Source organism: Alcaligenes sp. Lyrl_28, from assembly GCF_051948705.1.
In the GTDB taxonomy this organism is placed as follows: domain Bacteria; phylum Pseudomonadota; class Gammaproteobacteria; order Burkholderiales; family Burkholderiaceae_B; genus Alcaligenes; species Alcaligenes ammonioxydans.
This window is the reverse complement of the sequence record NZ_JAYJLG010000005.1, coordinates 112,040-227,382: the sequence shown is the minus strand read 5'-3', so window position 1 is coordinate 227,382 and position 115,343 is coordinate 112,040. Positions and strand designations below refer to the sequence as shown.

98 protein-coding genes (2 of these 98 running past the window's edge) are annotated in these 115,343 nt (G+C 58.7%); 52 read left to right on the top strand and 46 right to left on the bottom strand.

The genetic code is table 11. The features are described 5' to 3' along the window. Together VF694_RS13300 and VF694_RS13295 are read right to left on the bottom strand one after the other, a co-directional pair. Window positions 1–1,497 carry the 5' portion of an MFS transporter gene (locus VF694_RS13300; RefSeq protein ID WP_003800708.1) on the bottom strand. 18 nt of this gene lie to the left of the window's left edge, so the window shows 1,497 of its 1,515 coding nt (coding positions 1–1,497); the start codon lies at window positions 1,495–1,497; the stop codon falls past the left edge of the window. Window positions 1,498–1,581: 84 nt separating this feature from the next. Continuing rightward, window positions 1,582–2,283, bottom strand: coding sequence for a glutathione S-transferase N-terminal domain-containing protein (locus VF694_RS13295; protein WP_039943130.1), 702 nt, complete (start codon window positions 2,281–2,283; stop codon window positions 1,582–1,584). A 124-nt stretch (window positions 2,284–2,407) separates the two neighbouring features. Here VF694_RS13295 and VF694_RS13290 point away from each other — a divergent pair, with 124 nt between their 5' ends. Beyond that, the gene (locus VF694_RS13290; protein WP_003800704.1) at window positions 2,408–3,367 is read left to right on the top strand and encodes a 5'-nucleotidase; all 960 of its coding nucleotides are present in this window, start codon (window positions 2,408–2,410) and stop codon (window positions 3,365–3,367) included. A 32-nt stretch (window positions 3,368–3,399) separates the two neighbouring features. On the opposite strand, the gene VF694_RS13285 is transcribed toward VF694_RS13290, so the two are convergent. Next, window positions 3,400–4,140, bottom strand: coding sequence for an IclR family transcriptional regulator (locus VF694_RS13285; protein ID WP_039943129.1), 741 nt, complete (start codon window positions 4,138–4,140; stop codon window positions 3,400–3,402). A gap of 252 nt (window positions 4,141–4,392) precedes the next feature. Between VF694_RS13285 and VF694_RS13280 the strand changes: the two genes are divergently transcribed. Both VF694_RS13280 and VF694_RS13275 read left to right on the top strand, forming a co-directional pair. Next, window positions 4,393–5,988: a sulfatase-like hydrolase/transferase gene (locus tag VF694_RS13280; protein WP_003800699.1), complete on the top strand. Its 1,596-nt coding sequence runs from the start codon at window positions 4,393–4,395 to the stop codon at window positions 5,986–5,988. A 64-nt stretch (window positions 5,989–6,052) separates the two neighbouring features. Then, complete coding sequence (locus VF694_RS13275) at window positions 6,053–7,036, top strand: Bug family tripartite tricarboxylate transporter substrate binding protein (protein ID WP_003800697.1); 984 nt, start codon at window positions 6,053–6,055, stop codon at window positions 7,034–7,036. 219 nt (window positions 7,037–7,255) lie between these two features. Here the strand turns inward: VF694_RS13275 and VF694_RS13270 are convergent, their stop codons facing one another. Further along, the gene (locus VF694_RS13270) at window positions 7,256–7,714 is read right to left on the bottom strand and encodes a MarR family winged helix-turn-helix transcriptional regulator (protein WP_003800695.1); all 459 of its coding nucleotides are present in this window, start codon (window positions 7,712–7,714) and stop codon (window positions 7,256–7,258) included. A 250-nt stretch (window positions 7,715–7,964) separates the two neighbouring features. Between VF694_RS13270 and VF694_RS13265 the strand changes: the two genes are divergently transcribed. The 19 genes from VF694_RS13265 (at window position 7,965) to VF694_RS13175 (ending at window position 30,306) form a co-directional block, all read left to right on the top strand. Further along, complete coding sequence (locus tag VF694_RS13265) at window positions 7,965–10,175, top strand: indolepyruvate ferredoxin oxidoreductase subunit alpha (RefSeq protein WP_003800693.1); 2,211 nt, start codon at window positions 7,965–7,967, stop codon at window positions 10,173–10,175. A gap of 23 nt (window positions 10,176–10,198) precedes the next feature. Continuing rightward, window positions 10,199–11,704: an indolepyruvate oxidoreductase subunit beta family protein gene (locus tag VF694_RS13260; protein WP_003800690.1), complete on the top strand. Its 1,506-nt coding sequence runs from the start codon at window positions 10,199–10,201 to the stop codon at window positions 11,702–11,704. Between the two features lie 242 nt (window positions 11,705–11,946). Continuing rightward, window positions 11,947–12,462, top strand: coding sequence for a MarR family winged helix-turn-helix transcriptional regulator (locus tag VF694_RS13255; protein ID WP_003800688.1), 516 nt, complete (start codon window positions 11,947–11,949; stop codon window positions 12,460–12,462). A 96-nt stretch (window positions 12,463–12,558) separates the two neighbouring features. Further along, window positions 12,559–13,002: an acyl-CoA thioesterase gene (locus tag VF694_RS13250; protein WP_003800684.1), complete on the top strand. Its 444-nt coding sequence runs from the start codon at window positions 12,559–12,561 to the stop codon at window positions 13,000–13,002. Between the two features lie 130 nt (window positions 13,003–13,132). Next, the gene (locus tag VF694_RS13245; RefSeq protein WP_003800683.1) at window positions 13,133–15,469 is read left to right on the top strand and encodes a bifunctional salicylyl-CoA 5-hydroxylase/oxidoreductase; all 2,337 of its coding nucleotides are present in this window, start codon (window positions 13,133–13,135) and stop codon (window positions 15,467–15,469) included. A 21-nt stretch (window positions 15,470–15,490) separates the two neighbouring features. Continuing rightward, window positions 15,491–16,615, top strand: coding sequence for a cupin domain-containing protein (locus VF694_RS13240; RefSeq protein ID WP_003800681.1), 1,125 nt, complete (start codon window positions 15,491–15,493; stop codon window positions 16,613–16,615). A 95-nt stretch (window positions 16,616–16,710) separates the two neighbouring features. Next, window positions 16,711–17,634 carry a fumarylacetoacetate hydrolase family protein gene (locus VF694_RS13235; RefSeq protein ID WP_003800679.1) on the top strand — a complete coding sequence of 308 codons (924 nt, stop codon included), beginning with the start codon at window positions 16,711–16,713 and terminating at the stop codon, window positions 17,632–17,634. Between the two features lie 15 nt (window positions 17,635–17,649). Beyond that, entirely contained in the window at window positions 17,650–18,678 is a 1,029-nt protein-coding gene (locus tag VF694_RS13230) for a carbon-nitrogen hydrolase family protein (protein WP_003800676.1), read from the top strand. 244 nt (window positions 18,679–18,922) lie between these two features. Then, on the top strand, window positions 18,923–19,711 hold the full coding sequence (locus VF694_RS13225; RefSeq protein WP_003800674.1) for a cyclase family protein: 789 nt from the start codon (window positions 18,923–18,925) through the stop codon (window positions 19,709–19,711). A gap of 319 nt (window positions 19,712–20,030) precedes the next feature. Beyond that, window positions 20,031–20,999: a PDR/VanB family oxidoreductase gene (locus VF694_RS13220; RefSeq protein WP_003800672.1), complete on the top strand. Its 969-nt coding sequence runs from the start codon at window positions 20,031–20,033 to the stop codon at window positions 20,997–20,999. Between the two features lie 24 nt (window positions 21,000–21,023). After that, window positions 21,024–22,358, top strand: coding sequence for an aromatic ring-hydroxylating dioxygenase subunit alpha (locus tag VF694_RS13215; RefSeq protein ID WP_003800670.1), 1,335 nt, complete (start codon window positions 21,024–21,026; stop codon window positions 22,356–22,358). 2 nt (window positions 22,359–22,360) lie between these two features. Continuing rightward, the gene (locus VF694_RS13210; protein ID WP_003800667.1) at window positions 22,361–22,843 is read left to right on the top strand and encodes an aromatic-ring-hydroxylating dioxygenase subunit beta; all 483 of its coding nucleotides are present in this window, start codon (window positions 22,361–22,363) and stop codon (window positions 22,841–22,843) included. Window positions 22,844–22,862: 19 nt separating this feature from the next. Next, window positions 22,863–24,494 (top strand): AMP-binding protein, encoded by a 1,632-nt coding sequence (locus VF694_RS13205; RefSeq protein WP_003800665.1) that lies wholly within the window; start codon window positions 22,863–22,865, stop codon window positions 24,492–24,494. A 4-nt stretch (window positions 24,495–24,498) separates the two neighbouring features. Beyond that, the gene (locus VF694_RS13200; RefSeq protein ID WP_003800664.1) at window positions 24,499–25,680 is read left to right on the top strand and encodes a thiolase family protein; all 1,182 of its coding nucleotides are present in this window, start codon (window positions 24,499–24,501) and stop codon (window positions 25,678–25,680) included. Further along, entirely contained in the window at window positions 25,680–26,081 is a 402-nt protein-coding gene (locus VF694_RS13195; protein WP_131071124.1) for a Zn-ribbon domain-containing OB-fold protein, read from the top strand. Before VF694_RS13200 ends, VF694_RS13195 begins: the two co-directional genes overlap by 1 nt. Before the next feature lie 21 nt (window positions 26,082–26,102). Further along, window positions 26,103–26,834: an SDR family NAD(P)-dependent oxidoreductase gene (locus tag VF694_RS13190; RefSeq protein ID WP_003800659.1), complete on the top strand. Its 732-nt coding sequence runs from the start codon at window positions 26,103–26,105 to the stop codon at window positions 26,832–26,834. A 536-nt stretch (window positions 26,835–27,370) separates the two neighbouring features. Beyond that, window positions 27,371–27,874 (top strand): TRAP transporter small permease, encoded by a 504-nt coding sequence (locus VF694_RS13185; protein WP_003800657.1) that lies wholly within the window; start codon window positions 27,371–27,373, stop codon window positions 27,872–27,874. 15 nt (window positions 27,875–27,889) lie between these two features. Further along, window positions 27,890–29,179, top strand: a complete 1,290-nt coding sequence (locus VF694_RS13180) for a TRAP transporter large permease (RefSeq protein WP_059318408.1) — start codon at window positions 27,890–27,892, stop codon at window positions 29,177–29,179. An 89-nt stretch (window positions 29,180–29,268) separates the two neighbouring features. Then, window positions 29,269–30,306 carry a TRAP transporter substrate-binding protein gene (locus tag VF694_RS13175; protein WP_003800651.1) on the top strand — a complete coding sequence of 346 codons (1,038 nt, stop codon included), beginning with the start codon at window positions 29,269–29,271 and terminating at the stop codon, window positions 30,304–30,306. Window positions 30,307–30,443: 137 nt separating this feature from the next. On the opposite strand, the gene VF694_RS13170 is transcribed toward VF694_RS13175, so the two are convergent. After that, the gene (locus VF694_RS13170) at window positions 30,444–31,829 is read right to left on the bottom strand and encodes a DUF6056 family protein (protein ID WP_415302026.1); all 1,386 of its coding nucleotides are present in this window, start codon (window positions 31,827–31,829) and stop codon (window positions 30,444–30,446) included. 329 nt (window positions 31,830–32,158) lie between these two features. Here VF694_RS13170 and VF694_RS13165 point away from each other — a divergent pair, with 329 nt between their 5' ends. The 5 genes from VF694_RS13165 to VF694_RS13145 are packed head-to-tail and all read left to right on the top strand — an operon-like array spanning window position 32,159 to window position 37,383. Then, window positions 32,159–33,046: a SphA family protein gene (locus VF694_RS13165; RefSeq protein ID WP_003800647.1), complete on the top strand. Its 888-nt coding sequence runs from the start codon at window positions 32,159–32,161 to the stop codon at window positions 33,044–33,046. A gap of 22 nt (window positions 33,047–33,068) precedes the next feature. Beyond that, the gene (locus VF694_RS13160; protein ID WP_003800645.1) at window positions 33,069–33,851 is read left to right on the top strand and encodes an SDR family oxidoreductase; all 783 of its coding nucleotides are present in this window, start codon (window positions 33,069–33,071) and stop codon (window positions 33,849–33,851) included. 56 nt (window positions 33,852–33,907) lie between these two features. Next, on the top strand, window positions 33,908–35,152 hold the full coding sequence (locus tag VF694_RS13155; RefSeq protein ID WP_003800644.1) for a styrene monooxygenase/indole monooxygenase family protein: 1,245 nt from the start codon (window positions 33,908–33,910) through the stop codon (window positions 35,150–35,152). Between the two features lie 25 nt (window positions 35,153–35,177). Further along, window positions 35,178–35,789, top strand: coding sequence for a flavin reductase family protein (locus tag VF694_RS13150; protein WP_003800641.1), 612 nt, complete (start codon window positions 35,178–35,180; stop codon window positions 35,787–35,789). 1 nt (window position 35,790) lies between these two features. After that, the gene (locus VF694_RS13145; RefSeq protein WP_440164570.1) at window positions 35,791–37,383 is read left to right on the top strand and encodes a phytoene desaturase family protein; all 1,593 of its coding nucleotides are present in this window, start codon (window positions 35,791–35,793) and stop codon (window positions 37,381–37,383) included. Window positions 37,384–37,392: 9 nt separating this feature from the next. Here VF694_RS13145 and VF694_RS13140 read toward each other — a convergent pair whose 3' ends face one another. Beyond that, entirely contained in the window at window positions 37,393–38,370 is a 978-nt protein-coding gene (locus VF694_RS13140; RefSeq protein ID WP_003800638.1) for an AraC family transcriptional regulator, read from the bottom strand. Between the two features lie 161 nt (window positions 38,371–38,531). Here VF694_RS13140 and VF694_RS13135 point away from each other — a divergent pair, with 161 nt between their 5' ends. After that, window positions 38,532–39,149, top strand: a complete 618-nt coding sequence (locus VF694_RS13135; protein WP_003800637.1) for a flavin reductase family protein — start codon at window positions 38,532–38,534, stop codon at window positions 39,147–39,149. Window positions 39,150–39,481: 332 nt separating this feature from the next. Here VF694_RS13135 and VF694_RS13130 read toward each other — a convergent pair whose 3' ends face one another. Further along, the gene (locus VF694_RS13130) at window positions 39,482–40,261 is read right to left on the bottom strand and encodes an ABC transporter ATP-binding protein (RefSeq protein WP_003800636.1); all 780 of its coding nucleotides are present in this window, start codon (window positions 40,259–40,261) and stop codon (window positions 39,482–39,484) included. Between the two features lie 261 nt (window positions 40,262–40,522). On the opposite strand from VF694_RS13130, the gene panD reads away from it, so the two are divergent. After that, window positions 40,523–41,086: an aspartate 1-decarboxylase gene (panD, locus tag VF694_RS13125; RefSeq protein ID WP_003800635.1), complete on the top strand. Its 564-nt coding sequence runs from the start codon at window positions 40,523–40,525 to the stop codon at window positions 41,084–41,086. A 135-nt stretch (window positions 41,087–41,221) separates the two neighbouring features. On the opposite strand, the gene VF694_RS13120 is transcribed toward panD, so the two are convergent. The 5 genes from VF694_RS13120 to VF694_RS13100 all read right to left on the bottom strand — a co-directional run bounded on the left by VF694_RS13120 (window position 41,222) and on the right by VF694_RS13100 (window position 46,829). Continuing rightward, the gene (locus VF694_RS13120; protein ID WP_003800634.1) at window positions 41,222–42,226 is read right to left on the bottom strand and encodes an ABC transporter ATP-binding protein; all 1,005 of its coding nucleotides are present in this window, start codon (window positions 42,224–42,226) and stop codon (window positions 41,222–41,224) included. Continuing rightward, window positions 42,223–43,197: an ABC transporter ATP-binding protein gene (locus tag VF694_RS13115; protein WP_003800633.1), complete on the bottom strand. Its 975-nt coding sequence runs from the start codon at window positions 43,195–43,197 to the stop codon at window positions 42,223–42,225. The genes VF694_RS13120 and VF694_RS13115 overlap by 4 nt, the downstream gene beginning before the upstream one ends. Window positions 43,198–43,200: 3 nt before the next feature. Continuing rightward, complete coding sequence (locus VF694_RS13110) at window positions 43,201–44,115, bottom strand: ABC transporter permease (protein ID WP_003800632.1); 915 nt, start codon at window positions 44,113–44,115, stop codon at window positions 43,201–43,203. Window position 44,116: 1 nt separating this feature from the next. Continuing rightward, window positions 44,117–45,103, bottom strand: coding sequence for an ABC transporter permease (locus VF694_RS13105; RefSeq protein WP_131071126.1), 987 nt, complete (start codon window positions 45,101–45,103; stop codon window positions 44,117–44,119). A 154-nt stretch (window positions 45,104–45,257) separates the two neighbouring features. Next, window positions 45,258–46,829, bottom strand: a complete 1,572-nt coding sequence (locus tag VF694_RS13100; RefSeq protein WP_003800630.1) for an ABC transporter substrate-binding protein — start codon at window positions 46,827–46,829, stop codon at window positions 45,258–45,260. Between the two features lie 213 nt (window positions 46,830–47,042). On the opposite strand from VF694_RS13100, the gene dinB reads away from it, so the two are divergent. Then, complete coding sequence (dinB, locus tag VF694_RS13095; RefSeq protein WP_100214806.1) at window positions 47,043–48,212, top strand: DNA polymerase IV; 1,170 nt, start codon at window positions 47,043–47,045, stop codon at window positions 48,210–48,212. A 272-nt stretch (window positions 48,213–48,484) separates the two neighbouring features. After that, window positions 48,485–49,675, top strand: a complete 1,191-nt coding sequence (locus tag VF694_RS13090) for an acetylornithine transaminase (protein ID WP_003800626.1) — start codon at window positions 48,485–48,487, stop codon at window positions 49,673–49,675. 106 nt (window positions 49,676–49,781) lie between these two features. Here VF694_RS13090 and VF694_RS13085 read toward each other — a convergent pair whose 3' ends face one another. Both VF694_RS13085 and VF694_RS13080 read right to left on the bottom strand, forming a co-directional pair. Next, window positions 49,782–50,108: a helix-turn-helix domain-containing protein gene (locus VF694_RS13085; RefSeq protein WP_131071127.1), complete on the bottom strand. Its 327-nt coding sequence runs from the start codon at window positions 50,106–50,108 to the stop codon at window positions 49,782–49,784. Further along, window positions 50,092–50,355: a type II toxin-antitoxin system RelE family toxin gene (locus tag VF694_RS13080; protein ID WP_003800623.1), complete on the bottom strand. Its 264-nt coding sequence runs from the start codon at window positions 50,353–50,355 to the stop codon at window positions 50,092–50,094. The genes VF694_RS13085 and VF694_RS13080 overlap by 17 nt, the downstream gene beginning before the upstream one ends. Before the next feature lie 335 nt (window positions 50,356–50,690). Between VF694_RS13080 and VF694_RS13075 the strand changes: the two genes are divergently transcribed. The 10 genes from VF694_RS13075 to VF694_RS13030 all read left to right on the top strand — a co-directional run bounded on the left by VF694_RS13075 (window position 50,691) and on the right by VF694_RS13030 (window position 61,277). Further along, complete coding sequence (locus VF694_RS13075; protein WP_003800621.1) at window positions 50,691–51,518, top strand: MetQ/NlpA family ABC transporter substrate-binding protein; 828 nt, start codon at window positions 50,691–50,693, stop codon at window positions 51,516–51,518. Beyond that, complete coding sequence (locus tag VF694_RS13070) at window positions 51,518–52,360, top strand: MetQ/NlpA family ABC transporter substrate-binding protein (protein ID WP_003800619.1); 843 nt, start codon at window positions 51,518–51,520, stop codon at window positions 52,358–52,360. Before VF694_RS13075 ends, VF694_RS13070 begins: the two co-directional genes overlap by 1 nt. A gap of 1 nt (window position 52,361) precedes the next feature. Next, the gene (locus VF694_RS13065) at window positions 52,362–53,567 is read left to right on the top strand and encodes a methionine ABC transporter ATP-binding protein (protein WP_003800617.1); all 1,206 of its coding nucleotides are present in this window, start codon (window positions 52,362–52,364) and stop codon (window positions 53,565–53,567) included. Beyond that, window positions 53,539–54,201: a methionine ABC transporter permease gene (locus tag VF694_RS13060; RefSeq protein ID WP_440164559.1), complete on the top strand. Its 663-nt coding sequence runs from the start codon at window positions 53,539–53,541 to the stop codon at window positions 54,199–54,201. The genes VF694_RS13065 and VF694_RS13060 overlap by 29 nt, the downstream gene beginning before the upstream one ends. Before the next feature lie 155 nt (window positions 54,202–54,356). Then, window positions 54,357–55,622, top strand: coding sequence for an SfnB family sulfur acquisition oxidoreductase (locus VF694_RS13055; protein ID WP_003800611.1), 1,266 nt, complete (start codon window positions 54,357–54,359; stop codon window positions 55,620–55,622). Window positions 55,623–55,626: 4 nt separating this feature from the next. After that, the gene (locus VF694_RS13050; RefSeq protein ID WP_440164556.1) at window positions 55,627–56,826 is read left to right on the top strand and encodes an SfnB family sulfur acquisition oxidoreductase; all 1,200 of its coding nucleotides are present in this window, start codon (window positions 55,627–55,629) and stop codon (window positions 56,824–56,826) included. A gap of 70 nt (window positions 56,827–56,896) precedes the next feature. Next, window positions 56,897–57,721 (top strand): MetQ/NlpA family ABC transporter substrate-binding protein, encoded by an 825-nt coding sequence (locus tag VF694_RS13045; protein WP_440164554.1) that lies wholly within the window; start codon window positions 56,897–56,899, stop codon window positions 57,719–57,721. Between the two features lie 15 nt (window positions 57,722–57,736). Continuing rightward, window positions 57,737–59,104, top strand: coding sequence for an LLM class flavin-dependent oxidoreductase (locus tag VF694_RS13040; protein ID WP_240209167.1), 1,368 nt, complete (start codon window positions 57,737–57,739; stop codon window positions 59,102–59,104). A gap of 10 nt (window positions 59,105–59,114) precedes the next feature. Then, complete coding sequence (locus VF694_RS13035; protein ID WP_059318395.1) at window positions 59,115–59,960, top strand: MetQ/NlpA family ABC transporter substrate-binding protein; 846 nt, start codon at window positions 59,115–59,117, stop codon at window positions 59,958–59,960. Between the two features lie 12 nt (window positions 59,961–59,972). Next, entirely contained in the window at window positions 59,973–61,277 is a 1,305-nt protein-coding gene (locus VF694_RS13030; protein ID WP_059318394.1) for an acyl-CoA dehydrogenase family protein, read from the top strand. Between the two features lie 123 nt (window positions 61,278–61,400). Here the strand turns inward: VF694_RS13030 and VF694_RS13025 are convergent, their stop codons facing one another. The 6 genes from VF694_RS13025 to msuE form a co-directional block, all read right to left on the bottom strand. Then, entirely contained in the window at window positions 61,401–61,958 is a 558-nt protein-coding gene (locus VF694_RS13025) for a recombinase family protein (protein WP_336580036.1), read from the bottom strand. Next, window positions 61,952–62,329: a HepT-like ribonuclease domain-containing protein gene (locus tag VF694_RS13020; protein WP_440164549.1), complete on the bottom strand. Its 378-nt coding sequence runs from the start codon at window positions 62,327–62,329 to the stop codon at window positions 61,952–61,954. The genes VF694_RS13025 and VF694_RS13020 overlap by 7 nt, the downstream gene beginning before the upstream one ends. Beyond that, on the bottom strand, window positions 62,326–62,616 hold the full coding sequence (locus VF694_RS13015) for a nucleotidyltransferase family protein (protein ID WP_042485281.1): 291 nt from the start codon (window positions 62,614–62,616) through the stop codon (window positions 62,326–62,328). The genes VF694_RS13020 and VF694_RS13015 overlap by 4 nt, the downstream gene beginning before the upstream one ends. An 84-nt stretch (window positions 62,617–62,700) precedes the next feature. Beyond that, on the bottom strand, window positions 62,701–63,555 hold the full coding sequence (locus tag VF694_RS13010; protein ID WP_003800595.1) for an amidohydrolase family protein: 855 nt from the start codon (window positions 63,553–63,555) through the stop codon (window positions 62,701–62,703). Further along, complete coding sequence (ssuD, locus tag VF694_RS13005) at window positions 63,552–64,712, bottom strand: FMNH2-dependent alkanesulfonate monooxygenase (RefSeq protein ID WP_440164545.1); 1,161 nt, start codon at window positions 64,710–64,712, stop codon at window positions 63,552–63,554. Before ssuD ends, VF694_RS13010 begins: the two co-directional genes overlap by 4 nt. Continuing rightward, entirely contained in the window at window positions 64,709–65,296 is a 588-nt protein-coding gene (gene msuE, locus VF694_RS13000) for an FMN reductase (protein ID WP_440164543.1), read from the bottom strand. The genes ssuD and msuE overlap by 4 nt, the downstream gene beginning before the upstream one ends. 468 nt (window positions 65,297–65,764) lie before the next feature. Here msuE and VF694_RS12995 point away from each other — a divergent pair, with 468 nt between their 5' ends. After that, the gene (locus tag VF694_RS12995) at window positions 65,765–66,277 is read left to right on the top strand and encodes a 2,4'-dihydroxyacetophenone dioxygenase family protein (protein WP_003800590.1); all 513 of its coding nucleotides are present in this window, start codon (window positions 65,765–65,767) and stop codon (window positions 66,275–66,277) included. On the opposite strand, the gene VF694_RS12990 is transcribed toward VF694_RS12995, so the two are convergent. From VF694_RS12990 to VF694_RS12970, 5 genes are all read right to left on the bottom strand, one after another. Continuing rightward, window positions 66,274–67,281, bottom strand: coding sequence for an AraC family transcriptional regulator (locus VF694_RS12990; protein ID WP_440164541.1), 1,008 nt, complete (start codon window positions 67,279–67,281; stop codon window positions 66,274–66,276). The two genes, VF694_RS12995 and VF694_RS12990, sit on opposite strands and share 4 nt — an antisense overlap. A gap of 344 nt (window positions 67,282–67,625) precedes the next feature. Beyond that, on the bottom strand, window positions 67,626–68,528 hold the full coding sequence (modD, locus tag VF694_RS12985) for a ModD protein (protein ID WP_440164539.1): 903 nt from the start codon (window positions 68,526–68,528) through the stop codon (window positions 67,626–67,628). Beyond that, the gene (gene modB / locus VF694_RS12980; RefSeq protein ID WP_201024862.1) at window positions 68,525–69,190 is read right to left on the bottom strand and encodes a molybdate ABC transporter permease subunit; all 666 of its coding nucleotides are present in this window, start codon (window positions 69,188–69,190) and stop codon (window positions 68,525–68,527) included. Before modB ends, modD begins: the two co-directional genes overlap by 4 nt. After that, window positions 69,190–69,900 (bottom strand): molybdate ABC transporter substrate-binding protein, encoded by a 711-nt coding sequence (modA, locus tag VF694_RS12975; protein WP_426345421.1) that lies wholly within the window; start codon window positions 69,898–69,900, stop codon window positions 69,190–69,192. The genes modB and modA overlap by 1 nt, the downstream gene beginning before the upstream one ends. Before the next feature lie 271 nt (window positions 69,901–70,171). Further along, entirely contained in the window at window positions 70,172–72,337 is a 2,166-nt protein-coding gene (locus VF694_RS12970) for a malate synthase G (protein WP_003800583.1), read from the bottom strand. Between the two features lie 1,014 nt (window positions 72,338–73,351). Between VF694_RS12970 and VF694_RS12965 the strand changes: the two genes are divergently transcribed. Continuing rightward, complete coding sequence (locus VF694_RS12965; protein ID WP_003800581.1) at window positions 73,352–74,854, top strand: AMP nucleosidase; 1,503 nt, start codon at window positions 73,352–73,354, stop codon at window positions 74,852–74,854. Window positions 74,855–75,076: 222 nt separating this feature from the next. On the opposite strand, the gene VF694_RS12960 is transcribed toward VF694_RS12965, so the two are convergent. The 4 genes from VF694_RS12960 to VF694_RS12945 form a co-directional block, all read right to left on the bottom strand. Beyond that, on the bottom strand, window positions 75,077–76,102 hold the full coding sequence (locus tag VF694_RS12960) for a DctP family TRAP transporter solute-binding subunit (RefSeq protein ID WP_003800580.1): 1,026 nt from the start codon (window positions 76,100–76,102) through the stop codon (window positions 75,077–75,079). 45 nt (window positions 76,103–76,147) lie between these two features. After that, entirely contained in the window at window positions 76,148–77,449 is a 1,302-nt protein-coding gene (locus VF694_RS12955) for a TRAP transporter large permease (RefSeq protein WP_003800579.1), read from the bottom strand. After that, the gene (locus VF694_RS12950; protein WP_131071141.1) at window positions 77,446–77,967 is read right to left on the bottom strand and encodes a TRAP transporter small permease; all 522 of its coding nucleotides are present in this window, start codon (window positions 77,965–77,967) and stop codon (window positions 77,446–77,448) included. Before VF694_RS12950 ends, VF694_RS12955 begins: the two co-directional genes overlap by 4 nt. Before the next feature lie 327 nt (window positions 77,968–78,294). Beyond that, window positions 78,295–79,095 carry an SET domain-containing protein gene (locus VF694_RS12945; protein WP_440164538.1) on the bottom strand — a complete coding sequence of 267 codons (801 nt, stop codon included), beginning with the start codon at window positions 79,093–79,095 and terminating at the stop codon, window positions 78,295–78,297. A gap of 56 nt (window positions 79,096–79,151) precedes the next feature. On the opposite strand from VF694_RS12945, the gene ilvB reads away from it, so the two are divergent. The 5 genes from ilvB (at window position 79,152) to VF694_RS12920 (ending at window position 84,331) form a co-directional block, all read left to right on the top strand. Continuing rightward, window positions 79,152–80,921, top strand: coding sequence for a biosynthetic-type acetolactate synthase large subunit (gene ilvB / locus VF694_RS12940; RefSeq protein WP_003800576.1), 1,770 nt, complete (start codon window positions 79,152–79,154; stop codon window positions 80,919–80,921). A gap of 110 nt (window positions 80,922–81,031) precedes the next feature. Beyond that, window positions 81,032–81,997 carry a TRAP transporter substrate-binding protein gene (locus VF694_RS12935; protein ID WP_039943153.1) on the top strand — a complete coding sequence of 322 codons (966 nt, stop codon included), beginning with the start codon at window positions 81,032–81,034 and terminating at the stop codon, window positions 81,995–81,997. Window positions 81,998–82,009: 12 nt separating this feature from the next. After that, window positions 82,010–82,507, top strand: coding sequence for a TRAP transporter small permease (locus tag VF694_RS12930; RefSeq protein WP_440164537.1), 498 nt, complete (start codon window positions 82,010–82,012; stop codon window positions 82,505–82,507). An 82-nt stretch (window positions 82,508–82,589) separates the two neighbouring features. Further along, window positions 82,590–83,867 carry a TRAP transporter large permease gene (locus VF694_RS12925; protein ID WP_003800573.1) on the top strand — a complete coding sequence of 426 codons (1,278 nt, stop codon included), beginning with the start codon at window positions 82,590–82,592 and terminating at the stop codon, window positions 83,865–83,867. Window positions 83,868–83,896: 29 nt separating this feature from the next. Next, a complete protein-coding gene (locus VF694_RS12920) occupies window positions 83,897–84,331 on the top strand; it encodes a CopD family copper resistance protein (protein WP_003800572.1) in 435 nt (144 codons plus the stop codon). Here VF694_RS12920 and VF694_RS12915 read toward each other — a convergent pair. The 5 genes from VF694_RS12915 to VF694_RS12895 form a co-directional block, all read right to left on the bottom strand. After that, on the bottom strand, window positions 84,316–85,443 hold the full coding sequence (locus VF694_RS12915; RefSeq protein ID WP_440164536.1) for a YncE family protein: 1,128 nt from the start codon (window positions 85,441–85,443) through the stop codon (window positions 84,316–84,318). The genes VF694_RS12920 and VF694_RS12915 overlap by 16 nt on opposite strands. 11 nt (window positions 85,444–85,454) lie before the next feature. After that, window positions 85,455–87,971: a TonB-dependent siderophore receptor gene (locus VF694_RS12910; RefSeq protein WP_440164534.1), complete on the bottom strand. Its 2,517-nt coding sequence runs from the start codon at window positions 87,969–87,971 to the stop codon at window positions 85,455–85,457. Window positions 87,972–88,051: 80 nt separating this feature from the next. Next, window positions 88,052–88,939, bottom strand: coding sequence for a FecR family protein (locus VF694_RS12905; protein WP_059318388.1), 888 nt, complete (start codon window positions 88,937–88,939; stop codon window positions 88,052–88,054). Continuing rightward, window positions 88,940–89,470 carry an RNA polymerase sigma factor gene (locus VF694_RS12900; RefSeq protein ID WP_059318387.1) on the bottom strand — a complete coding sequence of 177 codons (531 nt, stop codon included), beginning with the start codon at window positions 89,468–89,470 and terminating at the stop codon, window positions 88,940–88,942. Window positions 89,471–89,662: 192 nt separating this feature from the next. Continuing rightward, entirely contained in the window at window positions 89,663–92,257 is a 2,595-nt protein-coding gene (locus VF694_RS12895) for a DNA topoisomerase III (protein WP_440164533.1), read from the bottom strand. Between the two features lie 113 nt (window positions 92,258–92,370). On the opposite strand from VF694_RS12895, the gene VF694_RS12890 reads away from it, so the two are divergent. Next, complete coding sequence (locus VF694_RS12890; protein WP_440164531.1) at window positions 92,371–94,908, top strand: GDYXXLXY domain-containing protein; 2,538 nt, start codon at window positions 92,371–92,373, stop codon at window positions 94,906–94,908. A gap of 254 nt (window positions 94,909–95,162) precedes the next feature. Here the strand turns inward: VF694_RS12890 and VF694_RS12885 are convergent, their stop codons facing one another. From VF694_RS12885 to VF694_RS12850, 8 genes are all read right to left on the bottom strand, one after another. Continuing rightward, window positions 95,163–95,621, bottom strand: coding sequence for a DUF494 family protein (locus VF694_RS12885; protein ID WP_003800559.1), 459 nt, complete (start codon window positions 95,619–95,621; stop codon window positions 95,163–95,165). A gap of 233 nt (window positions 95,622–95,854) precedes the next feature. Next, a complete protein-coding gene (gene gluQRS / locus VF694_RS12880) occupies window positions 95,855–96,763 on the bottom strand; it encodes a tRNA glutamyl-Q(34) synthetase GluQRS (protein WP_415302039.1) in 909 nt (302 codons plus the stop codon). A gap of 111 nt (window positions 96,764–96,874) precedes the next feature. Continuing rightward, complete coding sequence (locus VF694_RS12875; protein WP_440164530.1) at window positions 96,875–98,887, bottom strand: acetyl/propionyl/methylcrotonyl-CoA carboxylase subunit alpha; 2,013 nt, start codon at window positions 98,885–98,887, stop codon at window positions 96,875–96,877. A gap of 14 nt (window positions 98,888–98,901) precedes the next feature. Continuing rightward, window positions 98,902–100,509: a carboxyl transferase domain-containing protein gene (locus VF694_RS12870; RefSeq protein WP_440164528.1), complete on the bottom strand. Its 1,608-nt coding sequence runs from the start codon at window positions 100,507–100,509 to the stop codon at window positions 98,902–98,904. Between the two features lie 72 nt (window positions 100,510–100,581). Next, on the bottom strand, window positions 100,582–101,763 hold the full coding sequence (locus VF694_RS12865; protein WP_440164526.1) for an acetyl-CoA C-acyltransferase: 1,182 nt from the start codon (window positions 101,761–101,763) through the stop codon (window positions 100,582–100,584). After that, window positions 101,756–103,567 carry a bifunctional isocitrate dehydrogenase kinase/phosphatase gene (gene aceK, locus VF694_RS12860; RefSeq protein WP_230406346.1) on the bottom strand — a complete coding sequence of 604 codons (1,812 nt, stop codon included), beginning with the start codon at window positions 103,565–103,567 and terminating at the stop codon, window positions 101,756–101,758. Before aceK ends, VF694_RS12865 begins: the two co-directional genes overlap by 8 nt. A gap of 69 nt (window positions 103,568–103,636) precedes the next feature. Further along, the gene (locus VF694_RS12855) at window positions 103,637–104,815 is read right to left on the bottom strand and encodes an isovaleryl-CoA dehydrogenase (protein ID WP_003800548.1); all 1,179 of its coding nucleotides are present in this window, start codon (window positions 104,813–104,815) and stop codon (window positions 103,637–103,639) included. Between the two features lie 81 nt (window positions 104,816–104,896). Further along, window positions 104,897–105,289, bottom strand: coding sequence for a MerR family transcriptional regulator (locus VF694_RS12850; RefSeq protein WP_003800546.1), 393 nt, complete (start codon window positions 105,287–105,289; stop codon window positions 104,897–104,899). A 150-nt stretch (window positions 105,290–105,439) separates the two neighbouring features. On the opposite strand from VF694_RS12850, the gene VF694_RS12845 reads away from it, so the two are divergent. Both VF694_RS12845 and metC read left to right on the top strand, forming a co-directional pair. After that, window positions 105,440–106,516 (top strand): MBL fold metallo-hydrolase, encoded by a 1,077-nt coding sequence (locus VF694_RS12845; RefSeq protein ID WP_440164523.1) that lies wholly within the window; start codon window positions 105,440–105,442, stop codon window positions 106,514–106,516. A gap of 114 nt (window positions 106,517–106,630) precedes the next feature. Beyond that, window positions 106,631–107,827 carry a cystathionine beta-lyase gene (metC, locus tag VF694_RS12840; protein ID WP_003800543.1) on the top strand — a complete coding sequence of 399 codons (1,197 nt, stop codon included), beginning with the start codon at window positions 106,631–106,633 and terminating at the stop codon, window positions 107,825–107,827. Window positions 107,828–108,051: 224 nt separating this feature from the next. On the opposite strand, the gene VF694_RS12835 is transcribed toward metC, so the two are convergent. From VF694_RS12835 to VF694_RS12820, 4 genes are all read right to left on the bottom strand, one after another. Then, window positions 108,052–108,693: a thiol:disulfide interchange protein DsbA/DsbL gene (locus VF694_RS12835; protein WP_440164522.1), complete on the bottom strand. Its 642-nt coding sequence runs from the start codon at window positions 108,691–108,693 to the stop codon at window positions 108,052–108,054. 89 nt (window positions 108,694–108,782) lie between these two features. Then, entirely contained in the window at window positions 108,783–109,526 is a 744-nt protein-coding gene (locus VF694_RS12830) for an SPOR domain-containing protein (RefSeq protein ID WP_003800538.1), read from the bottom strand. 14 nt (window positions 109,527–109,540) lie between these two features. Continuing rightward, window positions 109,541–111,226, bottom strand: a complete 1,686-nt coding sequence (argS, locus tag VF694_RS12825; RefSeq protein WP_219235424.1) for an arginine--tRNA ligase — start codon at window positions 111,224–111,226, stop codon at window positions 109,541–109,543. A gap of 130 nt (window positions 111,227–111,356) precedes the next feature. Then, window positions 111,357–114,944 (bottom strand): phospholipase effector Tle1 domain-containing protein, encoded by a 3,588-nt coding sequence (locus VF694_RS12820; RefSeq protein WP_440164519.1) that lies wholly within the window; start codon window positions 114,942–114,944, stop codon window positions 111,357–111,359. A gap of 97 nt (window positions 114,945–115,041) precedes the next feature. Between VF694_RS12820 and VF694_RS12815 the strand changes: the two genes are divergently transcribed. Then, window positions 115,042–115,343 carry the 5' portion of a DUF1840 domain-containing protein gene (locus tag VF694_RS12815; RefSeq protein WP_003800531.1) on the top strand. The gene runs 46 nt beyond the window's last position, so 302 of the gene's 348 nt are visible here — the first part of the coding sequence; it begins with the start codon at window positions 115,042–115,044; the stop codon falls past the right edge of the window.

Sequence of the window (115,343 nt, the reverse complement as noted above, 5' to 3'; positions counted from 1 at the left end):
CAGAACAGGCGTCAGGTAGGCAATGATGGAGACCGCCGTTGCGGCAAGGGCGATCAGGCTGCAAAAGATCATCAAGCCCTGGTCCAGGCCCAGGTGATCGGCCAGCCAGCCCAGTCCCAGAATGGGCAGGATGGCGCCCAGATAGCCGGTAATCAGGTAAGTGGAGGTCAGACCGGCACGCTGGTGAGGGGGCGAGACGCGCTGCACGATGGACATGCCTCCGTACATGCACAGGCCGTGACCAAAGGCGGTCAGCAGCACGCACAAAATGAACAGCAGCGAGGAGCTGGCCCACAGGTTAATCAGCAGGGCGATACATGCCAGGGTGAAGGACAGCAGGCCCACAATGACGCTGCGTTTGGCGGGCCAGCGGCGGATCAGCAACTGAAAGCCTGAGGACAGAAACAGGATGATCCCGATAGACAGACCGCTGGTGGCCGGGCCATGCCAAGGCACCATTTGTTCCATGAAGCTGGGTGCCAGGGAAGCAAACAGGCTGAACATGGCAAAGGCGCAGCAGGCCGACAAACAGCCAATCAGATAGGGACGACGCAAATGAGTGGCGGGCAGTGTCAGGCGCGGCATCCAGGTGCGCCAGCTGCTTTTTTCCTGCACAACGGGCTGCTTGCTGGCAAGGGGTTTGATCTGGAACAGCGCATAGATGGCCAGGATGCCCAGCACCATGGAGGGAAGATAGCTTGAGAACAGCGGATTGGGTATCCATTGTGCAATCAGGCCGCCCACAACCGGGCCCAGACCAAAACCAAAAGCCAGCATCAGCGAGGTGGTGGCGGCGGCGCGTTGTACATCCCCACCCCGGTTAAATTGCCCCAGGCCGATGGAGGCCGAGGTCACAATCATGCTCGATGCCATCCCGATCATGATGCGGCTGAACAGGAAACTGCCCACGTCCCAGGCAAAGGCAGACAAGGTCACACCGCTGGTGACCAGAATCAGCCCGGTGCGCAGCACCGGCATAAAGCCTTTCAGGTCGCTCAGACGGCCCAGAAACAGCAGGCCTGTCAGACCGGCGGCCATATAAGCCACGTACAACTGGGTGATGTGGCTGGCATTCAGGTCCCACCGGTCCTGATACAGCGGGTAAAGCGGACTGGCCAGAGCGGTGCCCATCACGCCGATACACATGGCGATACTGATCCACACATAGGGGTCCCATTGGCGTTTCTTGCGGGCGGGGCGCGCGGCCAGGGAAGGGTCAGCCGGTGCCGCGGCGGGGTTCAGCATCGGCTCGATCCGGGCTTTCTGCAGAGTCTGGGCCGCAGCACTGGCGTGAAAGTCCCGGCAGCTTTGGCTGTCTTGCCAGCTTTCATACAACACCCATTGTCCCGGCGGCTGGTCCTTGCGTACGACATCAAAGCGCAGGCAGGCCGCCTTGGCCCGTGCCTGTTGAGACAGCGAGTCCGTATAGGCGTCCTGCGCCTGAGGGTCCAGCTCGGTGAAATGGTAGTGTGTCGTGCGAAAGTACGTGTCGCCCATGCAGCGTAATCCTTGCCAGCGAAATCATTCGGGACCATCAAGGATACTCTTTCAGGCCTGCGCTGACATGGCTATTCGCTGACACTAGGCTGGCTGGCGTAAATCCAGATGTATATCGGCCACATGCAACACTTCGGCCTCATGATCCGGGTCGCGCCAGCTGTCCTCACAGGCCATCTGGTGCCAGTGCTGCATGGCTGGCAGGGCGAGCAGGCTGTCCGCATAGCGTTGGCAGGCGGGGTTCAGTTTCAGACCATAGGTTTGCAGACGGAACACCACAGGGGCATAAAAGGCATCGACGGCGCTGAATCGTTCGCCGCCCAGGAAAGGCCCCCCAAAGCGGTTCAGACCTTCTTGCCAGAGGGTTTGCAGGCGTTCAAGCTCGCCGTGCAGACGCATGTCCTGTCGGTGATGCTGGGCGCGCAGTGCCACGGCAAAGGGGCATAGGGTGCGCAGGGAAGAAAAGTTGGCATGCATTTCCGCACTGGCACTGCGTGCCCAGGCCCGGGCAATCGGGTCAATGGGCCAGACGCCGGGATGCTGTTCGGCCAGATACTCGACAATAGCCAGGCTGTCCCAAATGATTTGCCCGCGCGTGTGCAGCACGGGTACGTGTCCGGCAGGGGCCATTTCGTGAAAGGCCAGGGTACTGAAGGCGGGCCCGAAATTGAACCAGCGCACATCAAAGTCCATGCCCAGGTAGCTCATCAGCAGCCAGGGACGCAGTGACCAGGATGAGTAGTGGGGATTGCCCAGGACAAGGGTGTAGTGTTTGGTGGTTGGCATGGTGGCACAGTGTCGCAAAGCGGATAGTGCTTGCACTTTAGTAGGCTTTGTTCTGCTTGGGTAGTGCCAGATCCTGCCTCGTGTTTTGGTATGCTGGTTTTTTTGCGCACTTGCGGAGCAAACCATGGCTTATGACCTGGAAAAACGGCTGGTGATCGGGCTGGCCTCCAGCGCCCTGTTTGATCTGAGCCAGTCCCATCAGGTCTTTCAGGAACAGGGCGAGGCGGCCTATCGCGACTATCAGCTGGCACGCGAGCACGAACCCCTGAAACCGGGCGTGGCCTTCTCCTTTATCCGGCGTTTGCTGGCCTTGAATGACCTGTCCCCCGACGATCCCTTGGTCGAGGTGGTGCTGCTGTCTCGCAACGATCCCAATACCGGCCTGCGGGTGATGAATTCGATTCGACACCATGGTCTGGACATTACGCGAGCCGTTTTTTTGCAAGGAGGCGATCCCAGCCCGTATATCCAACCCTTGTCGATCAGCCTGTTTCTGTCCGCCAATCAGCAGGACGTGCATCGCGCGGTGCAGCAAGGGTATCCGGCTGGACAGGTCCTGAACTCCTCTTACGAGGATGCCTATGACGATCAGCCGATTCGTGTGGCCTTTGATTTTGATGGAGTGATTGCCGATGACGAGTCCGAGCGCGTCTACCAACAGCAGGGGGGCTTGCCTGCTTTTTTCGAGCATGAAATGCGTTTGGTGCAACAACCGCATAATCCCGGCCTTTTGCAGGCTTTTTTGCTGAAACTGGCGCATATTCAGGAAGTGGAGCAGCAGCATCAGCAACACCATGCCGACTATGTGCCGCGTCTGCGTATTGCCATTGTGACGGCACGCAACGCACCCGCTCACGAGCGTGTGATCAACACCATACGCAGCTGGGGCATCGAGGTGAATGAGGCTTTCTTTCTGGGCGGCATTGAAAAGCGGCGGGTGCTGGAGGTCTTGCAGCCTCATATTTTCTTTGATGACCAGACTACCCACCTGATTCCTACTGCGCAGACTCTTCCCTCCGTGCACATCCCGTTCGGGTTTGTTAATCACCCAGCGGCCAGCGGGGTGGAGCAGGAAAAAGAGTGAAAACAGCTTAAACCACGGTGGACAGGGAGGCCTTAGGCCTGTGCCAGAGACCGGCTGACGGCGCGTGCAGCAGGCTGGATCAGGGTGGCCAGTGCCTCGGGGCTGATTGCCTCAAAGCGTTCCAGGCTTCCCAGCAAGGTCAGGCTGCCAAAGATACGCTTGGCATCATCGAAAATGGGTGCAGAAATCCCGCCTATGCCCGGATTGATCTGTTCTTTGGTGATGCAGTAGCCGGCGCGACGCAGCTCCTGCATATGCGCGGAAAAAGCCGGCCAGTCCTTGCCCAGGCGTTGTACATAATCCAGGTGCTGGTTTTTCTCGTACAAACGGCGAAGATGACGGGTAGGCAGGTACGCGGTGATGATGCGCGCCGTGGAGCTGCGGAACATGTCCATCGTGCGGCCTCGCCCAAACAGCAGCTCGAAGCGCTCGGGCCCTGTTTCCTGGTGGGTGGTCAGAATGCGTTCGCCATATTGCTGGCCAATCAGGACATCCAGCCCGGTTTGCTCAACCAGAGATCGCAACAGAGGGCGACAGCGGCTGACCAGCGGATCAAATTCGCGGATCAGCAAATCCATTTCAATAAACCGTGGCCCAGGTGCGTAGCCTTCTGGGCTGCGAATCAACAGGCCGCTATTGCATAGCTCTTTCAGATAGCGATAGGTGGTGGCGGGAGGATAGCTCAGGCGGGTGCAGATGGTCTCCACATCCAGCACCGGCGTGTGTGCACCGTACAAGTCCAGAATTTGCAACATGCGTCTTAGACTATTCATGTGCCCTCGTCAAAATGGAGTTGTTGGTTCTCTATTCTAACCACGCGGCGGCCTGTCAGTGGGGCGCAACATCGGGCAAGTCCCCCTTCTACTGGTTTATACCTAAACCATCACATTATTCGGAAATTTTTCTCAGACTGCGGTAATAATCTGGAGAACAAGCGGGTCTGTTATGCATTTGCTTACACATGGCCTACCCTTTTTGTGACGCTGGGCACGACACGGGCCCGGCATCGGTTTTTAGAGGCGGACATGGATCAGGCTCAGCCCAGTCAGGTGTCGTTGGAAATCAAGAATGTACTGTTCATCATGTGTGACCAGTTACGCGCGGATCACCTGTCCTGTTATGCCCCCGGCGGTGCATTAAAGACGCCCAATCTGGATCGTTTGGCGGCGATGGGGATGCGCTTTGATCGCGCCTATGTGAACTCGGCCGTCTGTGGCCCCGCACGGGCTTCGTATTACACCGGCCGCTACCCCTTGTCGCACCGGGTTACCTGGAATCGCGTTCCTCACCCTATCGATGAGCTGTATCTGGGCGATTATCTGGCCCAGTCCGGACGGGATTGCCATCTGCTGGGCAAGACCCATCATGTGCCGGACCCGGCTGGCGCCCGTGCCGGGCGCTTTCAGGTCCAGCCCGAGGGAGCCGAGCGCTTCTGGCAAGGGGGGTTTACGGCCATCGAGCGCTATGACGGTCACTTCGAGATGGGCCCCGATAGTGAGTACCGCCAGTATTTGCACAGCAAGGGCTATGACAGCGAGCGGCCCTGGGAAGATTATGTGATCGGCAGCCAGGACGCCCAGGGGCAGTTTGCCTCTGGCTGGTACATGCGCAATGCCAGCCTGCCGGCACGGGTCAAGGCCCAGGACTCTGAAACCGCCTACTTTACCCAGCGCGCCATGGATTTCATCACCGCCAAAGGTGAAGAGCCCTGGGCCTTGCACCTGTCTTTCATCAAACCGCATTGGCCGTACAAGGCGCCAGCGCCCTACCACGACCGCTTTGGCGCGCACGATGCCTGTGCGCCAGTGCGGGCCGAGCACGAGCGCCACCAGGCCCATCCGGTCCATGCCGCCTATCAGCAGCATGAAGAGTCCCGGTCTTTCGCTCAGGACGAGGTCTGGCGCACGATCAAGCCCGTGTATATGGGCCTGGTCCAGCAGATCGACGATGAGGTCGGCCGTTTGCTGGACCAGCTCGAACAGCAGGATCGCCTGAAAGACACGCTGATTATTTTCAGCTCGGATCATGGTGATTTGCTGGGCGATCACTGGCTGGGCGAGAAAGAATATTTTTTTGAAAACGCTATTCGCGTGCCGCTGATCGTGGTTGATCCCCGGGCGTCGGCGAACGCCACACGCGGACAAGGCAGTGATGCCTTTGTGGAGTGTGTGGACGTGACGCCCACGATTCTGGATGCCTTGCAACTGCCCGCCCAGGAGCATCGCGTGGAAGGCCGCTCCCTGATTCCCCTATTACACGGTCAATCCGCTTGGGCTCGTGAGTATACCGTCGCCAGTCTGGACTACGCGTATCGGGAAGCCCGTCAGATCCTGGGCCGCGGGGTGGAGGAGTGCCGGGGGCTGATGCTGCGCGATGGTGACTATAAATACATACATTGGCAGGGCTATCGGCCCCAGCTGTTCGATTTGAAACAAGACCCTGACGAGCTGCACGACCTGGGCGCGGACCCGGCGTACGCGGCGGTTTGTCGGCGTATGAAAGAAGGCCTGCTGGACTGGCATGACACCCTGAAAGGGCGTGCCAGCGAAAGCTGGGCTGCAGTAGAAGATCGTACCAATGCGCATGAGCGCATGATGAACATCTTGATTGGACGATGGTAAATACGCTGCGGGGGGCTGCCAGTGTGGGTGGCGGGCCGCAATTAATAACGATAAGGAGTGGACAATGAAACAGCTTAAAAATACGACGCTGGCCCTGTTGCTGGCCGGAGTAGGCGCTCTGGCGCCGATGATGGCTCAGGCGGCCTGGCCGAGCACGGAGCAGGTACGTATTGTGGTCCCCTACCCGCCCGGCACCGAGCCTGACATTCTGGCCCGCGATCTGGGTGTGCATTTGAACAAGGCCACGGGCAAAGTCTTTGTGATTGAAAACCGCCCGGGCGCCAATGCCATTATTGGCACCGATAATGTGGTCAAGGCCAAAGGCGATGGTTCGGCCTTGCTGATGGTGGACAGTCTGGCGGTATCGACCAACCCTCTGCTCTACAGCAACCTGCCCTACAAATGGGAAAAAGACTTGAAGCCGGTCACCACGGTAGCAGGTGTGAACCTGTATCTGCTGGTGCGCAATGACTTTCCGGCCAAGGATTACAAGGAATTCATTGCCCAGGCCAAGAAGGCCAACGGAGATACCAATGTGGGCACAGGCGGACGTGGGCATGTCACGCACCTGGGCATGGGCCTGCTGGGCCGTGAGGAAGGCGTGAACTTCACTTACATTCCCTACAAAGGCATGGCCCCGGCGACCAATGCAATTCTGGGTGGCGAGACGGATGCCATGCTGGTCGGTGGCATTCTGGCATCCCAGCATGTGAATGGCGGTAAAGTCCGGATCCTGGCCGTCGGTGCAGACAAACGGACCGAGCTGCTGCCAAACGTGCCGACTGTCGAGGAAGCAGGCGGCCACGCCAACAGCATCCCTACCACTACGTTTGCACTGTTTGCTCCCGGCACCACGCCCGATGAGACGGTAAAGGAAATTCAGGAAAAAGTGGATGCGGCACTGAAAACTCCCGAGATGCAGGCGGCTTTCAAGAACCGTGGTCTGGCCCAGTTCTACACCACCCCAGCCCAGACGCTGGAGCGTGTGCAGAACGACTCCAAAGTTTATTCCGAGCTGATCCCTACCCTGGGCATTCAGCCTGAATAAACGGCGGGTCGGGTAGCGCCCTGTGCCGGCAAGCGGTCGGCCGGGGGCGTTGGAACCGGCAGGACTGCGTCAACAAAAAACACCACCCACACATCGCCTGAGCGGTGTGTGGGTGGTGTTTCTGAATGCTGGCCGTCTCTCTCTCCCACTCCTGGCTGGACCATCCAGATCCCCAGGCAGCAGGGTTAGAACCGATAGTGTGCGCGGTCGTGCTGCGTTTTACTGCTCGTTATAGTCGTGCTGCTCGGAAATCAGGCGTCGCAAGGTGGCCTTGAGGGCATTGACGTCCAGGGGTTGCAGGCGCTGGACGACCTCCTGCTCGTGCAGGCGGGCCTTGGCAATCAGGCCGGAGATCAGGGTCTGCCCTTCTTCGGTAATGCGCACCAGCGTGATGCGACGATCCACATCGTGGGCTACGCGGCGCAATAAACCTTGTTTTTCCAGTCGATCCAGCAAACGGGTGACAGTTGGTTGCTTGGTGGTCGCAATGCGCGCCAGGTGCCCAATACTGACCTCGCCCGCGCCGGACAGGGTGGACAGGACACGCCATTCGGAAATGGACAAACCGTTGCTCAGCACCACTTCGTGGAATTCGGCAGAGATCAGCTGGCTGGCCTGGGCCAACAGGGCGGGCAGGTAATTTTCGACAAAGACGGTGTCGTGTTCGGTGGGGCTCATGGTGCTTATTGTCATTACAGGCTAGTGGGTGCCGCGAATCTGCAGGGGCGTGGGCCCGAGCAGATGGTCAGGCCTGAAGACCCCGCGCGGCGGCAACAGGGCTCACTATAACCAAGCTGTCCGTTCGCGTGTCGCAAATAATTTGGCGTCTTTACTAGGGAAAACCATGAGAATGGATATGTTGAGATATAAACATATTCCGATGAAAATAAATACCATGTTCACAATACGCGGTAAGTAAGGAAAGAAAATGGCTGAGCGATCATTTGTCGAAGAAGTCAAAAAGCTGCGCCTGGGGGATGGAGACGTATTCAGTGGCGAAGGCATCTTGGCGGTGACCAAGGCCCTGCTGGAATCGGGCGTGTCCTATGTGGCCGGTTACCAGGGTGCGCCTATCTCGCACTTGATGGACGTGCTGGCCGATGCCCAGGACATCTTGCAAGAGAACGGAATCCGTTTTGAAAACAGCGCCAGCGAGGCGACCGCGGCGGCCACACTGGCTGCGTCGGTCAACTACCCGCTGCGTGGCGCCATCACCTTCAAGGCGACGGTAGGCACCAACGTGGCCTCTGACGCGTTGGCCAACCTGGCCTCGGGTGGGGTCAAGGGCGGTGCGCTGATCATCGTGGGCGAAGACTACGGCGAAGGCTCTTCCATCATGCAAGAGCGCAGTCACGCTTTTGCCATGAAGTCGCAAATGTGGATGCTGGACCCGCGTCCTAACCTGCCCTGTATTGTGCAAGCGGTCAAAGACGGTTTTGATTTGTCCGAAGCGTCCAACACCCCTGTCATGTTGCAGCTGCGCATTCGCGCCTGCCACGTGCATGGTCAGTTTGTGGCCTCGGACAACCGCCGCGCCAAATTCACCATTAAAGAAGCCATGGAGCAGCCCACACGCGACATCAATCGCATTGTGTTGCCGCCTGCCAGCTTCCTGCATGAAAAAGAAAAGATCGAACAGCGCTGGCCGAACGCCGTCAAGTTCATCGAAGAGCGTCAGCTCAATGAATTCTTTGCTGATGGCACCGACGATGTGGGTCTGATCGTTCAGGGCGGTGGCTACAACACCGTGATCCGCGCTTTGGAACACCTGGATCTGGCCGATGTGTTTGGCGAATCCAAAGTGCCCATGTACGTGATGAACGTGGCCTACCCGCTGATCGAGTCCGAAATCGTCCGTTTCTGCGAAGGCAAACGTGCGGTGCTGGTGCTGGAAGAGGGTCAGCCCAACTTTGTGGAACAGAACATTTCCGACATCGTGCGTCGCCACAATGTGGACGTCACCCTGCACGGCAAGGACCTGCTGCCACTGGCCGGTGAATACAACACCGCCACCATGCTCAAAGGCCTGCGCGCTTTCATGGAAAAATATGGCCGCGTCGAGCCTCTGGCTCCTCGCAAACCACGTGTGATCCCGATGAAAGTCGAGACGGTGGAGCGTCCAAAAGCGGAACAAGCCAGCCTGGTGGACGTGGAAGCCGCCGAAGTCAAACCGTTGGGCAGCCTGGACGAAAACGTTCATGCCCGTCCTCCCGGGTTTTGTACTGGCTGTCCCGAGCGTCCTATCTTTACCGCGTTGAAACTGGTGGAGCGCGAACTGGGCGAACACCACGTCTCTGCCGACATTGGCTGTCACCTGTTCTCCATTTTGCCGCCCTTCAATCTGGGTAACACCACCATGGGCTACGGTCTGGGCGGCGCCGGTTCGGCAGCCTTGAACGTGGAGTCCGACAAGCGCGCCATCTCGGTCATGGGTGACGGCGGTTTCTGGCACAACGGTCTGACCAGTGGTATTGCCAATGCGGTATTTAACCGCAGTGACAACCTGACCATTGTGATCGACAACAGCTACACCGCCGCCACGGGCGGTCAGGACATCCTGTCCTCCAAGGCCAAGAACGAAACGCGCAGTACCGGTCACCTGATCGAGAAAGCCGCGCGTGGCGTGGGTGTGGAATGGCTGCGCATGATCCGTCGCACCTACGATCTGAAGACCATGACGGCCACTTTGCGTGAGGCCCTGACGACCAAGGAAAAAGGTCCCAAGGTGCTGGTGGCGCAAAGCGAATGTATGTTGAACCGTCAGCGTCGCGAAAAAGGCCAGGTCCGCAAGGCAGTGGCGGCAGGTGAGCGCGTGGTGCGCGAGCGCTTTGGCGTGGACCCGGACACCTGTACCGGCGATCACTCCTGCATCCGTCTGTCCGGTTGTCCGTCGCTGTCGATTCGCCCCAACCCGGACGCTCTGCGTCAGGACCCGGTGGCCAATGTGATGAACAGCTGTGTGGGTTGCGGTCTGTGTGGTGAGGTTTCCCACGCGGCGATTCTGTGCCCCTCGTTCTACCGGGCTCAAGTCGTCAGCAACCCGACTGGCTGGGACAAGTTCCGCGAAAAAACCCGCCGTGGCTTTATTGGCTGGTTGCAGCGTCGTGACGCTGCCCGTCGTGATCGTCTGGCCTTCTAAGCACACCCGTAGAGATTCTTATCATGCAGATCAAACCAATCAAGATTGCTATTTTGGCCATGGGTGGCGAAGGCGGCGGCGTGCTGGCCGACTGGATCGTCAACCTGGGCGAACAAAACGGCTACTTTGCACAAACCACCTCGGTGCCGGGCGTGGCCCAGCGTACCGGTGCCACGATTTATTATGTGGAGCTGTTTCCGCACTCGGCCGCACCTGATGGCAAGAGGCCGGTGCTGGCCTTGATGCCCATGCCCGGCGATGTGGACGTGGTCCTGGCATCCGAGCTGATGGAAGCGGGTCGCGCCGTGCAGCGCGGCCTGGTCACCGAAGACCGCACCACATTGATTGCCTCTACGCACCGTGTCTACTCCATTGCCGAAAAATCGGCCATGGGCGATGGCCGGGTGGATGACAATGCGCTGATTGCGCACGCCACGCAGGCTGCCAAGCGTTTTGTGTATTTCAATATGGAAAAAGCGGCCGAGGACTCGGGCAGCGTGATTTCCGCCGTGCTGTTTGGTGCCTTGGCCAGTACGGGTGTGCTGCCCTTTAGCCGCACCCAGTTCGAGCAGACAATTGAGCGCGGTGGCGTGGGCGTCAAGCCCAGCCTGAAGGCTTTTGGCGCTGCTTACGCTCGTGTGGCCGAAGGTGATGCCGGCAAGGCCGAGTCGGATAACAAACCGGTTGATATGGCAACGCTGGCTCCGCGTGACCCAGCTGTTGCCAAGCTGATTGACCGTGTTCGTGCCGAAGTGCCTGAGCAGGCCCAGCCCATCGTGGTGGAAGGGGTGCGCCGTGTTCTGGATTTCCAGGATGTGGATTACGCCAATTTGTACCTGGACCGCCTGAAAAAGATCAGCCGCTTCGCACGTCCGGATGACGTGGCCCTGGTGCGTGAAACGGGTCGGTATCTGGCCTTGTGGATGTCTTACGAAGATGCCATTCGCGTGGCCGAGCTGAAAACCCGTGCCAGTCGTTTTGACCGCGTCCACAAGGAAGTGCGTGCTGCCGATGGCCAGATCGTGGCGATCAATGAATACATGCATCCGCGTGTGGAAGAGATCAGCGAAATCCTGCCGTTTGCCAGTGTTGGCCGCTGGCTGATGCGTCCTACCTGGGGCAACAAACTGGTGAAATCGCTGACCAAGTCCGGACGTGTCATTCAAACCAGCTCGGTGCGCGGCTTTATTCCTTTGTATCTGTTGTCGGGCTTTAAACGCTGGCGTCGTCGCACGCTGCGTTACCAGGCCGAGCAACAGCGCATTGAAAGCTGGTTAAAGCAGATTGAGCAGGCGGCCGATGCTCACCCGGCCCTGGCTTTGGAAATTGCCCAATGTCAGCGTCTGGTCAAGGGCTACGGCGATACGCATGCTCGCGGGCTGCGCAACTACCAGACCGTGATGTCGGCACTGGAGCGCAACCCCAGCACCTTGTCGCCAGCCATGCTGGGCGCCTTGCGCGATGCGGCCTTGGCCGACGAGCATGGCTCCAAGCTAGAGGCCACATTGCGCCAGTACGCCCTGGTGTAAAGGGTTCACCAGGCCGCTGGATAGCGGCCTTGGTGAAAACCCTTGAAGGCACGGATTTAACCCTCTAAATACTTTATTTCTAAAATATTCATAGTAGAATATAAATTCGGATTGACACGGTGACCGCGGCATGGAGAGCCAGACGTTCCGTGTCTATTTGGCCACTTGTTCACACTTGTTCAAGCACGAGTATCCCGCCTGTTGGTCAAACTGAAATTAGCCAAAGTTTGGGGGGCAAGAATATGAATCAAAGCGAAGCAGCACAGGATTTACTGGTAGAGCCAGCCGATGCTGGATTTGAAGGCCGCGTCGGTCCCAAGGACCCTGCCAGCCTGAAATTGTGGTTGCGCATGCTGACCTGCACCAAGCAGATCGAGGACGAGATCCGTCGTCGCCTGCGCCAGAATCATGGTATTTCGCTGGCCCGTTTTGATTACATGGCCCAGTTGTACCGCTACCCGCAGGGCCTGAAGATGGGCGAGTTGTCACGCTATCTGATGGTGACCGGCGGCAATATTACCGGACTGACTGACGAGCTGGCCCGAGAAGGCATGGTGTCTCGCCAGAGCAGTCCAACAGACCGACGTGCTTGGGTGTTGCGTCTCACCCCCAAGGGCAAAAGCAGTTTCGAGGCGATGGCCCAGGCCCACAGTGACTGGATTGCAGAAATGTTTGAAGGACTGGCGACAGACGAAGTTGTGCATATCCATCAGCATCTGGGCTTGCTGCGGGTGCATCTGCAAAGCACGGCCAGCTAGCATAAGGTGCATTCTGCCCGGTCTGTGAGGCCAGACAGAATGCGGATAGCGTCACAGACAGGCGCACAAAACACTTGCTAAAAAGGTGTCTACAACATGGTTTCCAAGCTGTACGAACAAGAACATCGCATCCGTTTTTCGGAATGCGATCCAGCGGGTATCGTTTTTTATCCGCAGTACTTTGTGATGTTTAACGACCTGATGGAAGCATGGATCGATTCCATGGTACCCGAGGGTTTTCACAACATGATCGCCAGCAAACGGGTAGGCATGCCCTCGGTACATATTGAAGCCGAGTTCAAGTCCATCAGCCGTATGGGTGATGATGTGGTGATGAGCCTGGGAGTGGAACGCATTGGCAACAGCTCCTTGACGTTGCTGTTGCGTTGCGTCGGCAAGGACGGCGTGCTGCGTATGCAAGTGCGCCAGACTGTGGTGACCACCTCGCTGGAGACCCACCTGGGTATTCCTATCCCTGATTTCCTGCGCAACCCCATGCAAGCGTATGTGATTGCCCAGCCAGAAAGCAGCCAGGCTTGATCTAGTTTGAAGTAGTAGCAGGCAGTATGCAGGTCAGGTATTTTTTTTGATTTAAATAGTTGACTTGTATAATATTTATTAATAAATATACTATGCTCGAAAGCATGTATTCAGACCATACGGACATATCATGAATATCGTATGTATTGGCGGAGGCCCAGCCGGCTTGTATTTCGGTTTGCTGATGAAGTTGCAAAACCCTCAGAACGAGGTTTTTGTGATCGAGCGTAACCGACCGTACGACACCTTTGGCTGGGGCGTGGTGTTCTCGGATGCCACCATGGAAAACCTGCGTGAAGCTGACCCTGTGTCCGCGCAGACCATCGGTGACGCCTTCAACCACTGGGACGACATCGAGTGCCATTTCAAAGGTAGCGCCGTGCGCTCCAGCGGTCATGGTTTCATCGGGATTGGTCGCAAAAAGCTGCTGAACATCTTGCAGGCTCGCTGCGAGGAAGTGGGCGTTAACCTGGTGTTCGAGACCGTGGTGTCGGACGACGCTGAGCTGGCCCGCAAGTACAACGCCGATATCCTGATTGCCTCTGACGGTATCAACAGCGCCATTCGTACTCGTTACCAAGACGTGTACCAGCCCGATATCGACACCCGCAACTGCCGTTTTGTCTGGCTGGGTACGGAAAAGGTGTTTGACGCCTTTAATTTCATTTTTGTGGAAACCGAGCACGGCTGGTTCCAGGCTCACGCCTACCGTTTCCAGGAAGGCCTGTCCACGTTCATCGTGGAAACGCCCGAGGAAACCTGGCAAAAAGCCGGTATTGGTGAAATGTCGCAGGAAGAGGCCATTGCCTACTGCGAGAAGCTGTTTGCCGATCACCTCGATGGCAACAAGCTCATCAGCAATGCCACGCACCTGCGCGGTTCGGCCATCTGGATTCGTTTCCCCCGCGTGATCTGCAACAAGTGGGTGCACTGGAAAGATTACGGCACCGGCAAGAAAGTGCCTGTGGTATTGATGGGCGATGCCGCTCACACCGCTCACTTCTCGATCGGTTCGGGCACCAAGCTGGCCCTGGAAGATGCCATCACGCTGGCCCAGCATATGGACCACGAGTCGATGGAAGAGGCGCTGAAAGATTACGAAGCCGCTCGTAGCGTGGACGTATTGCGCATTCAGAACGCTGCCCGCAACTCGACCGAATGGTTCGAGAACGTGGCCCGTTACGCCAATATGAAGCCCGAGCAGTTCACCTACTCCATGCTGACCCGTTCGCAGCGTATCTCGCATGAGAACATGCGGGTGCGTGATGCCGCCTGGCTGGAAAAATACGAGCGTTGGATGGCGACGGAAGCGGGCATGGAGCTGGCTGAGGGTGAAAAGGCCCCCTCGCCCATGTTCACCCCTTTCAAGCTGCGCGACATGCAGTTGAAGAACCGTATCGTGTTCTCGCCCACCCTGATGTACAGCGCCAAGGACGGCATGCCCAATGCCACGCATCACGTTCACTATGGCAGCCGTGCCATGGGTGGCGCTGGCCTGATCCTGGCTGAAATGACCGCCGTGACGCCGGAAGCTCGTGTCACCCCCGGTTGTACCGGTCTGTGGAACGACGAGCAGGCCGAGGCCTGGAAGCCTGTCGTGGCATTTGCCCACGAACAAGGCGCCAAGATCGGTGTGCAACTGGGTCATGCGGGTCGTCGTGGTTCGACGCAGCTGGGCTGGGAAAAAGCCAATCAGCCGCTGGCTGAAGGCAACTGGCCTTTGGTGTCGGCCTCCGCCCTGCCTTATCAGGCTGGTGTGACGGCTGTTCCTACCGAGATCACCCGTGCCCAGATGGACGAGATTCGTGACGCCTTTGTGGCCGCTGCCAAGCGCGCTGACCAGGCCGGTTTTGATTGCATTGAGCTGCAAGCCGCTCACGGTTACCTGTTGTCCAGCTTTATCTCGCCGCTGACCAATCAGCGTAGTGATGAGTTTGGTGGTAGTCTGGAAAATCGCATGGCTTACCCGCTGGAAGTGTTTGCGGCCATCCGCGCCGTCTGGCCAGAGAACAAGCCCATCATGGTGCGTATCTCGGCAACAGACTGGGCCGAAGGCGGCAACACGGCGGACGACGGTGTGGAAATTGCCCGCTTGTTCAAGCAAGCCGGTGCCGATCTGATCGACGTGTCCTCGGGTGAAGTGGTGCTGGAGCAGCAGCCAATTTACGGCCGCATGTACCAGACTCCATTCTCCGACCGTATCCGTAACGAAGCCGGTATCGCCACCATGGCGGTGGGCTCGATCATGGAAGCGGATCATGCCAACAGCATTATTGCCGCAGGCCGTGCTGACCTGTGCGCCTTGTCGCGCGGCTTCCTGGCCGATGCGAACTGGCCGCAACGTCAGGCTGCGGAGTTGGGCTACACCGACCTGGCCTGGCCGGTTCAGTATGAGTGGGGCAAAGACTGGTTGCAGCGTCAGATCAAGCGTGCGCCAGTCGCCCAGGATGGCCCAGCCAAGTCATAAAACACAAAAGGAGACAGCATCATGTCGGAAGAACGTTTTGACACCCATCGCGAAAGCGTGATCGGTCGTGCTGATGTTGAGGACACGCCCGAACTGGTGAAGTACTACCAGGATTTGACTCAATTTGAGGCCGGTGCCTTGTGGACCGTGGCCAACAAGATTGAGCCCTGGGAGCCCAAGTCCGAGTCCGTGCCGGTGGTGTGGCGCTACCGCGACCTGCGCGACTATGTGTTGCGCTCGGTGGATCTGGTCAGCCCTGAAAAAGCCGGTCGTCGCGTGATTTACCTGAACAACCCCGGTCGCCAGGAAGTGTCGGCGGCGGTGGGTTGGCTGTACTCCGGTTTGCAGGTCATGAAACCGGGTGAAGCGGCTTCCGCACATGCTCACTCCTCCTCGGCCCTGCGTTTTATTATGGAAGGCCGTGGCGCCTACACCATCGTGGACGGGCACAAGATGACGCTGGGTGCCAACGACTTTGTGTTGACCCCCAACGGCTGCTGGCACGAGCACGGCGTGGAAGCCGACGGCCTGCCTTGCATCTGGCAGGACGGTCTGGACATTCCCCTGGTCAATGCGTTGGAAGCCGGTTTTTACGCCGTTCACCCGGATCTGGCCCAGGCCATTACGCATCCCGTCAACGACGCGGTGGGAATCTGGGGTGGCCGTGGTTTGAAGCCCACTTTGCACGACTGGCAAAAACCCTACTCGCCGCTGCTCAAGTACGAGTGGGAGCCGACGTACGAAGCCTTGTCAGCCTACGCCAAGGTAACGGACGGCAGCCCCTTTGATGGCGTCATCATGGACTACATCAACCCGCTGACCGGCGGCCCTGTCATGTCCACCATCGGCGCCAGCATGCAGATGCTGCGCCCCGGTGAGCACACCAAGGCCCACCGTCACACGGGCAGCATCATTTATCAGTGTGCCAAGGGTGAAGGGTATTCCATCATCAATGGCAAACGCTTTGACTGGCGCGAACGCGACATTTTCTGCGTCCCTTCCTGGATGTTCCATGAGCACGTGAATGGTTCCTCGTCGCAAGACGCCTGCCTGTTCTCGTTCCACGACCTGCCTGTGATGCGTGCCCTGAATCTGTACCGCGAAGAAGCGTTGGCAGAGAACGGCGGCCACCAGGTGCTGCTGTAAGACTACTTGTTTAACTTATTTGGACGGCCTGCCAAGGCGGGCCGACCCGATTTATTCAAGCCATCTGCGCAAGATGGCCCAATCTGGAGATAGAAATGCGTCTTGTAACGTACCGTAGTGAAGTTGCTGCCGCTGGCCGCTTGGGCGCCATTGTGGGCGATCTGGTGGTTGACCTGGGTTACCTGGGCGACGCCACAGGCCACATGCTGCCTGACAATATGCTCGATTTCATCGACCTGGGCCCAGCCGCTGTGACTTCCACGGCTCGCTTGCTGGAAACCTACGCCGACGATATGCCTTTTGGCGTGGCACTGCCCTTGGCCAACGTCAAACTGTTGGCTCCTATCCCCCGTCCACGCAAGAACATCTTTGGTATCGGCCTGAACTACGTGGAACACGTAGCCGAATCCAGCCGTACCCTGGACACCTCCAAAGAGCTGCCTAAGCAGCCCGTGATTTTCTCCAAGCCGCCTACCACCGTGATTGGCCCCGGCGATGCCATCGAGCACAACAAGAACATCACGCAGCAAATGGACTGGGAAGTGGAACTGGCCGTGATCATGGGCACCCGTGCCCAGCGCGTGGCCAAGGAAGACGCCCTGAAGTACGTGTTCGGCTACTCCGTCATGATCGACGTGAGCGCTCGCGACTGCCGTCGTGCCGGTCAGTGGATCTACTCCAAAGGCCAGGACACCTACGCGCCATTCGGTCCTGTGATCGTGACGGCCGATGAGCTGACCGATCCTCACAACCTGAACCTGAGCCTGACTCTGAACGGTGTGACCAAGCAAAGCTCCAACACCAAGCACATGCTGTTCAACGTGAATGACCTGATCGCTGACATCAGCGCCGGCATCACGCTGGAACCCGGTGACATCATCGCCACCGGTACACCAGAAGGCGTGGGCGCTGGCCGTGATCCTCAAGAGTGGATGTGGCCTGGCGACGTGGTGCATGCTGTGGTGGAAGGCATCGGCGAATTGCGTCACCCCATCGTGGACGTGACCCCCCAAAACTAAGTAAAGGAGAGCATGATGCTGGAATTGCGTCAGTTCAAGGCCGCCGCCGTTCAGGCAGCGCCTGTGTTCCTGGACACGAATGCGACCATCGAAAAAGTATGTCGTCTGATCAATGAAGCAGCCGACAACGGTGCCGAGCTGATCGCCTTCCCCGAGGTGTTCGTCTCCGGTTACCCCTACTGGAGCTGGGTGATGAACCCGATCGAGGGCAGCCCATGGTTCGAGCGCCTGTGCAAATCGGCCATCGAAGTCCCAGGTCCCGAGATCCAGAAGGTTGCGCAGGTTTGTCGTCAGCGCAAGGTCAATGTGGTGTTGGGTGTGAACGAGCGCAGTCCCGTTGGCATCGGCACTCTCTACAACACGCTGGTCACCATCGGCGCTGACGGTCGCATTTTGGGCCGTCACCGCAAACTGGTGCCCACCTGGGCAGAAAAACTGACCTGGGCTAACGGCGACGCCTCCTCGATGCGTGTGCATGACACCACCATCGGCCCTCTGGGCGCCTTGGCGTGCGGCGAAAACACCAACACGCTGGCTCGTTTCAGCCTGTTGTCGCAAGGCGAGCTGGTCCACGTTGCCAGCTACATCGCCTTGCCCGTGGCACCGAAGGACTACGACATGGCTGAAGCCATTCGCCTGCGTGCTGCTGCACACTGCTTTGAAGGCAAGGTGTTTACGGTGGTGGCCTGCTCGACGGTTTCCGAGGAAATTGTCGAGGCCATGTCCGCCACTCATCCCGAAGCGCGTGATCTGCTGGCTCGTCCCAACAGTGCGTTCTCGGGCATTATTGGCCCCGATGGCCGCGTGCAGGGCGAAGCCCTGATCGACAAGGAAGGCATTGCCTACGCCGACATCGATCTGTCGCGCTGCATCCAGCCGCGTCAAATGCACGACATTACGGGTCATTACAACCGTTTTGACGTGTTTGACCTGCGTGTGAACCGCAAGGCTTTGACGCCTGCCCGCTTTTACGAAGGCGATGCCGCGTCCCAGCCCGACCTGAACCCTGCCGAGTTCTCCGTTCTGGACGACAAGGAAGCGTAAGCAGGTTCAAGACGGTCCCCTTCCAGTGTTGGATCGGGACCGTTTTTTGACGGGGCGCTTTGCTCAAGCACCCGGTCAAAAACCGCTGTGGCCTGGCCGCAGTGGTCAAAGATGCACACTGCCCGTTTTTGAAAAAGGGGCAGCGCCAGCCTGGAGGAGTGGGCTGTTTTAACGGCTGCTTCCCTTCCTGCATGGGCAGGACAGGCACTTATAACGATGACATAAGATCCCCGTAGGAGATGAAATGAGCGACAAGAACCCATTGGCAGCCTTTATCCAGGCAATCGACAGCAAACAGGTCCGTTTCGTGGATCTGACCCAGACCCTGTCTCCCAGCTTCCCCGCCTTGCAGCTGCCCCCCCAGTTTGGCCAGACTGCTGGTTTCTCGATTGAGCGCATTAGCCAATACGACGAGAATGGCCCAGGCTGGTACTGGAACAACTTCACCTGTGGCGAACACACCGGTACCCACTTTGACGCGCCCGCTCACTGGATCTCCGGCAAGGATCATCCGGACAACACCGTCGACACCATTCCTGTCGACAACTTTCTGCGTCCCGCCGTTGTGGTGGACGCCTCGGCCGAAGTGGCCCAGAACGAAGACTTCATCCTGACCTCCGAGTTCTTGCAGAACTGGGAAGCCCAGCATGGCCGCATCCCTGAAGGTGCCTGGGTGCTGTTTCGCACCGATTGGTCCAAGCGTGTCAACGATGCCGCCGCGTTTCTGAACATGCGTGAAGACGGCGCTCATACGCCTGGCCCAGCTCAGGAAGCGGTGGAGTGGATGATTCACGAGCGCAAGGTGCACGGCTTTGGCGTTGAAACCATCAATACCGATGCGGGCCAATCCTACGCCTGGCCAGTGGCTTACCCTTGCCACACCCTGATGCACGGCGCCAACCGTTACGGTTTGCAGTGCCTGTGCAACCTGGATCAGTTGCCCCCTCAGGGCGCACTGATCATGTCGGCCCCTCTGAAGATTGAAGGCGGCTCCGGCAGCCCGCTGCGCGTGGTCGCACTGGTAGCTCAGTAAACGCAAAACGGGGAGAAAATGGCAGAATTGTGTACGACACGGTTCTGCTGTTTTCTCACCTAGTGGTTTTCCATTATATTCGGCAGTATATATTTATCCGTAAACTATTCATCAATAAAACAAATTCACGAAAGAATGAATAGAGATCCAGCCGTACAGCCAGTGTCGGTGTCAGGCAGCCGGTTTTAGCGGAGACAGTAGACGAGCCTTACGCAGCCTTTTTGGGCCGTCCCCTTGCCCCCTGCGGCGCTACATGATGCCATGGCTTGGCCGTTTTGGCTGGGTAATTGATGTAGTCATGCTCAATGGTAGGCACACGATGGATACTTTTGAACTCGTCATCCGGGATATCCAGAACGCATCCCCGCTGATTCGCAGTTTTACGCTAGAGCCTGCCCAGGCCGGTTCCCTGCCCGCATTTGCGCCGGGTTCGCACCTGCAGGTACAGATTCCTGATCTGAACGATCACCGCTGCTATTCCCTGATTTCCCTGGACGCTGACATGGCGCAGGGACCCCGCTGCTACCGTCTGGGCGTACGTCTGGAGGACAACAGCTCGGGTGGTTCACGGTACATGCACAGCCTGAAAGTGGGCGATACCTTGCGTGTGGCTGGCCCCAAGAATGATTTCCCTTTGCATGAGGGCGTCGAGGGTGAAACCGAGACCGTGTTGATTGCCGGTGGCATCGGCATCACCCCGATTGCCAGCATGGCCGCGGCCCTGCATCACCAGGGTCGCCCCTATCAGCTGCACTATGCAGGGCGCAGCGTGGAACAGTTGGCTTTCCTGGATGAGCTGAGCGCCTTGTCCGGCCCGGCTCTGCGTCATTACGCGGACGACAGCGAAGGCCGGTTCTGCCTCAATACCCTGCTCGATGGTTTGACCAAAGATCAGCATATCTACGTTTGCGGTCCCAAAGGCATGATTGATGCCGTGATCGAAGCCTGCAAGCAGCGTGGCTGGCCCAGTGAGCATGTGCATTTTGAGCTGTTCGCGACCGCGGCTGCGCAGGAAGGGGACCAGCCTTTCGAGGTGGAACTGCGCCAGACCGGCGTCACGTTGCAGATCCCCGCCGACAAGACCATTGTTGATGTCATGGAAGAGCAAGGCCTGGACCCCATGATCGATTGCAAGCGCGGCGAATGCGGCGTCTGTACCTGTGATGTGATCGAAGGCGAGGTTGACCACCGCGACTATTTCCTGAGCGATTCGGAAAAAGCCAGCAACAAGGTTATCCAGATCTGTATTTCTCGTGCCAAGACCCCGCGTCTGGTGCTGGATCTATAAAGCCCAACGGCGACGGAGAACATGATGGAAAAGTATCGTGATAATCCCCAGGCCATCCGCGAATTGGTACGCGAGGCCGAGGTCCACAAGGATTTGTACATCAGCCAGGAGCTGTTTGAGCTGGAGATGGAACAGTTGTTCGCCAATACCTGGGTCTACGTTGGCCATGCCAGCCAGGTGCCCAATAAAGGTGACTTCTACACCACGACGGTCGGTACCGAGTCCGTCATTATGGTGCGCCATACAGACGACAGCATCCGTGTGCTGTACAACCGCTGCCCGCATAAAGGCGTGCAAGTGGCCGGTGAAACCTGTGGCAACACGGGCAAATTCTTCCGTTGCCCTTACCATGCCTGGACCTTCAAGACCGATGGTTCCCTGCTGTCCATCCCTTTGAAGAAAGGTTACGAAAATACCGGCTTTGAATGCACCGAAGCCAGCCAGGGCATGGCGGCGGTCAAGAATGTGCGGGTGTACCGCGATTTTGTGTTCTGCCGTCTGGCCGATGAAGGCATTGGCTTTGAAGAGTTCTTTGGCCAGTCCCTGAGCACCATCGACAATATGGTCGATCGCTCCCCCGAAGGCCGCCTGGAAGTGGCCGGTGGCGTGATGCGCTACATGCACCAGTGCAACTGGAAAATGCTGGTCGATAACCAGACCGATACCTGTCACCCCATGGTGGCGCACGAGTCCTCGGCGGGCACCGCCGTAAAAGCCTGGGAAGCGGCCCCTCCAGGTACGCCCAAGCCCATGGCGGTTGAGCTGTTTGCCCCGTTCATGTCGCCTTACGAGTTCTATGAAGGCATGGGTATTCGCGTGTGGGAAAACGGTCACGGCCATACCGGCGTGAGCAACTCCATCCACGCGGATTATTCCGAAATCCCCGGTTACTGGGACCAGATGGTCGAAGCCTACGGTGAAGAGCGTGCCAAAGCCATTTTGGGTGACACGCGTCACAACACCTGTTACTTCCCCAACATCATGGTCAAGGGCCCGATCCAGACCCTGCGTTTGTTCAAGCCCATTGCCGCGGATAAAACCCTGGTGGAGTCCTGGACTTTCCGCCTGGTGGGCGCGCCGGACACACTCCTGGAACGGACCTTGATGTACAACCGCCTGATCAACGCGCCTACTTCGATGGTCGGCCACGACGATCTGGAAATGTATGAACGCGCGCAGCAGGGCTTGCAGTCGCGGGGACGCGACTGGATGAACCTGGCGCGTCTGGTGGAAAAAGACGAAGACCAGCAAAAGAACGTGGTGATCAACGGCACCAGCGAAATGCAGATGCGCGCCCAGTTCCGTGCCTGGCTCAAGTTCATGCTGCCCGAGCAGCAGGCTAAACAAGAAGAGGAATAACCATGAGCGAAATCAGCCGTCAGGCCCTTATCGATTTTGTGTATGCGGAAGCCCGCCTGCTCGATGAACAGCATTATGAGCAATGGCTCGATCTGTTTACCGAAGATGGTTATTACTGGATGCCGTTGGCACACGATCAGCAAGACGCCCGATTGCATGCCTCCCTGATGCACGAGGACAAGCTTTTGCTGCGTATTCGTGTTGAGCGTCTGGCTGGCCGTCGCACTTTTTCCCAGCAGCCCAAAAGCCGCAGTCATCACCTGCTCCAGCTACCCACGGTGGAAAGCATGGACGAGGAAAAAGGCGAATACACGGTACGTTGCGCCTTCCATTACACGGAAACGCGCGGCGACAAGCAGGATATCTATGTAGGTTGGAGTACCTACACCCTGGTGCGCCAGGACGACGCGTTGAAAATCCGGCTCAAACGGGTGGATCTGCTCAATTGCGACGCGCCCTTTGGCAATATCCAGTTGTTTATGTGACAGGACAGGAGAATTTTTGATGGCCAACACCACGGTCTACCAGGCTTTTAGAGACACCGCCCAGAAATGGGGCGACAAGCCCTTTGTATGTACCCTGCCTGAGACCGCCCAGATCTACGGTATTGAAGCGGGTGAGCTGACCTACGGTCAGGCGCTGGAACGCATTGACGCCCTGCGTGGGGCTTACGCCGCCGCGGGCTATGGCCACGGCCATCGCGTCGGCATTTTGCTGGAGAATCGCCCCGTATTTTTCCTGCACTGGTTTGCCTTGAACAGCCTGGGCGTGTCGATTGTGCCGATCAATCCGGACCTGCGCGCTGCCGAGCTGGAGTACCTGATTGGCCATTCCGAAATGATCATGGCCATTGCCCTGCCCAGCCGTCACCAGGATCTGGTGGAAGCGGCCCAGCGTGCAGGCCAGCCCTTTGCCATCATGGCCGACGGCGATGTGCCGCCCATGGTGGAGCGTGCCGCCGCCCGCTCCTGTGACATTCCCGATGAGCACAGCGAATGTGCCCTGTTGTACACCTCTGGTACGACAGGTCGCCCCAAGGGCTGCATGCTGTCGAACCAGTACTTTCATTATGCCGGTGAGTGGTACCGCGATATTGGTGGTCTGGCCTCGCTGGAGCATGGCAAGGAGCGCATGCTGACCCCGTTGCCCCTGTTTCACATGAACGCCATGGCCTGCTCGACCATGGCCATGGTCAAGACCGGCGGCTGCCTGATCTCCCTGGATCGTTTCCATCCACGCAGCTGGTGGGATTCGGTGCGCGAGTCGGGTGCTACCGTAGTGCATTACCTGGGGGTAATGCCCGCCATTCTGATGAAGGCCGAACCCAGCGAAAAAGACCGTCAACACCACGTGCGCTTTGGTTTTGGCGCCGGTGTGGACCGTGGTCTGCATCCTGTTTTTGAAGAACGCTTCGGTTTCCCCTTGCTGGAAGCCTGGGCCATGACGGAAACCGGCGCCGGTGCCAGCATCATCGCCAATCACGAGCCACGCTTTATCGGCACCTCCTGCTTTGGCAAGGAAATGCCGGTGGTGGAAGTGCTGTTGCGCAAGGACGATGGCGAACCGGCCCAAGCCGGTGAAAACGGCGAGCTGCTGGTGCGCTCGGCTGGGGACAACCCACGTTACGGATTTTTCTCCGGCTACTGGAAAGATCCGGCAGCCACCGACGAGGCCTGGGAAGGCGGCTGGTTTCACACCGGCGATATTGTGTGCCGTGACGAGCAAGGCTACCTGCATTTTGTGGACCGCAAAAAGAACGTGATCCGCCGAAGTGGCGAGAACATCGCTGCCGTGGAGGTGGAAAACATCATGCAACAGCATCCGCTGGTGCGCTCCATTGCGGTGGCTGCCGTGCCTGATGCCATTCGTGGCGACGAAGTGATGGCGCTGGTGGTGCCCCACCAACCGATTGAAACCCAGGAGCAGCGTGAACAGGCCGCCCAGGAAATGGTGCGCTGGGGTCTGACCCAACTGGCCTACTTCAAGGTGCCCGGTTACGTCCTGTTTGTGGATGCCCTGCCGCTGACCTCGACCAACAAGATCCAGCGCGGTGAATTGAAAACCGTGGCGCTGGCAGCCTTGGACAACCCGGCCTGCGTGAACACGAATCACCTGAAAAAACGTCAGGAGGCCTGAGCCCATGGCCTTGCCGCAAGCAGCCCGCCAGGGCTATGACGATGTAGTGCTGGTCGCTCCGGTGACCATCCCCTACGAGCGCCATTCCGAGCAAACCGCCCATTGGTGGCTGGGTGCGGCATTGGGCCAGTTGCTGGCCCAATCCGGCCTGCAGAAAGCCGATGTGGACGGCGTGTGCGTGTCCAGCTTCACGCTGGGCAGCGACACCGCCGTGGGCGTGATGCAGCATTTTCAAATGAGCCCACGGTGGCTGGACCATATTCCGATGGGCGGTGCCAGCGGCGTGGTTGCCATGCGTCGTGCGGCGCGTGCCGTGCAATGTGGCGATGCGTCGATCGTGGCGTGTATTGCGGGCGATACCAATCACCGGGAATCGTTTAAGAACACGGTGGCAGGCTTCTCACGTTTCTCGCAGGATGCCGTCTATCCTTACGGTGCCGGTGGTCCCAATGCCAGCTTTGCGCTGCTGACGGACTACTACATGCGTCACTACGGTGCCACGCGTGAAGATTTCGGCAAGCTGTGTGTGGCCCAGCGTGACAATGCGCTGCGCAACCCGCACGCCCTGATGAAAAAGCCGTTGACGCTGGAGCAGTACATGGAGGCGCGCGTCATTGCCGACCCCATTCATCTGTTCGATTGCGTGATGCCTTGCGCGGGTGCCGAAGGCTATCTGGTGATGCGTCGGGAACAGGCTGAAGCACTGGGCCTGTCTTACGTTCGTATCCGCTCCACCATCGAACGTCACAACGCCTTTCCTCAAGACCCTGTTCAGTACCGTGGTGGCTGGGCCATGGACAAGGATGCCTTCTACGAACACGCGGGCCTTAGCCCGGCGGACGTGGACTTTATGGAAACCTACGATGACTACCCCGTCATCAACGTCCTGCAGTTTGAGGACCTGGGTTTTTGCGCCAAGGGCGAAGGTCCGGCATTCATCCGCAAGAACACCTTTACCGTGGATGGCAGCTTCCCCTTTAACACCAGCGGCGGCCAGTTGTCGGTAGGCCAGGCAGGCGCAGCCGGTGGTTATCTGGGGCTGGTTCAGGCCTTGCGCCAATTGACGGGTACCGCGGGTGATATGCAAGTGGCCAATGCCCGCATCGGTCTGGTGTCCGGCTTTGGCATGATCAATTATGACCGTGGCATCTGTACTGCCGCGGCCTTGCTGGAACGGGGGCAGTGATGAGCCATACCCAAATCTTGCCACCGGGCGCACGCAGCGCCACGGCAGTTGGCCTTACCGACGCCGCACGGCGTGGTGAGTTTGCCCTGCAAGTGTGCCCGTCCTGCGGCACGGTGCAGTATCCCGCCCGCGATGTGTGCGGCCATTGTTTGCACACCACGCTGAACTGGCAGGCCGTGCCCGATACGGGCGTGCTGCAGGCCACCACCACCTTGCATCACAGCAACGAGCCCTACTTTCAGGCACGACTGCCCTGGCGTATCGGTACCGTTGCGCTGGATTGCGGCCCGTTCGCCATCGCCCACTTGCCTGAAGGTGGGCAGGCGGACGAGAAAGTGCGCCTGAGTCTGGAACTGGATGCGGGTGGCGTAGCCGTGCTGGTAGCGCGCCCTGCACCCTGAATTTGCCTGGAGACAATCAAGATGACACAAGCTCAATACACCGCCATCGTGACGGGCGGCAGCACCGGTATTGGTGAAGACATTTGCCGCAAGATGCTCGATCAGGGTTACACCGTGATCAGCATGGCGCGCAATGTGTTGCCCTGGACGCACGAACGTCTGCACTGCGTGCAGGTGGATCTGCTGGATGCAGCAGCAACCGAGAAGGCGGCAAAAGACATTGCCGAGCGCTTTGATGTGACCCACTTCATTCATAACGCCGGCGTGATCTGGCCGGCCTTGCTCGATGAGGTCAAACTGGAAGATTTGCAGGGTCTGACCCAGATCCACCTGGGCGCTGCCTTGCAGATTACCCAGGCGGTGGTGCCCGGTATGCGCGAGCGCCACTTTGGCCGGATCGTGCTGATGTCCTCGCGCGGCGCGCTGGGTCTGCAAACCCGGACTGCCTATGCAGCGACCAAGGCCGGCATGTTGGGCATGGCTCGCACCTGGGCGCTGGAACTGGCTGACCAGGGCATTACGGTCAACGTGATTGCCCCCGGCCCGATCACCACCAATATGTTTTACGACGTGGTGGAGGCCGGAAGCGAGCGCGAAGCCAAGCTGGCCGCCTCCATTCCGGTCAAACGCCTGGGCCGCGCGGACGATATCAGCCGCGCCACGATGTTCTTTTCAGACCCTGAGAACAGCTTCATCACCGGTCAGACTCTGTATGTCTGCGGTGGTGCCAGTGTGGGCACGTTGATCATCTGACCTGTTTGCGGCTGGGTTGACGATGATCGCGCCCTACGTGCGCGTGAGGCGCAGCCCATTTGCCGACTTGCCTCTGAAAACCCCCTTGCCGGCTCAAGGGGGTTTTTATTTGGGTGGATTGGATTGGGGCGCAGACCTAGGGCCGCTTGCCTGTTTTTGGTGCCTGGCTCTGCGGTGACGTTCAGCTGATGGCAAATGTGGGACGTCAGCGCGCGGGTCTGCTTTGTTTTCGACCCGTCTCAAGCCAATGTTGTCAGGTCCGTGCGCTCGCCCGGCGAGGTTTGAAGGCCGTGTGAAGGGCTGGCTTTTGTCCATGCATCGGCTCAGCCGGACGTCTTGGGACACCAATTCTTGCCATGTGAGATGGAAGCCACGAATTCATGATTTTGGATGGAATTAAGGGTTTCTTTCTATTTACCTGGATTTGTTCATCTATAAACTATTTAGAACAGAAATATAACAATGTGACCCTGTTTTACGGGGCGCATGATGACCCAAAAAACAGGCCTTGTCGGGCCAAAATAAGTGGAGCTGTAATGAACGACGATCTGCCAGGAATGGAGCTGGTGCGTTCACGTGGAGTAGTACGGGTTGTTGAGACAATTCTGGATACTGCCTGTGTGGTCATCTTGATTCTGATGACAGGGATCACTACCGTGGACGTGATAGGCCGCTACGTGTTTCACGCCCCTTTACTGGGTGCGTATGAGGCCAGCGAACTGTTGCTGGGGGTGCTGATTTTTTCGGCTTTGCCGCGTGTCACCTGGCACCAGCAACACCTGACCGTCAGTTTGATTGATGCGTGGTTGGGTCCGGCGGCTCGTCGTGTCCAGCAGTTTGTGATCAATCTGATCTCTACCTTCATGCTGGCAGTGCTCACTTTCTATTTGTGGAAGCACGCCACCGAATTGAACGAGTACGGGGATATGAGCAACGCCTTGCAAGTGCCTATTGCCCCCTTTGCCTACATCATCGCCATCATGACCGGCATTGCCACTTTGGCTGCCTTGCTCAAGATTTTTAGCTCTCCACGCCGATAAAGACGGAGTTTTTTCATGTTGATTTCTATTATCGGACTGTTTGTTCTGCTCGGTAGCCTGTTTCTGGGTCTGCCCATTGCCTGGGGCATGTTGCTGGTTGGCACATTGGGTTTTGCCTTTTTTACAGGCATGGAAGCGGCCCTGATCATGGCGGCGCAAACCAGCTATGACACGGCCATGAGCTATAGCTTTACAGTGTTGCCGCTGTTTATCTTGATGGGCAACCTGGTCAACGCCTCGGGTCTGTCCAAAGACCTGTACAAGGCCGCTCACGCCTTCATCGGTCACCTGCGCGGTGGTCTTGCCATGGCAACCATTGTTGCCTGTGGTGCCTTTAGTGCGCTCTGTGGTTCCAGTATGGCCACTACAGCGGCCATGGGCCGGGTGGCCATGCCCAATATGCGCAAGTACAACTATGACGATCGTCTGGCTACCGGCAGTATCGCTGCGGGCGGCACGCTGGGCATTCTGATTCCGCCCAGCGTGATGATGGTGGTGTACGGGATCTTGACCGAAACCGATATCGGCAAGCTGTTCGCGGCGGGTTTCCTGCCCGGCATGGTGGCCATGCTGATGTACCTGATCACGGTCATGATTATTACCGCGATCAACCCCAGTCTGGGCCGTCCCGGTGAGAAAGCCAGCTGGCGCGAACGCTTTGAGGCAACCAAAGGCGTGATGGCCATTACCGTGCTGTTCATTGTCATCATGGGGGGGATTTACGGCGGTGTGTTCACACCGACCGAGGCCGCCGGCATTGGTGCTGCGGCCACCTTCTTGCTGACCCTCAAGCGTCGTGGCTGGCAGCCCCGCATGTACCTGACGGTGCTGATCGAAGCGGCGCAGACCACCGCCATCATGTTTGCGCTGGTCATTGGTGCGCTGGTCTTTACCAACTTCCTGTCCGTTGCGGGCTTGCCCAATCAGTTGCTCAGCTTCATCGAAGGCATTGATGTCTCGCCCATCATGGTGATCCTGATCATTTGTGCCATCTACCTGGTTCTGGGTTGTTTCCTGGAAACCATGTCCATGGTCATGTTGACGGTGCCTATTTTTTACCCGATCGTCGCCTCTCTGGGCTTTGATCTGGTGTGGTTTGGCGTGATCGTGGTGGTCGCGGCTGAAATCAGCCTGATAACCCCACCCTTGGGTCTGAACATTTTCATGATCAAGAACGTGATGCCCGATGTTCCCCTGGGCACCATCATCCGCGGGGTTGCACCCTTTGTCATGATGGACATTCTGCGTTTGCTCTTGCTGGTGTTTGTTCCCTGGATTGTTCTGGTCATTCCAAACAGTATGTAAAACCCGGCCCGGATGCAGTGGTGATCCGGGCAGCAGTACACCGCCGGGCCGTAACGACCCGGCAGCAAAACAATTTACGAGGAGTCGAGATGCGTGTTTTCAAGAAATTGGCCTTGAGCCTGGGCCTGGCGGCGGCAGCGCTGGCACCGACGATGCCGTCGGTGGCTGCTGAAGTGACCACTTTGCGTTTTTCCCAGTGGATGCCACCTGGCCACTTCATTGTGACCAATATGTTCGAGCCCTGGGCCCAGGAAGTGGAAAAAGCCACCGAAGGCCGTGTGAAGGTCGAGTTCATCAATGCGCTGGGCAAGCCGCAGGCGCACATGGATCTGGTGCGCAATGGCATTGCCGATCTGGGCATGTCGGTTCATAGCTACACCGCCAACCGCTTTCCCTTGATCGAGTTTGCTGAGCTGCCGTTCACCACTGATGACGGCGGTGTGAACTCGGTCGCCTACTGGCGCACCTATGAAAAATTCATGATGGATGCGAATGAGCACAAAGGCGTGAAATTGCTGGGCATGTGGACCAGTCCGGCCACGGTGATCTTCACCAGCCAGGACAATGTGCAAAGCATTGACGATCTGAAAGGCAAGAAGCTGCGCTCGCCCAGCCCTCTGTTTGATGCCATCGGCAAAGCACTGGGCATCGTGACCGTGAACGCACCGGCTTCTGACAGCTACGAAATGCTGTCGCGTGGCGTGATCGACGGCATGTACTTCCAGTACGACCAGCTGGATAACTGGAAACTGGACAAATTGGTCAAGACCGCTGTGTCGGTCCCAGGTGGTTTCGGTAAATCCAGCCAGTACCTGTTCATGAACGAGCGCAAGTGGAAGAGCTTGTCCGAGGCCGACCGCGCGGCTATTGAGAAGATCAGTGGCGAGTGGATTGCCAATGATTTCGGTTCCAAATGGCAAGCCGCCGAGCAAAAGGCGATTGAAAAGCACACGGCTGCCGGCTTGAAAACGCTGCGTCTGGAAGGTGAGGCGGCCGATCAATTGAAAGAGCGTCTGGCCTTTGTTGAAGAGGACTGGATCAAGGCGGCTGAAAAGAAAGGCGTGGATGGCAAAGCAGCGCTGGCTTATTTCCGTGAGCAGATCAAAGAGCTGAGCGCGGCCAAGTAAAGCAGCCCGCACAGCGCCCTGCCAGGGACCTGACCCCGCTGTCCAAGAGGACGGCGGGTTTTTTTTCGCGTGCTGACAGGTCCTTGCTTGTGTGGCGTGCTGGCATCGGTACGGTCATGTCGCCCTGGAGCTGGGCATCAGGGCTTGGGTGGTGCTCCTGAACCCAGGTCGTAATGCTGTCTGACTGCGTATTCAGCGATACTGGCCTCGATACCGTAGTACCTGGCCATGGCCTCGCCATTGAAGTAGGTATCGAATCGATCCCTTGAGCGCAGCGTGGTTCTGAAGTGATATCCAGGCAGGTCGATATGGGTGTGACCCTGTTCGATAGCCCGGGCAATAAGGGCTTGCCGTACATGATTTTGTTGCCAGGTGCCGTAATAACTGCGCAGTATCAGAGCAGTGGACACCAGCCAGAGTACGGCGCACACGCCCAGCGTCAAGGTCAGCGCGCGCTGGATGTTTGCGCGATGGGCGGATCGAGCCAGCAGATCATGTCCGTAGATCGACAGGGCCACCAGCAGATACATGAAAGAACCATTCAAGGCCCGTTTGGGGATATTGGGGGCCAGCATCAAGATGGCGTTGGCCAGCAGCGAGGCGGCGACCAGCAGCCAGATCAGGCGTCTTGCCGGCGCGCTGGTGGTGGGTCCGCTCCAGACACGCCAGACCAGCATGACCAGGATCACTCCCCAGTAGCGCAACATGGCATCAGGAAAGCGGCGGCTGAAGTGCTCCCAGAGGCGCCAGGTCAGAGGCTGGTCGTACCAGGCGGTAAAGAATTCGGCGCGCACCTGATTGCCGGGCGCCAATACCAGCAGGCTGACTCCGATCCCCATGCATACCAGCCAGATCAGGGGCCAGGTTCCGAGGGATCGCGTGCGCCGGTAACGTTGAATACTCAGGCCGGCCAGCAGGCACCAGCTGATGATACCGGTGTTCTCGTTGGAGCAGCCTGCCAATACGGCAAGCGCACACAGGCCCAGACCGATTGCCGGCGATGTCGTCCCTTTTTGCAGACGCCAGACATAGGCCAGAGCAAAACCAAAATTGAACAGATTGGGCCATAAGTAATTGGCTGACCCCACCAGCCAAAAGGTGGTCTGCCCCAGATCCGGGTTCATGAGCCAATACAGCATGAAAACCAGCAGCACGATGGAAGGACGCAGTGTCTGTCCGGCCAGCCTGGCCCCCAGGGCTGACAGGATCAGGATCACGCCTGCGAGGGCGGCGGTGCCCAGGCTGGCCTTTAACCAGGGTGGCGCCAGACTGAGCAGGGCGCTGGAAAGGGTATCCGAGACCAGCCGGCCGCTCCAGTTCAGGTAGTGGCGCGCGATTGCGTCCCAGGCAATGCCTTTGTTGGCATAGCTGAAGTCGTCCGAAATCATGGGCGTGAGTCGGTAGATGGACCAGGTCGCCGTCAGCGCCAGCATCACAAAGAAAATGAAGGTCCAGATAGCAAAACGGGGGCCGAGCAAAGGCAGGCTGAGTCGCGACTCAGCGTAAGGGAGGCTGGAGCTCATTGAAAGGAACAGCGGTACTTGTGAGCAGACCCCGGCCTTGGCATGACACCGTATCCGCGGCCCTGCGTGTTGAAGCCTTGGTAAACAGGAATATCGACCAGGCGGAAAGACAGGAAATTATCGCAGACATTCGTTGAAACGTAGCGTTTAACAGCTTTACCGAATGTCATTCTTTAAATCTAAACCAAATCGGGGTTTTCCCTGCTTTTGCGGCTTCTTGCGCTTATTGGCCAGGCGCTGCGCAAAGTGGATATACCGGCGCAAACGGCACTTCTACCATTGGCTCCATCGTCATATCTAAAAACAAAAGGAGAACGGACGTGGGGGACATGACAAAGAAAATAGCCGCCGTGGCATTGGGAGTGGGTGTTGTGGCTGCAGGCCCGGCCTATGCCATTGAGGGAAACGGTTTGCCGATTTACCCGGACGGTCTGGAAAACTTCATGAGCGGGGCCTTGCCTCCGCCCGGCGTGCATATGCTGATGTATGGCGGTGCCATGCGCTATGACTCGGTGCGCGACAAAAACGGCGACAAGCTGCCTATTCCCGATTTCAAGGTGGATGTGGCCATGGTGGCCCCTCGCCTGGTGTGGGTGACCGATCAGCAAGTCTTGGGTGGGCAACTGGCGTTCCACGCTCTGGCTCCCCTGCTGACCGTCAAGGCGCAAGCGGCTGGTCAGTCCCAGCGCCGCAGCGGTCTGGGCGATGTGGTGTTCGGTCCTGCGCTGGGCTTTCATCCCAGCGAGAAGATGCACTACATCCTGGGCGTGGACTTTGTCGCGCCTACCGGTCGTTACAAGGTGGGCGATAGCGCCAATCTGGGTCGTAACTACTGGGCCATCCAGCCGGCCGCCGCCTTTAGCTACATGCAGCCCAGTGGCATCAACTGGGATGTGAAGTTGATGGTGGACTTCAACATGCGCAACAGCGATACCGAGACCCGTACGGGTAAAGCCATTCATGCGGACTACGCCTTGGGCTGGGGCTTCGGGAACGGTCTGGTGCTGGGTGTGGGTGGTTACGCCTATCAACAGATTGAACGCGACCATGGCCCCATGGCCGGTGATGGCAAGGCCCGTTCCTTTGCCATTGGCCCGAGCCTGCGTTACGCCAACGATAAAGGGCTGCTGATTACGGCCAAGTATCAGCAGGACCTGGGTGTGCGGGGTCGTCCTGAAGGTAAACAGTTTTTTGTAAAAGTAGCGGTTCCGTTCTAAGGGCCCGCGGCAGGAGAGCGACATGAAAGGACTGAAGGATAAGGTAGTCATCGTGACCGGCGGCGCCACGCGTGTGGGCGCCGGCGTGGTCGAGGTGCTGATGGGCTACGGCGCCCGAGTGGCTGTGTTTGACATTGATGCCGCAGGCGGGCAGATCGCCGTTGGCAACGACGTTGCCAAGGCCAGATTCTGGGAAGTGGACATTACCAGCGATGACAGCCTGAATGCCGCCATTGAACAGGTGAAAGCGCACTTTGGTCGTGTGGATGGTCTGGTCAATCTGGCCTGCTCCTATCTGGATGAAGGCATGGCGTCCAGCCGTGCGGACTGGCTCAAGGCGCTGGACATTAATCTGGTCAGCGCGGTGCAGGCGGCCAAGGCGGTGCGCCCCTTGTTGCCGCGAGGGGGCTCCATCGTCAACTTCACCTCCATCTCCTCGTCAATTGCGCAAACCGGACGCTGGCTCTATCCGGTCTCCAAGGCCGCCCTGCTCCAACTGACACGCAGCATGGCCCTGGACTTTGCCCCTGACGGTATTCGCGTCAACTCGGTCTCGCCCGGCTGGATCTGGTCGCGCGTGATGGATGAGCTGACCGGCGGTGACCGCGCCAAAACTGATCGTGTGGCTTCAGCCTTTCACATGCTGGGCCGCGTGGGTGACCCCCAGGAAGTGGGTGAAGTCGTGGCCTTCCTGCTCTCGGATTCGGCCAGTTTCGTCACCGGGGCGGATTACGCCGTGGATGGCGGTTACTCGGCCATGGGCCCTGAGCAAGGGGTACCGGCCATCCCCAAGCTGGCTGAATAAGAAAAACCGGGATGCCGCGTCGATGGCATCCCTCGCTCCCTCAGAAGGAAAAAATCATGCGTAAAGTTGCTATTGTGGGCGCTGGCCAGGCTGGCATGCCCGTTGCATTCGGTCTTTTGGCCAAGGGCTACGACGTAGCCGTTTTCACCAACCGCAGTCCCGACGATATTCGTGGTGGCCGCGTGATGTCCAGCCAGTGCATGTTTGCCGAGGCGCTGGATGTAGAGCGCCGTCTGGGCCTGAACTTCTGGGACGACGAATGTCCACCCGTGCAGGGCATCGGTTTTGCCCTGCCCAACCCTGAACAGCCTGACACCAAGGCCGTCGATTGGAGTGGCCGTCTGGATCGTGAAGCCCAGGCAACTGACCAGCGCGTAAAGATGCCTTACTGGCTGGAAGTGTTCGAGCAGCGCGGCGGCAAGCTGATCATGGAAGATGTGGGCGTGGCTGAACTGGAGCGCATCACCCAGGAATACGATCTGACCATGTTGGCTGCCGGCAAGGGCGAAGTGGTCAAACTGTTCGAGCGTGACGATGAGCGCTCCATGTACGACAAACCCCAGCGCGCTCTGGCCCTGACCTACGTACACGGTCTGGAGCCTACGCCTGAGTACTCGCGTGTGTCGTTTAACTTCATTCCGGGTGTGGGCGAATACTTTGTGTTTCCTTCGCTGACGCTGTCGGGTCCGTGCGACATCATGGTGTTTGAAGGGGTGCCCGGTGGTCCGCTGGATCGGTTCCGCGAGGCCAAGACGCCAGAGGCGCATCTGGAACAAAGCCTGTCATTCTTGCGTGAATTTCTGCCTTGGGAAGCAGATCGTGCCCGTAATGTTGAACTGACCGATGCCCAGGGTTACCTGTCTGGCGCGTTCCCTCCCACCGTACGCAAACCTGTGCTGACCCTGCCGTCGGGCCGCATGGTGCTGGGCTTGGGTGATGCCGTCGTCGTGAACGATCCCATTACTGGCCAAGGCTCCAATAATGCTGCCAAAGCCGCCCAGGTATATCTGGACAGCATCCTGCAACGCGGTGAAGGCGCGTTTGACCGTGACTGGATGCAGGCCACGTTTGAGCGTTACTGGGATTACGCCAATCTGGTGGTGCGCTGGACCAACTCCATGTTGAAGCCGCCAACCGATTCTTCGTTCGCCTTGCTGACTTCGGCCCAGCAATCGCCTGCTCTGGCCCACTTCCTGGCCAACAGTTTTAACCACCCGCCGGTGCTGTTCCCGGCCTGGGAAGATTTGACCGCCGCTCAGGATTTGATTGAGAAAACGCGCAGTCAGTCTGTGGCTGCCTGATAGACCGTATTCAAGGAGACGTACCATGACCCCCACCGCAACGCTGCAAGACTCCTCGTCCCCCACCGCTGCCCAGCGGCAGGCCGTGTCTGCCCAAGCGTTGGCAGCCGCTGACGCCAAACCCACACCGTCCAATCTGAATGTGGTCGATAGCCGTGCGTTTCGCCAGGCACTGGGCCATTTTCCAACGGGGGTGGCCATTGTCACCACACGTTGTCCTGATGGCCGGGCGGTGGGGCTGACGATCAACTCCTTTACATCCTTGTCGCTGGAGCCGCCATTGGTGATGTGGAGTCTGGTGAATCATTCTCCCAATCTGGCGGTGTTTGAGAACTGCAGCCACTTTGCCATCAACGTGATCAGCCAGGAGCAGGTGCCTGTGGCCCTGGGCTTTGCCAATTCCCAGGTCAAGGACAAGTTTGCGCTGGTCTCGCATGTGGATGGCGAGGAAGGCGTGCCCTTGCTGGACGATTGTGTCGCGACCTTTGTATGCGAGAACTACCGTCAGCACGAAGGGGGTGACCATACCTTGTTCATTGGCCGTGTGGTGCGTCACACCACCTTGACCGAGCACGAGCCCGCGGTATTTCACCGGGGTCGTTTCGCCAGCCTGACCACGCCGGACGGAGAGCGTTGAAATGAGTGACGCGCATAGCGCTGATGTCGTTATTGTCGGCAGCGGGATGAACTCCCTGACCTGCGCCGCCCTATTGGCCCAGCGCGGCCTGTCGGTGACCGTCCTGGAGCGCAATGCGGTGGCGGGAGGCTGTATCCGTACCGAGGAGCTGTTTCCCGGCTTTACCCACGATGTTCTGTCGAGCTGGTATCCCCTCTTTATGGGGGGAGCGTCTTATGCCGCGCTGGCCGAACCCCTGGCCAAGGCGGGACTGGAGTTCGTCAAGGGTGAATACAGCACGGGACTGGCCATTCCGGGGGGGCCGGCGCTGGCCTTGCGTCAGGATATGGACGATACGGTACGCCGTTTCAATGCCGTGATGCCGGGTGAAGGCGATGCATTGGGAGCCATGGCGGCCTGCATGTTTGGCCCGGATGCCGGCCTGGTGTTTGGCCTGCTCGGGGGTGAGCCTTACCGCTGGCCGATGGCCAAGCTGGCTTTTGGGGCCTGGCGTGAACGCGGGCTGGATGGCTTGATGTCCTTCGGTTCGCAGGCCCTGGAAAGTTTCCGACGCTGGGCCATGCGCGATCTGCGCAGCGATCTGGCCCGCGCCATGATTGCGCCCTGGGTGCTGCACAGTGGCCTGGGCCCGGACGAGGCCAGCTCGGCCCTGATCGGCAAGCTGACCTTCAGTGCCGTGGTCAGCGGCGGCATGCCCGTGGTCAAAGGTGGCAGTGACCAGATTGTGAAAGCGTTTACCCGCATTATTGAACAAGCAGGGGGGGCGGTTCTGACCAACTCGCATGTGGATCGGGTGCTGGTCGAGGGGAACAAGGCGAGCGGCGTGTGTGTCGGCGCCCAGCGCTATCTGGCGCGTCGTGCCGTGGTATGCAATGTCACGCCCGGCCAGCTGTATGGTGATCTGGTGCCGGATGCACCACCCGCTCTGGTGAAGTCTGCGCAGGATTATCACTATGGCCGGGGCGGCATGCAGATTCATTTTGCCTTGAATGCGCCGCCCGACTGGGTGGACCCGGAATTGCGCCATGTTCCCATGGTACATGTCACCGAAAGCATGGAGCAGGTTTGCTCCTCGGTGGTGACGGCCAGTAATGGCTATCTGCCCGCCAAACCGACGCTGGCCGTCGGTCAGCCGGTGGCCGTGGATGTGAGCCGCGCGCCGGAAGGACACTGGATTTTGTGGGTTCAAATGCAGGAGTTGCCCCGTCATATCAAAGGTGACGAGGCAGGCGAAATTGCCGTGCCCGCTGATGGGCGCTGGAACGAGGCAGTGCGCGAGGCCATGGCCGACCGTGTGCAGGCCCGACTGGAAACGGTCATGCCCGGCTTGGCCGCCAAGATTATCGGGCGTCGCAGCGTCAGCCCGGCGGACCTGGAAGCCTTGAACATGAATCTGGTCGGGGGCGACCCCTACAGCGGTGTGTGCTCGCCCGATCAGTTCTTTTTCATGCGTCCTTTCGCGGGACACAAGAACGCGCGCAGTGGCACCACCCCCTGGCGCAATCTGCACCATATTGGTGCGTCGGTGCATCCGGGTCCAGGCCTGGGCGGGCAGTCCGGCTATCTGGCGGCCCAGCGCATCCTGAAAGGGTGAGGCGCTGCTTCAGTGCTGACCGCCGCGCACCCGCTGCAAAGTTTCGCTGGGCGTTTCGCCAAAGCGGTTGCGGTATTCGGCACTGAAACGGCCCTGGTGGGCAAAGCCCCAGCGCATGGCCAGATCGGCCAGTGTCAGATGCGGTTCGTTGGAGTGAATCAGTTCGTGGCGCAGACGATCCAGCCGAACCTGGCGCAGATACTGCATGGGGCTGACCCCGTAGTGATCCCGGAAAGCCTGTTGCAACGTGCGCGAACTGACGCCCGCAATGGCGCTGAGCTCGTCCACCGTGACAGGCAGGTGAGCCTGTTCATGCAAATGGCTGGCGACTTTTTTCAGATGGCGCGGCAGGATGCGGGTCGGGTTGACCGGCTGAATCTGGGCAGGCGGGTGCAGGTCCAGCAGGGTCGTCACGGCCAATTGCTCCAGCTGGTTGATAATCAGCGGAGAGCGTCGGATGTCCTCGTAGTTGCGCGCGCAGTCCAGCACATAACGCAGCATGATTTGCCAGGAAGGCTGGGTATGCGCCTGAAGGCGCACCGGAAACAGCAAACCTTGCGGGCCCACATCCAGGCCCATGCCGCGGGCGGCCTGCTCGACCAGATTGCGATCGATCTTGAGCATTAATTGCTCATTATTGGCGTGCCAGATCATATCCACATCCTCGTTGGGGTTGAGGATGGTGGCCGCATAGGGGCTGGAGTCCACGGTCTGATTGCCGCAGCGCACCTTGGCGGTGCCGTACTGAGGCATCTGGATCAGGTAAAAACCGGCCAGATGATCGGGTTGAATGTGGACGTCGGCGCCATAGCCCAGGCGGCTCAAGGCGACCTGACCAAACTGGGCGTGGCGCAGCCGGGTTTGCAGGGTCTGGTCGGCACGTAACTGCTTGAGCTGGTGCGACTTGATCATGTCGCTGACAGATTTGCGCACCTGTTCCAGGTCAGCAGAAGCTACACGTGCCCAGTGATCGGGCTTATTTTCCATGTTTCATGCGCCTAGATGGTTCTGAAAGACAGGAAGGAGACGTAAAACCTTGAGTTTCAACGGTTTGCAGCGGCTTTATTTTAGTTGTAAAGTATATCAGTGGGCCATCGGGATTTCCCGCAGTCCCGTTTAGTTTCTTGTGTTTATTAATCGAGAGAACCGTGCAGAAAGACTTTCACTTTTATGAACCCACCCAAGGCCATGGACTGCGCCACGACCCCATCAGCTCGATTGTGGGTCCTCGTGTCATTGGTTGGATCGGCACTAAAAGCAAGGATGGCGTGCTGAATCTGGCCCCATACAGTTTCTGCAATGTGTTTAACTACCGCCCTCCCGTCATCGCTTTTTCCAGCGTGGGCTACAAGGATAGCGTGCGCAACGCCATTGAAACCGGCGTTTTTACCTGGAACCTGGCCACGCGTGATCTGGCCGAGCCCATGAACATGACCAGCCTGGAACAGGACGTGCGCGAATTTGAAGTTGCTGGCCTGACACCTGCGGACTCCCGCCTGATCGATGCCCCCCGTGTGGGCGAGAGCCCTGCCTCGCTGGAGTGCAAGGTGACGACCCATTTTCAGTTGAAAGACTCGGAAGGCAAGGACCTGAATACCTGGATGGTTCTGGGTGAAGTGGTGGGTGTGCATGTGTCGCCCAACAGCATTGTGGACGGCATTTACCGCACCGCCATCCCCCGCCCGATTCTGCGTGGCGGCGGCCCCGGCGATTATTTTGAGATTACAGATCTGACCTTGTTTGATATGCCACGCCCCAAGTCTTGAGCGGCATGAAGCAACAGGCGTCAGAAGCGCTGCTGGGCCGCTATTGAGCAGGCTTGCAGGCAAGGATGCCCAGGATGACAAACCAACGGCGCCGCAAGGCGCCGTTGGTTTTATGTGGGCTCAGGGGGAGCCGGAGTGTTTAGGCGGTTTGGCCTGTCGAGGCACATCCGGCGGCCCGGCGCTCCGGCTATCAGGTGTTTCGGTAATGTCGCAGTCGGGCAGGCTCAGCGAACTTGCTGCTTCTCACTAGCCCGATGACCTGTCGATCTGAGCGACCTGAAAGAGGCCGTCAAAGACCCGTCAAGTCGCACTGCGCACCGTAGGCGCAGATCTTAGCCCTTGGACGAACCACCCGCCGCCAGGAACTGTGCCAATCGAGGGCTGCGTGGCGACACCAGCACTTCTTCCGGTGGGCCTTCTTCTTCGATCAGGCCCTCGTGCAGGTACACCACTTTGCTGGACACATTGCGGGCAAAGCTCATTTCGTGAGTGACCACCACCATCGTGCGCCCTTCTTCGGCCAGATTCTGCATAACGCGCAATACCTCACCGACCCGCTCCGGGTCCAGTGCCGAGGTAGGCTCGTCAAACAGCATGACTTCGGGCTCCAGGGCCAGGGCTCGGGCAATGGCCACACGTTGTTGCTGGCCGCCGGACAAAAAGGCCGGGTACTGCTTGGCCAGATCGCGCGACAGCCCCACTTTGTCCAGATACTGTTCGGCTTTGGCAATGGCCTGGGCCTTGTCCATGCCCTGTACATGAATGGGCGTGGCCGTAATGTTCTCCAGCACGGTCATGTGAGACCACAGGTTGAAGTGCTGAAAAACCATGGCCAGACTGGTACGCAAGCGTTTGAGTTGTTGCTTGTCGACCGCAACCAGCTCGTCCGTTTTGGGGTCCAGACGGGTTTTCAGCTCCTCGCCCTTGATGACGATACGGCCGGAGTTGGGTGTTTCCAGGAAATTGATGCAACGCAGGAAAGTACTTTTGCCCGAACCGCTGGAACCGATCAGGCTGATGACGTCACCGGGTTCCGCGCTGAGAGAGACTCCCTTGAGGACCTCCAGGGAGCCGTAGCGTTTGTGAATATTCTCGATGAGCAGGTTGGGCATGGAAAGCGGTATCGTATTGAAAATAAAAAAGACCGGTGCGAGGCGGCAGAGGGGATTACAGCACAGACTGGCCGCCAGGAAAATCATTGGACCTGTGGTTTTCCCGTACAAATCTGTGGGTCTAAACGGATTTGCGCGCATTTCTGGGTTTATGATGCAGTCTTTCCCCCAGCCCTGATCGGGCTAAGGGCGCGGCGCAAACCGCGTGTTAGCCAAGCTTAGGTGTCCGTATTCGGGGACCTGTTTCTAGAGAGTGTTGTCATGAAAAAAGTGGTCCGTGCCAAGCTGCATGGTATCAAGGTGACCGGTGCCGACTTGAACTATCACGGCTCGATCACCCTGGATCCGGAAATCTGCGAACAAGCGGGCATTTTACCCATGGAGTTTGTGGAAATCTGGAATAAGGACAGCGGAGCCCGTATTTCTACATATGTGATTTTCGGTGAACCCGGCTCGCGCTGCGTGGTGTTGAACGGCGCGGCAGCCCGCACCTGTCAAAAAGGCGACACCGTCATCATTTGCGCCACTGAATACGTGATGAACTCCGAAGATCTGTATTCCCTGCGCCCTACCGTGCTGACGTTTACGCCTGAAAATGAAGTGGACGAAGTCATGCATTATGAAGTGGCCAAAACGGCCCAGCGTGATTACGACTTCCGTGTGGTACGCGACGAGCGTCCTCGCGGTGCCGAGCGCCCACTGGCCCGGGTCGACGTGGATGCCCTGTCCGCGGATCTGCGTTCGCGTGGCCTGGATGATCGTGCCATTGCCGATATCCTGTCCTGCCATCTGGCTGATTTCGCGCCTGCCGCTGCACAAAACTGATCTGGCAGTGCCGGGCCGTCATGGCCCGGCTGTTCATCAGGACATCCTCACCCTGCGCATTCAGGCGTGGTTGTCGACAAGAATAAAAGAAACGCTGCACCCACTGCCTTTGACAGTGACCGCAGCGTTTTTACATCAAGCCTGATCGCGCCCTTCTTCTACGGCATGACAAGCCACTTCCTGCGGCCCGGTTTGCAGCAAGGCCGGGGCTTCGCGGCGACAGCGATCATTGGCCAGCGGGCAGCGCGGGTGAAATGTACAGCCCGAAGGTGGGTTTAGCGGGTTGGGGACTTCGCCCGCTACCGGAATGCGGCTTTTACCCGCCCCGCTCATGTCGGGAATGGCTCCCAGCAACATGCGCGTGTAGGGGTGACGGGGCTGTGCGAACAAGTCGTCGCGTGGCGCAATTTCCACAATTCGGCCCAAATACATGACACCCACCCGGTCGGCTACGTGGTGCACCACGGCCAGGTTGTGCGAGATGAACAGATAGGTCAGCCCCAGCTCGCGCTGCAAATCCTTCATCAGGTTCAGGACCTGTGCCTGCACCGACACGTCCAGCGCCGATGTCGGTTCGTCGCAGACGATGAACTCGGGCTGCAAAGCCAGAGCACGGGCAATCGAGATGCGCTGACGCTGACCGCCGGAGAACTGGTGCGGATAGCGCTGGGCATCACTGGCGTTCAGGCCTACCTGGGTGAGCAGCTCGGCCACTTTGGCCTGCTGCTGGGCAGGGCTCATGTCCGTGTGGGTAACCAGCGGCTCGGCAATAATGCGGCCCACGCGCCAGCGTGGATTCAGACTGGCATAGGGGTCCTGAAAAATCATCTGACGGCGCTTGCGCATGGCTTTCTGGCTGGCCTTGTCCATGGATTGCAGGGACTGACCATCAAACAGAATGTCGCCGCGTGTCAGCGAATACAGGCCCGTCAGCAAACGGGCCACCGTGGATTTGCCGCAACCCGATTCGCCCACCAGCGCCAGGGTTTCACCCTTGTTCAAGGTGAAGCTGACACCATCGACCGCGCGCAGATTGACTTTGGGTTTGCGGTAGACCAGGCGTTCCAGCAAGGGCGGGGACACATCAAACCAGCAGGCGGCGTCCTTGACCTGGACCAGGGCTTGTTTTGGGGCGCTCATGCGGACTCCTGTGCATGCAGCCAGCAGGCTGCCTGTGTCTGAGGGGGAACGGGCATCAGCTCGGGGCGTTCGACCAGGCAGCGATCAAAACGTCGGTCGCAGCGTGGATTGAACGCACAGCCGGGCGGAATGGCATTTAGCCGCGGCATGCTGCCGGGGATTTGTTCCAGACGTTCCAGCCCACCGTGCAGATTGGGGATGGAACGCATCAGACCACGGGTATAGGGGTGGCTGGGCTGTTGAATGACATCTTGCACCGGGCCCACTTCGATGATGCGACCGGCGTACATCACCGCCACGCGGTCGGCGGTTTCGGCAATCACCCCCATATCGTGGGTAATCAGCATGACCGAAGTGCCTTGCGAGCGACAGAGTGTTTTGAGCAGGTCGATAATCTGCGCCTGAATGGACACGTCCAGGGCGGTGGTAGGTTCGTCGGCCACGATCAGCTTGGGCTCGGCCGCCAGGGCCAGCGCAATCACCACCCGTTGGCGCATGCCGCCGGAGAACTGGTGCGGATAGTGGTCGATACGCTCACGCGCGGCCGGGATGCCGGTGGCTTCCAGCAATTCGATGGCGCGCTCCCGTGCCTGTTTCCAGGACAGGGGCAGGTGCGTGACGATGGTCTCGGCTAACTGGTGGCCTACGGTATAGAGCGGGTTCAGCGACGTGAGCGGGTCCTGGAAAATCGCGCCAATCTTGCGGCCACGAATCTTGCGCATCTGGTCCTGATTCAGATTGTCGATGCGCTCGCCTTCCAGCAGGATCTGGCCACCGCTGATGCGGCCGGGGGCATCGAGCAAACCAATAATGGAGGAACCCGTCAGGGATTTGCCGGCGCCGGACTCGCCCACCACGCCCAGCACCTCGCCGGGAGCGATGGAAAAGGACACATGATCCAGGGCTTGGAGCACGCCGCGCCGGGTCGGAAATTCGACACACAGGTCTTGGACAGTTAAGAGTGCAGTCATGGCTCAGCTCAATTTGGGGTTCAGGGCGTCACGCAACCAGTCGCCCAGGAGGTTGACCGACAGCACCAGCAGTACCAGCATCAGGCCGGGGAAGATCGTGATCCACCATTCGCCCGAGAACAGGAAGTCGTTACCGATGCGGATCAGGGTGCCCAGCGACGGCGAGGTGGCTGGAACGCCCACGCCCAGAAAGGACAGGGTGGCCTCGGTAATGATGGCGGTGGCCAGATGCACGGTAGCCAGGACCAGAACCGGACCCATGACGTTGGGCAGTACATGGCTGAACATGATGCGTGGCGAGGACACGCCAATGACACGAGCAGCCTGCACGTATTCACGGTTCTTTTCCACCAGCGTGGAACCGCGCACGGTACGGGCATATTGTGGCCAGCCGGCCAGCGCGATGGCCCCGATCAGCACAGGAAAGGCCACAACATCGTGCATGCTCAAGGGGAAGACGGCACGGGCCACGCCGTCGATCAGCAAGGCAATCAGGATGGCCGGGAAAGACAGCTGTACATCGGCCACCCGCATGATGAAGGCATCGACACGGCCACCGGAGTAACCGGCCAGAAGCCCCAGCACGATGCCCACGATCATGGACAGGGCCACCGAGGCCAGTCCGATCAGCAAGGAGGTACGCGTCCCGTACAGCAGCGCCGAAAACAGATCGCGGCCCTGGCTGTCGGTCCCCAACCAGTATTGGGGGGAGCCGTTTTCCGACCAGGCCGGGGCCAGCAAGGCATCCATGAGGTCGATGGAGGTCAGATCGAATGGGTCGTAAGGAGCAACCCAGCGGGCACCCAGTGCGCCGATAAACAGCAGCAGGGCCATGATGGTGGCCGCAATGGCCACGGGGGAGTGACGCCAGGACCAGACCAGATCGCTATCCCAGGCATTTTTCAATTTAGCGAACATATTAATGCCCCTTGGCGCCCGACAATTGGGTGCGCAGACGTGGATCGACCAGGAAATACAGCAAGTCCACCAGCAGGTTGATCACCACAAAGACCAGGGCAATCAGACAGAGGTAGGCGGCCATCACGGGGATGTCGGCAAACTGCACGGCCTGGATAAACAGCAGACCCATGCCTGGCCATTGGAAAACGGTTTCTGTCACGATGGCAAAAGCGATAATGCCGCCCAGTTGCAGACCCGTAATGGTGATGACCGGCACCATGGTGTTTTTCAGGGCGTGACCAAAGTGGATGGCGCGTTGTGACAAGCCACGGGCACGAGCAAATTTAATGTAGTCGGCGCGCAGCACTTCCAGCATCTCCGAGCGCACCAGACGCAGGATCAAGGTGAGCTGGAACAAACAGAGCGTGATGGCGGGCAGGATTAAATGCTTGATCCCGTCCCAGCTAAGCAGGCCGGTACTCCACCAGCCAAACTTCAGAACTTCCCCGCGGCCATAGCTGGGCAGCCAGCCCAGCTGTACCGAGAAGATCAGGATCAGCAAGATACCGATCAGGAAGGTGGGCAGAGAGATCCCCAGCAGGGAAAAGGCCAGAATGCTCTGTGCCATGAACCCATTGCGCTTCAAGGCGGTGTAGACGCCCAGTGGCAGGCCAATGAGCAGGGCCAGTATGGCGGCCACCACGGACAGCTCTACCGTGGCAGGCAGGCGGTCTTTCAGTAGCGTGGAAACAGGTTGGGCTTGCCGCAGGGACAGACCAAATTCGCCTTGTACGGCCTGGGAGACAAAGCGGGCGAATTGCACGGGGGCGGGTTGGTCCAGCCCCAGGCTGGCACGCAGTTCCACGCGATCTTGTTCGGTGGCGTCCTGTCCGAGCATGATGGTGACCGGGTCACCAATGTAGCGGAACAGCACAAAAGCCAGAAGGCTGACCGTCAGCATCACCAGAACAGCCTGGATGAGACGGCGAATAATAAATACCAGCATAGGCGGTCTCCTGGTAGAGCGCGAGGATCACTCGCGACCAGTGTCGTCCTTAATGTGTAGAAAGGGCCCGGCAAGGGGGCTGGTGTAGAAACGGATGACTACAAGGTAATGGGAACCAGCCCCGCACGAAGGCGGGGCTGGGGTGGGGAAAAACTTAGTCGATAGTGGTCCATTGAGCCAGCAGGCGGTTGTCCGCACGGTGGATCACGTTGACCTTCTTGGCCATGGCCCAGGGAATGATCTGGTCATGCAAGGGGATGTGGCCCACTTCCTTGGCATGGATTTCCAGAACCTTGTGGATGGCAGCATCGCGTTTGGCCACGTCGGTTTCGGTCTTGATCTGATCAATCAAGGCGTCCACTTCGGCGTTTTCGTAGTTACCGAAGTTAAAGGAGCCGTCAGCGCCCTCGCCCTTGCTGTGCATCAGGCTTTGCAGGGTGTAGAGCGCATCAAAGGTCGGCACGCCCCAGCCAAACATGTAGGCGCTGCTGTCGTAGCTCTGAACTTTGGGGAAGTAGGTGGCGCGTGGCATGGCGTTCAGGTTGGCTTTCACGCCGACCTTGGCCCACATGCCCACGATGGCCTGGCAGATGGCTTCATCGTTGATGTAGCGATCGTTCGGGCAATCCAGGGTAAAGGTCAGGGAATTGTCGTAACCGGCTTCTTTCAGCAGTTCCTTGGCGCGATCCTGGCTGTAAGGCAGGCGCTGGGCCAGCTCTTTGGTGTAGCCGTGAACCTGAGGGGCCACCATGGTGCCGGTGGGGGCGGAGGAACCGCGCATCACGGCTTTCTTGATGGCTTCAATGTCGATGGCCACATACAGGGCTTCACGGACACGCTGGTCGGCAAACGGGTTCTTGCCCTTGATGCTGCTGTATTTCAGCTCGGGGCTCTTTTGATCCAGACCCAGGTAGATGGTGCGGTATTCGTTGCCTTCCACAATCTTGGACTGTTGGCGCAGGCGTTGCAAATCCTGTGCCGGTGGGTCCAGAACCAGGTCCACTTCGCCGGACAGCAAGGCGGCGGTGCGGGTGGCGTTCTGCTTGATCGGCACATAGACCACTTCGGTGATGTTGCCTACCTTGTTGCCCTTGTTCCACCATTCTTCGTTTTCGACAAAGACGGTGCGCACGTCCACTTCACGCGACTTCAGCTTGTAAGGACCAGTACCGTTGGTGTTGCGAGCCGAAAAGGTTTCTTCGTTCTTGTTGAAGTCCTGGGGCTGGGTGACCTTGTTCTTTTCAGCCCAGTCCTTGTTCATCATGAACACGCTGGTCAACTGGCGCAGCAGTACGGGGTTGGGGGCGGCGGTGATGATATCCACCGTCTTGTCGTCCACCTTTTCTGCTTTGACGATACCGTTGACGTAGGCCTTGAAGTTGGACGTTGGCGCCATGGCGCGCTGGATGGAAAACACCACGTCGTCAGCCGTAAAAGGTTCGCCATTGTGGAACTTCACACCCTCGCGCAAGGTAAAGCGCCAGACGGTGGGTTCACGCTGCTCCCAGGCGGTAGCCAGGCTGGGCACGATCTGGAAGTCTTTGTCGTAGTCCACCAGGGGCTCATAGACATACATGCTGCCCGTGATGGTGAGGTTTTCGTTCTGAGCATGGGGGTCCAGGGTCATGAAGTCACCCTGGCTGGACCAGGTAAGCGTCTTGCTGTGGCCTACCAGGGGCAGGGAGACCAGAGCTGCCAGCGCAGCAGCCAATACTGTTTTTTTCATGAAAACCTCCTGTTGGGGTGCTTGGTGTCGCTGATAGAGAGGCTGCATAGTAACCGGGCGCTTGGCACAGGTTCAATACGTAGTTTCAGCTCACCGTCAGCGTAACGATAATTAGTGATTTATATCATCTTGCCGCTTATTCAGTAGCCCCCAGCGTCCAGCCCACTTGTCGCTATAATGGTGTACGTATATACAGTTAACAGGCTGACCGTGGTGACGGGACAAGAAGAAACCCCTCTGGAGCGACGCATCGCTCATGTGGATATGGATGCGTTTTATGCCTCGGTAGAGCTGCTGCGCTACCCGCATTTGCGTGGCCGCCCCGTGGTGATCGGCGGGCGCAGTGCTGATGCGCCGCGTCAGTTGCCTGACGGCAGCTGGCAACATGCCCGTCTGGCCGATTACGTGGGGCGCGGGGTGGCCACGACTTCTACCTATGAAGCACGCCAGTTGGGCGTGTTCTCGGCCATGGGTTTAATGAAGGCGGCTCAACTGGCTCCCGACGCCATCTTGCTGCCTGCGGATTTTCAAGCCTATCGCCATTATTCGCGTCTGTTTAAACAGGCCGTGGCCACGGTCTCGGACCATATCGAGGACCGGGGCATCGACGAGATCTATGTAGACCTCAGTCATAAGACCGAAGACAGCCACGCACTGGCCGAGCAGATCCGCCAAGCGGTGAACCAGGCCACGGGCCTGACCTGCTCCGTGGGCATTACTCCCAACAAGCTGCTCTCCAAGATTGCCTCGGAGCTGAACAAGCCCAATGGGGCCTGCGTGCTGACCATGGACGATGTGCCTACCCGCATCTGGCCGCTGGCGGTGGGCAAGATCAATGGGATTGGCCCCAAGTCGGTACTCAAGCTGACAGAGCTGGGCATTGGGCAGATTGGAGAGCTGGCGGCCACCCCGGCGGAGAAGCTGCAGGAGCATTTTGGCCTGCGGTATGCACAGTGGCTGATGGCCGTGGCCCACGGCCAGGACGACCGTCCCCTGACGACGGATCGCACCCCCAAGTCCATCAGCCGTGAAACCACGTTTGAGCGTGATCTGCACGTGCGCATGGATCGCTCCCGCCTGTCCTGGGTGCTGGAGTCCTTGTGTGAAAAGCTGGAGCAGGATCTGCGCAAATCTGCCATGTGCGCCCAAACCATAGGCATCAAGCTGAAGTTCGAGGACTTCAAAATCGTGACGCGCGACCTGTCCCTGCCCACTCCGGTGCTGGCGGCCGATGCCATTCTGGCCGCCGCCCGCCAGAATTTGAAACGCGCTGTGCTGGACAGACGTTTGCGTTTGCTGGGTGTGAAAGCCAGCGCTTTGCTGCCTATCAGTGAAATGCCGCAGGAGCAGCCTCGGCAACTGGATCTGGACGGTTTGTTTTAGGCAGGCAGCGCTTTGCCAGGCTGCTGCCTGGATGACAGGTTTTAGACAGACGTGCCTTAGCCACCTCCACCCCGTTACTGCGTAAAGACTTCAGGCTTAAAACGCTTTGGCGCCTGCCAGGGCGCGGATGTGTACCAGAAAAGGGACAATCCGCGGCCAGATGACCATTGTCCCAGGCATAAGCGTCCTGCCGGGGGTGGGCTGCGTTAGAATAAATTGTCCAGCCGCCGGGCTGGTTTATTTTTTTTTCATTTTCATCAAGGTTTGCCGTTATGGAATTCGATCGGGCCGGTGTACGTGCATTAATGGAAATTACCCAGCGTCCGGAGTTGGTCTTTGTGCGAGGAGAAGGTTCCTGGCTGCAAGATCACAACGGCAAGCGATACCTGGATACGGTCCAGGGCTGGGCCGTGAACGCGCTGGGCCACAGCCCTGCCAACGTGATCAAGGCGATCACCGAACAAGCGTCCAAATTGATCAATCCTTCGCCTGCGTTCTACAACGAGCCCTCTATTGAGCTGGCCAAACGCATCGTGGAGCACTCCTGCTTTGACCGCGTGTTCTTTGCCAACAGCGGTGGTGAAGCCAACGAGGGTGCCATCAAGCTGGCGCGCAAATGGGGTCAGATCAACAAGAACAACGCTTACAAGATCATTTCTTTTGAGCACTCCTTCCATGGCCGTACCCTGGCTACCATGTCCCTGTCCGGCAAACCCGGTTGGGATCGCATGTTTGCTCCTCAGGTTGAAGGCTTTCCGAAAGCCAGGCTGAACGATCTGGAATCCGTGCGCGCGCTGATCGACGATCAAACCGTGGGCATCATGCTCGAACCCGTGCAGGGCGAGGCCGGTGTCATTCCCGCTACCGTGGAATTCATGAAGGGTCTGCGCGCCTTGGCCGACGAGCACAAGCTGCTGCTGATCGTGGACGAAGTGCAAACCGGCATGGGCCGCACCGGTACCCTGTTTGCCTACGAGCACTCGGGCGTCCGTCCGGACATCATGACGCTGGGTAAAGGCATTGGTGGTGGCGTGCCGCTGTCGGCACTGTGCGCCCGCGAAGAAGTGTCCTGCTTCCAGCCTGGTGACCAGGGCGGCACCTACAATGGCAACCCCTTGATGACCGCGGCTGGCGTGGCTGTGTTCGACGAATTGACGGCTCCCGGCTTTCTGGAGTCGGTCAATGCCCGCGCCAAGCAGTTGTCCGAAGGCTTGCTGGCCATCAGCGCCAAGTGGGGCATGAACGGCGAGCGTGGTGAGGGTCTGCTGCGTGCCCTGATCCTGGATCAGGACGACGGTCCGGAAATTGTGGCCGCTGCCCGCGACCGCGCTCCAGAAGGCATGCTGCTGAATTCGCCACGTCCGAACCTGCTGCGTTTCATGCCAGCGCTGAACATCACAGCCGACGAAATCGACCTGATGCTGGCCTGGCTGGACGAAATCCTGGTCAAGGTTCGCGGCTAAGCTGTGTTGCTGCCATAAAGAAATCCGCCTTCGGGCGGATTTTTTTTGGTCTTTGGATTTTTGTAGCCCTGCGGGTCTGGTAGGCTTGCAAACCGCCGTTCCTGGCTTAGAAGTCGAGTTGCTCAGTTGTAATCCCAAGCGCGGCGGCAATGCGCTCCAGGCTGCTTTTGCGTAGCCGCTCGCTGCTCTCTTGCTGAGCATAGGCAGATTGGCTGATACCCAGGCGAGCGGCCAGCTCTGCCTGTGTCAGCCCAAGGTGTTCACGCCATGCCCGAACCGGCGTTGCACCGTCGATCGTGCTGCTGACGACGGCGTGGGGGATTAGCCCGCCGTCCTGGGCCTGGCTGGCGATGTAGTCCTGGTAGGGAATCACGACAAAAGCGGGATTGCCGTCCGGGCCATTGATGATCTGAATGTTAGTACGTACGTTCATCGCGCTTTCTCACTTCCTGGATGTCGATAATTCTTATTTCTGCGTCCCAATCAAACAGGACGCGATAGTTTCCGATGCGCAGGCGATAGCCATACGGGTGATTCGTCAGCGCTTTGATGTTTTGCGATCCGGAGCAATTGGGCATATCAGCCAAGTTGCCGACACCGTCGCGGATAGCGCCTTGGTGTTGCCTGTCGATCTTGCGCAGTTGTTTGGCGGCTTTGGGTGTCCAGAATATCGAGTTCATGGACAGAATATAAGTTAATTATAAGTTAAGTTTCTTGATATAAGTTTGGAAAAATTGCGCGGAGGCCGACAAAAAACCATTTGTGACCTTTGTCCTTGCTCTCCCACGACTAACTTGAAACGCGCATGAAATAGCACAGACCTCATCGTTGCCAGTGTTTAGTTTATTTAAAAAAATAATATAAATATCAATAACTTGAAGTAATTTTATCCAGCCATTAGCCAGCATAAGTAAATGATTGTTCTGTTGTGGTGCCAGGGGAAGGGAGTCGATGTAATAGAAGCTTCCAAGATTTGCCTGCAAACGCAGGCCCACCCTTTGAGGCACTGTTTACCATGCTCCAGCATCTGTCCAAACTTATCGTAGCTAGTGCCCTTGTGCTGGCTGTTTCTCCGGCCATCGCCGCCGACTCCTTACGCATTGGCGTGGTACCCGGTGCCTATGCCGATTCCATCAATGCGGCGGCTCAGGATGCCAAGGCCCAAGGCATCAATGTCGAGGTGATTGAGTTCACCGACTGGACCACGCCCAATGTGGCAGTGGATAACGGCGATATTGATATCAACTATTTCCAGCACCAGCCTTTTCTGAAAAACGCCATTGAGAAAAACGGCTACAAGCTGGCCAGCGCGGGCACGGGCATTCTGGCCAATGTGGGGCTGTATTCGCTCAAGCATCAGGCGGTAGAACAGGTTCCCCAAGGCGGCAAGGTAGGCATCGCCAACGATCCCGTGAACCAGGGCCGTGGCCTGTTATTGCTGCAGAAGGTCGGGCTGATCACGCTCAAGCCGGAGGTCGGTTACCTGGGCAGTCTGAATGACATTGTCGAGAACCCCAAAAAGCTCAGCTTTGTGGAAGTGGAAGGCCCGCAACTGGTGCGTATTACGGGGGATGTGGATATTGCACAGGGCTATCCGCATTTCATCGTGGCGGCCAAGGCCTTTGATCCTTCCAGTGGGCTGGCCTACTCGGGTATTGAAGATGCGCAGTTTGCGATCCAGTTCGTGGTGAAAGCAGACCGTACTCGCGACCCCGTCATTCAAAAGTTCATTTCCATCTATCAAAACGCCCAGTCCGTGCGTGATGTGTCGCGAGCCGCGTTCAATAACGACGAACGACTCTACACCCTGGCCTGGTTGAACAAGCAAGAAGGAGCGAAGTAATGACTGCGATTTTTTCTGCTCGCCTGCCGCGCTGGGCGCTGGGCATGGTGTTGGCTGCCGTCCTTCCTTGGAACAGCGTTGCAGCGGTAATCAAAGTGGGCTCTCTTCCTGGCGCTACCGCGGATGCGGTACAAGCGCTGATCCCGGAAGGCAGGAAGCATGGTCTGGATATTGAGCTGGTCGAGTTTACGGATTGGACGCTGCCCAACGAGGCTGTCAATAACCGCGATATTGATGTGAATTTCTTTCAGCACCAAGCCTTTCTGAACAATGCCATCAAGGAGCGTGGCTACGAGCTGGAATTGATTGGTCTGGGCTTGCTGCAAAACATTGGCCTGTACTCGAACAAGTATCAGTCTCTGGACCAGGTTCCCAAGGGCGCCACTGTGTCTTTACCGAATGATCCGGTCAATCAGGGCCGGGGTCTTTTGCTGTTGCAACAAGCAGGCTTGATCACCTTGCGTCATGGTCTGGATACCGGTGCCACGGTCAATGATGTGGTGGATAACCCCAAGCAACTCAAGCTGGTGGAAATTGAAGGCCCGCAACTGATTCATTCCCTGCCAGATGTAGATCTGGCCGTGGTCTGGCCCAGCTATTTTGTCAGCGCAGGTCGCAAGGCGGATGCGGGCAAGGCCCTGGTCTATTCCGGTATTGCCGACACCTTTTACGCCATGGGTTTTGCCACGCGCAAAGACCGCGTCAATGACCCGGCACTGAAACAGTTCGTCGAACTGTTTCAGCAGTCGCAGGCGGTGCGCAACACGATTGCAGACCGTTTTGATCACAACCCCAATCTGTACACCTTGCCCTGGCAAGGTGGCAGCGCAGCGAGCAAGTGATATGGCCTACACATCCGTATTACGGCGTCATGCCGATCTAGTGCGCGACACCGCCGAACAGGCCGCCGGCCAGCGTGAGCTTCACAAGGCCAGTGCGTCTGTCAAAGTGGAACGGGAACCGCGGTCCAGTGCCGTGAAGGCAGGCAGCGTGGCCTTTCGTAATCTGTCCAAAATCTATCAGTCCTCGGCAGGCGCTGTGCCTGCTTTGCAGGACATTGATCTGGACATCGAGCCGGGCAGCATTTTCGGCATTATTGGCCGCAGTGGTGCGGGTAAATCCAGCTTGCTGCGCACCATTAATCGGCTGGAGCGCCCAAGCAGCGGCCAGGTGTTGGTCGATGGCGTGGACATTGCCCGTCTGAATGAATCGGAGCTGGTGCAGCTGCGTCGCCGCATCGGCATGATTTTTCAGCATTTCAATTTGCTGTCAGCCAAGACGGTGTACGAGAACGTGGCCCTGCCCTTGAAGGTGGCGGGTGTGTCCGCGCAGCACATCGCCCAGCGCGTTCAGGAACTGCTGCAACTGGTCGGCTTGCAAGACAAGGCCGATACCTATCCCAGTCGTTTGTCGGGTGGGCAAAAGCAGCGTGTGGGCATTGCTCGCGCCTTGGCCACCGGCCCGGAGATTTTGCTGTGCGATGAAGCGACTTCGGCCCTGGACCCGGAAACCACACAGTCCATCCTGAGCCTGCTCAAGGACATTAACCGCCGTCTGGGCATCACCGTCGTGCTGATTACGCACGAGATGAGCGTGATCCGTGAAATTGCCGACCGCGTGCTGGTGCTGGAAAAAGGCCGCATTGCCGAGCTGGGCGAGGTCTGGCGTGTATTTGGCAAACCGCAGCATGACGCCACCAAGGCGCTGTTGGCACCTTTGCAACATAGCTTGCCGGAGGATTTGCAGGCACGACTGGTGCAAGAGCCGCCTAAAACCGGAACATACAGCCGCATTTTGCAACTGAGCTACAGCGGCGAAGGCGGATGGGAGCCCGACTTGTTGCACATTGCCCGCAGCCTGCCCGGCCAGCCCCAACTGGTTCATGGCGGCGTGGACCGTATTCAAGGCCATGCACACGGACGTTTGCTGGTCGCCATTGAAGGGCATGTAAGCCTGCCCGATTTGACATCCCTGACGCAAGGCCCGGCGGCCATCGCGCATCACATTGAGGACATTGGATATGTTGTGGAATCTGAGTATCCCCGTTGAGCGATACGGGCAGGCTTTTCTGGACACACTGATGATGGTGGGCGTGTCGGGGGCGATCGCCTTTCTGGCCGGCATTCCGCTGGCGGTGCTTTTGATCGTGACGGCTCCTCATGGCTTTTGGGAGTCGCCCAAGATCAACCTGGCGGTGGGTAGCGTAGTGAATGGTTTTCGGGCCACGCCCTTTATTGTTTTGCTGGTCGCCTTGATCCCCTTCACGCGTTTGCTGGCCGGCACCACGATTGGCGTGTGGGCGGCCATTGTGCCCCTGGCAATCAGCGCGACTCCTTTTTTCGCCCGTATTGCGGAAGTCAGTCTGCGTGAGGTGGACTCGGGCCTGATTGAAGCGGCTCAAGCCATGGGCTGCAAGAAGTGGGACATCGTGCGCCATGTCTATTTGCCCGAGGCGCTGCCCGGCATTGTGGGTGGCTTCACCATCACCATCGTGGCCTTGATCAGTTCCTCGGCCATGGCCGGTGCGGTCGGTGCCGGTGGCCTGGGGGACTTGGCGATCCGCTATGGCTATCAGCGCTTTGACACGCAGGTGATGCTGATTGTCATTGCGGTGCTGATTGCCCTGGTCACAGCGGTGCAGTTTGCGGGAGACCGTTACGTGCAAAGGCTGCGTGCCCGTTGATCCGAACTCAGCCAAGGGCTGGCGCACGTAGTGGCGACGCCTTTGCAGCGAATGTGATCTTCTTTGTTTGCTCGGACGCGCTGTCCTGAGCCGGGACGCAGGTGCTGGAGGCTGCGTCTATCCCTACCGTTTTTAGTCATTGAAAAGAGTGCCGTATGAATGATCGGATTACTCAGGGCGTAGCGTTGCCCGAAGCATCTGCAAAGCAGCGTCTGCCCTTGCCTCCCCAACAGCCTCATGTGATTGGCAGCGAGGCCGAAGCCATCGCCGTTGCCCGACAATTGGCCACTGAATTTGCTCAAACCGCTGCCGAGCGCGACCGCCTGCGCCAGCTCCCCTGGGACGAGATAGAGCGCTATACCGCCAGTGGCCTGGGTGCCATCACTATCCCCAAAGCCTATGGCGGTCTGGAAGCTTCCAACGAAACGCTGGTGCAGGTGTTTGCCATCATCAGCGCGGCTGATCCTTCCCTGGGTCAGATCCCGCAAAACCATTTCGCGCTGATCCAGAACCTGAAAGACACCGGCACCGAATCTCAAAAGCAGCGCTGGTTCCAGGCGGTGCTGCACGGCGCACGTTTAGGCAACGGCGGACCGGAGAAAAAGGGTAAGGCAGCGGTGATGACGGACGTCACTGCCCATCTTGCTCGGGCAGCAGATGGCAGCTTGCGCGTTAGCGGCACACGTTTTTACTCCACTGGCGCTTTGTTCGCGCATTGGATTCCGTTCCGAGCCGCGGATGAGCAAGGCCGGGGTGTGCAGGTCTGGGTACGCCGCGATGCACCCGGTGTGCAGGTGATTGATGATTGGAATGCCTTTGGGCAACGCACCACCGCCAGTGGCAGTGTGGTGTTCGACCGGGTTCTGGTCGAGGAAGACCATGTGCTGGAAAGCTGGCGTTTCGTAGACAAACCGTCCTTGTCGGGCCCGATTTCTCAATTGATTCAAGCCAGCATTGACGCCGGTATCGCCCAGGCTGCCCTACAGGATGCGCTGGAATTTGTGCGCAATCGCGCGCGCCCCTGGACTGACTCGGGTGTGACCAGCGCCACGCAGGACCCTCACATTATTCAGGAAGTGGGTGCCTTGCAGATTGAGGTGGATGCCGCTCAGGAAGTTTTACTGGAGGCAGCGCGTTTGCTGGATGAATTGGCCGCGAGGCCCGTCGATGCGGATAGCAGCGCCCGTGCGTCGGTGGCTGTTGCCGAGGCAAAAATCCTGACGACGGAAGCCGCCCTGAACGCCAGCGAACAGCTCTTTGCCTTGGCGGGCTCTTCGTCCACCCGTGCTGCTCATAACCTGGATCGCCACTGGCGCAACGCCCGCGTGCACACCTTGCATGATCCGGTGCGCTGGAAATACCACCTGTTGGGCAATTACTTGCTCAATGGTATTGCTCCCTCTTATCACCAATGGAATTGAGGCTATGACGATCCCGTTTTCTACGTCCGCACACCTCATCCAGTCCGAGGCCGAAGCGCTGCAGGCAGCTGAGCAGTTTGCACAATTCATTGCCCAACAGGCGCTGGAGCGCGACCGCGACCGCATTTTGCCGCATCAAGAGGTGGAGCAATTCAGTCAAGGTGGTTTGTGGGGCATCACGGTCCCCAAAGAATACGGGCGCGCGGGCGTTTCCACCGATGTGCTCACCCGGGTTGTGCAGCGCATTGCCCAGGCCGATGGCAACTTTGGCCATATCCCGCAAAACCACTATTACGCGCTGGAAGTGTTGCGCGTGGGGGCGACGCACGAGCAAAAAGCCTTTTTCTACGATCAGGTGCTGCAAGGCAAACGCTTTGGCAATGCACTGGCGGAGATCGGCAAGAAGGATTTTGTACGTCGCACGCAGTTGCTCAAAGCGCCGGATGGCTGGTTTGTGGATGGCCGCAAGTTCTATTGCACGGGCTCGCTGTTTGCACACTGGATTCCCACGCTGACGAGCTCGCCTGATGATGGCCGCCTGTATTTGGTTTTTGTGCCGCGTGAGGCTAAAGGCGTCACGCTGACAGACGACTGGGACGGCTTTGGTCAACGTGTCACGGGCAGTGGCTCGGTGGAGTTCACGCGTGTTCCCGTGCAGCCGCAATGGGTTGTACCGTTCACCGATTCCTTCGAGCGTCCCACCCCCATTGGTCCTTACGCCCAGATTATCCATGCAGCACTGGATTTGGGTATCGGCCAAGGGGCGTTCGAGGCCACCCTGCCCTTCATCCGTGCGCACAGTCGCCCCTGGATTGCCGCTGGCGTGGGCAGCGCCGCCCAGGACCCGTTGTTATTGCAGGAAGTGGGCAATGTGCATGTGCGTTTGCGGGCCGCGCAAGCGCTGCTGGCCCGCGCCGCCCGCTATGTGGATGCCGCCCAGCACGCCCCGGATGAGGACAGCGTGGCCCAGGCTTCCATTGCCGTGGCGCAGGCCAAAGCCTTGTCCACCAGCGCCAGCCTGCTGGCAGGCAGCAAGCTGTTTGAACTGGGGGGCACCAGCGCTACGCAAGCCCAGCATGGCCTCGATCGCTACTGGCGCAATGCACGCGTCCATACCCTGCATGACCCGGTGCGCTGGAAGTACCACGCCATTGGCAACTATGCCCTGAATGGCGTGCGTCCGCCGCGTCATGGGGCCTTGTGATGCCATTTTGCTTCGATATGGCCTGTTTTTTTAGGCCACGAGCCTTTCTCTTTTATCTGGATTTTGATTGATGACTATCTCGCGATTTCTTAAAAAACTGACGGCATTCAGCCTTGTCTCGACCGCCGTCTTGTTGAGTAGCACAGCGACCGCAGCTCCTTTGAAAATCGGTGTTGTGCCCGGCATTTTTGCGGACTCGGTGGTCGTTGCCGCTCAGGAGGCCAAGCAGCAAGGTGTGGATGTGCAGGTGATCGAATTTACCGATTGGGCTACGCCGAATGTGGCGCTGGACGCGGGCGATATTGATCTGAACTACTACCAGAACAGCAACTACCTGGCCAATGCGGTGCGCGACAAGGGCTTCAAGCTGGTCAGCGTGCAGCCGGGCATTTTGTCTTACCTGGGTCTGTATTCCCTCAAGCACGCCACCCTGGTCGACTTGCCCGATGGTGCATCAGTGGCAATTGCCAGTGATGCCGTCAACGTAGGCCGTGGGCTGCGCTTGTTGCAGCATGCGGGCTTGATCACGCTGCGCCCTGAAACCGGCTTGCTGGGCACGCCCGATGACATTGTTTCCAATCCCAAAAATTTGAAGTTTGTGGAAGTGGAAGGCCCGCAACTGGCACGTGCCACGCAGGATGTGGATCTGGCCCAGGGCTTTCCGTATTTCATCCTGGCGTCCAACGCGTTTGACGCCACCAAGGCCTTGTCCTTGACCAGTTACGAGGACGATTCCTGGGCGATTCAGTTTGTGGCCCGTGGCGATAAGGCGCAGGACCCGCGCATTGCCCAGTTCCTGGAGGTCTACAAGACATCGCCCGCTGTGCGCGAGGCAATCGATCAGTTCTACCAAGGCGAGCAAAAGCTGTATCGCCTGACCTGGTTGCCGCATTAAGCAAGGAGAATGCCCATGACGCAGCCTAGGAAACACATCCATATCAACGCCTTCAATATGAATTGCGTGGGCCATATTCATCATGGTTTGTGGACGCATCCGCGGGATCAATCCACGCGGTATCACACGCTGAAGTACTGGACGGATCTGGCTAAAACTCTGGAAAAAGGTTTGTTCGACGGCATTTTTCTGGCTGATGTGGTCGGCTATTACGACGTCTACCAGCAAGGAGTGGACTTGACGCTGCGCGAGGGTATTCAACTGCCCGTGAACAATCCCTGGCTGCTGGTATCGGCCATGGCGGCGGTCACACAGCATATTGGCTTTGGCCTGACGGCCTCGGTGGCGGCGCATCACCCCTACACCTTCGCACGGGATGTCAGCACGCTGGATCAGCTAAGCAATGGCCGCATAGGCTGGAACATCGTGACCGGCTATGTGGATAGTGGAGCGCGGGGTTTGGGGCAGGAGGGCCTGGATGCACACGACAGTCGCTACGACCGGGCCGAGGACTTTCTGCAATTGGCCTACAAACTGTGGGAAGGCAGCTGGGAAGATGGCGCCCTGATTGCCGACAAGCAGCGTCGCATTCATGCGCTGCCCGAGAAAGTGCATACCGTGCACCACGAAGGGCCGTTTTATCGCAGCAATGCCATTCATATGAGCGCGCCTTCTCCCCAGCGCACCCCCTTGCTGTTCCAGGCGGGAACCTCGGCGCGGGGGCTGCAGTTTGCCGGACAACATGCCGAAGGCGTATTCATCGGTGCGCGGGACCCGGAAGCGGCCAGGGACTCGTCCCGCAAGCTGCGTCAGGCAGCGATCAATGCGGGACGGCAAGCGCAGGATCTGAAAATTTATGCGGGCGTAGCGGTCGTCACGGGTGCCACGGAAGCCGAGGCTAAAGAAAAATACGCCGACTATCTGGCCCATGCCAGCTCCGAAGGCGGCCTGGCGCACTTTGCGGCCAGTACGGGTGTGGATTTTGCCCAGTATGACCTGGACGAACCCATCCACTTTGGCTCCAGCAACGCGATTCAGTCCGCAGCGGCAGCGGCCCAGAAACAAGGCTGGACGACACGCCGTAAGCTGCTGGAGCAATTCACGCTGGGCAGCCGCTACAAAACCATTGTGGGCGACCCGCAGCAAGTGGCGGATGCGCTCAGCACCTGGATCGATGAGGGCGAGATCGATGGCTTCAACCTGACCCGCATCGTCGTGCCTGAAACCTGGGAGGACTTTGCTCACTACATCGTGCCTGAGCTGCAAAACCGGGGCCGCTATCGAACCGCTTATGAAGGAGGAACCCTGCGCCAGCAACTGTTTGGGCAAGGTAATCGGGTATCTGCCACTCACCCTGCTGCGCAGTGGCGGCATTTTTTATAAGGACAGGACCATGTTGTTTGCCCGTTTTTCTATTCGTGCCATGTTTGCCTTCGCAGCCCTGGGCTTTGCGGGCCATGTGTCTGCTGCTGCACTGAAAATTGGCGTCACACCCGGCTCTTTGGCTGATTCTGTCGCCGTGGCGGCCAAGGAAGCCAAACAGATTGGGCTGGAGGTCGACGTCATCGAGTTCACTGACTGGACCACGCCCAATACAGCCTTGGCATCCGGCGATCTGGATCTGAATTACTTCCAGCATCAGGCTTTTTTGGACAATGCCGTCAAGGAAGGCGGCTATGCGATTGAAAGTGTGGCTTACGGCTTGCTGCCCAATATTGGCTTGTATTCCAAGCAGTACCCGTCTTTGGACGCCATACCTGAAGGCGCTTCTGTTGGAGTTGCCAATGATCCGGTGAATCAGGCGCGTGGCCTGCTGCTTTTGCAGACGGCTGGCCTGATTCAGTTGAAAGACGGTGTGGCGGCACGCGCTTCGATCCACGATGTCGCCGCCAACCCCAGAAAGCTGCGGATTGTGGAAATTGAGGGGCCGCAATTGGTGCGCGCAGCCGATGACCTGCCACTGGTCCAAGGCTATCCGGCCCACTTTGTGAACGCCGGGCAGGCCGAGCTGGCCAGCAAGGCCTTGCAGTATTCCACGGTGGATGACCTGTACTACGCGATTCGCTTTGTGGCTCGAAGCAGCCATAAAGATGATCCCCGTATACGCCAGTTTGTGGATCTTTATCAACACTCTCCGGCTGTAGCCGCGCAGATTGACCGGTCTTTTGCGGGTGACAGGAAGCTGTATTCCTTGCCGTGGCAAACGGCCGGCCATGCCTCCATTACGCAGGCTCCTTGAGGGCTGAACATCATGATTACTGACACTGCCGTTTTTGCCTCGGATACTGCGCCAGCGTCGTCTTTTGCAAGAAAGGCGCAGGCAGCGCCTGACCGTGTGCGTGTTTCCGATCTGAGCACCTTGCGTGCCCGTTTCAGCGCCCTCTTTCAGCGCATTGCCGATACCGCTGCGGAGCGCGAGCACACCCGTACCCTGGCCTACGCCCCCATTCTTTGGCTGAAAGACAGCGGTTTCACGGCTCTGCGTGTACCGCCCCAATGGGGTGGCAGTGGGGTTTCCATCCCGGTGTTCTTTGAGCTGTTTCAGGAACTGGCCGCGGCGGATTCAAACGTCGCTCAAATTCTGCGGCCTCATTTTGGCTTCATCGATCGACTGTTGATTGATCGGGATGAGACTACGCAAGCGCAATGGCTGCCGCTGGCAGGCCAAGGAGCGATTTTTGGCAATGCCACCACCGAGACTGGCCTGGGTGCTGTCGGGCAACTGCAAACCACGCTGGAACCTGATCCTGAGCAGGCCGGACAGTGGCGTTTGAATGGCCGCAAGTTCTATAGCACAGGCACCTTGTACGCAGATTGGGTCACGGTGGTGGCCCGCAGTACCGGGACGGAGCAGGAAGATGAAACGGTACATGCCGTGGTGGCCACCAATCAGGAAGGGGTGGAGCGTCTGGATGACTGGCATGGTTTTGGGCAAAGGCTGACGGGGTCCGGTACAACGGTACTGACCGATGTGCTCGTGCCCGAGAGCGCCATCATCCGTTTCCCGCGTCAGGAACCTACCCCCTTGGTGGCCTATTTTCAGCTGGTGCATTTGGCGACCTTGGCGGGTATTGCCCAAGCCTTGCAGCGGGATGCGGTGGCTTATGTACAGGCGCGCAAACGTGTCTTTAGCCACGGCAGTGCGGCGTTGCCCAAGGATGATCCTTTGGTGCAGCATATCGTGGGCGAGCTGGCCAGCACGGCTTATATTGCCCAGCTGGCGGTGCGTGATGTGGCGGCTCATTTGCAGAATATTGCGGATCAGCGGCGGGCGGATGTGGCGGTTCCCCGCGAGACTTTGGATGCCCTGGAGCTGCGAACGGCACAGGCGCAAGTGGCGGTGGTGGAGCCGGTTTTGCGGGCGGCCACGCGTCTATTCGACGTGGGTGGTTCCACGGCCCTGGAGGAATCCCGTCGTCTGGATAGACACTGGCGTAATGCGCGGGCTCTGGCCTCGCACAATCCGGTGATCTACAAGGCCCGTTCGGTGGGGGATATTTTGTTGAACGAGGCCGAGCCAGTGTATTACTGGCATGTGGGGACGAAGGAGAGTTGAGCCGATGCGGCCAGAGGCGGGGCCGCCTCTTGGAAACATAAAGGGCACGAATTAATCGTGCCCTTTATGTTGTCAGCTGTGAGCGCGCAGCCTCTCAGGGTAAATCAACGACAAAATAGTACGCTAAGCGCGTGATGAGGCTGGCACCCAGCGATAAAGCGTAGGAACGGATACGTCCAGGTTCTTGGCCACGTCCTTGAGTGGTACACCGCTGGCCAGCAGCTTCTTGGCTGACTTGATTTTGTTGTCGTTCATCTTGGGTTTGCGACCACCCTTGCGGCCAAGCTGCTTGGCGACTTCCAGCCCGGTACGGGTACGTTCGATTGTCAGTTCGCGCTCCATCTCGGCCAGGCTGGCCATGACGTGGAAGAAGGACCGACCAGACGGCGTGCTGGTGTCGATGGAGTCGGTGAGGCTTCTGAACTGGATACCTTGTGTGCGCAGTTTGTTGACCAGATCGACCAGTTGCTTGACTGAGTGGCCCAAGCGGTCCAGCTTCCAGACCACCAATGTGTCGCCCTCGCGCAGCATTTCGAGCGCTTTGACCAAGTCTGGACTATTTGCTCGCGTGCCACTTACCTTGTCTTCAAAGACCCTCTGGCACCCGGCCTGAATCAAAGCTTTGCATTGCAATTCAAGGTTCTGATCTTGCGTCGAGACGCGCGCATAGCCGATCAGCATGGCGTGTCGCCGTCTGCATCCTGACGAACGGCAAGTAACTGTTGAAGCAATTCCGGTAGTGCTGTCTGCACGGTGTCCCACACGACATCGAGGTTGACGTCGAAGTAGCCGTGGGCGATGCGGTTGCGCATACCGCGCATACCGCGCATATTACGCCACGGCACTTGTTCGTGTGTCTGAGCGAACTCGATATAGCCATCCATGACCTGCGTGGCAGCCTCGCCAATAATGATAAGGCTCATGATGACGGCTTGCTGGGTTCGTTTGTCCCCAAGAAAATCTTCTCTGGTCAGGCCCTCTATGAAACCGCATGCATCGGTTGCAGCTTGCTGCATGTGGTCAAGGTAATCCGGAAGACGGTACTTGCTCATACCGGTTGCGCCTCTGCAAGCACTTTGGCCCGGAATTTAGGCGGCAGGTCGCCGGGCGTCAGCAAATCGACGTGAATACCAAGCAGCGATTCCAGCTCGTCTTGCAGGCCTCCCAGGTCGAACAGCGTCGCACCAGGCAGTGCGTCAACCAGCAAATCAATGTCGCTGCCATCCTGGTCGGTGCCATGTAGTATCGAACCGAAGACGCGTGGATTCGCCGTGCGAAAACGGCTTACGGCTTCACGCACTGCATCTCGGTTCATGTCGAGCACAACAGATGGTCGCATGGTCATCCCTTGTTATCAAAACTCATCAAAATGGTAAGTTATTGAGAATGGGATTTCAAGGCCTGGTTCCTCAGATCGAAATTATTACGAGAGTTGAAACAGCCTGGCCGCATTGTCATAAAACAGCTTGTTCAGAATTACATCCTTGAAACCCAGCTGCTGGAAGTCCTCAATACTCTGGCGAATCGGGCGGAAGGTATAGGACGAACCAAACAGCAATTGCTCGGACAGGAAGCTATTGGCTGCCTGCACATAGCCCTCATTGCCTGGCTGGAAGATGTACATATCAGGCACCAGATGCACGTTCTCGTGCAGAAAGGCCAGGCCTATGGCCTGCTGTACATTGGGCCAATAGCCGTGATAGACCACTAAAGGCAGATCCGGGAAGGCTTTGGCCACTTTGGCCAGCCCGGCCGGGTCGTTGTAGCGCGGGTCCGGCGTGGTGGGGCCACTCATCAAAAAGACGGGTACTTTCAGGTGGCGCGCCAGTTCGTAAACGGGCCAGTAAACCGGGTCATCGGGGTGACGTGCTGGAACACCAAAACCCGGCTCGATATCAATGCCGGACAAGCCCAGCTCCTTGATGGCGCGTTCTGCCTCGGCCAGGGCCTCCTGCTCGCCTTGCAGAGCCGGGTCTATACCGGCAATGCCCAGCAATGCTTCGTGCCCATGCACGATCTGGTGAATGGTGTCGTTGGGCAAATGTTGTGATGGCGTGTGGCGGCCGACGACGACCGCTTTGCTCAGCCCGGCCTGGCGTACTTCTTCCAGAAATCCTTCCTGACTCAGCGATCTTTCAAAGTGGGTATCGCTGCCACGAGTGCCGACACGGCGATTCAGCCAACGCGCAGTGGCATGTTCCGGTGAGCCGGGTTCGGCTCCGAAAAACTTGTGCAGAAAGGCAGGTCGGCAGCGTAGATCGATTATTTTTTGGCTCATGATGCAGAAGAAAGTTGCTGGTTTTGAACGCCGCGCGCGTCAAAGGCGCCACCGGTCTGGGCACGATCACGGACGGTGACGGCACGCTTGCCTAGAAGGGGAAACACCAGCTCGGCAAAGCGGATGGACTCTTCCAGATGCGGATAGCCCGAGAGCACAAAGGAGTCCGCGCCCAGGTCCATGTATTCCTGCAAGCGCTGGGCCACGGTCTGGGCATCGCCTACCAGGGCGGTGCCTGCTCCGCCCCGTACCAGCCCTACGCCTGCCCACAGATTGGGCGAGACTTCCAGTTGATCGCGTCGGCCACCATGCAAGGCGGCCATGCGTTTCTGGCCTACCGAGTCCATGCTGGCGTAATTGGCCTGCGCCTTGGCAATGTCCTCGTCCGTCAATTTGCTGATCAGGCGATCCGCCTCGGCCCAGGCTTCCTCATTGGTTTCGCGCACGATTACGTGCAGGCGTACACCCAGCCTTACTGTGCGGCCACGGGCGGCGGCACGACGGCGGATGTCCTCAAATTTCTTGCCCACCGCAGCCGGGGGCTCGCCCCAGGTCAGGTAAGCATCGACGTGCTCGGCAGCCAGCTCGTGTGCGGCGTCCGAGGAGCCACCAAAGTACAAGGGCGGATAGGGTTTTTGCACGGGCGGGAAGAAGTTGCGGCCATTCTCCACCTTGAAGTGCTTGCCCTGAACATTCACGGTGTCGCCAGAGAGCAATTGACACCAGATCGTCAGATATTCATTGGCGTATTCGTAGCGGGAATCATGGTTCAGAAATACGCCTTCGGCTGCCAGTTCGGTGGCATCGCCGCCAGGCACCACATTCAGCAGCAAACGGCCATGCAGGGCCTGGTCCAAGGACGCTGCCTGACGTGCGCTGGCGACTGGCGCGCCCAAAGAGGTGCGCAGGGCCACCAGCAGCTTGATGCGCTGGGTAACAGGAACCAGGCTGGCCGCCACCACCCAGGGGTCCAGGCAAGAGGCGCCGGTAGGAATCAGCAAGCCGTCGTAGCCCAGGTTCTCGCTGGTAACGGCAATGCTGCGCAGATACTCGTTAGTGGGTGCCCGGCCAAAGTCGGATTTGCCCAGGTAACGGGTGTCGCCCGAAGTGGGCAGGAACCAGAAAATATCGGGTGTGGTGGAGGTGATTTGGCTCATGCTGCCTGCGCCTCCAGAACAGAGTTTCGCAGCGGCAAACGCGTTTGAATACTGTGCAGTACCGGCACGGCCAGATCAACGGTGCGCTGGATGTGCTGTTGCAGGGCGGCGCTGGTGACTTCGCCGTCCTGAATCTCCTCGGGCGTGGCATAGACCCCGATGGGCAGGGTCAGCGCCTGGAAGAAGCTGAACAGGGGACGCAGTTGATGTTCGATGACCAGGGCATGGCGTTGGCTACCGCCAGTGGCGGCCAGCAGTACAGGCGTGCCGTTCAGGGCATTCATGTCGACCAGATCGAACAGGTGCTTGAGCAGGCCCGGAATGCCCGCGCGAAAGATGGGCGAGCCCACGATCAGAAAGTCGGCCTGCTCAATGGCGGTGATGGCCTGATGCGCATGGGCGGGCAAGGCGTCGGTGGACAGGGCCGCGCCAAGTTCGGGCAGCAGGCTGAGCAGCTCGATGTTTTGCACGTCCAGTGCCAGTTGGTCGTTCAGTGTGTCGCGCAGCGCATCCAGCAGCACTTGCGTGCGGGAGGGACGGTGCAGGCTCCCATTCACAATAACGGTTTTCAGAGGGCGGCTCATGGCAATTCCTTGCAGTGAAATCAGAACAAGGTGCCGCCAGAAAACGGGGGCACCTGTGCGAGTCAATGCCTTGTATTACATGCCTGATCGTTGCTGCCACGAAAGACAATTCGCTCATGTGTTTATGGCTGACCTGCGCCCTTAGTCTTCTGATTTGCTTATGAAAATCAGTAGGCTTGAATGTGAAAAAATGTGCTGCCAAGTGGCATACCCTTGAACCGCGATGCAAACCTTATGAGGTATCAGGCAAAAGACGGGAGCACAGATTTTGAGCGGTGCGTTTGGGGTGCGGACAGACAGGTCTGATGCAGGAGTGCCAGAATTGGATAGTGGGCCATCTGCTTGTGCCAGAGTTGGATAGTTTGGCGGCAAATGAATTTTTAGAATAAAAACAGGCCAATCAGGAGGGATTGGCCCCCGACTGTGTGGCAAACACAGCGGTTTTTATTTCCAAGAGAGAGACAAACCATGACTCAACACAGCCCCCCGCCCTATATCGAAATCGAAAAGCGTATCGACAAGGTACGCGACGAATACGCTCTGGTTGAAGGCCACTTCGATACGTCTGAAGAAACCTCCCCCTGGATTCCTTTCGGCCCCAATATCTGGTTGCGTCATCTGAGCTTTGATATTCGCAACAACACCTCGGTGCACATTATGCGTGCCGACAAGGGTGGCTCCCTGGGTCGTCACCGTCACCGCGCCGTGGTGACCGGCTACATCCTGTCCGGCAGCCTGCGTTACGAGGAATACGATTGGGTGGCCCGTGCCGGTCATTACATCCACGAAAGCCCCGGTCGCACTCACACCCTGGTGTCGGACGAAGGCATGGAAACCCTATTTCACCTGGGCACGCCCATCGAGTTCCTGGACGAGAACGACAACATTCTGGAAATTATTGACGTGTTCTGGATGATCGATCACTACACCAGCTACTGTAAGAAGCACAATCTGCCCATCAACCAGTCCATGTTCATCTAAGACGGTTTGAGGCTTGTGTGTCGGGTCTGCCCCGTTTGATGGGGCAGTTCCTTGAAGCGCTGTTGATAGTAGGCAGAAAAGCGGCCCAGATGCCCAAAACCATGCGCCAGTGCGACATCGGTGACGTTGGGGCGGGGACGGGTTTTCAGAACCTGATGAGCGGCATCCAGTCGCACATTACGCACCCAGTTCATGGGAGATAGCTGATAGTGGCGACGGCACAGCAGATGCAGGAAGCGGGGACTCACACCTGCTGCCTGAGCCAGATCATCCAGTGAGATGTTGCTGTGCAAATGCGCCAGCACATAGTTCCTGGCCTGGAGTAGACGCATTTTCCCTGCCCGGGCTGCGGCTCCCATGGACTCATCCACCAGAGCCTGGGCAGCCTGTTCATCGGCGGGATGACACAGCAGGAATAAGGCCAGGCTGCTTTCAATATGCTGCGTCCAGCTGGCTGAGCGGTCGCCGTTCTGCGCCGGGAGCAGAAGCAGGTGCTGGATGAGGTTGGCCCATTGCGGGCCCCTACAGGGGTCCAGCTTGTAGACACAGCCTCGGGTCATGCCCTCTTGTGCCAGAGTCTGATGCCCCACACCATCAAACAGGCTGTAGGGGATTTTCACGATCAACTGTTCGCAACCGGCTTGCCACAAGGTGCGCACATGATGGCGGGGGGAAACCGCCGCAATATCACCCGGATAGGCAGTCAGCTTGTGATGCCCGTCGCTGATAAATTCGGCCGTGCCCTGCAATGCCATTTGCACCAGGCAGAAATCTCCAAAGGCGTCGGCCTGGATTTCCACTTCGGCGCCATAGCCCAGTTTCATTACGCTGATCTGATCAATATCACGCCGATACAGACGGGTGTTGATGCGCCCTCGGCCCCAGTTTAGGGCATGCCTGGAAATGGCTCGACTCAACGGTTGATGGGACAGCTCGGCGCTGTGTGAATGAAAGACTGGATGACGGTATAACACCGACAGATCCAGGCCATTTTCTGCCGGCATGGGGAACCCCTGTTCCAGAACATAAGAAGGCGCGTGAACAGTGCCTAGTGTAGAAGTTGCTCGATTTGGCGGGCATGGGGGCTATCCCTTATCAGGGCAGATGGGTTTGGAAATATCCTTTATTTACAAAAGACTAACCTTTTTGGCTATTTTGTTTAAGTTTAAATAAAACTACTGGTTTCTCCATGAAGTTATCCAGGCTTGTAGGAGTCAGAGGAGGCTGCGCTTTGACCACTGCTCTTTCTGGCTCATGAAGGTGCTTTTAGCATTGTCATGGTGTGGGCATTCTCGTGCCGGCCTTTTTTTGCGACCCTGGCTGACACAGCGTGATCTGGGGTGTTGTGTCATGCCATCCCTTCCATTTTGCTCATGACAAGCGGCTCTTGCGATTGTGCTGGCTCTGTCAGGCTGACTTGCACACCAATGTCTGCTGGTTTGGCGTAGTGCAGACTGCTGGTTACCAGAGCGTTCACGCCCGTTGCGGCATAGGCGGCGGCATTACCGGCATGAATCCCGCCCGCAGCCAGAATGGTGAGCGTAGGATGGGCCTTGCGCAATGCAGGTACGATTTGCATCAGGGTTTCGGGCGGTATCTTGTCGAACTGCACCACGTCCGCGCCCGCCTGGGCGGCGCTATAGGCTTCGCTCAGATCCGCCGCTTCGATCACGATTTTCTTCTCGCACAAGGCATATTTGTGTTGGGCAATCGCACGGCCGACTTCTTCCCAGCCGCCCATCAGTGCTCGATGCTGCGGGAAGATCAAAATGGTTTCCCCCAGGCCCAGACGATGCGGCATGGCCCCGCCCGACAGGGTGGCTTTCAAGGCCAGCTTGCGTACGCCGGGGGCATGTTTGCGGGTGGTCAGCACGGCTACCGAGGCATTGACTGTTTGCACGGCCTGCACGACTTGCTGGGTCAGGGTAGCGATGCCACAGGCAAACTCCAGCAGGTTCTGGCCGACTTTCCAGGCACGCAGCAGGGACTGAGCCGAGCCTTGGGCCAGCAGGACCGTCTGACCGGGCAAGGCTGCCACGCCGCTGGGGGTGTAGTGCTGGGTCTGCCCGCCGCAAGAGCGCACAATCTCGGCTACCTCCTCTGTGCCCGCCACGCGAATGTGCTCACGGACCACGTAACGCAGTGTGGTGTTCTGCTTGTGCAGGCCCAGCATATGGCTGGTCAGATCCAGGTAGGACGCATCCTCGCCAATCCACTGGTCGATTTGGCTTTGTTCAAAAAAAACCGTCATTGTTGATTCCCGTAGCGCCGCAGCGCCCAAAAGCAGGCTAATGCCGTCAGACCCAGTAAGCAGGACAGCGCATTGGCACAATCTGTGTTGCCATCCAGGACGGCGTTATAAATGGATAAAGACAGGGTTTCGGTCCGGCCTGCGATATTGCCCCCCACCATCAGCGATATCCCGACTTCGCCTAGCGCCCTGCCACCGGACAGGATCAGGCCCGTGGCCAGGGCGGGTCGCAGCAAGGGCAGCTCCACCCGGAAGAAGTAGGACCAAGTGCCGTGGCCCAGTGTGGCCGCGGCTTCGCGTAGCCGTGGCGACAGGCTGTTCATGCTGTTTTGCACAGGTTTGACCATTAAAGGCAGCCCGGCGATAAATGCGGCAATCAACAAGGCCGCCGGCTGAAAAACAATATTGGGCGACCAGCCGGTGGCACTGGCCAGCCAGCCTTGCCTGCCCAAGGCAAGCAGCAGCAAATAGCCGATGACAATCGGCGGAAAAACCAGCGGCAGACTCACCAGCGAATCCAGTAATCCGTGGCCCGGGAAGCGTTTTCTGGCCAGAACCCAGGCCAGTGCCAGCCCTAGCACCAGCTGTGCCGCCAGGGTGGCGGCCAGCACAGACACACTCAGGCCCAGTGAGCTGCTGGAGCAGCTCATCCAGGCAGACATTACAGACCGTGACGCTCAAGAATGGATTTGGCCGTGCCCGAGCCCAGGAACTGGGTCCAGGATTGCAGCGCGGGGTTTGCAGGACGGTTCTTGAGTATGGCCAGGCTCAGATCGATCGGGTCGTGGCAGGAGGCTGGCAGGGGCAGGATGGTGCCCAGCTTGTCCTTGTGGGCCAGCGCCTCGCTGCGGTTGATGAAACCGGCATCCACTTCGCCGTTCAGCAAATAAGCCGACACTTGCGGCAGCATGGCGACTTCAAGGGTGCGTCCATCGGCCTGGACTTTTTCACGTTCCATGCAGGTGGTGGCGGCGCGGCCATAAACCGTTTTCTTGGCATCGCCAATCGCGATGCGTGCGTAGCTGGGCTGCTGTAAATCCTGGATGGAATCAATGGTCTTGCCCTTGGGCACGGCCAGCATCAGGGCGCCCTGGCTGATGTTCACGAACTGCTGGGCAATGCCCATGGGTTCCAGAAAAAAGCGGTCGCCAATGATGGCGGCAATGTCTGGATTTTGCTCGCTCTGGGCGCGAACCTGTTGCATATTGCCAAAGCTGCTCTCTACCGTCAGGCCGGTTTCTTTATGGAAGGCTTGAATCAGTTCGGTGACGGGTTTGCGATAGCCTGCGCCGGTGGCAATCAGCAGGTCGGAAGCGTGGGCCGTGGTGGTGATCGCCAGCAGACAAGCGGCGGAAAACAGCAAAGATTTCATCGGATATCCTGTCGCTAAATTTCGTTATGAGCTTTAGTTTATAACGAGAGAGGGCTGACAGGGATGTTCGCCACGCGCCGGGGCCGGAGCCACCAGACTCAAACCTGCTTGAAAACTGGGAAAAGCGGCTTGTGCCCAGCGACGATGCACGTTTTTCGTTGCCGCAAAGCTGGAAACAGAAGGCGAAAAAAATCCCCATCCTGAACCAGTAAGATGGGGATTTTGGGGGGCACCCCCACCCGGAGTGACACTCCGGGTGACATGGTGTGCGTTAGGCTTGAGCGGCCTTGAATGCCAGACGCCATTGGTGCAGCAAAGGCTCGGTGTAGCCGTTAGGCTGTTCCAGACCTTTCAGAACCAGATCCTGAGCGGCGCGGAAGGCAAAGGAGCCTTCAAAGTTGCCGGCCATCTTCTGGTAGGCAGGGTCGCCCGCGTTTTGCTGGTCCACCACAGCGGCCATGCGCTGCAGGGTTTCAACCACTTGTTCGTGGGTAACGATGCCGTGCAGCAGCCAGTTGGCAATGTGCTGGCTGGAGATACGCAGGGTCGCGCGGTCTTCCATCAGACCGACGTCGTGGATGTCCGGTACTTTGGAGCAGCCCACGCCCTGGTCAATCCAGCGCACCACGTAACCCAGGATGCCCTGGGCGTTGTTGTCCAGCTCTTCCTGGATTTCCTTGGCGGACCAGTTGGTGTCCGTCGCCACGGGAATGGTCAGGATGCTGTCCAGGTAGTCGTTGGTGTCGCCTTCCAGACCCTTCTGGACGTCGACCACGTTGACTTGGTGGTAGTGCAAGGCGTGCAGCGTGGCAGCGGTAGGCGATGGTACCCAGGCGGTGTTGCCACCGGCCTTCACGTGACCAATCTTTTGCTCCAGCATTTCAGCCATCAGGTCGGGCATGGCCCACATGCCTTTACCGATCTGGGCACGGCCACGCAGACCGCATTGCAGACCGATCTGAACGTTATTGCGCTCGTAGGCAGGCTGCCACTCGGCCTGTTTCATGTCGGCCTTGCGCACGACGGCACCCGCTCGCATGCAGGTGTGGATTTCATCGCCGGTGCGGTCCAGGAAGCCGGTGTTGATGAACACAACACGTTCGGTGGCCTGAGCAATCGCTGCCTTCAAGTTCACGCTGGTGCGGCGCTCTTCGTCCATGATGCCCAGCTTGACGGTGTTGGGAGCCAGGCCCAGCAGGCTTTCCACACGATCAAAAATTTCGCTGGCAAACGCCACTTCGTCAGGACCATGCATTTTGGGCTTGACGATGTACAGCGAGCCGCTGCGCGAGTTCTTCTTCAGCTGCAGATCACGCATGCCGATCAGGGTGGTGACCACGGCATCCAGAATGCCTTCTGGGATTTCACGGCCTTCGCCATCCAGAATGGCAGGGTTGCTCATTAGGTGACCGACGTTACGCACGAACATCAGCGAGCGGCCAGCCAGCGTTTGGGTGGTGCCCGTCAGATCGGTGTACTGGCGATCGTCGGCCAGACGACGGGTAAAGACCTTGCCGTCTTTCTTGATTTCTTCAGTCAGCGAACCGGTAACCAGACCCAGCCAGTTGCGGTAGGCCAGGACCTTGTCGTCAGCGTCCACGGCAGCCACGGAATCTTCGCAGTCCATGATGGTGGTCAGCGCGGCTTCCAGAACAATGTCTTTCACACCAGCCGGATCGGTCTTGCCAATCGGGCTGTTGGGGTCGATCTGCAATTCAAAGTGCAGGCCGTTGTGCAGGAATACGATGGCTTCAGGCGCATCAGGCTGACCACGGTAACCCAGCAGGGTCGAGGTGTCTTTCAGGCCGGTGGTGCCGCCATTTTCCAGGGTGACGCGCAGGGCGCCATCAGCGATGGTGTAGGAGGTCGCCTGGTCATGGCTGCCCTGGGCCAGAGGAATGGTGTCGTTCAGGAACTGGCGGCCAAAGGCGATGACCTTGGCGCCACGCACCGCATTGTAGCCACCGCCGCGCTGAGCACCGTCGGTGTCGGGAATGGCGTTGGTGCCATACAGCGCGTCGTACAGGCTGCCCCAACGTGCGTTCACAGCGTTCAGCGCGTAACGGGCGTTCATGATAGGTACGACCAGCTGGGGGCCGCCCTGCTCGGTGATTTCGGTGTCGACGTTGGCGGTGTTGACCTTGACGTTGGCAGGCGCGTCTTTCAGATAGCCGATGGAGCTCAGAAAGCGCTTGTAGGCCGGCATGTCGGTGATGGGGCCCGGGTTGGCCGTGTGCCACTTGTCCAGTTCGACTTGCAAGCGGTCGCGTTCGGCCAGCAAGGCGCGGTTTTTAGGTGCCAGATCATGGACCAGCTTGTCGAAACCAGCCCAGAAGGCTTCGGAGGAGATACCTGTGCCGGGCAGGGCTTCTTGTTCGATGAACTGATGAAGCACCTCGGCGACTTGCAATCGCTGGCAGGAGATTCGAGTGGTCATGTGTACCCTTGCTGATAGTTAAAAGTGATTCGGTACAGCGGCAGGCCGCAAGGGCTCGTTCGCTGCGATTACCTGGTCAAGCGCGCTTCAGAACAGGCTGACATCGCGGGTAGATTGACCCGCGCGGCACCGGGAGACAAAGGACATCAGAGGGCGAGCACATTGCACAAGGCAAAAACCACTAAAAAACGCTAACCCATAGTAAATCAGCCTAAATACAAGCCAATTTGCGCGATGTCGAACTATGTCTCACACGCATGCCAAACACACTGCCAAGTTGAATAACGTAAATTATGAAGGACTGATGCAAGCTGGATTTAATACTCAAAGTATTAAGACTACATACTTAATGTATTTACTGGTTTTGGGCAAGTCTTATATATGAGGTAGAAGACAGTGCCTGCCCTTGCACCGGGTGATTAGCGGCCATATCCGACAAGGCATGTAAGCCACGCTCAGTTCGCCAAGCCGCTGATTTAGCGCCATTCGCACCCAATGCGGGCGTGAGGGGCAGCGATCTTGGTGGGATTTGTCACTGCCTTGGGTAAAACCTGAAATCCGCCCGAAAGCGGGATAAAGGGCCAGATTTCAAGCAGATTGATGAGTCAATTTCGCGTCAAAATCACAAATAGCTGTGTCCATCAGGCGGACAGTGGGGCTTGTGGTTCAGGCAAAAACCAGTCAGTACATTTGGGGTAGCCGCCAAGCCCCTCTTCCTTGCTCCAGCCCTTGTGCTCTGGTCTGAAACCAGTCCTGGACTGTCGCTATGGCAGGAGCGGTGACTTCGGTTTATCAGCAGCCCCACGGTCAGGCTCAGACGGTGGCGGGCGGGAATCGGGTTGAATAAGCGCGACAGCACGGCGCCCCCGAAGGGAGAGAGGCGATCGGGCAAGCAAGAAGAAGGCCGGCCGGAGATGGCTGAATTTGTCATGGAGCCGTGTAGGAGGCGACACGATAAACAGCTTATGATGCTTGCAGATCTGCTTGTCTGTGTTTTCCCTTGGAATACTTGTTATGTCTGATCCCAGCGGTTTTTCCCGTATTACGTCCACGCCTGAACTGATTCCATTCACGGGTTATCTGGACGCCGGCCAGGCTTTGGAACAGTTGCGTCATATTTACGATCGCAACACCGCTTTCTTGCGTGATTCTTTTGCCCAGTGCCTGGAGACCGGTTTTCCACGCGGGCAGCGTTTCAGGGCCTGCTACCCTGCTGTACGTTTGCGAGTCGAGACCTATCAGGAAGTGGACAGCCGTCTGTCGTATGGGCATGTGGTCGAGCCTGGTGTGTACATGACCACCATTACCGCTCCCGGCCTGTATCACGATTACTTGCTGGAGCAGCTGGAGCTGCTGCTACGCAATCACGGCGTGCAGGTGGAAGTGGGCGAGTCCTCCGTGCCCATCCCGCTGCATTTCGCGCTGAACAATGGCGTGCAGTCTACCGTGACGAGTGTGCCCGAATCGCCAGGGGATACCTTGCGCGATCACTTCGATGTGCCCGATCTGGCCTATATGGACGATGCCATTGTTAACGGCACCTGGGAGCGTGTCCACAACGAGCCCTTGCCGCTGGCTCCCTTTACCGCGCCACGCATTGACTACTCTTTGCACCGTCTGCAGCATTACAGTGCCACCCGGCCCGAGTATTTCCAGAACTTTGTCTTGTTCACCAATTACCAGTTCTATGTGGACGAATTTTGCCAGTGGGCGCGTGAAGTGCTGCAGGCTGATGAGCAAGGCTATATCGATCTGGTGGAGCCGGGCAATATCATCACCCCCGCAGGTGCGAATGCTTCAACAACAGGCTCGCCCCTGGCTCGGGCGCCGCAGATGCCTTCTTACCATTTGCGCCGTGCCGATCATTCTGGCATCACGCTGATCAATATCGGTGTGGGACCATCCAATGCCAAGACCATTACCGATCACGTGGCCGTCTTGCGACCTGCTGCCTGGCTGATGCTGGGCCACTGCGCCGGTTTGCGCACCACCCAGCGTTTGGGCGATTACGTGCTGGCCCATGGCTATGTACGTCAGGATCACGTGCTGGACGAGGATTTGCCCACCTGGGTACCCATTCCTCCCCTGGCCGAAATCCAGGTCGCGCTGGAGCAGGCAGTGGCTGAGGTCGCCGGCTTGTCAGGCTGGGAGCTCAAACGCATCATGCGCACGGGAACGGTGGCGTCCATTGATAACCGCAACTGGGAGCTGCGGGATCACCACGAGCCGGTACGACGCCTGTCGCAGTCGCGGGCGATTGCGCTGGATATGGAGTCGGCCACGATTGCCGCCAACGGTTTCCGCTTCCGTGTGCCGTATGGCACCTTGCTGTGTGTGTCGGACAAGCCTTTGCATGGCGAGTTGAAACTGCCGGGCATGGCCAGCGAGTTTTACGCGCGCCAGGTTGGCCAACATTTGCATATCGGTATCCGGGCACTGGAGCTGCTACGTGACATGCCTAAAGAAAGACTGCATTCGCGCAAGCTGCGCAGCTTTCTGGAAACGGCATTTCAATAATAGTTTGCCGGGGCCGCCTCTGGCGGCCAGTCAGAGCGGGTAGAACCCCGGTTTTGTCGTCATGCCCAGTTTGGCGGCCCGGTATCAGGCCGTACTGTCCCCAAGGATCAGGTCTTTTCGGCTCTGCTCAAGGCATCCGGCAGCGACGGGCAGGAGGTCGGTCAGGATCGCATCCCTTCTGACCTGTCGCTGCCCCTTTTTCAATCGGCCCAGACCAGCTGCTTAGCGGCTGGCGGCAATCGCGTCGCGTGCCTTCTGCACCAGATCCTCACCAATGGTCTTGGTCCATTTCTCAACGACGCCTTCTGTGGCTTTGGCAAAGGCTGCGTGTTGATCTGGCGTCAGGGTGGTGATCTTCACGCCGTGGCTCTCGATTTCTTTGAGCAAGGAAGGGTCCTGGGGCGTGATGCCTTTACGGGCGATTTCGATTTCGCGCTTGCCAGCCTCGATCGCGGCTTCGCGTACGATCTTCTGGTCTTCTTCGCTCCAGGATTTCCACACCTCGCGGTTGACCACAAACACCAGTGGGTCAGACACGTAGTTCCACAAGGTCAGGTATTGCTGCTGCACGTCGTACAGTTTGGCGCCGGCGTAAATGGACAAGGGGTTTTCCTGGCCGTCCACGGCCTTATTGGCCAGGGCGGGCTGCGCATCGGCCCAGCTCATTTGCGTGGGATTGGCACCCAGTGCGCTGAACGTGTCCATGTACAGGGGCGAGCCCACCACACGCAGTTTCAGGCCCTTCATGTCTTCGGGTTTGCTGACTTCGTGCTTGGAGTTGCTGAGCTGGCGAAAGCCGTTTTCCCCCCAGGCCAGCGGCACGACGCCCGCTTTCTCAATGTAGCCGAACAGGTCCTTGCCCACTTCGCCGTGGATCAAGGCGTCGGTGGCCTTGGAATCGGGCTGCAGGAAGGGCAAGGAAAACAGGTTCAGTTGCTTGATCTGGGGGGACCAGTTGATCGTGGAGCCCACCGCCATATCAATCATGCCCTGCCGAATGGCAGTGAACTCGCGCGTCTGGTCGCCTTGTACCAGCGAGGTGCCGGGGTAGATCTTGATGTTGATGCGCCCGTCGGTGCGCTCGCGCACCAGGTCGGACCAGATCACCGCCCCCTGGCCCCACGGGAAGGAAGTGCCCACCACAATGGATAGTTTGTACTCGGATTTGTAAGCGGCCTGGGCCGCTGGAACCACGGCCACAGTGGCAGCCGTACAGGCCAGAGCAGCCAGAATATGACGTATTTTCATGGATCAGGTCTCCCTTTCGATGAGTGGATGTGCAGTAATGCGGTTTTAGTTAAAGCCCAGGTAGCGGGGTAGCCACAAGGCGATGTCGGGCTCGATGATGACCAGCAGCATGGTGGTACCCATACCCAGCAGCAGCCAGCCGACCCAGCGCAAGGTGCTTTCCATTGGTACACCGGCAATCCGGCAGGCCACCATCAGGTTCACGGCGACCGGTGGCGTGAACTGGCCCAGGGCTACGTTCAGGGTCAGCAGCACGCCAAACCAGACGGGGTGCCAGCTAAAGTTGTAGGCGATCGGCATGAACAGCGGAACAAAAATCAGGAAGATTGAAATGCCGTCCAGGAACATGCCCAGCACAATCAGCATGACGATCATCAGGGCCAGAATGCCGTACTCACCCAGACCGGAGTGGATGATTGCATCTGTGACCGGGTCAATAATGCTCAGGGTGGACAGCGCCCAGGCAAAGATGCCGGCCAGTGCGACCACCATCATGATGACAGCCGATAATTCGGCCGCTTCGCGCAAGATCAAGAACAGGTCGCGAAATTGGATGGTGCGATGGATAACCATGCCTACGAACAGGCCGTAGAACACGGCCACCACAGCGGCTTCGGTGGGGGTGAACAGACCCAGGCGCATACCACCCAGAATGATGACCGGTGCGATCAGTCCCCAGGCGGCTTCGCGCAAGCTGCGCCAGAAGGGCGGCCGGGGCAGTTCGGCCTCGGCCAGGCCCAGTTTGTGGCGGCGCGAGAGCCAGATCGCCGGGATGATCAGGCCGATACCGGCCAGAATGCCCGGGAACATGCCTGCGGCAAACAGGGCGGGAACCGAGGCTTCAGGCACCAGCACCGAGTAAATGATAAAAGCGATGGAAGGCGGGATCAGGATGTCGGTGGCGGCACCGGCGCCCACAATACTGGCGGCAAAGGGGCCAGGGTAGCCGGCGCGCTTCATGGCGCCGATCATGACCGCACCCACCGCGGCGGCACAGGCCGGCCCGGAGCCGGAAATCCCCCCCAGGAACATGGCCACTCCAATGGCCACGACGGGTAACATGCCTGGGCCACGGCCGACCAGGGCAACCGCAAAGTTCACCAGGCGACTGGCCACCCCGGAGCGGTCAAAAATAGAGCCCACCAGAACGAACATGGGGATGGCCAGCAGGGGGTACTTGGCCAGGCCGGCATAAAAGCTTTGTGGTACGGCCATCAGGCCAAACCAGTGCGTATCCAGATTGGACATCAGGATGGCAAAAGCCCCGCCTATGCCCAGGGACACGCCCACGGGCACGCCTACCAGCATCAGGCCGATGAAGATGACAAACAGCAAGGTAGCAATCATGACTTGGCCCGCCAGCGACGCATCCACATGCCCAGCAAGCGCAGGCTCAGGGTGGTGGACAAAATGGGCAGCCACATGCTGTACCACCAGGTCGGCACGCCAATCGAAGGAGAGGTATCGCCCCATTCGAATTCATCCAGTGCCATACGCCCGGACAGCACGGCCAGGCCAATGAAGAACAGCAGGCTCATGCCAATGCCGAACAAGGCCAGCCGGCGTTGACGGCGCTGAGTCCCCGCATCAGCAAAGACTTCGATACGGATATGGAGGTGTCGTACACAGGCGCTGGCCCCGGCATTCATGGTCAGGACCACCAGCAAGAAGATGGAGATTTCCTCGGTCCAGGCAAAAGAGCTATCGGTCAGATAGCGCACAAACACGTTGGCAAAGGTAATCAGCGCCAAGGTCGCCATGATCAGGACCGAAGCCCAGTCTTCCAGTTGCAAGGGAACGCGTGGACCTGGTTCGGTCGGCGCGCTGGCGGGATGGGTAGATATATCTGTAGAACTTGAATCCATGAGGTCTGTCAGATCGGGCAATAAAGCTACATGCTAGCGGTCAGGGACGGGGCTGGCAGTGAGTAATTTCCCCCGGTGCAAACGCAGCCGCGGGCCAGGATTGGCCGGGGACGAAACGATAGGGATAGGGGCGAATACACACGCGATAGGGGGTGGTGTGTCGCCTGGCTGATGAGGTGTAAAACCTGGCCCGGCACGACAGATAGGCCTGTGTGTGGCGCTCTGGAAGAGCCCGGCAGGGGTGTTGCCGGGCCTGCTGTGCGGGTGTTCAGCAAGGGTGCAGGCGGCCGGTAAGGCTGCCTGGGCTAATGCAAGCTGGGGGACAGCTTACTCTTTTTTGCGATCTTTTTTCCCTTTTTTGCCTTCTTTGTCCTTTTTGGAGGACTTTTTGTCCTTGTTTTTATCCTTATTTTTGGCCTTTTCTTTCTTCTTCTTTTTGTCTTTTTTGCTCTTTTTGTCCTTGTCGCTTGAGTTTGACGTGCCCTGCAGCGCAGCGTCAGGTGCCTCTTGATCCCTTGTGTCTTCTTGCAGCGCCGGGTGCTCATCAGTCTGCGGGTCCGCTGCGCGTTGCCTGGACGAGACCGGTGCCCTGCGTGCCTGCTCCATTTCCGCATCCAGCTCGGCGGCGACCTCGCGCAGCTCTTCTGCAACTGCTTGGGCACGGTCCTCGGGCAGCGCGATCATGGTGCCCCGACATTGGGGGGCACCACACAGACAGCGATAGTTCTGCTTGAGCTCCTCGGTAATGTCATCGTCGATGACCAGCGAGTAGTCGTACAAAAGCTCTTCCCCGGCCGGGATATCGCGCATGGCCACAATGAAGACACGCGAGCCGTCAGCATTCTCGTGCCCTTCACAGTTGGGGGCGCAGGAGTGATTGATCCAGCGTGAATCGTTGCCCCCCTGGCCACCGTCCACGATCTTGCCGTTGCTCAGGGCAAAGAAAAAGGTGTGAAACGGCTCGTCGGGATTGACTGGAAACAAGGCATCGGCCTGTTCGGGCGTCAGTCGCTTGCCGGCGTATTGCAGGATGCGTGTCCCGGCAGGGATATCGCGTAGCGCAAACACGCCATTGCCATGCAGTTTGGATGGTTTGACGACGTGCCAGGGTTGGCGTTGAGTGACCATGGGGAATCAGCCTGTAAAAGGGGATAAACTGGACGGCGATCTCTATCTTACAAAACATGCAGGGCTACGCAACCATGTCACTTGAAACGACCGCCCACAACGGCGCGCAAATCTTGCTCGAAACCTTGATCGCTCAGGGTGTAGATACCATTTTTGGTTATCCTGGCGGAGCGGTGTTACCGCTCTATGATGCTCTGCATGCCCAACCGCGAATTCGTCATATTCTGGTCCGTCACGAGCAAGCTGCGGTGCATGCAGCGGAAGGGTATGCCCGCAGTACCGGTAAGCCTGGCGTGGTGCTGGTGACATCGGGCCCGGGTATGGCCAATACCACCTCCGGTTTGCTCGATGCCTTGTGTGATTCTATTCCTGTCCTGTGCATTAGTGGACAAGTGGCGACGACGGCAATTGGTACCGCCGCGTTTCAGGAGTGTGATGCCATCGGCATTTCACGTCCTGTGACCAAGTGGAATGCGCAGGTACGGCGCATTGAGGATGTGGCTTCGCTGACCGCCAAGGCCTTGCGCCTGTGTACCCAGGGTCGTCCTGGCCCGGTACTGCTGGATTTTCCTAAAGACATTCAGATTGCTACCTTGCCTGCTGCCAGCAGCGAGGCACCTGCCCAGGACGAGGCCGACAGTCTGCTGGCCCCGGCAGCGCCGGCGCCTGCTCAGGAAGCGGCCATCAAACGTGCCGCTGCCATGATTGCGCATGCGCGACGCCCCGTGTTTTATGGTGGTGGCGGGCTGATCAATTCCGGTGCGGATGCCAGCCATGCCTTCACCAGCCTGGTGCAGGAAACCGGCGCCCCCTGCACGCTGACCTTGATGGGCCTGGGTGCTTATCCTGCGCGTGATGAGCAGTTCGTGGGCATGCTGGGCATGCACGGGACGCTGGAGGCCAATCTGGCCATGCACCATGCCGATTTGATTATCTGCGTGGGCGCGCGTTTCGACGACCGCATTACCGGCCGCCTGTCCGATTTCTGCCCGCACGCCAGCAAGATTCATATTGATATCGACCCCGGCTCCATCGACAAGGTGGTGCGTGCTGATGTGGCTTTGGTGGGTGATTGCTACCCCTTGTTGCGCGCCTTGCGCAAGGAACTGTCCCACCACGACTTGCCCGAAGGCCGTCTGAATGACTGGTGGCAACGCATCGGCGTGTGGCGTGCGCAGGAATGCCTGAAAGTTACCCCGCGCAGCGATGCCATTTTGCCGCAAGATTTGCTGCAGCGCCTGGATGCGCACCTGGAAGGTCGCGACGCCATCGTGTCCACGGACGTCGGTCAGCACCAGATGTGGGCAGCGCAGTACATCAAGTTTGATCGTCCCCGCCGTTGGTTGACCTCAGGGGGGGCGGGCACCATGGGTTATGGCATACCCGCTGCTTTTGGGGCGCAGATTGCACATCCGGACAAGCTGGTGGTGTGTGTCAGTGGGGACGCGTCGGTACTGATGAATATTCAGGAACTGGCCAGTGCGGTGCAGCATCGCACGCCGATCAAGGTGATTCTGTGCAATAACCGCCACATGGGTATGGTGCGTCAGTGGCAAGAGCTGATTCATGATGGTCGTTATAGCCATAGCTATAACGAAGCCATGCCGGATTTTGTGGCCTTGTCGCGCGCCTTTGGTTGGGAAGCCGAGCGCGTGGAGCATCCCGATCAGCTGGATGCGGCGCTGGAGCGTTGCCTAGCCCACGACGGCCCGTTCTTTCTGAACGTGGAGGTGCTGGCGCTGGAGAACTGCTTCCCCATGATGCCTGCCGGCTATGGGCATCAACAGGTGATGTTGTCCGAAGATAACTGGTATGTAGAAGAATAAAGTGCCTGGTGGGGACACGGGCGTAAAAACCCCTATGTCCCCGCCCGGGTACTGCGCATTAAATACACTGATCCATTCAGACAGGAGGGGCATGCATGATGTACCGTCACATGAAGAACCGTCTTTTGGCCGCGGGATTGATGCTGGGCTTGGGCCTGGCGATGGGGGTGGCGTCGGCCCAGACCCCACTGAAACTGGCTTACGCCTTGTCCACCAGCTCCCACTATGGGGCCGGTGCCAAGGCCTTTGCCAGCGCACTGGAAAAGGATGGCAATTACACCATCGAGGCCTTTCCGAACAGTGCCTTGGGCGGCGAGCGCGAAGTTATTGAAGGCTTGCAGCTGGGCACGATTGATCTGGCCATTGTCTCTACCGGCGCAACTCTGAACTTTGTGCCCAAGACCGGCGTGTTCGATATTCCTTTTCTGTTTCGCGATCTCCAGCATGCCCGTCATGTGCTCGATGGCAAGATTGGACAGGACATGCTAGCGGAGTTTCCCAAGCGCGGAATTGTGGCACTGGCCTGGGGAGAGCAAGGCTTCCGTCACCTGACCAATAATGTGCGTCCTGTTACCACCCCGGCCGATGCCAAGGGCTTGAAGATCCGCACCACAGAAAACCCCATTCATATCGCGGCTTTCCGGGAAATCGGTATTTTGGCGACCCCGATGGCCTGGCCCGAAGTGGCAACCGCTTTGCAACAAGGCACGATTGATGGGCAGGAAAATCCCTTGTCAGTCATTGTGTCGGCCAAGCTGCCGCAATTGCAGAAGTACCTGTCGCTGACGGCGCACGTGTATGGCCCTGCCCTGGTGCTGATGTCGCCCGCGGTGTATGACGGCCTGTCCGATCAGGACAAGCAGTTGATGCGCGATGCCGGCATTTCCGCGGCCCAGGCCATGCGCGATTATGTGGACGATATTGAAAAAACCGGCGTGGATGCGGTCAAGGCCGAGGGCATGCAGGTCAATACGGTCGATCACGCGGCGTTTGCCAAAGCGGTGGAGCCGGTTTACCCCCAGTATTACAAACAGTTCGGCCAGGAACTGGTCGAGGCCATTCGTCAGACTCCCTAAGCGATCCGCATCATGAAAGCACTGCTGTTCATGCTGGATAAGGGCGTGTTCCGGCTGGTGTCCTGGGTGACGCAGTTATTGCTGCTCTCGGCGGTGGCGGCAGCGTTTTATCAGGTCGTGGCCCGCTTTGTTCTCCAGTCGCCTGCCGACTGGAGCGAAGCCTGGTCGCGCGCCGCCCTGATCTGGACCGTCATGCTGGGATTGTGTCTGGCCTTGCGCCAGGGGGCCATGCTCAGTGTCGATGTGGTGCGATTATGGGTGGGCACGCGAACGCAGCATTGGCTGGATGTGGCCGTGCTGCTGTCTTGCCTGGGCTTTTTTGGCCTGCTGGCCTGCTTGGGGGGACAGATGGCATGGCGGGTTCGCTTTCAAACCATGCCCAGTCTGGAGTGGTCCATTTCCTGGGTATATATTGCCATTCCGATCGGGGCGGTACTGGCCATGCTGGGGCTGCTGGCCCGATGGATGGAAAAGCCGCCGGCGGCCGTGGTGGACGCCACGCAACTCTGATTCAAGACTTGATGGCAGGCTTGTAAGGCATCCCCGAACGGGGCAAGCCAGACGGGACGCTGCTTAGACCGGAGACCCTATCGTGTCCCAGATCATGCTGGTATCGATGCTGCTGTTTTTTGTATTGACGGTGCCCGTGGCCATTGCTGTGGGGCTGGCCAATATGGTGGGGGTGGCGTGGGACGGGCGTATGACTTTTCTGGTTATCGCCCAGCAGTTGTATGCGGCCTTGGATAAATACCCTCTGGTAGCGGTGCCCTTCTTCATTTTGGCGGGCAACCTGATGGAGGCCGGTGGCATGTCCAACCGCATGGTGGAGTTCGCCAAAAGTCTGGTGGGCGGCGTGCAAGGCGGTTTGGCGTGCAGCTGTGTGCTGACCTGCATGATCTTTGCAGCCGTGGCCGGTTCCAGTGTGGCGACCACATTTGCGGTGGGGGCGATTTTGATTCCGGCGATGGTGCGTCATGGTTACCCGGCACCGTTTGCAGCATCTTTGCAGGCCTCGGCGGCGGAGCTGGGGGTGATCGTGCCGCCCTCCATCCCCATGATTTTGTTTGCGGTGTCCACCGATACCTCGGTAGGCGAGCTGTTTGTGGCCGGCCTTGGTCCCGGCTTGCTGATTGGTTGCGCCCTGATGCTCTATGTCTGGTTGTATGCCCGCCGCCACGGCCTGGGTTTGCAGGATGGGCACGGCCGGCTGGGAGTCTGGACCGCATTTCGCCAGTCCTGGCTGGCCTTGTTGATGCCGGTCATCATTCTTGGCGGCATTTACGGCGGTGTCTTCACGCCCACCGAGGCCTCGGCGGTCGCGGTCGTCTATGCCCTGGTCGTGGGGCTGTTTGTCTACCGCAGCGTGAGCTGGCGGGACCTGTCCAAGGTGCTGCACCGTTCGGTGGTATCGACAGCAGTCATCATGTTTATCATCGCCAATGCGGGTGTGTTTGGCTTTTTGCTGAACCGCACCGGCATCCCGGCCGCTTTCGGGGCGTGGCTGGGGGACGTATTCAGCAGCCCCGTCCTGTTTCTGCTGGGGGTCAATGCCGCTTTGTTTGTCGTGGGCATGTTTATTGAAACCTCAGCCTCCATCGTGGTGCTGGCCCCGTTGCTGCTGCCGGTGGCCATACAGTTTGGTATTGATCCTGCGCACTTTGGCGTGCTCATGGTGGTCAACCTGGCGTTGGGCATGGTGACCCCGCCCTTTGGCGTGAATCTGTTTGCGGCCTGCTCGGTGGCGGGTATTTCCCTGGAAAAACTGGTGCGGCCCCTGATCCCGTTTGTGCTGGTGGTGGTGGCGTGCTTGATGCTGATCAGCTATGTGCCAGAAGTCAGTTTGTGGGCTCGGGACCTGGTGTACCGTTGATAAATTGTCTGCCTTGTTGAGCATTGTCCATGACGTATTTTGCCCTCTTGCTGGTGCACCTTCTGGCTGCGATTTTTTTTATTGGCACGGTCTTTTTCGAGGTGCTGATGCTGACTCCCCTGGCGCGTCAGGTGTCCCGCCCGGCCATGCGGGAATTTGAGTATGCCTTGGGGCGGCGGGCCCGCCGCATCATGCCCTGGGTTCTGTTACTGCTTTATGGAGCAGGTTTGAGTCTGGCCTGGCAGCATCGGGCCCTGTTTGAGGTGGGTGGCGCCCGTGCCTGGATTCTGGGCTTGAAAATCACCCTGGCGCTCAGCGTATTTGGGCACTTTCTGACGGTCATGGTGATGAGCCGGCGCAAAACCATGACGGCGCGCCGGTCCCGCATTATTCACCTGAGCGTTTTTGTTCACGTTTTATTGATCGTGGTGTTGGCCAAGGCGCTGTTTTACTGGCCGCTTTGAGGCGTGGGGTCAAAACACAGCAGCCCCACGGATTCGTCCTGCAGCTCTTGTCCTTTAGCAGGGTTCTTCAAGGACACGTAGACGCGTCCAGTGCGTGTATCCAGCGCCAGACTGTTGGTGAGTTTGTCGGTGGTGGCAGCGGCCACCGGGCGCAAGGTATCCAAGGAGTAGACGGCCACCCGTCGCTCGCTACGCTCGGACACGTAGGCCAGGCCCGCCGCCGTATCAAGACGGATTGCCAGCGGATTGCCCTGAACGGGCTGAGCCGCGAGAATCTGCCCGTCCGTGGCATCGAGCATCAACACTTGCTGGCGTGAGCCGCTCCAGTCGCGCTTGGGTAAAAGCCGTTGTTGCCAGGGGGTAATGGAATCCAGCCCTTGGTCAGTTACGTACAGGCGGCCCTGATAGTAGGCCAGATTGATGGGTTGATGCACGCCGGGCAGGGTCCAGCGTTCTTGGATACGCAGGGCCCGGGTGTCGATCACCACGATTTCCCCTGCCATGGTGGACACATAGAGTCGCCCGCCTTGCTCATCCAGCGCCAGCCCGGTGGGATAAAAGCCCAGGTCGGGAATACGGGTCTTTAGCGCGAGGTTCCGACTATCCAGCACGAAAAGCACGCTCTGGCCGGCAGACAGGCCGGGGACAAACAGCAGGCCCTGGGACTTGTCCAGAATAAGGCCGCGCAGGTCATGTTCATAGCGCTTGCCATCCGGTCGGAGCTGGCTTAGCTGTACTGTGTGCAGCCTGCGATTGCGCTGTGTATCGATTACGCTGATGCGTCCTTGCAGGGAGTGCCCCACGTACAGACGATTAGCCTGATCGTCCAGAGCCAGTCCGAAGGCGCGATAAGGCAAGAGCAGGCGGCTTTGTTCCTGCAAGGTGGCGGCGTCCAGCTGTACCAGGCTGCTCGGTGGCGCGTCGTCGTTGAAACCACCGGCCACGGCCGCATAGACGGCGTCTTGGCTGGGGCTGTAGGCCAGCTCGTAAACGCCCGGCCCAACGACTGTCTGTACGTGGCTCGTGGTGGGGCTGCACAGGCGCTGGGCCTGTACTGGCAAGGCCAGGGCGCTGCTGGTGGCCAGCAGCGCGAAGATCCAATGGGTTTTCATAGAAACAATCCTTAGTATTGCAGCGTGTAGGTCAGCGCGTAAGTACGCCCTTGGCCGCGGAAATCCAGCACGCTGGGGGCAATGATGCCGCTGTAGATCAGCTTGGCCTGCTGGCCCCACCGTGTTTCATAGGATTTGTTGAACAGGTTTTGAATCCCCAGCGACAGCGTGCCCTTGACCTGTGCGCTGTGATCGAACTGGTAGCGTCCCAGCAGGTCCACCAGGGTCAGACTGGGCAGGGATTCTTGTTGCTGGCCGCCCCCGACACTGGGGATGTCGCTGCGCAGTTTCATCGAGTGGGCTACCTGCGCGCGGACTGCCCAGTTACTGCCCTGCTTGCCGATATAGGCGGTAGCCTTGGAGGGGCTGGAGTAGTAAATGCCGCGCCGCTGCCAGCGGCCGTCTTTCAGCTCTTCATTGCGAATCAGCAGCAGGCTGGCCCCGGTGCTCCAGCCGTGGTTCAGGCGCAGATCCAGTTGCCCTTCCAGACCGTAGTTACGCACTTTGGAGTCCACCAGCGAGATATTCAGCGTGTTGCGGTCCAGGGCGATCGACTTGTCAGATTGCGAATGAAACAGAGCGACCTGGGTAGAGAGCGGGCCATCGTTGTATCGCCAGCCCACTTCGGTGGAGCGGGTTTTGATGGCCGCCATGCTGGAGTCCGCCACGCTGATGTGGCGACCCAGCGCCCAGTGATTGTCGATCAGTGAATAGCTGGCGCCCGTTCCGTAGTACTTGGCGGGGTCTGCCAGCTCGAACCCTTCGGAATAATTGGCCCACACCTGCTGGGCCGGGCTGAGCTTGTAGATCAGACCGGCATTGAACAAGGTCGTGCCGTAGCTGTTGCGCCCGCCTGGAATGGCATCGGCCGACTGTCCGTAGCCGGACAGAACCAGACGTTGTTGTATGCCCTGAACAAAGTCGTCCACCTGCACACGGACGTGTTGCTTGCGCAGCCCGGCGCTCAGACTCAGCTTGTCAGTCAGATGCAGGTCAGCCTGTGCAAAGGCTCCCAGTATGTGATTGCGAAAGCCGGGGTAGCGCGGCAGGCTGGCCACCTTGTCAAACTCCAGCCCCCCACTATCCATCGCCTTGTTGATGTCGAACATGGTCTGGGTGGCCTTGAAGGTTTCGTGATCGTAATCCACGCCATAATTCAGGCTGAAGCGATCCCAGTCCTTGTTGAGCATGGCTTTCAGGCCGAATGTCTCGGTTTCCTGTGTGGACACACTCCAGTTGTAGATGCGTTTGCCGGGGACGAGCGGGTTGGCGTCTGAATCCGGGTAGGGATAAAAACGCATGGACTCATTGCGATAGTAGGCCTTCAGATACAGATCCTGGCCGCCCAGCACATCACTTTTGTAATAGTCGGCCGCCAGAATCTGGCGTTCGGTGCGGGGTTTGTAGTTCGAGTCAAACCCGCTGCGTATATCCAGTTCAGAGGGATTGAGGATATTGTCGTTGGGGCCCGGGCGCAGCCATAGCGCTTTGCCCGGTTTGAAGCCGGAGTCGTAATACTGGGCCAGCAGGCGCAGTTCGCCCGCCTCTTGCAGATCCACATTCAAGGTGCCCATCAGGTCCAGAGAGCGGTTCCACTGCAGGTCTGTCTGGGTAATGTCGGGCAGGACACGATCGCCCTGGCTGTCATAGGCGCCGCCATTGCGGGTCAGAGACAAGGCCAAACGCCCTTGAACGGTCTCGTTGCCGCCTTCGACGGACTGCGACAAGGTGGTGTTCAGGTCATCGCCTGCTTGCAGACCGCTTCGTACTCCCAGCTCGGAGACAAATCGTGCCGGACCGGGTTCGGCGCGTTTGGTAATGATATTGATGATCCCGCCTGTGGCATTGCCGCCGTGAATGGCTGTGGCTCCCGACAAGACCTCGATGCGTTCGATATTGAAGGGGTCAATCGAATCAAACTGCCGGCTCAGTTGACGCGAGCCGTTCAGGGAAATGCCGTCGATCATGACCTGCGTGGGTCGGCCCCGCAGGTACTGACCCGCATTGGTGCGGGATTGTCCCCCCAGGTCCAGGCCGGGGATCAGTTGCCCGAGCATTTGCTTCAGGGACACGCCGCCTCGGGTCTGTTCCGCAATCTGCTCTGAGTCAATGACCCAGACGGTGTTGGCTGTCTCATCAATGGATTTTGGGGTGCGCGAGGCGACAACGGTCACTGCGGCCAGTGTTTCCCCTTGCCGGATGGGAGCGTCCTGGGTCTTGGGCTGTGACGGGGCAGTCTGCAAAGTGTAGGAGCCAGCGCCGACTTGACGGGGTGCCAGCCCCGAGCCATTCAGGACGCTTTGCAAAGCCTGGGTAGCGGTGTAGCTGCCGTGTAAAGGAGGTGCCAGGCGGTGCTCGACCAGATCTTGAGTGAAAATAACTTGTATGCCGGCCTGACTGGCAATCTGGGTTAGCGCGGTGCCTAAGGGCTGGGCGGGCAGATTGAAGTTCAGAGTCTGGGCATGAGCAGCCGTGCTGATGCTGACCACGGTCAGGGCAGCCAAGGGGGTAGAGAGCGTCAGGCGCATGAACAAAGTACCTTGAAAAGGAGGACTGATAGAGCGAAGCCGTTTTAAAACAGCCGTACCCCTACCTCCTTTACAAATAATTACTTTTTGGCGGGCAGCAGCAACAGGCTGCCATCAGCCTGTTGTTGAAGCTCGACCGACCAGACCTTGGGCAGCAGGGTGGGCAGTTGGTCCAGAGCTGCAAGCTGGAAAACGGCGCTGACTCGGCGTTGGGCCAAGGCCGGGTCAGATACCCGCAGGGTTTGAGGCAGATAGGCTTGCAGTTGATGGACGGCTTGTTCCAGAGGCAAATCGTTGATCAGCAGTTGACCGCGTTGCCAGGCCAGCAGCGTGTCGGCCTGCACCGTTTCAATCGGCCCTACTCCGGCAGCATCGACTTGTAGCCGTTCATCCGCCTGCAAGATATGGTTGACGGTCGGCTGATGGGCCTGGTCGCGCACCTGTACCCGCCCCTGCTCTACGGTCACGACAAGAGCGTCGGGCTCGTGTTCAACTGCAAAGCGCGTGCCCAGCACGCGCACTTGCACGGTGCCCGCCTGCACCTGGAAAGGACGCCAGGCTGAGTGGCTGACATCGAAATACGCCCGCCCCTGCTCCAGCTGGATGTCCCGGCTGCGTAGTCGCCAGGTGGCAGACAGGCGGGTGTTGCGGTCCAGGGTGGCGACGGAACCATCGAACAGGGTAAGGCGTTGCTGAGTATGGGCCGTAGTGCTGATCGTTTCGTGCCGCCAGGCCGGGTTCCAGTACCATAAGCCGGTTGCCATCATTGCCAGAACCAGCAGGGCCGAGCCGGCCCGACGTTTCTCTCGTTGTCGTTTACGCTCGCTGGCCTGCCGGGCCAGTTGCTCCAGATCGGGCAACGGAAACTGCTCCCGCAGCGTTGTCTGATGCTGGCTGAGCAGCTCGTCCAAGGGGGAATCAGCGGCGTGATCGTGAGTGGGCGGAACCGGATCAGCGGTGGAATTCATTTAGCAGCGCTCCATGTGGCGACGGCAGTGTTCCATGCCCAACCGTATATGTTTTTCAACGGTTTTGACTGAGATGGCCTGCAGACGAGCGACTTCTGCTTGGCTGATATGGTGAATTTTGTGCAAGATGAACACTTCTTTGCAGCGAGGCGGCAAACTGTGAATCGCTTGCATCAGGTGATTTAATGCCTGACGGGCGCTTACCTGCTGTTCGGGTGTCGCTGCCGGGCATGGGTGGTCTTCGGGACGCAGGTGAACCTCGTGATGGCTGCAGCGACGCTGGTCGCTGCGGTAGCGGTCGATCGCCAGATGGTGCAGGATGCGGCGCAACAAGGCCAGAGGGGAACGGGGTTCGGGGCGCGAAGGGCGCTCTAGCAAACGCAGGCAGACGTCGTGCAGAACATCTTGCGCAAAATGCTGAGCACCAAAACGTCGGCGTAATTGACCCAGTAGATCCTCGTAGTGTTCACATAAGGCATCGACCAACGCATTGCGCCGATGGTGGGAAGAAGCACGGGGTTTTGTCGGCATGGGCGGAAGATGCCTGCGGGGCAAAAGTAGAGTTGGAATTAGTAAAGCAAATAAAAACGATTCTTATTTTAATATAAGTCGGCTGACCGTCAAAACACGGGTGTATCCGGTGGGTAGGCATCATGAGACGGGACATGAAAAAGGCCTCCCGAGTGGGAGGCCTGGTTGCTGCGGATAAAGCGGGCTGAACAATCAGTCTGCCGTGTTGGCCGCTGTCTTTTTTGCAGCTGTCTTTTTAGCGGCGGTCTTTTTGGCCGCTGTTTTCTTGACGGCGGTCTTTTTAGCGGCTGCTTTGGTCGCCGTTTTCTTGGCCGCCGTTTTGCGGGCCGGTTTCTCGGGCCGCGGCTCGAACTCAAAGCCGATCTTGCCGTCGGCCTGACGAACCAGGAAGGCCTTGAACTTGCGATTGGTGCGCGAGGACACAAAACCATCGAGCAGGTCTGTCTTACCCTCGCCCAGCAATTTGGCCATCTGTTCGCGGGTGATCTCCTGTTGCAAGATCACCTTGCCACTACGGAAATCACAGCTTTTGGATGGGCCAACGGACTTCTCGCACAAGTAGCGCAAACCGTGTTCAAAGACGGAGGACTGGCACTTGGGGCAAGGGCCGACCGGGGTCTGGCCGCTGAAATCCAGCGTTTCGTCGTCTTCGTCGTCGTTCTGGCCAAAGTCGAACTCCAGCTTGTACTCGTCGGTAATGCGCAAGAGTGCCGCAAAGGGACGTCCCATCTTGCTGATGAAGCCGGGCAATGGCCCTAGCTCTTTCTTGGCCAGCAGTTCTTCCACTTCGGGCAGCTCAAAGGTGCGGCCTCCGGGGTGCTTGCCAATCGAAAAATCGCAAGCCGTGCAGGCGTAACGACGGTAATTTTCTTTGACCACGCCGCCACATTTCGGACATGGCGTTTGCAAGGTTGCGTAATCACCAGGAACCGTGTCGCGTTCGTACTCTTTCGCGCGTTTGACAATCACTTGCGTCATTTGCGCGATTTCACGCATGAACACATCGCGGTCCAGCTGACGCTGCTCGATCTGCTTGAGCTGGTGCTCCCACTCGCCGGTCAGCTCGGGCGAAGTCAGTTCGCTAACGCCCAGACCGGACAACAAAGTCATCAATTGGCGCGCCTTGGCGCTAGGCACCAGTTCGCGGCCTTCCCGACGCAGATAGGCTTCGTTCAGCAGACCTTCGATAATGGCTGCACGCGTGGCAGGCGTGCCCAGTCCGCGTTCGGACATGGCTTCGCGCAGGGCTTCATCGTCCACCAGCTTGCCGGCGCTTTCCATGGCCGACAACAAGGTCGCTTCCGTAAAGCGTGCGGGCGGCTTGGTGGCCAGGGCCTTGGTGTTCACGTCTTCGGTGCGCACCTTCTCGCCATCGGCAACGGGCACCAGGGACGCATCTTCACCCTGGGCATCGCGACCATAAATAGCCAGCCAGCCCGGTTTGACCAGTACTTTGCCTTCGGTCTTGAAGTGGTGGCCGGACACCTGCGTGATACGCGTGGTGACGCGGAACTCCGCGGCCGGGAAGAACACGGCCAGGAAGCGACGGCTGATCAGCTCATAAATCTTGTGCTCGGCATCACTCAGCTCCCGAGGCACCTGCAAGGTGGGGATGATGGCAAAGTGATCCGAGACCTTCTTGTTGTCAAAGATCCGACGGTTGGGTTTCACCCATTTTTGCTCGACCACTTCCTGGGCGAGGGGCTGTACTGAGGCGCTGGCAGGCGTGCCGCTGTCTGCCAGCGCACGCATGGTCTCTTGCACCGTACTGATATAGTCTTCGGGCAGATAGCGCGAATCGGTACGGGGGTACGTCAGTGCCTTGTGGCGTTCGTACAAGGTCTGTGCCAGGGACAAGGTGGTCTTGGCAGAAAAACCGAAGCGCGAGTTGGCTTCCCGTTGTAGCGAGGTCAAATCAAACAGCGCGGGCGACATCTGCGTGCTGGGCTTGGATTCCTCGGTGACCACACCAGGCTGTTCGCGGCAGGCAGCCACAATCGTTTGAGCCGCGGTCAGGGACCACAGACGCGAGTCTTTTTTCTCGGGGTCGTGCTCGTCCTTGACGAATTTGGGGTCAAACCAGCGGCCCGTATACAGACCGGCAGCAGCGATAAAGTCTGCGTGTACTTCCCAGTAATCGCGTGACACGAACTGACGAATCCGGTTCTCGCGTTCGTTGACGATAGCCAGCGTGGGAGTTTGCACACGGCCCACAGGGGTTTTGAAGAAACCGCCGTCCTTGCTGTTGAAGGCCGTCATGGCACGAGTGCCATTGATGCCCACCAGCCAGTCGGCCTCGGCACGCGAACGGGCTGCCGCCTCCAGCGGTTTCATGTCCTCGTCGTCACGCAGGTTTTCAAAGGCCTCGCGGATCGCCGATTGAGTCATCGAACGTAACCAAAGCCGTTGCACCGGTTTTTTCGTTCCGGCGTACTGCATAATGTAGCGAAAAATCAGCTCACCCTCGCGTCCCGCGTCACAGGCATTAATTACCGCGGTGACATCTTTCCGCTTGATCAGCTTGACCAGCAGTTTCAGGCGTTCAGTCGATTTTTTGTCGGTAGGGTTGAGCTCAAATTGAGGGGGGATGACGGGTAAATGCGTGAAGCTCCACTTGCCGCGGACCGGATCATTAGGGGCCACCAGGCTCAGCAGATGGCCAATGCTGGAGGCCAGCACGTAGCGATCGCTTTCAAAATAATCACCTTCTCGAGTGAAACCGCCCAATGCCCGCGAGATATCTACGGCGACTGAAGGTTTCTCGGCAATGATTAGTGTTTTATCCATATGATTCCAGTGACAGCAACTGCGCTGCAATGCGCGAAATGATACGAGGTGCTTATCCCTCTATGCAAGTTATGAGACCTGACAAGACTAACGTATGGCCAACGGACTGGCGAGTGTTTCTCACAAAACTCGCCTGGGGCCTGGCTGTTTTGCTGCTCGCCAGCGGACTGGTGACCTGGGTGGCGGCCCATTGGGACGACTGGGGAAATGGTGCCAAATTTGCCCTGGCCCAAGGCGCGGTGCTGGTTTCTGCCGGGCTGGCCTGGCTGTTTCGCCGACGCGCCGGTGGCTGGGGTCATGATCTGGGCGTGCCCGCTGCCCTGACGGGCTTGGCCGCCGTAGCTACGGGCGGCTTGCTGGCGCTGATCGGCCAGACTTATCAGACTGGCGCAGACCCCTGGCAGCTTTTCGCATTGTGGACTGTGCTGATCATACCTTGGGTATTGGCCGTGCGCAGTGTCTTTCTGTCAGTGCTGTTCGTGGTGCTTCTCAATACCGCCCTGTACTTATGGATTGATGTCGCCCGCCTGGACTGGTTCGGTCGGGGGAGCACGACACAGACCTTGCTGGCGCTGGCAGTTAACGCGCTTTTATTGCTGGCAGCCGAGACGATCTGGCGTGCCCGACGTGATCCGTGGCGTATCTTGCCGCGAGTCGCTGGCATTGCCGTGGGTTTTTTCATGGGCATGCAGGTTCTGGAGGGCGATTTCCTGCTGGGACTGATCCTGTTTCTGGCGCTCTACGCTATTTACCATTACCGGCGCCCGGACTTGTTGATCATGTCACTGGCATCGTTCGGCGCGTATGGTGCGTTGAGCATGTTGATTATCGAATATGCCGGGAACGCCTTTTTGTTGATCGTGGTGGTGATTGTGGGCCTGGGTCTGGGCTTGCTGCGTTTCTTGCAGCAACAGGTCATCCATTGGCGGCGCACGCAAGGATCGGTTTGGGCAGCGGACGCTGCGCATGCTGCAAGCACGGTCGCGGGAACGACGGAGACGCGGGTTAAGGCAGCGTTGGGCGTTCAAGCAGATGCTGGTTTGCCGGCTCACGACACGGCTCAGGCTGACTCCATCGCGCTTCAGGATACGGACGAGCACCACCCTTGGTATCTGCGCCTGATCAAGCTGTTTCTTTATTTGCTCTTGCCGCTGCTTGTCCTGCTGTACCTGGCGATTTCTCTGGATCTGAGTGTGGAGGCTCTGGGTGTTCTGGGTGGCATCATGGCCCTGGCTTCGCCCGCGCTTTTTGCCAAGGCTCATACGGTACAGAGTCGGGATCTGGTGGGCGGCTGGGTGGCGTGTGCGCTGCTTTTGCTCAGCGTACCCATTGTCGAGGCGCGCTATCCCTGGCCGCCCGAGATCAGTGCCTTGTTGGCGCTTGTGATCAGCACGGTGTTGTACAGGTTGGCCAAGGGCCAGTTTGTATTGCGCATGCTGCTGGTGCTCTGGGCCTTGGCGGCCATCGAGTTCCTGGTGGTTGAGCGCCTGTTTGAGCGCTGGACGACGCTGCCTTATTGGGTATTGGAGCTGCCTGCTGCCTTGATGTTCTTTGGCGCACTGTTGCTTGGTCACTTCCAGTTGCGTGGTGAACGCAAGCCCCACTTCTGGCTGCCCCTGTTCTGGTCCTTGCTGCTGGTGTCCCAGCTTCATCTGGCCTCGGCCGGCGCACTGTTTTATTCCATGCCCTTTTGGGGCGAGTCGCGGCCTTATCTGACCGCGACCGGTTTCCTGCTGGCGATGGCGCCCGTTGCCATCCTGGCATTCTATTGGCGCGCCTGGCGTGAGCAAACGCGGGTCTTTGGCATCGCTTTGCTGGGCGTGGCGGCTTTGTGTGCGGTCTGGACACCCTACCCGCCGCTTGCCCTGGCCCTGAGCTGGATTCTGGTGGCGTATGCCTGGCGCTACCTGAGTCTGCTGGCCGTGGCCGTTGTGATGGGCCTGTTTTGTCTGTGGCGCCTGTATTACATCCTGAACATCAGCTTGTTGGATAAGGCCGAGCTATTGCTGGCCACGGGCTTGGGCTGCGTGGTGTTTGCCTATCTGGGGCAGTTAAGTCGCAAGCCGGCCGGAGTGGGTACCGTGCTTCAGGCTCCTCCCAAAGGCGTGGTGGCCAGCGTGCTGTTGGGGACGGTGCTGGTGCTGGGCGTGGCAAACGTGGCGATTGTGCAAAAGGAACGGATTTTGCGCGATGGTCAGACGGTATTGCTGGAGCTGGCTCCCGTGGACCCGCGCTCCTTGATGCAGGGTGATTACATGTCCCTGAACTTCGCCCTGTCACAAAGCCTGTCAGCCCTTTCCTGGAGTTTGCCCAAAGCGGCACAGGCCAAAATGGATGCCCAGCAGTGGGTTCTGGTGGGGGTACAGCTCGATGAGCACAAGGTGGCTCAACTCAAAGGCGTGTATCTGGATCTGGATGGTCAGGAACGTCTGTGGAATGACGCTGGGCCGGTGGCTGAGCCAGATGAGGTGATGCGCTTGCGCATGCGGCGTCACCGCAATAACTGGACGCCGGGTACCGATGCCTGGTTCTTTGCAGAAGGTTCGGCAGATCGCTTTGATGCAGCCCACTATGGCGAATTTGCGGTGGTCGAAGATGGCCAGAGCCTGTTGCGTGCAATGCTGGACAAGGACAGGCAGGCTATTCAATAAGTCCGGGCTTATCGGTCGCACGCATGAAGCGGTAGTCGGATTGCCTTTCATCAAGACAATCCGACGTGCCATCAGTCCTTGCATCGGGCTTTTATAGCGACGCTCAAGCCGATGCCCTCGAAGACAGCAAGAACCATCAAAAAGGCCCGAATCCGATCTGAGATCGAATTCGGGCCTGCGTTCTTGAGATGAAGGAAAGGCCTCTTTTGATGGGGGCCGTTGCGACAAATAAAAACGAGTTCCTGTGTATTCGCTTAATGGGACTGACGGGTGGAGTCGTCGCTGAGCAGCTCTTCAAAGATCAGATGATCGATTTCGGCTTCGTGGCTCCACAAAACCATCAGGGCGACAATTTTTATTTTGTCCAAAGAGACCGGGCTTTCATCCACCGCCATAGCGCTTTCAATCAGAATTTCGCGCAGGTGGGCGGTCAAGGCGCCGGAATTTTGCAAAAAGGTGATGAAACCCATGGCGTCAGCGCCCAGCACATGTTGTTCGTGCTCGGAAAAAATACGCTGACTGTTGGGGCTGAGTTGAGCGGTAGGCTGACACTGTTGCGAGGTCTCGCCCAGTGCATGTAGCCAGCCCAGTGCGTCGTTGATGTCCTCGTCTTCAAAGCCAATAGCCGCCAGCTTGTGGGCCAGAACCTCCGCCTTGGGACAGGACTGGGGGTTGTAATACGTCTCGAATAGATAAACCAGGATATCAAACATGGATATAAGGTTGCCGTCCTAAGTGATTAAAAAAACTGCGTGATTTCGGTAACCAGTGACCAAACTTTACGCTGATTTGCGGTAGGGGGCAAATGGGGTGTTCAGGGCTTGGGTGGGTTCTGCCGTGAGCAGCAAGGCCGTTTTTTACCGGGTTTTGCTCTGGCAGACGCCCTGTGCGACAGGGCGTCTTCATGATTGAAACATAAATCGATTGTTAGGGTAGAAACTGTCGTTTATTTGAAACCTTGACGCTTGTCCGGCAGCGGGAAACGCTGTGCCCAGGCACGGGTAGCCTGGCTCCAGAATGCGTCCAGCGTGCTAGCCGCAACAGGTGCAAAGCCCAGAAAGGCCCAGACCCGTTGCAGTGTCTCCAAGGGGTGCTCCAGATCGAAGGCCGGGGCATGGTTCTGTTTGGAGAGCTTGCGGCCTTGGCTGTCGCAGGCCAGCGGCACATGCAAGGTGCGCGGGACAGGCAGTCCCAGCATGCCTTGCAGAACGCGCTGGCGTGCCGTGGAACTTAACAGATCTGCACCTCGTACCACATCGGTGATCTGGCTGTCTGCATCATCAATGACCACTACAAACTGATAGGCCCAGAGCTTGTCGGCGCGTTTAATAATGTAGTCCCCGACTTCTTGGGCGACATCTTGCTGCTGCGGCCCGGCCCAGCGATCGGTGAAGCTCTCCACCCCTTTGGGGACGCGCAGCCGCCAGGCGCGGATGCTGCGGCCTGCGGCAATGCCATGTCGGCAGGTGCCTGCATAGGGATGGTCCGTGGCTTCCGGGCTGACAGGGAGGGAGGCGGCCAGAATTTCCTGGCGTGTGCAGGCACAGCCGTAAACCAGATTCTGCTCGCGCAGGCTGTCGAACACCTCCTGATAACGGGCCAGACGCTGACTTTGCCAAACCACCTCGCCGTCCCAGTGCATGCCCAGGCCTTGCAATTGCTGCATGATGAGCTGGTCTGCCCCTTTCACAACGCGTGGCGTGTCTATATCTTCAATGCGCAATAACCAACGCCCGCTCTGGGCGCGTGCATCCAGGTAGCTGGCCATGGCGGCAACCAGCGAACCCTCGTGCAAGGGACCACTGGGACTAGGCGCAAAGCGACCACAGTAAGGGGTAAGGGGCTGGGCGGTCATGAGTCGTTCTTAACGGCAAGAGCCCCTGGACGGGGGCTCTTGTTAGTGCGACTTTACGCCTATTTTTCGGGCCCGGCAATCCGTCTTGCTCGGGCCTAACGGGGATGGTTTTCAGCTCTCCATCGTGACCAGCTCCGCCCCTTCGGCGACCTGATCGCCCACGGCAAAGAACAGTTCGGCCACGATGCCATCAGCGGGTGCCTGAATGGAGTGCTCCATTTTCATGGCCTCCATGACCAGCAGCACATCGCCTTGCTTGACACTGTCGCCAGCGTCCACATTCAGGGCGATGATTTTGCCCGGCATGGGGGCAGTCAGGCGTCCGCCGTGCGCTTCCTGGCTGCTGGTGCCGGCGTTGGCCAGGGTATCGACCACGCTCAAGGTCCAGTCCGAACCCTCCTGGGCCACTTGCAGATGCTCGCCATCGCGCAGCACCTGGGCGCGATATTCGGTCTGACCCAGCCACAAGCGCAGCGTCAGGGTATCAGCCAGATCGGCGGCTTGGGCAGCCTGCCAGCGCAAGGCATGCTGTTCGTCGCCCAGTGTGATCTGCCACTGGCTTTCACGACGCTGCAGCAGGATTTCATGCGCTTGCTCGCCCAGTTGCACATGGACCTTCTGGTCGTAATCGCCGCTCAGGCGCCAGCCGTCATGGACGCCCCAGGGGTCCGTGTTGGTGGACGGTGCGCCCATGCCCTGGTGCGTCAGCACCGCGCAGGCGGCGAAAGCCAGCACCGAAGCCGGCACATCCTGATCGCGGGGGAACAGCGCATCGTGACGGCGTGGAATCAGGCCGGTGTCCAGATCGGCCTGGGCAAAGGCTTCATCGCCCAGCAGACGTTGCAGGAAGGTCTTGTTGGTGTGTACACCCGCCACCTGAGTGTCAGCCAGCGTGCGAATCAGGCGACGACGTGCTTGCTCGCGGTCTGCACCATGGGTGATGACCTTGGCAATCATGGGGTCGTAGAACGGGCTGATGACGCTACCCTCACGCACGCCACTGTCGATACGGACCTCACCGCAGGTGAAGGAGGCATGGGCAGGGTATCGCAGGCTGCGCAGCGTACCGATGGAAGGCAGGAAATCCTTATCGGGGTTTTCTGCGTAAATCCGCACTTCGATGGCATGTCCATGGATGCTCAGCGCGTCTTGTTTGGCCGGCAAAGGCTGGCCATCGGCCACGCGCAATTGCCATTCCACCAGATCGTGGCCCGTAATCAGTTCGGTGACGGGGTGTTCCACCTGCAGGCGGGTGTTCATTTCCATGAAGTAAAAACGTCCGTCCTGCTCGGCAATGAACTCCACGGTGCCAGCACCGACGTAGTTCACGGCGCGGGCTGCCGCAATAGCGGCCTCCCCCATGGCCTGACGACGTTCGGGCGTCATGCCGGGGGCGGGGGCTTCTTCAATCACTTTCTGGTGACGGCGCTGCACCGAGCAATCGCGCTCGAATAGATACACGTACTCGCCGTGCTGGTCACCAAAGACCTGGATTTCGATGTGGCGTGGCTTGGTGATGTAGCGTTCAATCAGCACGCGGTCGTCGCTAAAGCTGCTGGCGGCTTCGCGCTGGCAAGAGCGCAAGGCCTCCAGGAATGCGCCGGATTCTTCCACAATACGCATGCCTTTGCCGCCACCACCGGCACTGGCCTTGATCAGCACGGGGTAGCCGATATTGTCGGCTTGCTGGTGCAGGAAGTCGGGGTCCTGGTTGTCGCCGTGGTAACCGGGCACCAACGGCACACCGGCTTTTTCCATCAAGGATTTGGCGGCGGATTTGCTGCCCATGGCGGCAATCGCCTGGGCGGGCGGCCCTACAAAAATAATGCCGGCTTGTTCACAAGCGCGAGCAAAATTCTCGTTCTCGGACAGAAAACCATAGCCAGGGTGGATGGCATTCGCGCCAGTGGCGCGGGCGGCTTCCAGAATGGCGTCGATCTTCAAATAACTGTCGCGTGGCTCGGGGCCACCGATGCGCACAGCTTGATCACAAGCACGGACGTGCTGGGCGTCGGCGTCCGCGTCGGAGTAAACCGCAACGGTACGCAGCCCCAGGCGGCGGGCAGTGGCGGCCACCCGGCAGGCAATTTCACCGCGATTGGCTATCAGCAGGGTCTGAAACACAGTGTCTCCTTGTCTTACATGCGGAACACGCCAAAGCGGGTGTCTTCAATAGGGGCGTTCAAGGCGGCGGACAGGCCCAGGGCCAGAACGCGCCGGGTATCCGAGGGTTGGATGATGCCGTCATCCCATAGACGCGCCGTGGCGTAGTAGGGATGGCCTTCATGTTCGTACTGGGCGCGGATCGGGGCCTTGAACGCCTCTTCTTCCTCGGCGCTCCAGGTCTGGCCACGAGCTTCCAGTCCATCACGGCGCACGGTAGCCAGTACGCTGGCAGCCTGCTCACCACCCATGACCGAGATACGGGCATTGGGCCAGAGAAACAGCAGGCGCGGGCTGAAGGCACGGCCACACATGCCGTAGTTACCGGCACCGAAAGAGCCGCCCAGAATCACGGTGAACTTGGGTACGGCAGCCGTGGATACGGCGGTGACCAGTTTGGCGCCGTGGCGGGCAATCCCTTCGTTTTCGTACTTGCGGCCCACCATGAAGCCGGTAATGTTCTGCAGGAACACCAAAGGTGTCTTGCGCTGGCAGCACAGTTCAATGAAGTGGGCGCCTTTCTGGGCCGCTTCCGAGAACAGAATGCCGTTGTTGGCGATGATGCCCACGGGCATGCCGTGGATATGGGCAAAGCCGGTCACCAGCGTGGTGCCAAAGCGGGCTTTGAATTCATCAAAGTCCGAGTCATCCACAATGCGGGCGATCACTTCGCGCACATCGTAGGGCTTGCGGGTATCGGCGGGGATGATGCCGTTCAGCTCTTGCGGGTCGTAGCGCGGTTCGCGCACTTCTTTCAGCGGCCAGGGTAGTTTTTTCTCGCGGTTCAGGCAGCCGACACAGCGGCGTGCCAGTTCCAGCGCATGCAGATCGTTCTCGGCCAGATGGTCGGCCACGCCGGACAGACGGGTGTGCACATCGCCACCACCCAGGTCTTCGGCGCTGACTTCTTCACCGGTTGCGGCTTTGACCAGTGGCGGCCCACCCAGGAAGATGGTGCCCTGGTCGCGCACGATGATGGACTCATCGCTCATGGCCGGCACGTAGGCACCGCCAGCGGTACATGAACCCATCACGACAGCAATCTGCGCAATGCCCTGGGCCGACATATTGGCCTGGTTGTAGAAGATGCGGCCAAAGTGGTCCCGATCCGGGAATACGTCTTCCTGATTGGGCAGGTTGGCCCCGCCCGAGTCCACCAGATATACGCAAGGCAGATTGTTCTGTTGGGCAATTTCCTGGGCACGCAAATGCTTCTTCACAGTCAGCGGATAGTAGGTCCCGCCCTTGACCGTAGCGTCGTTGCAGACCACCACGCATTCAATGCCGGCAATGCGGCCAATGCCCGTGATGATGCCCGCGCCAGGAGACTCGTTGTTATAGACATCCTGGGCAGCCAGAGGCGAGAGCTCCAGAAAAGGCGTACCGGGATCAAGCAGACGTTCGACGCGTTCGCGCGGCAGCAGCTTGCCGCGTCCCACATGGCGTTGCCGGGCGGATTCGGACCCACCCAAGGCGGTTTTCTGTAGCTTTTGGCGCAGATCAAGGATCAGGGCCTGCATGATCGAGGCGTTGTCCTGAAAGTCTTGGGAACGCGGATTGATGCGGGATTCAATAACTGACATGGCGTGCCTGGAAAGAGAACAGAGAAAAGCCCATAAAATCAGCCGGGCCGCAGCCCGGCTGATGAGCTTGCTTTAGACCAGCTCGACGGCCAGCGCGACGGCTTCGCCGCCGCCAATGCACAGCGAGGCAATGCCGCGCTTGCCGCCTGTTTTACGCAGGGCGCCAATCAGGGTGGCCAGCAGGCGCGCACCCGATGCCCCGATGGGGTGACCCAGGGCCGTGGCGCCACCGTGGATATTGATCTTGTCGTGCGGGATGTTCAGCTCTTTCATGGCGGCCATGGTGACCACGGCAAAGGCTTCGTTGATCTCGAACAGATCTACATCAGCCACGCTCCAGCCGGTTTTATCCAGCAGCTTCTGGATGGCGGCTACGGGTGCGGTCGTGAACCAGGCGGGCTCCTGAGCGTGCTGGGTGTGAGCCACAATACGCGCCAGTGGCGTGGCGCCCAGTTCCTTGGCTTTCTCTTCGGTGGTGATCACCATGGCGGCGGCACCGTCCGAAATGGACGAGGCGTTGGCCGCGGTAATCGTGCCATCTTTTTTGAAGGCGGGACGCAGCGTGGGGATCTTTTCGGGCATGGCTTTGGTGGGGGCCTCGTCCTTGGCAATGACTACATCGCCTTTGCGGCCCGCAATCGTTACCGGAGCGATTTCCCAGTCAAAACTGCCGTCTTCGCTGGCCTGACGAGCGCGGCGCAGCGATTCCAGTGCATAGGCATCCTGCTCTTCGCGGCTGAACTCGTACTTGCTGGCGCAGTCTTCCGCAAACACACCCATGGCGGTACCACGGCTGTACGCGTCTTCCAGTCCATCCATGGCCATATGGTCATACACGGTGGAATGGCCGTAGCGGTAGCCCTGGCGGCCCTTGAGCAGCAGATAAGGGGCATTGCTCATGCTTTCCTGGCCCCCAGCCACGACGACGTCCACGCTGCCAGCCTTGAGCAGGTCGTGGGCAAACATGGCCGCTTTCAGGCCGGAACCGCAAACCTTGTGGATGGTGGTGCAAGCCACGCCCTGGGGCAGACCGGCCCCCAGGGCCGCCTGGCGCGCAGGGGCCTGGCCCTGACCAGCTTGCAGCACGTTACCCATGATCACTTCGTCGATCTGGTCGGCCTGGATGCCCGAGCGCTCCACGGCCGCCTTGATGGCGACCGCGCCCAGTTCGTGAGCGGCCAGATCGGACAAGCTACCCATCATGCCGCCCATCGGGGTGCGGGCGATCGAGACGATGACAACGGAATTAGTCATGAAAGACTCCTGGTTGCAAAGAGGAGACCGGTGCGCGCTTGGCAAACTCGTGCAGCTGCCGATCTTTGTTATACGGAAAAATATTTTCGATCCGACCTTGCGTTACCCGCAAGCGACATTGAGACCACCATTCAGGCTCCAGCAATTCTGCATGGTGGGCCATGAAGGCTTTGCGAATGCGTGGGTCGGTCAATAGAAAGTAGCCGAATTCTTCGGGAAATACATCGTTTGGGCCAATCGGATACCAAGGTTCGCTCGCCATTTCGGCTTCTTCGTTCGGTGCGGGCGGAATGGCGCGGAAATTCATCTCGCGCATATGCTGGATTTCGTCGTAGTCATAAAAGACGACGCGGCCCAGACGGGTCACCCCAAAGTTCTTGAACAACATGTCGCCGGGGAAAATGTCGGCGGCCGCCAGTTCGCGGATTGCCTTGCCGTACTGGTCGACAGCGGCGTTCAGGGCGGGATCGCTGGCCTTGTTCAGGTACAGGTTCAGGGGAGTCATGCGCCGTTCGATATAGACGTGGCGCAGCAAGATGGTGTCTTCGGACTCTTCCAGCAGGCTGGGCACTTCGCGCCGCAACTCTTCCAGCAAGGCTTGTGAAAAGCGTGCCTTGGGCAAGGCAACCTGCGCGTAATCCCAGGTGTCAGCCATGCGCCCGACACGATCATGTTTTTTAACCAGCTGGTATTTGCTGCGCACCGTGGCATGATCCATGCCCTGCTTTTGAATGCGGTCGCGAATCAGCTTGAAGACATAAGGGTAAGACGGCAGCGTAAAGACGGTCATCACCATACCGGCAATACCGGGAGCCAGATCAAAGTGATCGTGCGAGTGCGACAGGTGGTGCAGAAAGTCGCGGTAGAACAGCGTCTTGCCCTGCTTTTGCAGACCGATGGCGGTATAAAGCTCGGCCTTGGGCTTGCGTGGCAGCAGGCTGGACAGGAAGTCCACATAGGCCGACGGGGCTTCCATATCGACCAGGAAGTAGGCGCGCGTAAAGCTGAACAGCGTGGACAGGTCGTCCGTGGTGTGCAGCAAGGCGTCGATGTACAAATGTCCGGAGGGGCGATGCAAAATGGCCAGCGAAAAAGGCAGCACTTCGCCTTGATTGATCAGGCGGCCCACCACATAGGCCCCCTTGTTGCGAAAGAACAGGGAGTTCAGCACCTGAATCTGGCAGTCTGAGCCAATGCGCGAACCATAGCCCCGTGGCAGACGGCGACACAGCTGACGCACCGCCATGCGAGCCAGCGTGCGCACATCGCGTGGCAGGTCGGCAAAGGGGGCGGCCAGACCGAAGTCGGCCAGCATACTGGTTAGACTGGCTTCCAGACCTTCTTCGGTGGGGTAATAGACCCGATACGAAGGCAGCGCGCCGTCCAGATAATCCGTGGCAACGGCTGGGCGCACGAAAATGAATTCGTTGCGAAAGTAGTGCCGATGCAAGACGCGGCAGGAGACGGAGTTAAAGAACGTCTCGGCGCATTCCGGCTGTCGGTGACCCGAGAGCAGGCGTACAAACTCTGCCTTGGCCTGTAGCCACAATTGCTGCTGGGCCTCGTCCAGGTGGGCCGGTGCCGACGGTGTCGGTTGATGCAGACGCAGATTCTGGCTGAGCATGGCCGCGCACTCGCGCACTCGCGTGGCGTAATACTCGATACGCTCACGGGACAGTTGCTGGATGCCATGCCAGTCCCCCGATTCGTACAAGGACTTGGCGCGCTGGGCGCTATAGCGAAACAGCGCATAGTGGCGATTGAAACCATCCAGCATGGCCTGAGCGACCTGGGTCGCGGTCATCGCCGGTTTTTGAACCGGAGTGATGACCGTGGTTTCGCCAAAATCAGGGTTGGACATGCCTCTGCCTTTTTAGGCGGTTTCAGCGAACAGTTCGCGGCCGATCAGCATGCGGCGGATTTCACTGGTGCCCGCGCCGATCTCGTACAGCTTGGCATCGCGCCACAGGCGGCCTGTGGGGAATTCGTTGATATAGCCGTTGCCGCCCAGAATCTGGATGCCTTCGCCGGCCATCCAGGTGGCTTTTTCAGCGCTGTACAGGATGGCGGCCGCGCAGTCTTTACGCACGGAGCGCACGTGAGCGGCGCCCAGACGATCCAGGTTCTTGCCCACGGCATAGCACAGGGCGCGGCTGGCTTGAAGGGTGGTGTACATATCGGCCACCTTGCCTTGAATCAGTTGAAATTCGCCAATGGCCTGGCCGAATTGCTTGCGGTCGTGGATGTAGGGAATGACGACGTCCATGACGGCTTGCATGATGCCCAGCGGGCCACCGGCCAGTACGGCGCGTTCGTAGTCCAGGCCGGACATCAGCACTTTGACGCCGCCATTGAGCTGGCCCAACACGTTTTCTTCAGGCACTTCACAGTCCTGGAACACCAGTTCGCCCGTGTGGCTGCCGCGCATGCCTAGTTTGTCCAGCTTCTGGGCGACGGAAAAACCGGCAAAATCCTTTTCGATCAGAAAGGCGGTAATGCCGCGTGCGCCGGCTTGCGGGTCCGTTTTGGCGTACACCACCAGGGTGTCAGCGTCCGGACCGTTGGTAATCCACATTTTGGAGCCATTGAGCACGTAGCGATCGCCTTTCTTTTCGGCGCGCAGCTTCATGCTGACCACGTCCGAACCAGCACCGGGCTCACTCATGGCCAGGGCACCGATATGCTCGCCGCTGATCAGTTTGGGCAGGTATTTCTGCTTCTGGGCTTCTGTCCCGTTGCGGTTGATCTGGTTCACACAGAGGTTGGAGTGCGCGCCGTAGGACAGGGCTACCGAGGCGCTGGCACGGGAGATTTCCTCCATCGCGATCATGTGGGCCAGATAACCCAGGTTCGCACCACCGTATTCTTCGCTGACGGTCATGCCCAGCAAACCCATCTCACCGAACTTCTTCCACAAGTGCATGGGGAACTGGTCATCGTGATCCAGTTGAGCCGCTAAGGGGGCAATTTCGGCCTGGGAGAAGTCGGCGACAGCGTCGCGCAGCATGTCCAGGTCGGAGCCAAGATCGAAATTCAGGCCGGGCAGGCTCATGAGACACTCCGTGGAAATAAATGGGTTGTAGAATCCTATTTATATTACGTTTACGTAAACGTCATATATATGGGTTTTCCCTTATCGGGATTCCTGCTTTAACTGTTCACTCATGGTGTGACAGATGTCGAGCTGATCCTGAATTTCCTGCAAGGTCTGATCCAGGTCCTGCCGCTGCCGCTCCAGGCGCAGGCGATGCTCGTTTAGCACTTCCTGATAATGCTTAAGCTGCGAAGCGGTGTCCATCGGGGATTCATACATATTGATCAGCCGCAGGATCTCCGATAACTGCAGTCCCAGCCGTTTGCCGCGCAGGGCCAGCTTCAGGCGGGCACGATCGCGGGGCTGATAAATGCGCTGGGTACCTTGGCGCAGCGGGCTCAAGATTCCTTGGTCTTCATAGAAACGCAGGGTTCGGGGCGTAATGCCGAACTCATGCGCCAGATCCGATATTGTCCAGGTTGTCGTTGTCATTTTTAGTGTGATTTACGTAAACGTAAACTATCATGCCATAGAGCCAGGGTGCGAACCAGGGTCTGTGAGGCTTCTTTTACGCTTAACAGGCCCTAGCCTTTTAGTATGGACAGCCCTTACGTCTTGCAAGAGCTATTCATTGGAGTGAGCATGAATCCTAACGAACAAAAATTGAATTATCCCTGGGCAGATACCCTGCCCCCACCGGGTGGCAGCCTGGAGGTCGCACCGGGGGTGCGATGGTTGCGCATGCCTTTGCCCTTTGCGCTGGATCACATCAATCTGTGGCTGTTGCGCGACCAGATCGAGGGTCGCGACGGTTGGACTATTGTGGACTGTGGTGTCGCCCGCCTTGAAGTGCGCGCGCTGTGGGAACAGGTTTTTCAGCATGAACTGGACGGTTTGCCTGTCCTGCGCGTGATCGTGACTCATATGCACCCTGACCACATTGGCTTGGCCGACTGGTTATGCCAGCGTTGGAATGCTCCTTTGTGGATCAGCATGACCGATTACGCCACGGCTCGCTTGTGGTCGGGTGCGGGTGGACGACAGACGGGTGCGGAAGCGGGCGGCCCGAATGGTGTGGCGGCAGAGGCGCATTTTGTCCGTCACGGTCTGCAAGATGAGAAAGCCCGTGAGCAGATTCGCAGCCGGGGCGATTACTACCCTTCGATGGTGCCTTCAGTGCCCGAGCGTTTTGTGCGCTTGATGGATGGTCAGCGTGTGGTGATCGCCGGTCGCCCCTGGCGTTTGATCGTGGGTTACGGCCATGCGCCCGAGCATATGTCCTTGTACTGCGAAGCGCTGAAGGTGCTGATCTCCGGTGACATGCTCTTGCCGCGTATCTCCACCAATATCAGCGTGTTCGATACCGAGCCATTTGCCAATCCTTTGCCCTTGTACCTGAATTCCTTGCTGTCTTATCAGGATCTGGCCGCGGATACCCTGGTGCTGCCCTCACATGGCAAACCTTTCCGTGGCATGCATGAGCGCATTCGTCAGCAGCAGGAACATCATGCCGAGCGACTGGAAGAGGTCCTGCAAGCGTGTGACCAGCCCTGTACGGCAGCCGACATCTTGCCGGTGCTGTTTCATCGCAAGCTCGATTCGCATCAGATGACTTTTGCCATGGGCGAGGCCATTGCTCACTTGCACGCCTTGTACTTTGACGGCCGTTTGTGTCGCCAGATGGGCGAGGACGGGGTGTACCGCTTCCAGCGCACATGAAGAACGAGTCCGCTCCTTAATAAGGACCGGCAATATAGTGATTGAAAGCAGGGGCGACCCGCTCTGTCGGCCTGTGGTAGCGTAGAGTTTTTCTTGCTACCGCTTGCCGACACTATGAGTTCTGATCTCGCCCTGGACACCGCCCTGCAACATACTGGTCTGGCACCGTTCGATCCGCACACGGATGCGGCGCCGGTGGCCGTACCGATCATGCGCACCAGTACGGTGCGCTTTCGCAATCTGGATGCTTTGGACCGCGCTCAGGCTGACAAGGCAGATCCAGAAAAACGCTCGGTCACCTATGGGCGCTCGGGCATGGATACCCACGCCGCCCTGGAGCAGGTGTTCTGTCAGCTTGAGTCTGCCACCCAGGCCTTGCTGGCGCCCTCGGGCATGGCGGCCATTACCCTGGCTTTGCTGGCCTTGCTGGATTCGGGCGATCATGTGCTGATTGCGGACAGCGCCTATGGTCCGGTCCGCTATCTGGAAAAGACGGTGCTGCGTCGCATGGGCATACAGGCCACGTTCTGCGCGCCGACCCCTGAGGAAATGGAACGCCATCTGCAAGCCAACACCCGCATGGTGTACGTGGAATCGCCTGGTTCCCTGCTCATGCAGATGCTGGATATGCCCGCCTTGGCCGCGTTTGGACGCCAGCACAATTTGTTGCTGGTCACGGACAATACGTGGGGCTCGGGTTATATCTACCGTCCGCTGGCGTTGGGCTTTGATGTCTCCATCGTGGCGGGAACCAAGTATGTGGCAGGTCACTCCGACCTGATGCTGGGCGCGGTCATGTCGGCCGATCCGCAACTGAACAAGCGCTTGCACGACAACCATTATGCTCTGGGGTTTTCCATCAGTGCGGACGATGCCTGGCTGGCCTTGCGGGGCGCGCGCACCCTGCCCATCCGCATGCGTGAAAGTGCTGCCAATGCGCTGGCCGTGTGCCAGTTTCTTGACAGTCGTCCTGAAGTCACTCGGATCTATCACCCTGCCTGGCCTCACGACCCCGGCCATGCTTTGTGGCAGCGAGACTGTACGGGCTCCAACGGGATGTTGTCGGTCCAACTGGCACTGAACCCTGTGCAGGCGCGTGTGTTTGTGGATGCCCTGACATTGTTCGGTATCGGCTTTTCCTGGGGCGGCTTTGAAAGTCTGGTGCAACTGGTGGATACGGCATTCCTGAGCGGCCACACGTACTGGGAACACAGTCAGGACAGTTTGGTGCGTTTGCATATTGGGCTGGAGTCGCCCAAGGATTTGTGCGCGGATCTGACGCAGGCTTTTGAGCAGGCCGCGCAGGGTTGAGGCTAGCTGACACGGGATAAAGCAGACAGGCGCGCCCGCTGGGTGGGACGTTGCGTGCATGGGGCGGCCGACTTGTCGGACAAATGGCGGTCAGCGCCGTGGCGGCTTATGGACGCGGTATGGCCAGACCCGCGGTCACAGCGATAAAAACGGCAACGGCCCTCAAGATCGGAATGTATTCCGTCTTGAGGGCCGTTGCTGCTATGGCGTGCCCAGCGTGCTGATTAGCGGCTGGTGACCATTTTCACCAGCTCCTGGGCCTTGGTGATGCTTTCGTCGTAGCCATTGGCCAAGGAAGGCGACGTCACGAATTTGCCCCCCACAGCCAGGCTAGGTGTGCCCTGAATCTGGTAGGTATTGGACAGTTCATTGGCTTTGTTGGCCTTGGTCTGGACGCCAAAGGAGTTGAAGGTCTGCTCGAAGCGATCCTTGTCCACACCTTGCTTGGCCACCCAGGCCGAGATGGTTTTGGCATCGAAGATGCGTTCACGTTTTTGGTGAATCGCATCAAACACCTTGGGGTGCAGGTCCAGGCGGTCCATGGCCTCCAGGGTGTAGTAGAGCTTTTGCAGGTCGGTCATGCCGGCATTGAAGGCAACCGGCACACGGCGCAGCACGACATTGTCAGGCAGGGTCTTAGCCCAGGCTTCAACCTTGGGTTCGAGGATGGCGCAATGTGGGCAGCTGTAGGAGAAAAACTCCAGCACTTCGGTTTTGCCGACGCTGTCCGAGGGCTGAGCCGCAGGCAGGGTAACGTAGCCTTGGTTGGCTTGTTGAGCCAGCGCGCTGGTGGTGGGCAGCAAGCTTACCCCGGCCAACAGACTGGCACCGACCAGGGATCGTACAAACAATGCGTTCAGCTTCATGAATCAATTTCCTTAAGGGGGAAGATGAGGTCTATGACCTGTGCAAGGGAGGAAAAGTTCACCTCGGGCCCGTTTTCATCGTTAAGGGCTCAGGGCCGTACGACGGAGGTGTCAATTTTTTCCTCGGCCAGCCGGCTGCGTGCCCGGTTCATTTCGTCTATGCCCTTGAAGGGCCCCAGGCGTACCCGGTTTACCGTCCCGCCATTGACCTGAGCACTTTGCACGGACGCATTAAAGCCCAGCATCAGCAGGCGGGCCTTCATGGCTTCTGCATCGGCTGTGTTGCGAAATGCGCCCGCCTGCAGGTAATAAGGGGTCGAGGTCGTGGCGGGCTTGGCGGCCGCAGGGGGGGCGGCCGGTGCTGGTGCGGCCGGTTTGCTGGCAGCCGGTGCCGGGGCGCTTGGCGCGGACGGTGTGACTGCCGGAGCGGCCACCGTTGGCGCCGGTGTCCGGCGTGCCTCAGGCTGGCCGGCAGACTCGGACCCTATGGAAGGCAAGGTCGCAATCAGGTCGCCCAAGGCATCGGGCGCAGCGGGTTTGGGCACATTGGGCAAATTGACGGGAGGCAGGGTCAAGCCGGGAATCGTGCCGCCCGGTGGCGGCGTCTGCCCGCTGGAGCTGCCATACAGATCCCGGTTCGGGTCCAGTAAATCCCGCCCTTCAGGCAAGGCAACGGTAGGTTTGTCCCGACTGGCCTTGTCGACAAAGGGCATGGGCACTTTGGTGACAAACAGGGCCACCGCCACTGCGGCGCCCAGGCCCAGAATCAGGCCAATCAGAATGCCGGTATACGTACCGCCGGAACTGCCGGATTTTTTTCGTGCTCTTGCCATATCTGCCTATGGGTTTACATACGTTCAGGTGCCGATACACCCAGCAGGTTCAGACCATTGCGGATGACCTGGGCGCAGGCCTGGGCCAGACGAAGGCGAGCCAGACGCAAGGCAGTGTCGTCTACCGACACGCGCTCGGCGTTGTACCAGGAGTGGAAGTCCGCGGCGCAGTCGCGCAGCCAGAACGCAATGTGATGAGGTGCCAGTTCGCGGGCGGACTGGGCCAGCACGGCGGGGTATTCGGACAGGCGTTGCAGCAAGGCAATCTCGGTGGGGGCGGTCAGGGGCGTGATGTCGGCCCCCGGTACCTGATCGAGCAGCTCTGCCGACTGGTTCAACACGGAGTTGATGCGGGCATGAGCGTACTGGATGTAATAGACCGGGTTTTCTTCGCTCTTGGACAAGGCCAGATCGATATCGAATACGAATTCGGAGTCGGCACGACGCTGGATCAGGAAGAAACGCACGGCATCCTGGCCCACCCATTCGATCAGATCACGCAAGGTGACGTAACTGCCGGCACGTTTGGAGATTTTCACTTCCTGGCCATTGCGCACGACTTTCACCATCTTGTGCAGAATATAGGCTGGAAATTCCTTGGGGATACCCAGTCCCAGCCCTTGCAGGCCGGCGCGCACCCGGGCGATGGTGCCATGATGGTCGGTGCCCTGGATATTGATTACGTGGTGAAAGCCGCGCTCCCATTTGGTCACGTGGTAGGCCACATCGGGGACGAAGTAGGTATAGCCGCCTTCGGACTTGCGCATTACGCGGTCTTTATCGTCCCCTGTCCCCAGTTCGGTGGTGCGCAGCCATAGCGCGCCGTCCAGCTCGTAGGTGTGACCGGCGTCGATCAGGGCCTGCACGGTTTTTTCAACCTTGCCGGAGGTGTACAGCGAGCTTTCCAGGTAGAAATTGTCAAACTTCAGACCAAAGGCTTGCAGGTCCAAATCTTGCTCACGGCGCAAATAGGCCACAGCAAAGCGACGGATGTCTTCCAGATTGTCCAAATCACCGCTGGCCGTGACAGACTCGCCATCAGCGGCCTGAACCGTTGCACCAGCCTGGTAATCGCGGGCGATATCCAGAATGTAGTCACCCTTGTAGCCATCAGCGGGAAACTGCTCGCTGTCGGGTTCAATGCCCCGCGCACGGGCCTGTACGCTGGTGGTCAGATTGTCGATCTGGTTACCAGCGTCGTTGTAGTAGAACTCCCGTGTCACGTCATAGCCTTGCGAGCTGAACACGCGACACAGTGAGTCGCCCAGGGCGGCTTGACGGGCATGACCGACGTGCAGGGGGCCGGTAGGATTGGCCGACACGAACTCCACCATCAGTTTTTCATGGGTGGGCGCGGCGTGACCGAAATGCTCACCCTGCTCGGCGATGGCGTGCAGGACGGCCTGATGGGTGGCGGTGGACAGACGGAAGTTGATAAAGCCTGGGCCAGCAATTTCCGCGCCAGCCAGCAAGGCGGCGGCGTTCGGATCGGCCATCAGGGTATCGACGATTTGCTGAGCCAGCTCGCGCGGGTTGCGCCCGGCCGGTTTGGCCAGTTGCATGGCAATATTGCAGGCGGCATCACCGTGCGCGGCCACTTTGGGGCGCTCTAGCGTAATGGTCGGCTCAGCCTGGGGCAAGATGGCACGGACGGCAGCCTGAAGGCAGGCGATTAATTGAGATTGTTGCTCAGCAAGCATAGGAAAGGTCTGGATTGGTAGAAAGACAACCGGGACGAGTTGGTCAGGCCCCGGATGGAAGGCGCGGCATCGGCCCGCCGGATAGCCCCACATGATAGCGTGATTTGACACCAAATTCTTTTCAAGAAGCCTAGCGCTCCCATCCCAGGTGGTTCTGTAACCACGTATCGTAAGCGTCCATGTCTACCCAGGCCACCTGATTGCCGCCGCGCACGCGCCAGTCATCAAAGCGCGTGAGCAGACGCTCCATGCTTTTGCGCACGTCCCGGCCCAGGGCAGGATGGGAGTCCTGATACAGCAGGTCCTGACCATGGCCATGGTAGTCAATGCGCCGGACACCATGCGTGGTCAGGCGCAGGCCGGGTGGCCGCATGTCTTGCACGATAGGGTGCCTGACCTGTAGATCCGTTTGAGGCAATTCGGCCAGCGTCAAACCGGCTGCCGTGGCTTGCCAATGCATCCAGGCCAGAGCCACTTTGTCCAGGTCGCTGACGGCGGTCCTGTCATCGGGCAGCACACCGCCGCCAATTTGGCTATGAGCACCGATAAAGGGCATCTCCACGGTGTTCATGGCCTGGGCCAGGCCGCTTAAGGGAAAGAGCAGTCGGTGCTCGTGCATGGCCACGGCATGGGCGACCCAGTTCCAGGCGTCCGACACACCCAGTCGATAGTGGGTGTTGCTCCAGCCCCCCAGCCCAAACTGCGCCACGGTATCAAAAAGGCCCAAAAATCGGGGGGTGATACAGGCCCGGATGGCACCGCGCTGCGGGTCATTCAAGACAAACCAGCCTTGATGGAGGTGATCCATAATGCGATTGGAAAAGTCGCGTGCCAGTGCAGCCCCGCGTGAAAAACCCAGCAGGTCTACCGGCTCAGCAACAGCCGCAGGCCCCCGCTCCTGCATGCGGTTCAGAAAGTGCTTCCATTGTGATTCCAGAATGCGACCCGCCCGCCAGGCAGTCAGCGCATCCAGATCGACAGTCAAAGGATTGCCGGGGCCGTCGCTGTAGTGCACGGCTCCATCCTGATACAACTGCGACAGTTTCCACACATTGCTAGTGGTGATGGGCGCCTGCCTTGTGCCATCAAACGCGAACAGCAGCAGGCCGGTGGGATCGATATGACGCAAGGGCTGCTGGTGGGCGTAGCCCACGGCCTGGCTCTGGGGCCAAGGCCCCAGCGGGTCCGCTTCCAGATAGTGGCCATGATCGGGCAAATAGGTCCGCAACAGGTTGTCATGCCAGCCTGTTGCGGACTCGGCATAGTGCCCTGGCAGGCGCAGATTGAATTCCAGGTCCTCCCGCAAAATCTCGGCTTGCCCCAAGGGGTTCAGGTCTGCGCCCCAGACCAGTTTGGCATGCTGATCGCTAATCAGCCGCACCGCTCCCATCAGATCGCCATGCAGGTAGTACAAGCGCCCTTGCCCGTCGGGCTGGTAAACAATCATGCCTACCGGTGTGAGGCCCGCGTACAGGTAGCGTCGGGATAGGCGCAGGCCAGGCGCGGCGGGCAAATCCAGCTCGGCCATCAACTGCTGGCCATGAAAGAAAAAGGCGCGTTCCTGATGACCTTGTTTGCGCCAGATACGTTGACCAAAGGCGTCATGCCGGTACTGAACCAGCGTGGCCTCGGCGGTATGTACACGCCGCAAGCGGCGGTTGGGGCCGTAGTCCAGGCGCATGGTGCCGACTGTGGTTGGGGTTCCGCTGGGCATGCGTCCAATCGGCGTAACGGCTTGCGGTGTGCGCGCCGCAAGTGAGCCGTCCGGGTTCCAGGCCAGCCATTGCGCCGGTTCTGTCGTGCCCTGCCGCAACGCGATCAAACGGCGTTGAGCGTCATAGTGCAGATTCCAGTGACGCGTGTGTTGCAGCAGCGGGTACTCATGACGCTCTTCCAGCACATTGCCTTGCTCATCCAGACGGCGGGCCTGGGTCCAGACCGCTTGGCCATCGGCCTGCAAAAGCATGGCATCCACCGTCTGCCCGGTGCTGTTCGCATGGCTGATCAAGTGCAGGCCGTTGCCCCAGGCGTAGCCGGTCTCCTGGGCGCGAATCACAGTTTGTGCCTGCCCGGATTGCCCGATCCATTGCAGCGATTGCAAACGTCCCTGCGCATCCCAGCGGTAGCGAAGTTGCCCTCCTTCGGGCAAGGTGTGGTGTGTGAGCCGGCCTTGCTTGTCGTACTCAAAGCGTTCGATCCAGATCTGGCCGGGGCTATGTGCCCGTTCCAGACGACGCTCCCTCAGCAGACCGGCGCGCAAAGTGAGCCATTGCGTTTCAGTGGGGTGACGAATGCGCAGCGCCCCCGGGCCCAGCCAGTCCAGTTCGCTGCGCTCCGTGTCCTGGCCTTGCCGGTGCTCAAGACGGCTTAATCGCCCCTGTTGATCGTATTGAATATCCAGCGAACCCTCTTGGGCGTAGTCAATACGCGTGAGCTTGCCACTCGCGTTCCAGTAGCGCATTTGACTGCCGTGCAGGCTGCTCGCCCACTGTGTTAAACGTCCTTTCTCATCCAGCCCCAGGCGCAGCATCCCCCATCCGCCCTGATCCTGCTCTAACTGTGACAGCGTTCCATTTGCACGACGCCGTGCCGACCACGGGCCGGCCTGCAGCCAGCGCCCCTGCGGGTCGTACTGCCAGTGCGTGCGATGGGTCGGGCAGGATTCGCACAAGCGGCTTTCCAGGGTTTGCAGTCGCCGTTGGCCTTGATAGTCGCGATAGTGGAAATGATGCTGCTCCGCGCCGATGAACCATTTACTGATGCCTGGCTCATGGGTGGCCGTCCATTCCTGCTCGAAAGCGTAGGAGATCAGGCGACGGATACGGCCCTGGGCGTCATACTCCCAATGCTGCATCTGGTGCGGGGCTTGTCCGGGCGCCTGCAGGCTGCTGCCTCCCAAGTCATGTCTCCCCGGCGTGGGATGGTAGAGGCGTTGCATGCCGTCGGGGCGGCTGACCTTGGCCAGCCAGATCTGCAGATCGCCTTGCTCCAGAAACCAGTGAAAGGGGCCGGCTGGCGTCTGAATATGGATGACGGTGGCACTTGATGTGGTGGGGGCCTGGATGGCTGTCTGGTTTTGCGCCCGCTCTGGTGACGAGTCCGGTTTCTGCGCCGGGGCTTGCCAGTCAAATACCAGTGTTTGTCCTAGATGGTTACGCACGGTCTGCACAGCGTGCGCCCGCGGATGGCTGGCCGTAAAGCGCTCTATATCCAGCCATTGCCGGCTGCCGATACGTACCTGGATCAACCAGCCCTGTTCATTAAAACGCAGGGCCAAGCCATTGGGGCCTTGCCAGAGCCAAGCGGCGCCTTGTGCCCGGGCCGGTGGGTATAAGCGGGTCTGTCGCCCATCGGGCATAAATAAGGCATGGCCTTGCTGCCGGATGCGCAGATCGTAGTTCAAGGCCCAGCCTGTTGAACCGAGTGTAGGCGTGGGATTGCGTCCCTGCCCGTTCCAGTGACGCTGTAGCTGGAGCAATGGCCATGCCTGGCTGAGGGGCAGATCGATATCGCTTTGTTGTTTGCGTCCGCCCAGCAGGTCTACCGGATTGAGCAAACCCATATCCGGCGCAGGCTCGGGCAGGTCCCCCAGGGCAGCCGCCGGTGCGCAGCGTGTGGGGGTCGGGGGCAAGGAGCATTCCAGTGAGCCGTGTGACCAGACCGTAGACGGCGCCAGGATCAAAAGCGGGATTAAGCAGTACAGCGCAGCGACAGGCATGAAGGACTCTCCAAGAGGGGGAAAATCCTGCTATCTTGCAGGGGTGTGTATCCTGAAAGTCGAATCGGAAACACAAAGATCCATAAGGAGAAACCGTATGCTAGTCGTCTTTAAAAGCAAAGCCGCCGCCGATGTTCTGATGTTCTCTGAACATGCCATGCCTATTCTCCGGGCCGCAGGGCGCTCCTATCCCGATGGTTTGCCCGAGCGTGGCGTCTTCACGCCCGAGCAGTTGTCCGAAGCCATTGGCAATATTGAGCGAGCGATCGGGCAAGACCGGGAAAACAAGCACTCGCCCCACGAGGACGAAGACGAGGACAAGGAGCATCCGATGTCCCAGGCCGTCAGTTTTGGCCAGCGGGCTTACCCCTTGCTCGATATGCTGCGTCAGGCCAACAA

Excerpts from the sequence above, each read along its gene's own strand:
- VF694_RS13295 (WP_039943130.1), bottom strand. The coding sequence starts at position 2,283 with ATGCCAACCACCAAACACTACACCCTTGTCCTGGGCAATCCCCACTAC.
- VF694_RS13290 (WP_003800704.1), top strand. The coding sequence starts at position 2,408 with ATGGCTTATGACCTGGAAAAACGGCTGGTGATCGGGCTGGCCTCCAGC.
- VF694_RS13285 (WP_039943129.1), bottom strand. The coding sequence starts at position 4,140 with ATGAATAGTCTAAGACGCATGTTGCAAATTCTGGACTTGTACGGTGCA.
- VF694_RS13280 (WP_003800699.1), top strand. The coding sequence starts at position 4,393 with ATGGATCAGGCTCAGCCCAGTCAGGTGTCGTTGGAAATCAAGAATGTA.
- VF694_RS13275 (WP_003800697.1), top strand. The coding sequence starts at position 6,053 with ATGAAACAGCTTAAAAATACGACGCTGGCCCTGTTGCTGGCCGGAGTA.
- VF694_RS13270 (WP_003800695.1), bottom strand. The coding sequence starts at position 7,714 with ATGAGCCCCACCGAACACGACACCGTCTTTGTCGAAAATTACCTGCCC.
- VF694_RS13265 (WP_003800693.1), top strand. The coding sequence starts at position 7,965 with ATGGCTGAGCGATCATTTGTCGAAGAAGTCAAAAAGCTGCGCCTGGGG.
- VF694_RS13260 (WP_003800690.1), top strand. The coding sequence starts at position 10,199 with ATGCAGATCAAACCAATCAAGATTGCTATTTTGGCCATGGGTGGCGAA.
- VF694_RS13255 (WP_003800688.1), top strand. The coding sequence starts at position 11,947 with ATGAATCAAAGCGAAGCAGCACAGGATTTACTGGTAGAGCCAGCCGAT.
- VF694_RS13250 (WP_003800684.1), top strand. The coding sequence starts at position 12,559 with ATGGTTTCCAAGCTGTACGAACAAGAACATCGCATCCGTTTTTCGGAA.
- VF694_RS13245 (WP_003800683.1), top strand. The coding sequence starts at position 13,133 with ATGAATATCGTATGTATTGGCGGAGGCCCAGCCGGCTTGTATTTCGGT.
- VF694_RS13240 (WP_003800681.1), top strand. The coding sequence starts at position 15,491 with ATGTCGGAAGAACGTTTTGACACCCATCGCGAAAGCGTGATCGGTCGT.
- VF694_RS13235 (WP_003800679.1), top strand. The coding sequence starts at position 16,711 with ATGCGTCTTGTAACGTACCGTAGTGAAGTTGCTGCCGCTGGCCGCTTG.
- VF694_RS13230 (WP_003800676.1), top strand. The coding sequence starts at position 17,650 with ATGCTGGAATTGCGTCAGTTCAAGGCCGCCGCCGTTCAGGCAGCGCCT.
- VF694_RS13225 (WP_003800674.1), top strand. The coding sequence starts at position 18,923 with ATGAGCGACAAGAACCCATTGGCAGCCTTTATCCAGGCAATCGACAGC.
- VF694_RS13220 (WP_003800672.1), top strand. The coding sequence starts at position 20,031 with ATGGATACTTTTGAACTCGTCATCCGGGATATCCAGAACGCATCCCCG.
- VF694_RS13215 (WP_003800670.1), top strand. The coding sequence starts at position 21,024 with ATGGAAAAGTATCGTGATAATCCCCAGGCCATCCGCGAATTGGTACGC.
- VF694_RS13210 (WP_003800667.1), top strand. The coding sequence starts at position 22,361 with ATGAGCGAAATCAGCCGTCAGGCCCTTATCGATTTTGTGTATGCGGAA.
- VF694_RS13205 (WP_003800665.1), top strand. The coding sequence starts at position 22,863 with ATGGCCAACACCACGGTCTACCAGGCTTTTAGAGACACCGCCCAGAAA.
- VF694_RS13200 (WP_003800664.1), top strand. The coding sequence starts at position 24,499 with ATGGCCTTGCCGCAAGCAGCCCGCCAGGGCTATGACGATGTAGTGCTG.
- VF694_RS13195 (WP_131071124.1), top strand. The coding sequence starts at position 25,680 with ATGAGCCATACCCAAATCTTGCCACCGGGCGCACGCAGCGCCACGGCA.
- VF694_RS13190 (WP_003800659.1), top strand. The coding sequence starts at position 26,103 with ATGACACAAGCTCAATACACCGCCATCGTGACGGGCGGCAGCACCGGT.
- VF694_RS13185 (WP_003800657.1), top strand. The coding sequence starts at position 27,371 with ATGAACGACGATCTGCCAGGAATGGAGCTGGTGCGTTCACGTGGAGTA.
- VF694_RS13180 (WP_059318408.1), top strand. The coding sequence starts at position 27,890 with ATGTTGATTTCTATTATCGGACTGTTTGTTCTGCTCGGTAGCCTGTTT.
- VF694_RS13175 (WP_003800651.1), top strand. The coding sequence starts at position 29,269 with ATGCGTGTTTTCAAGAAATTGGCCTTGAGCCTGGGCCTGGCGGCGGCA.
- VF694_RS13170 (WP_415302026.1), bottom strand. The coding sequence starts at position 31,829 with ATGAGCTCCAGCCTCCCTTACGCTGAGTCGCGACTCAGCCTGCCTTTG.
- VF694_RS13165 (WP_003800647.1), top strand. The coding sequence starts at position 32,159 with ATGACAAAGAAAATAGCCGCCGTGGCATTGGGAGTGGGTGTTGTGGCT.
- VF694_RS13160 (WP_003800645.1), top strand. The coding sequence starts at position 33,069 with ATGAAAGGACTGAAGGATAAGGTAGTCATCGTGACCGGCGGCGCCACG.
- VF694_RS13155 (WP_003800644.1), top strand. The coding sequence starts at position 33,908 with ATGCGTAAAGTTGCTATTGTGGGCGCTGGCCAGGCTGGCATGCCCGTT.
- VF694_RS13150 (WP_003800641.1), top strand. The coding sequence starts at position 35,178 with ATGACCCCCACCGCAACGCTGCAAGACTCCTCGTCCCCCACCGCTGCC.
- VF694_RS13145 (WP_440164570.1), top strand. The coding sequence starts at position 35,791 with ATGAGTGACGCGCATAGCGCTGATGTCGTTATTGTCGGCAGCGGGATG.
- VF694_RS13140 (WP_003800638.1), bottom strand. The coding sequence starts at position 38,370 with ATGGAAAATAAGCCCGATCACTGGGCACGTGTAGCTTCTGCTGACCTG.
- VF694_RS13130 (WP_003800636.1), bottom strand. The coding sequence starts at position 40,261 with ATGCCCAACCTGCTCATCGAGAATATTCACAAACGCTACGGCTCCCTG.
- panD (WP_003800635.1), top strand. The coding sequence starts at position 40,523 with ATGAAAAAAGTGGTCCGTGCCAAGCTGCATGGTATCAAGGTGACCGGT.
- VF694_RS13120 (WP_003800634.1), bottom strand. The coding sequence starts at position 42,226 with ATGAGCGCCCCAAAACAAGCCCTGGTCCAGGTCAAGGACGCCGCCTGC.
- VF694_RS13115 (WP_003800633.1), bottom strand. The coding sequence starts at position 43,197 with ATGACTGCACTCTTAACTGTCCAAGACCTGTGTGTCGAATTTCCGACC.
- VF694_RS13110 (WP_003800632.1), bottom strand. The coding sequence starts at position 44,115 with ATGTTCGCTAAATTGAAAAATGCCTGGGATAGCGATCTGGTCTGGTCC.
- VF694_RS13105 (WP_131071126.1), bottom strand. The coding sequence starts at position 45,103 with ATGCTGGTATTTATTATTCGCCGTCTCATCCAGGCTGTTCTGGTGATG.
- VF694_RS13100 (WP_003800630.1), bottom strand. The coding sequence starts at position 46,829 with ATGAAAAAAACAGTATTGGCTGCTGCGCTGGCAGCTCTGGTCTCCCTG.
- VF694_RS13090 (WP_003800626.1), top strand. The coding sequence starts at position 48,485 with ATGGAATTCGATCGGGCCGGTGTACGTGCATTAATGGAAATTACCCAG.
- VF694_RS13085 (WP_131071127.1), bottom strand. The coding sequence starts at position 50,108 with ATGAACGTACGTACTAACATTCAGATCATCAATGGCCCGGACGGCAAT.
- VF694_RS13080 (WP_003800623.1), bottom strand. The coding sequence starts at position 50,355 with ATGAACTCGATATTCTGGACACCCAAAGCCGCCAAACAACTGCGCAAG.
- VF694_RS13075 (WP_003800621.1), top strand. The coding sequence starts at position 50,691 with ATGCTCCAGCATCTGTCCAAACTTATCGTAGCTAGTGCCCTTGTGCTG.
- VF694_RS13070 (WP_003800619.1), top strand. The coding sequence starts at position 51,518 with ATGACTGCGATTTTTTCTGCTCGCCTGCCGCGCTGGGCGCTGGGCATG.
- VF694_RS13065 (WP_003800617.1), top strand. The coding sequence starts at position 52,362 with ATGGCCTACACATCCGTATTACGGCGTCATGCCGATCTAGTGCGCGAC.
- VF694_RS13060 (WP_440164559.1), top strand. The coding sequence starts at position 53,539 with ATGTTGTGGAATCTGAGTATCCCCGTTGAGCGATACGGGCAGGCTTTT.
- VF694_RS13055 (WP_003800611.1), top strand. The coding sequence starts at position 54,357 with ATGAATGATCGGATTACTCAGGGCGTAGCGTTGCCCGAAGCATCTGCA.
- VF694_RS13050 (WP_440164556.1), top strand. The coding sequence starts at position 55,627 with ATGACGATCCCGTTTTCTACGTCCGCACACCTCATCCAGTCCGAGGCC.
- VF694_RS13045 (WP_440164554.1), top strand. The coding sequence starts at position 56,897 with ATGACTATCTCGCGATTTCTTAAAAAACTGACGGCATTCAGCCTTGTC.
- VF694_RS13040 (WP_240209167.1), top strand. The coding sequence starts at position 57,737 with ATGACGCAGCCTAGGAAACACATCCATATCAACGCCTTCAATATGAAT.
- VF694_RS13035 (WP_059318395.1), top strand. The coding sequence starts at position 59,115 with ATGTTGTTTGCCCGTTTTTCTATTCGTGCCATGTTTGCCTTCGCAGCC.
- VF694_RS13030 (WP_059318394.1), top strand. The coding sequence starts at position 59,973 with ATGATTACTGACACTGCCGTTTTTGCCTCGGATACTGCGCCAGCGTCG.
- VF694_RS13025 (WP_336580036.1), bottom strand. The coding sequence starts at position 61,958 with ATGCTGATCGGCTATGCGCGCGTCTCGACGCAAGATCAGAACCTTGAA.
- VF694_RS13020 (WP_440164549.1), bottom strand. The coding sequence starts at position 62,329 with ATGAGCAAGTACCGTCTTCCGGATTACCTTGACCACATGCAGCAAGCT.
- VF694_RS13015 (WP_042485281.1), bottom strand. The coding sequence starts at position 62,616 with ATGCGACCATCTGTTGTGCTCGACATGAACCGAGATGCAGTGCGTGAA.
- VF694_RS13010 (WP_003800595.1), bottom strand. The coding sequence starts at position 63,555 with ATGAGCCAAAAAATAATCGATCTACGCTGCCGACCTGCCTTTCTGCAC.
- ssuD (WP_440164545.1), bottom strand. The coding sequence starts at position 64,712 with ATGAGCCAAATCACCTCCACCACACCCGATATTTTCTGGTTCCTGCCC.
- msuE (WP_440164543.1), bottom strand. The coding sequence starts at position 65,296 with ATGAGCCGCCCTCTGAAAACCGTTATTGTGAATGGGAGCCTGCACCGT.
- VF694_RS12995 (WP_003800590.1), top strand. The coding sequence starts at position 65,765 with ATGACTCAACACAGCCCCCCGCCCTATATCGAAATCGAAAAGCGTATC.
- VF694_RS12990 (WP_440164541.1), bottom strand. The coding sequence starts at position 67,281 with ATGCCGGCAGAAAATGGCCTGGATCTGTCGGTGTTATACCGTCATCCA.
- modD (WP_440164539.1), bottom strand. The coding sequence starts at position 68,528 with ATGACGGTTTTTTTTGAACAAAGCCAAATCGACCAGTGGATTGGCGAG.
- modB (WP_201024862.1), bottom strand. The coding sequence starts at position 69,190 with ATGTCTGCCTGGATGAGCTGCTCCAGCAGCTCACTGGGCCTGAGTGTG.
- modA (WP_426345421.1), bottom strand. The coding sequence starts at position 69,900 with ATGAAATCTTTGCTGTTTTCCGCCGCTTGTCTGCTGGCGATCACCACC.
- VF694_RS12970 (WP_003800583.1), bottom strand. The coding sequence starts at position 72,337 with ATGACCACTCGAATCTCCTGCCAGCGATTGCAAGTCGCCGAGGTGCTT.
- VF694_RS12965 (WP_003800581.1), top strand. The coding sequence starts at position 73,352 with ATGTCTGATCCCAGCGGTTTTTCCCGTATTACGTCCACGCCTGAACTG.
- VF694_RS12960 (WP_003800580.1), bottom strand. The coding sequence starts at position 76,102 with ATGAAAATACGTCATATTCTGGCTGCTCTGGCCTGTACGGCTGCCACT.
- VF694_RS12955 (WP_003800579.1), bottom strand. The coding sequence starts at position 77,449 with ATGATTGCTACCTTGCTGTTTGTCATCTTCATCGGCCTGATGCTGGTA.
- VF694_RS12950 (WP_131071141.1), bottom strand. The coding sequence starts at position 77,967 with ATGGATTCAAGTTCTACAGATATATCTACCCATCCCGCCAGCGCGCCG.
- VF694_RS12945 (WP_440164538.1), bottom strand. The coding sequence starts at position 79,095 with ATGGTCACTCAACGCCAACCCTGGCACGTCGTCAAACCATCCAAACTG.
- ilvB (WP_003800576.1), top strand. The coding sequence starts at position 79,152 with ATGCAGGGCTACGCAACCATGTCACTTGAAACGACCGCCCACAACGGC.
- VF694_RS12935 (WP_039943153.1), top strand. The coding sequence starts at position 81,032 with ATGAAGAACCGTCTTTTGGCCGCGGGATTGATGCTGGGCTTGGGCCTG.
- VF694_RS12930 (WP_440164537.1), top strand. The coding sequence starts at position 82,010 with ATGAAAGCACTGCTGTTCATGCTGGATAAGGGCGTGTTCCGGCTGGTG.
- VF694_RS12920 (WP_003800572.1), top strand. The coding sequence starts at position 83,897 with ATGACGTATTTTGCCCTCTTGCTGGTGCACCTTCTGGCTGCGATTTTT.
- VF694_RS12915 (WP_440164536.1), bottom strand. The coding sequence starts at position 85,443 with ATGAAAACCCATTGGATCTTCGCGCTGCTGGCCACCAGCAGCGCCCTG.
- VF694_RS12910 (WP_440164534.1), bottom strand. The coding sequence starts at position 87,971 with ATGCGCCTGACGCTCTCTACCCCCTTGGCTGCCCTGACCGTGGTCAGC.
- VF694_RS12905 (WP_059318388.1), bottom strand. The coding sequence starts at position 88,939 with ATGAATTCCACCGCTGATCCGGTTCCGCCCACTCACGATCACGCCGCT.
- VF694_RS12900 (WP_059318387.1), bottom strand. The coding sequence starts at position 89,470 with ATGCCGACAAAACCCCGTGCTTCTTCCCACCATCGGCGCAATGCGTTG.
- VF694_RS12895 (WP_440164533.1), bottom strand. The coding sequence starts at position 92,257 with ATGGATAAAACACTAATCATTGCCGAGAAACCTTCAGTCGCCGTAGAT.
- VF694_RS12885 (WP_003800559.1), bottom strand. The coding sequence starts at position 95,621 with ATGTTTGATATCCTGGTTTATCTATTCGAGACGTATTACAACCCCCAG.
- gluQRS (WP_415302039.1), bottom strand. The coding sequence starts at position 96,763 with ATGACCGCCCAGCCCCTTACCCCTTACTGTGGTCGCTTTGCGCCTAGT.
- VF694_RS12870 (WP_440164528.1), bottom strand. The coding sequence starts at position 100,509 with ATGTCAGTTATTGAATCCCGCATCAATCCGCGTTCCCAAGACTTTCAG.
- VF694_RS12865 (WP_440164526.1), bottom strand. The coding sequence starts at position 101,763 with ATGACTAATTCCGTTGTCATCGTCTCGATCGCCCGCACCCCGATGGGC.
- aceK (WP_230406346.1), bottom strand. The coding sequence starts at position 103,567 with ATGACCGCGACCCAGGTCGCTCAGGCCATGCTGGATGGTTTCAATCGC.
- VF694_RS12855 (WP_003800548.1), bottom strand. The coding sequence starts at position 104,815 with ATGAGCCTGCCCGGCCTGAATTTCGATCTTGGCTCCGACCTGGACATG.
- VF694_RS12850 (WP_003800546.1), bottom strand. The coding sequence starts at position 105,289 with ATGACAACGACAACCTGGACAATATCGGATCTGGCGCATGAGTTCGGC.
- VF694_RS12845 (WP_440164523.1), top strand. The coding sequence starts at position 105,440 with ATGAATCCTAACGAACAAAAATTGAATTATCCCTGGGCAGATACCCTG.
- metC (WP_003800543.1), top strand. The coding sequence starts at position 106,631 with ATGAGTTCTGATCTCGCCCTGGACACCGCCCTGCAACATACTGGTCTG.
- VF694_RS12835 (WP_440164522.1), bottom strand. The coding sequence starts at position 108,693 with ATGAAGCTGAACGCATTGTTTGTACGATCCCTGGTCGGTGCCAGTCTG.
- VF694_RS12830 (WP_003800538.1), bottom strand. The coding sequence starts at position 109,526 with ATGGCAAGAGCACGAAAAAAATCCGGCAGTTCCGGCGGTACGTATACC.
- argS (WP_219235424.1), bottom strand. The coding sequence starts at position 111,226 with ATGCTTGCTGAGCAACAATCTCAATTAATCGCCTGCCTTCAGGCTGCC.
- VF694_RS12820 (WP_440164519.1), bottom strand. The coding sequence starts at position 114,944 with ATGCCTGTCGCTGCGCTGTACTGCTTAATCCCGCTTTTGATCCTGGCG.